The following is a 113,854-nucleotide window of genomic DNA, read 5'->3' as shown; positions in this document are numbered from 1 at the left end:
CGAACTTTCGCAGCTCCCAGGGGGTGCCCATTTCGTTGAACAGAAAAGGTGCCAGATCCATGCTCAGGTACCAGAGCGTCGCCGCGATGGGCATTACCAGGAATGGCAGGCGGTAACGCCAAAGCATGATTACGCCGCACGCTAGCGTGGCGAGTTCCATGAACAGCCAGCGCCAATCGATATGGGTGTGGTAATTGCGCAAATACCTCCCATCAGCCCACCAGCCCAGTGCAACCTGCAGGCCATAAATCGCCAGTGGTGTGAGGGCGACGACAAAGGCTGCGGTGATGCCGGCGGGAATACGCAGTCGGGATTTTCTCAGGAAGAATTCGGTGAGCCAGAGTCCTGCACCGGCATAGGCAAGGGCAATGGAGAACAGGCCCCAGCCACCGAAGCGTTCCCAGCCCAGGGTCATGAACAGGCTCATAGCGCCGATGGCGATCAGCCCGCCGAGGTAGTAAAGGATGTGTGTTGAGCGGAACTCTGGTTTGTCCTTCCTGCGTTCATCCAGAAACGCCCAGAGCCGATCTGCCTGCTGCTCGCTGAGCAGCCCTTCTTTTGTCGCTTCCTTGAGGAGGCTGCGATTCAGTTGCATGCGAACTCCTAACATTTGATGAAAGGGGTGCTTTGAACCCGCTAGAGGCCCGTGCACCTTACGCCAGCACGACTTCTTATTCAGCCGATAGCTCGATACTTCTGCAGGCAGAAAACGGCGGGGCCTTTGCCGCGTCGCATCAAGGGTGCCGTCACTCGCCGCACCAAGCCAATTTCGGCTGGTGGACAAATAGCGTGCTCCTGCGAAAACTTCGGTCAATTATCCATCCTTTCGGGCCGTTGCATTCGCGGCGTTCATCTTCATATAGTGCCGCCGGCATTTTTTGCAGGCTCGGCGCGTAGGGCTTGAGTGGGGCGCCGGGCCTTGATCGTATGGATGAGAGAGCAATGATCGAACTAAGAGATCTGACCAAACGATTTGCTCGGCACACAGCGGTGGACGCGCTGTCATTCAGCGTCCAGCCTGGCGAGGTGCTGGGTTTTCTCGGGCCCAATGGCGCCGGCAAGTCCACCACCATGAAAATGCTGACCGGCTTTCTCGCGCCGACTTCAGGATCGGCGAGCATCTTCGGCTGCGATATCCAGACCCAGACGCTGCAGGCCCAGCGGCAGATCGGATATCTGCCCGAAGGTGCGCCCTGTTACGGCGATATGACGGTGCGTGGCTTTCTCGAATTCATCGCCGAAGTGCGCGGTTATCGCGGTGCGGAGAAGAAGCAACGCGTGGCGACCGCTGCGGCTCAGGTAGAGCTGGAAAAGGTTTTGGGGCAGACGATTGAAACCCTGTCCAAGGGCTTCAAGCGCCGGGTCGGGCTGGCTCAGGCGATCCTGCACGACCCAAGAGTGCTGATTCTCGATGAGCCTACCGATGGCCTCGACCCCAATCAGAAACATCAGGTGCGTGAGCTGATTCAGGGGTTGGCACAGGACAAGATCGTCATCATCTCCACCCACATTCTCGAAGAGGTGACGGCGGTCTGTACCCGTGCGCTGGTCATCGCCAGCGGCCGGCTAGTGGCTGACAGCACACCGATGGAGCTGGAAAGCCGCTCGAAATATCACCAGGCAGTTACGCTGGTCAGCGATGCGCCGCTGGACGATCTGGCGCTGGATTCTCTGCCGGGTGTGGCTGGTGTGGAGGTCAATCACGCGGCGCACAGCGTTACTGTGCTCGCAGAGCCTGGGCGGGTGATCTTTCCCCAGGTCAATGCGCTGATCAGCCAGCGCGGCTGGGCCGTGAAGGAGCTGGCGGTGGAGCGTGGCCGGCTGGATGAAGTGTTTCGCAATCTGACGCGTGGGGAGGCGCTATGAGCCAGTTGCCGGTGATTTTCAAGCGCGAGCTGGGCAGCTACTTCGCCACCCCGCTGGCCTATGTGTTCATCCTGATCTTTCTGGTGTTGTCGGGGGTGTTCACCTTCTACCTTGGCGACTTCTACGAGCGCGGCCAAGCGGATCTGGTGCCCTTTTTCGGCTTCCATACCTGGCTCTACCTGTTCCTGATCCCGGCCATTGCGATGCGGCTGTGGGCCGAGGAGCGCAAGTCCGGCTCCATCGAGTTGCTGATGACATTACCCATCACGCGCTTCGAGGCGGTCACGGGCAAGTTCCTTGCCGCCTGGGTATTCGCAGGGCTTGCGCTATTGTTGACCTTTCCCATGGTAATCACCGTCAACTACCTGGGTGAGCCGGACAACGGCGCGATCATCGCTGGTTACCTTGGCAGCTGGCTGCTGGCAGGGGCATTCCTGGCGATTGGCTCGTGCATGTCGGCGCTGGCGAAGAACCAGGTGATCGCCTTCATCCTGGCTGTCAGCGTGAGCTTCCTGTTCATTGTCAGCGGTCTGCCAATGGTGCTCGATGCCTTTGCCTGGGCCCCGCAATGGCTGGTGGACGCGGTGGCCTCGCTGAGTTTCCTGATTCGTTTCGACGCGCTGAGCAAGGGCGTGATCGATCTGCGCGACCTGCTTTATTTCGTCACGCTGATTGTCGCCTGGCTGGCGGCTACGGCAGTAGTTGTCGATCTGAAGAAAGCGGCATAAGGGAGCCCACATGAAACGAGTGATTTATTCAGGAGTCGGGCTGCTGCTGATCGCATTGGCCTTCCTGGCATTCAATATTTCCTCCAGCCTGCTGTTGACCAACGCGCGGCTGGACCTGACCGAACAGAAGCTCTACACGATTTCTGATGGCACGCGGACCATACTTGAGGAGCTGGAGTCACCCATCGAGCTGCAGTTTTTCTACTCCGACACGGCGGTCAAGGAGCTGGTGGTGCTGCGCAACTATGCGCGGCGGGTGGAGGAGCTGTTGCGCGCCTACGAGCGGGCGGCGGGCGGCAAGTTGAATTTGCAGGTGGTCGATCCGCAGCCGTTCTCCGAGGAAGAAGATCGCGCCGCCGAGCTGGGTCTACAGGCGGTGCCGCTGGATCGCGGCGGCGACAAGGTTTACTTCGGCTTGGCTGGTACCAATGCCGAGGGCAATACCCAGACCATTCCATTCTTCCCACTGGATCAGGAGGAGTTTCTCGAATACGAGATCAGCCGCCTGGTGCAGAGCCTCGCCTCGGCGCAGCTACCGGTGGTGGGTGTGCTCTCCGAGTTGCCGATAACCGGTGGTTTCGACTTTCAGCGCCAGCAGATGACGCCGTCATGGATGGTGCTGGAGAATATCCGCCAGCTGTTCCATATCGAAAGCCTGCAGCGCGATATCGATTTGATCCCGGCCCATGTCTCGGTACTGATGCTGGTGCATCCCAAGCAGCTGCCTGAACAAACGCTTTATGCCATCGACCAGTTCGTGCTGCGCGGTGGCAAGCTGCTGGTATTCGTTGACCCCTTTAGCGAGGCCGATCCAGGGTCGGCCATGGGGCCGGGGGGCTTCGCCGAAGAGCGGGCGTCGGATCTGGAGCCGCTGTTCAAGGCCTGGGGCCTGCGCATGCCCGCCGACCAGGTAGTGGCGGATGCATCCTTTGCGATGTCCGTGGGTGTCGGCGCCGAGCGTCGGGCCGTGCGGCATCCCGGCTGGCTGAGCCTGCCGCAACAGGCGCTGGACGGTGATGATATCGCTACGGCCCTGCTGGAGAACCTGACCATGGCCAGCACTGGGTTCCTTGAGCCGCTGGAAGGTGCCAGCACGCGCTTCACACCGCTGATCAGGAGCTCGGGCTATGCCATGCCGGTCGAGGCGGCGCGCTTTGCCACGCTGCAGAATCCCGAAGAGCTGCTGCGCGGACTGGAGCCGACCGGCGAACATTACACCCTGGCCGCACGCATCCAGGGCCCGGCTCAGTCAGCCTATCCGGACGGCATCGAGGGGCGTAAGGATGGCCTCAAGGAAAGCGCCAGCATCAACGTCATCGCGGTAGCCGATACCGATCTGCTCAGCGATCGCATGTGGGTACACGTGCAGGACTTTTTCGGCCAGCGCCTGCCGCAGCCCTGGGCCGACAACAGCAACTTCGTGATCAATGCGTTGGATAACCTGGCCGGCAGTGATGCACTGATCAGCGTGCGCTCACGGGGGCGTTCGGCGCGTCCGTTCGTGGTGGTAGAAGCGCTGCAACGTCAGGCGGAGGATCGTTTCCGCGAGAAGGAGGAGGTTCTGCAGAACCGTTTGGCCGAAACCGAAGCGCAACTGGCCGAGCTGCAGAACGCTGACCCTGAGCAGAGCTTGGAGTTGACGGCCGAACAGCAGGCCGCGCTGCAGGGCTTCATGCAGGAGAAGCTGCGCATACGCAAGGAGCTGCGCGAGGTGCGCTACCAGCTCAATGCCGATATCGAGGCCTTGGGTCGCACCTTGAAGTTCCTGAATATCGCTCTGGTGCCGCTGCTGCTGACGCTGGGTGCGCTGGGGCTGTGGTTCTGGCGCCGGAAAGCGGCAAGGGCGGCTTAGCTTCAGGGAAAGTGCCCAGGGCGGATGTAGCTATTTACATCCACCGGGCCTCTGTCCGGTGGGTCGCCGCCCGTTGGATCGGTGAAGCGTGATCCACCCTACAAGGAGTGGGCCATGCCCACGACCCAGGTGCCCTTTCGACATGGGCACCTTCACGGGCATGGCCCGTTCCCACGTAAGCGTGTGCTATCAGCTTGCAGCAAATAGCCGCCAATGCAGGCGGCTTCGTTTTTGCACATGTCGTTCGGGCAGTTCGCCGGGCGCATATCGCCTCTAGCGTCCGCCACAACAGTGCGAAGACGTGGTGGGTTGGTGGTCAATCCGTGCGCCAGCGAATTTCCTCTTCGCCACGCTCGCTGATGCTGATCCAGCGGTCGGCGTCTTCCTCGGCTTCTTCTTCCAGCCAGCCACCCGGCGCACAGCGGATCTCCACGCCAAGTGCGGCAAAGGCTGCGCGTGCACAGGCAATGTCATCCTCCCAAGGCGTGGTGTCGCTTTCCAGCAGCAAGCTATGCCATTTGCCGACAGCTTTTGGCAGCCAGGTCACCGGAATCTCGCCGGCCTTGCACTTGAACGTCTTGCCCTTTTGCTGCCAGGGCGAGCAGGGACCAACGGCCTCGGCAAGCCAGTCGGTGACGGCCTGTTGGCTGGCATCCTTGAGGTAGATTTCGATATCCGGTTGACGCATGGGCGGTTGCCTTGTGTGAAGTGCTTTTTAAGATTCAGGCGGCCTGTCACTGGTCGCGCTGAATCCAGTCATAGCGTATCGCAACCCGTACCCGCAGGGGCGCGTCGATTACCTTGGCACGGCGTTCGGCACTGGCACGCCAGCCGTGCGGCGTCATGGCCAGCAGGTCGGCGCGGGCCTGGGCATCGTTCAGCTGCAGCTCGTAGCTGAGGGTTTCGCTGTGGGCGAGGCTCATGCCTTCGGGAATCAGTGACAGATGCTTTTCATCGTCGTAGTCGCGTATTTCGTCATATAGCAGGCCGCGCAGCTCCCATAGGTGCTCGCGGGTCGGGCCCATGCGCAACAACCCACCACCGGGAGCGAGCAGGCGTCGTGCCTCAGTCCAGTCCAGCGGACTGAAGACGCTGGCCAGCAGGTTGCAGCTGGCATCGGCCAAGGGAACGCGGGCCATGCTTGCTACCAGCCATTCCAGCTGCGGCGCGCGCTTGCAGGCGCGCTTGACCGCCTCGCGGGAAATATCCAGCGCATAGCCTTCGGCATCCGGCAGGGCGTGGGCGAGCTGCGCGGTGTAGTAGCCCTCGCCGCAACCGATATCCAGCCAGCGAGCCGGCGAGCGCTCAGCCGCCAGCTGTGCCAGGCGCTCGGCCAGCGGCGCATAGTGGCCGCCATCGAGAAAGCGCCGGCGAGCTTCGACCATAGCCTGGTTGTCGCCGGGGTCGCGGCTGTTCTTGTGCTGCACCGGCAACAGGTTGAGGTAGCCCTGACGCGCACGGTCGAAGCGGTGGTTGGCCGGGCAGGCGACGCCATTGTCGACCTTGTGCAGGTCGCCACGGCAAATGGGGCAGATCAGCATGCGAGCAGGTTAACCAGAGTCTGGTAGTAGATGTCGGTCAGCAGGTCGAGATCGCTGGCCAGGATGTGTTCGTCGACCTGGTGAATCGTGGCGTTGACCGGGCCAAGCTCCACCACCTGGGTGCCCAGGGTCGCGATAAAACGGCCGTCGGACGTGCCGCCGCTGGTGGAAGGCGTGGTTTCGCGCCCGGTCACCTTGCGGATGGCCGCCGCGACGCCGTCGAGCAGCTCGCCTGGTTCGGTCAGGAAGGGCAGGCCGGACAGCGCCCAGTCGATGCTCCAATCCAGGCCGTGTTTGTCAAGGATCGCCGCGGTGCGCTGCTTTAAGCCGTCGACCGTGGATTCGGTGGAGAAGCGGAAGTTGAACACCGCCTCCAGCGTGCCGGGGATGACGTTGGTGGCGCCGGTACCGGCGTTGAGGTTGGAGATCTGGAAGCTGGTCGGTGGGAAGAAGGCGTTGCCGTCGTCCCAATGTTCGGCAGCGAGTTCTGCCAGTGCCGGAGCGGCCAGGTGAATCGGGTTCTTCGCCAGGTGTGGATAGGCCACATGGCCCTGCTGGCCACGCACGGTGAGAGTGGCTCCGAGCGAACCGCGTCGGCCGTTCTTCACCACATCGCCCACCAGTGCGGTGCTCGATGGCTCGCCGACGATGCACCAGTCCAGGCGCTGACCGCGTTCACGCAGGCGCTCGACCACTGCCTTGGTGCCATGGTGGGCCGGGCCTTCCTCGTCGCTGGTGATGAGAAAGGCGATCTGCCCCTGATGATCCGGGTAATCGGCAGTGAAGCGCTCGACCGCGATAATCATCGACGCCAGGCTGCCTTTCATATCCGCGGCGCCGCGCCCATGGAGCATGCCGTGCTCGTCGATACGCGCGGCGAACGGCGGGTTCTGCCAGGCCTGCAGCGGGCCGGTGGGGACCACGTCGGTGTGGCCGGCGAAGCACAGCACCGGGCCTTGCGTGCCACGTACCGCCCAGAAATTCTGCACATCCTCGATATGCATCGGCTCGATGGCGAAGCCGCAGGCGGCCAGACGCTCGCTCATCAGCTGCTGGCAGCCTTCATCCAGCGGGGTGACCGATGGACGATTGATCAGCTCGCAGGCGAGTTCGAGAGTTGGCGACAGGGCAGGGGCAGTCATTGGGGCTCCGGTACGGCGGTAAAGGGCGTCATATTAAATTAAAAGCAGCCGGCAGGAGCGCCGCAACGCAAGGAAAAGCAGGCGGCAGCTGGCTGTAATCGCAGGCTGCACCGGCCCTATAATTGGCCAAGGTTTTTCAGGGGTGCAGTATGTCTAGCGAAGATCAGCGTTTCGGCGGCATCGCCCGTCTCTATGGCCAGGTTGGTCTCGAACGGCTGGCGGCGGCGCATGTGGCGGTGGTCGGCATTGGCGGGGTCGGCTCTTGGGCGGCCGAGGCACTGGCGCGCAGCGGTGTCGGCGAGATCAGCCTGTTCGATCTGGATGACGTCTGCATCACCAACACCAACAGGCAGATTCATGCGCTGGAAGGTGCCGTGGGCAAGCCCAAGGTGGACGAGATGGCAGCCCGCATCCGCGCGATCAATCCGGCCTGTATCGTCCATGCAGTGGCTGATTTCGTGACCCGCGAAACCATGGCCGAATACATCACCGAGCAGATGGATTGCGTTATCGACTGCATCGACAGCGTGCCGGCCAAGGCCGCGCTGATCGCCTGGTGCAAGCGGCGCAAGATCCAGATTATCGCCACCGGTGGTGCCGGCGGGCAGGTGGACCCAACGCAGATTCAGGTTACCGACCTCAACAAGACCTTCAACGATCCGCTGGCGGCCAAGGTGCGCTCCTTGCTGCGTCGTGAATACAACTTCTCACGTACGCCAGGCCGTACCTACAGCGTGCCCTGTGTGTTTTCCACCGAGCAGTTGCGCTATCCCAAGCCCGATGGCGGCGTGTGCCAGAGCAAGAGTTTTATTGGCGAGGGTGTGAAGCTCGACTGCGCCGGTGGTTTCGGCGCGGCAATGATGGTCACGGCAAGTTTCGGCATGGTCGCCGCCGCTCGCGCCGTGGACAAACTGGTAGCCGGTGCGCGCAGGCCGGCAGAGCGCACGGGCGGCGCGAAAGCCTGATAAGCCTGACGTTTGCGTGGATAATTCCCCCAGCCGAACTCCCGCCACCCAAGGAAACCCGATGTCCTCATTCGAAATCAGGCCACAGAACCCCGAAACCTACCGGCAGCAGACGAGGCGCAGCACCCTGGTGGTGGCCGCGACTTTCGCAGTGCTCGCCATGGGGCTTTCGACCATGGCTGTGGCGATGTTCGGAGAGCCGGGCGGGGACAACCTGCGGCTGAATATTGCAGGGGTCGTGGCCGGCTTGCTGCTGACCATCGCCCTGGTGCGAACCTTCTACTGGGAGCAGCCGTGGATGGCTTCGGCGGTCTACGGCTGGCGTCTCAAGCGCAGCCTGATGAGTGTGACCAACGTGATGCACCACGTGAAAGCCGGTGTGGCGGCGGGGGATGAAACAGCGATGAAACTGCTGCGTTTCTACCATCTGGGGCTGACCCAGATGCATCAGCTGGACGCCAACAGCAGCTCGCTTCTTGAGGTCAGGGCCGAGATCGAGGGCCATAAGGAGCGTATGCAAGCACAGGGGCTGGATCTGGATCAGCAGCGCCTCGAAGCTGGTTGGATCGACACTGTAAAAAAGATCGACGCCGCGAAATAAACATGGCGATAATCGCCGCCTCAGCATCGATGATCTAGCATCGGCCGCGCGTATCGTGACGCGGCAAATTTCCAAATCCTTGTTCTTCAACCCAGCGGCGTTCTGCTGCTGGGTCGTACTTCGGTGCGAATGATTCAGCAATGCTACTACTCGGCGATCCGAAGGTCCAAGCCAGGGTCTGTTCGACGAGACGTGCCTGCAGGGTATTGAGAATGAAAACGCTGTGCCTGTTTGGATTGATCGCGGCTTCGCTTGTACTCCCGGCTTTGGCTGCCGGCGAGCCAGCTGTGCTCCATGATAAGTCAGTATTTGTCGAGCAACTGCTTAAGCGTATGACGCTGCAGGAAAAGATCGGTCAGCTGCGCTTGATCAGTATTGGTGGCGACATGCCCAAGGAGCGTCTGGCCGAGGAACTGACGGCAGGCAATGTTGGGGGCACTTTCAACTCGGTTACCCGCCACGACAACCGTCCGTTGCAGGAAGCGGCGTTACGCAGCCGCCTGCAGATACCGATCTTTTTTGCCTATGACGTCGTTCATGGGCACCGCACGATCTTTCCCATTGGCCTCGGTCTGGCGTCCAGCTGGGATATGCGGGCCGTTGCTACAGCCGGGCGTATTGCGGCCATCGAAGCCAGTGCCGACGGCCTGGACATGACCTTCGCGCCTATGGTCGACATCACCCGCGACCCGCGCTGGGGACGTACTTCCGAAGGCTTCGGTGAAGATCCGTACCTCGTATCCGAAATCGCCCGGACGATGGTCAAGGCCTATCAGGGCGAGTCGCTGGGCAACGCGGACAGCCTTATGGCTAGCGTCAAGCATTTCGCCCTGTACGGTGCGGTGGAGGGCGGCCGCGATTACAACGTGGTGGATATGAGCCCGCAGCGCATGCACCAGGATTACCTGCCGCCGTACCGGGCCGCCGTCGACGCGGGCGCTGGCTCAGTGATGGTTGCGCTGAACACAATCAACGGCGTGCCGGCCAGTGCCAACCGCTGGCTGCTGCGTGACCTGTTGCGCGACGACTGGGGTTTTTCCGGCGTGACCATTAGCGACCACGGGGCAATCACCGAGCTGCTCCGCCATGGCGTCGCCGCCGACGGGCGCGAGGCGGCGCGGCTGGCGATCGCTGCCGGGCTCGACATGAGCATGGCGGACTCGCTCTACGGCGAGCATCTGGCCGAACTGGTGGGGGCCGGCGAGGTGCCGATGCAAACCATCGACCAGGCGGTGCGCGAAGTACTGGGTGCCAAGTACGACCTGGGCTTGTTCCACGATCCGTTTCGCCGCATCGGCCAGGCCAGCGATGACCCGCACGACGTAAACGCCGAGAGCCGTCTGCATCGGCAGGCCGCACGCGAGGTGGCTCGCCAGTCGCTGGTGCTGCTGGAAAATCAAAACCAGGTGCTGCCTCTGGACAAGTCGGCGCGCATCGCCCTTGTCGGCCCGCTGGCTGACTCGCATATCGACATGCTCGGCAGTTGGTCGGCCGCAGGCGTCGCCAGCCAGACGGTCACGCTGCGTCAGGCCATGCAGCAGGCGCTGGGTACGGACGGCCAGCTGCTTCACGCGCGTGGCGCCAACATCACCAACGACAAGCAGATGGTCGAGTACCTGAACTTCCTCAACTGGGATAACCCCGAGGTGGTGCAAGACCCGCGCTCGGCAGAGGAAATGATCGCCGAGGCGGTCGCCGCTGCGGAACGGGCAGATGTCATCGTCGCGGCAGTAGGCGAATCGCGCGGCATGTCCCATGAATCCTCCAGCCGCACCAGCTTGCAGATTCCAGCGAGCCAACAAGCGCTGTTGCGCGCCTTGAAGGAAACCGGCAAGCCGCTGGTGCTGGTGCTGATGAATGGCCGGCCGCTGAATCTGACCTGGGCGCAGGGCAACGCCGATGCGGTCTTGGAGACCTGGTTCAGCGGTACCGAAGGCGGCCACGCCATCGCCGATGTGCTGTTTGGCGACTTCAACCCCTCCGGCAAGTCGCCCATCTCGTTCCCGCGTTCGGTGGGGCAGATTCCCACCTATTACAACCATCCGCGTCTGGGGCGGCCCTTTACTGAAGGCAAACCGGGCAACTACACCTCGCAGTATTTCGAAGAGCCCAATGGCCCTTTGTATCCCTTCGGCTACGGTCTTAGCTACACGGAGTTCAGCCTGTCGCCGCCGCGCTTGTCGGCCGAGGTGCTTTCACGGGGCCAGCGCCTGGAGGTCAGCGTGACGCTGAAGAACACCGGCGAGCGTGACGGGGCGACGGTGGTGCAGCTGTATATCCATGATGAAGCCGCCTCGCTGGTGCGCTCGGTCAAGGAGCTGAAAGGGTTTCGCAAGGTCTGGCTCAAGGCCGGCGAAGAGCAGCAAGTGCGCTTTGACATAAGCGAGGACGAGCTGAAGTTTTTTGATGCGCAGCTAGAGCAGGTGGCCGAAGCGGGGATGTTCGAGGTGCAGGTCGGGCTCGATTCGCGAAGCGTCCAGACGCAGCGGTTCGAGTTGCGCTGATGATCGTACGGTCGATAGGGAGGGCAACGTTGCGCTGACAGAGCGGCGCCTGTTTTCGATCAGCGGGGAATCATTTGTGTGGGTAGTAGACCAAGGAACGCAAGCAGGCAAAGGCCTGCGAGCCATTCGTACAGTTAGGAGGCACCGTGTTTACCACTTTTAATCGAGGATCGAACGCTCGCGCTAGCAGCCAGGTGCTGGGGAATCTGCTGGCCCTGTGCATGGCGTTCGTCGTTGGCAACAGCTGGGCGTTCAGCCTCGACGATGTTGCCAGCAAGGCCGAGAAACTGGCCGCCGCTCCTTATCAGGCGCCGCAGAGCAACCTGCCCTCGGTCTTTCGGCAGATGGCCTTCGGCGATTATCAGCAGTTGCGCTTTAACGATGAGAAGAGCTACTGGCGTGACGCTGAAACGCCTTTTGAGCTGCGTTTCTACCACCAGGGCATGCATTTCGACGTACCGGTGAAGATCAACGAAGTCACCGCCACCAGCGTCAACGAAATCCGCTACGACCCGGAAATGTTCGACTTCGGCAATCTCGATATCGATCCGGCAGCACTGCAAAACCTCGGTTTCGCCGGTTTCAAGGTGCTGTACCCGTTGAACAAGAAGGACAAGCAGGACGAGCTGATGAGCCTGCTCGGCGCCAGCTATTTCCGCGTGGTCGGCAAGGGGCAGGTCTATGGCCTGTCGGCACGGGGGCTGGCCATCGACACCGCGTTACCGAAAGGCGAGGAGTTTCCGCGCTTCACCGAATTCTGGGTAGAGCGACCGCAAGCTGATCGCGGGAATCTGCTGATCTATGCGCTGCTGGATTCACCACGCTCTACCGGTGCCTACCGCATGGAAGTCACACCTGGCAAAGACGCCATCGTCGATGTCCAGGCCAAAGTTTTCCTGCGCGAGCCGGTGGAAAAACTCGGCATCGCGCCGCTCACCAGCATGTACTTGTTTGGCGCCAACCAGCCGAGCGAACAACTCAACTACCGTCCGCAACTGCACGACTCGGAAGGTCTGGCGATACATGCCGGAAACGGCGAGTGGATCTGGCGTCCGCTGAACAACCCCAAGCGCCTGGCCGTCAGCAGCTATGGCGTGGAGAATCCCAAGGGCTTCGGCTTGCTGCAGCGCACCCGCGACTTCGGCCGTTACGAAGACCTGGATGACCGCTACGAGCTGCGTCCCAGCGGCTGGATCGAGCCGAAAGGCGACTGGGGCAAGGGCCGCGTGGAGCTGGTCGAGATCCCCACGCCGGATGAAACCAACGACAACATCGTCGCCTACTGGGTGCCGGAAAAGGCCCCGGCGCCAGGTGAGGCAATGGAGTTCGGCTATCGGCTGCACTTCAGCATCGACGAACCGGCACTGCACGATCCCAAGCTGGCCTGGGTCAAGCAGACACGCCTGTCAGCCGGCGATGTAAAACAGTCCAACCTGATTCGTCAGCCCGATGGCAGCACGGCGCTGATCGTCGATTTTGTCGGGCCTAACCTGGCCAAGCTCGCGGCGGATGCGCCGGTCACGACCCAGGTCAGCATCGATGACAACGCTGAGCTGGTGGAAAACAACCTGCGGCACAACCCGGTCAACAAGGGCTGGCGGCTGACCCTGCGTTTACGGGTAAAAGATCCGGCGCGCCCGGTGGAGCTGCGTGCTGCGTTGGTGGATGGCGAGACTACGCTGTCTGAAACCTGGAGCTATCAGATCCCCGTCCATGACTGAACACGTGCAGCAATCTTCTACTCGGGACTATATCGCCGAGCTGTCCAGCGACCCCAGACAGCGTGGTGTGCTGGCCCAGGATCATCAGGGCCGCCTCTGCATTCAGTCGACGCCGCCCATCGTGCGTACCCGGATGGTGCCGGAGCCATGGCACACCAGCGTGCTGCAGCTGAGCTGGTGGCGCCTGATGTTCAAGAAGAACCGCACCGTCGAGCAACCCAGCCGGCCGGTATCCATCGACCGTTCCGGCTGGCGCCAGGTGGCTCATTACCGCCGCCTGGCCCTGCTGATCCTGATGCTGGTGCAGACGGCCATCGCGACCTGGTACATGAAGGATGTACTGCCCTACCAGGGCTGGGCGCTGGTGGATCTGCAAGAGGTCTATCGGCAGCCGCTGCGGGAGTCGGCACGGCAGATTCTGCCTTATGTGGTGCAGACCAGCATCCTGCTGCTCTTCGCACTGCTGTTCTGCTGGGTATCGGTGGGGTTCTGGACGGCGCTGATGGGCTTCTTCCAGCTGCTCAAAGGGCGCGACCGCTATAACATCTCCGCCACCAGCGCGGGTAACGAGCCGATTGCAGCCGAGGCTCGCACAGCGCTGGTGATGCCCATCGCCAACGAAGATGTACCTCGGGTATTCGCCGGGTTGCGGGCGACCTATGAGTCGCTGCTGGCCACCGGCGAGATCGAGCACTTCGATATCTTCGTGCTCAGTGACAGCAACGACCCCGACACCTGCGTGGCCGAGCAGAAGGCCTGGCTGGAGCTATGCCGTGAAGTGGACGGCTTCGGTCATATCTTCTACCGCCGGCGCCGGCGTCGGGTGAAGCGCAAGAGCGGGAATATCGACGACTTCTGTCGGCGCTGGGGCAGCAGCTACCGCTACATGGTGGTGCTGGATGCCGACAGCGTGATGAGCGGCGAGTGCCTGACCTCGCTGGTGCGGCTGATGGAGGCCAACCCGGGCGCAGGCATCATCCAGACCGGGCCCAAGGCCTCCGGCATGGATACGCTCTATGCGCGCATGCAGCAGTTCGCCACCCGTGTCTACGGGCCGCTGTTCACGGCCGGCCTGAATTTCTGGCAGCTGGGTGAATCGCACTACTGGGGCCATAACGCGATCATTCGGGTCAAGCCCTTTATCGAGCACTGCGCCCTGGCGCCTTTGCCGGGCAAGGGTTCATTTGCCGGCGATATCCTTTCCCACGATTTCGTCGAGGCGGCTCTGATGCGCCGGGCCGGGTGGGGCGTATGGATCGCCTACGACCTACCGGGCAGCTATGAAGAACTGCCGCCGAACCTGCTAGACGAACTCAAGCGCGACCGGCGCTGGTGCCACGGCAACCTGATGAATTTCCGCCTGTTCCTGGTGAAGGGCATGCACACGGTGCACCGGTTTGTGTTCCTCACCGGGGTGATGTCCTATCTCTCGGCACCGTTGTGGTTCACCTTCCTGGCACTGTCCACCGGGCTGCTGGCGATTCATACGCTAATGGTTCCCGAGTATTTTCTGCAGCCCAACCAGCTCTACCCGCTGTGGCCGCAGTGGCACCCAGAAGAAGCCATTGCGTTGTTTTCGGCGACGCTGACGCTGCTGTTCCTGCCCAAGGTGCTGAGCGTGCTGCTGATCCTGATTAAGGGTGCTAAGGAATACGGCGGCGGGGTGCGGCTGGTGCTGTCGATGATCCTGGAAACCCTGTTCTCGATGCTGCTGGCGCCGGTGCGCATGCTGTTTCACACCGTATTTGTCACCGCAGCGTTTCTTGGCTGGTCGGTGCAGTGGAAGTCGCCGCAGCGTGCCGACAACGCCACGCCCTGGGGTGAGGCGCTGCGTCGTCACGGCTCGCAAATGCTGTTGGGCGTGCTCTGGACGGCGCTGGTGGCCTGGCTCGATCCGGCGTTTCTCTGGTGGCTGGCGCCTATCGTGGTGTCGCTGATTCTGTCCGCTCCGGTTTCGGTGCTGACCAGCCGTACAGGGCCGGGCTTGGCGGCGTTCCGGCGCAAGCTGTTCCTGATTCCCGAGGAATACAATCCGCCGGCCGAGTTGGCCGCCACGGACCGCTATAACCAGCAGAACCAGGCCAATGCGCTGCGCAATGGCTTCCTCGCCGCCACCGTGGACCCGCTCTACAACGCCATGGTCTGTGCCATGGGGCGCGCACGGCATGCCAAGGTGGTGCCGGCAGCCGAAGTGTTGCGTGAACAGCGCCTGCAGGAAATTCTCGCCGCCGGGCCCGAAGGCCCCGCCGAAGCGACTCGCTGGCGCTTGCTCAATGATCCCGACGGCATGTCGCGTCTACATAGTCGTGTTGTGCAGGATGAGCGTTACCGCGCATGGCGTGAGGCCTATCAGCAGCAACTGCCTGCTAATATTCCGGCTTTCAACCAAACCGTTGCCTTGCCATGACGCCTGCCATCGACCTGCTGAAGAAAACCAAGGCGGACTTTCAAGTCCATTCCTATGAACACGATCCGAAAACCGCGTCCTACGGACTCGAAGCCGCCGAGAAACTCGGGCTGGATGCGACGCGGGTGTTCAAGACCCTATTGGTATGCAGCGAAAAGAACGAGCTGCTGGTGGCCGTGGTGCCGGTGGTTGGCAGCCTTGACCTGAAGGCCCTGGCCCAGGCGGCCAAGGTCAAGAAGGTCGATATGGCTGACCCGGCAGCCGCGCAGCGGGCGACAGGCTATCTGCTCGGCGGGATCAGCCCGCTGGGGCAGAAAAAGCGCCTGCGTACCTTTATCGACAGCTCGGCGCAGGCTCAGCCCAGCATCTACGTCAGTGCCGGGAGGCGCGGTCTGGAAGTGGAGTTGACGGCGCAGGTGCTGGCCGAGCGGACCAGTGCCGAATTTGCCGCTATCGCACGTTCATAACCGCGTTGGAGCGGAATTTCCGCTCGCTTTGCTCTTTAGCCAGCACACCGGTAAAAGCTCGCGGGCAAGCCCGCTCCTACTAAAACCGCGCGCAGGTTGGTGTAGTTGGCCGAAGGCGCACCCTGGCCGTCTATTAAAGCGGCGGCAGGCTTTCACCAAGATCGGTGGAGTTGATGCCCGGGGTGTGGATTTCGCTTTGCACCAGTTGCTGGCCTTCCAGCTGCGGCTGGGTCACCCAGGTGAGGATGTCGTAATAGCGTCGGATGTTGGCCACGAAATGCACCGGTTCACCGCCACGCGCGTAGCCGTAGCGGGTTTTGCTGTACCACTGCTTCTGCGACAGGCGAGGCAGCATCTGCTTCACATCCAGCCATTTGTTCGGGTCCAGCCCCTCGGCTTCGGCCAGCTTGCGGGCATCTTCCAGATGACCTCCGCCAACATTGTAGGCAGCCAGGGCGAACCAGGTGCGATCCGGCTCCTTGATGCTGTCAGGCAGATTGGAGTGCACCAGCGCAATGTATTTGCCGCCACCCTGAATGCTTTGCACCGGATCGACGCGGTTGGTAACGCCCATGGCCTTGGCGGTATTCAGGGTCAGCATCATCAAGCCGCGAACGCCGGTCTTGGAGACGGCATCCGGCTGCCAGTGCGACTCCTGATAGCCGATAGCGGCCAGCAGACGCCAGTCCACACCGTGGACCTTGGCTGTCTCGCGGAAGATCTTTTCGTAACGCGGCAGCCGTTCCTGCAGGTGCTTGGCGAAGGCATAGGCGCCGACGTATCCGAGCACGTCCACGTGGCCGTAGTAGCGTTCGCGCAGACGCTGCAGGGTGCCGTTTTCCTTGGCTTCGGCGAGGAAGGCATTGGCAGCCTCGAGCAGAGTGTCGTCCTCTTCATCCTTGCCGAGGATCCACGCCAGGCTGTTCTGCTCGCCTAGATCGAAGGCCACCCGTGCGTTGGTGAAATACACCTGGTTGAGCGCCAGCTCATTGGATTCCACCAGCGTCAGGTCAACCAATCCCTCATCGACCATACGCAGCAGATCGACCACTTCCACCGCGTCGGACTCTTCATAACGGAGGTCCGGGAGTTCGGTCTGCAGCGCCTTGAGCTTCTCTGCCTGGCTGCTGCCCTTGAGCACCAGAATGCGCTTGCCGACCATGTCTTGCGGCTGGGTAGGGCGGCGTTCGCCACGGCGGTAAACCACCTGGGTCGTGACATCCAGGTAGGAGTCAGTAAAGCGTGCGATACCCTGGCGGCCCTCGCTGGCCACCAGGCCCGCAGCAGCCAGCGCGGGGCCTCCGGGGCGGTTGAGGCGAGCAAAAATCTCTTCGATATTGTCCGCTGTCTCGATCTGCAGCTCGACCCCGAGATGGGTGGCGAAGCGTTTGACCAGCTCGTATTCGAAGCCGGCTTCGCCGTTGCGGTCCTGGAAATAGGTGGACGGACTGTTGCGAGTGATCACGCGCAGTACGCCTTCCTCCTTGATCCGCTCGACCGCGCTAGGGGGTTCAGCGCAGCTGGTGAGCATCAGGAGGAGTCCGGTCGCCAGCAACCAGTTGGTGCAGCGCTTGCGGAGTTGGGTTTGGGCAAACATCGGCGCAGTATACGCAAAGGCGAACCGCCACCATATATGGACATGATTAGCGAACTTTGTTATCAGGCCGCTGGCAAAACCACCCGCCTGCCGAGCGTGGCGCCTGATCCTGCTTCCGTCGAGAGTCTGAATGAGCGACACCCCTGCAAAACCCTGGTTCGTCTATCTGGTACGTGCGGCCAATGGTTCGCTGTACTGCGGCATCAGCGACGATGCCAATCGGCGTTTCGCTGCTCATCAGAATGGCCGCGGCGCGCGCTTTTTTCACACTAGCCCAGCGGTGGCGTTGGTGTATGTGGAAAGCTGCGAAAACAAGGGTGACGCGCTGCGCCGCGAGCGCGCCATCAAGCAACTGAAGAAAGGAGCCAAGGAAGCGCTGATCAAGGACTACAGCAACTCGCTGAATATCTCGGCAATCAGCTAAACGGATGTGCTGCCGGAGCTAGGGCGACTAAGCTGCGTTCCTGAACAAGAACTCGCGGAGCCCGCCATGCATGACCTGATTCTGCATCATTATCCCGCCTCACCTTTTGCCGAAAAAGCGCGCCTGCTGCTGGGCTTCAAGCAGCTTTCCTGGCGTTCGGTGACCATTCCTCCGGTCATGCCCAAGCCGGACCTGACGGCGCTAACCGGCGGCTACCGACGCACGCCAGTGCTACAGATCGGCGCCGACATCTATTGCGATACGGCGCTGATTGCCCGTCGCCTGGATGCCGAGAAGGCTACGCCGGTACTGTTCCCCGAGGACCAGCAGTTCGTCGCCGCCGCCTTGGCTCATTGGGCCGATACGGTGCTGTTCCTACACGCGGTGAGCCTGGTATTCCAGCCCGAATCCATGGCGCAGCGCTTTGCACAGGTGCCGCCGGAGTTCGTAAAAATCTTCAGCAAGGACCGCGTGCAACTGTTTAGCGGCGGCTCGGTATCCGCCATACCGCTGGAGCAAGCCAAAAGCCATTGGCCGCTGCTGATGGCGCGGCTGCAGCAGCAACTGGCACGTGACGACGAGGAATTTCTGCTGGGCAACGCGCCCTGTATCGCCGACTTCGCGGTCGCCCACGGCCTGTGGTTCCTCAAGGCTACTCCGGTTACCGCGCCGCTGGTCGATGACTACCCGGAAGTGTCCGCCTGGCTGAGCAAGGTGCTGGGTGTCGGGCACGGCTCGTACAGCGAACTGTCGGCGCATGACGCCGTGGAAATTGCTCACAAGGCCACGCCGGCACCGCTACCCGAAACCGCCTTCGTCGACCCGAACGGCTTCCAGGCAGGCCAGCCTGTGGTTATTCGCGCGGTGGATTACGGCACTGACCCGGTGGAGGGTGAGCTGCTTTATGCCGGGCTGGAAGAGCTGATCCTGCGCCGCGAGGATGAACGTGCAGGCCTGGTGCATGTGCACTTTCCACGGCTGGGTTATCGCATCGAGGCTCGCTGAGGCTCGGAAAAGCGAGCGCCCGGGGCAGGGCGCTCTTTTAGCAATTTCAGCTGTTCAGTCCTTGCGGCGCTTGAGCTGATCCACCAACTGAGTCGGCAGCTGGCGGATGATCAGCATGTCGCGGGCTTCGTCGTATTCGATCTTCGAACCCAGCAGGTGCGATTCGAAACTGATCGACAGCCCCTCAGCGCGACCGGTGAAGCGGCGAAACTGGTTGAGCGTGCGCTTGTCCGCCGGAAATTCCGGGGCCATGCCGTAATCCTTGTTGCGGATGTGATCGTAGAAGGCCTTGGGCCGCTCTTCGTCGATCAGCCCGGAAAGCTCTTCCAGCGAAACCGGCTCGCCGATCTTCGACTGGCTGCTGGCGTAGCTCACCAGCGCGCTGGTTTTCTCCCGCGCCTGTTCCTCGGGCAGATCCTCGTTCTCGACGAAGTCACTGAAAGCCTTGAGCAGCGTGCGCGTCTCGCCCGGCCCATCGACCCCTTCCTGGCAACCGATGAAATCACGGAAGTACTCCGAAACCTTCTTGCCGTTCTTGCCCTTGATAAACGAGATGTACTGCTTGGACTGCTTGTTGTTCTGCCACTCGGAAATATTGATCCGCGTGGCCAGGTGCAGCTGGCCAAGGTCCAGATGCCGCGCCGCCGCCACATCCAGCGACTCGGTAACGGTCACGCCTTCGCTGTGATGCAGCAGGGCGATGGCCAGGTAGTCGGTCATCCCTTGCTGGTAATGGGCGAACAGCACATGGCCGCCGGTGGACAGGTTGGATTCTTCCATCAGCTTTTGCAGATGCTCCACCGCCTGGCGGCTGAAGGCGGTGAAATCCTGATTGCCTTCAAGATACTGGCTTAGCCAGCCACTAAAGGGGTACGCCCCCGACTCCTCGTGAAAGTATCCCCAGGCCTTGCCCTGCTTGGCGTTGTAGCTCTCGTTGAGATCGGCCAGCAGATTCTCCATGGCCTGGGACGCCCCCAGCTCGCTATCGCGGGCATGCAGCACGGCAGGTGTGCCGTCGGGCTTCTTCTCGATCAAATGGACAATGCAGTGACGGATGGGCATGGCAAGGATTCGCGGTGGCAGTGAGAAAGGCGGGGTAGTTTACCGGTTGTTGGGGTGAGGTTCTGCATTGGGTCGGCAAGTGCTCCGAGCGAGCGGCGGCTGAGGCCATGTGCAAACAGCGGAACACCGTAACTTGGTGGGGCGCCGACCATGTTTAATGCGCCCCGATATTGACTGTGGTCGGGCACGCTCGAGGATCTGCAGGCTCGACTTGCACTCGAGACGCTCAAAGGGGCTGCCGAAGTGGTGGTCGTCCCGAGTAGACTGGTCGCCTTGTTAAAGGAACGATTCCATGTCTTCTGCTTGGCGTAATAGCACCTGGATCCTGCTTGGCAGCTCACTGATTCTCGCCGTGTCGCTGGGCGTGCGGCATGGTTTTGGCCTGTTTCTGCCGCCGATGAGTGCCGAGTTTGGCTGGGGGCGGGAGGTGTTCGCCTTTGCCATTGCCTTGCAGAACCTGATCTGGGGCATAGCGCAGCCCTTTACCGGGGCGCTGGCTGACCGTTTCGGCGTGGCCAAGGCAGTATTGATTGGCGGGATTCTCTATGCCGTCGGGCTGGTGCTGATGGCGATGGCGGATACGCCAACATCGCTTGCGCTGAGCGCCGGGCTGCTGATCGGTATTGGGCTGTCGGGGACGTCGTTCTCGGTGATTCTCGGCGCGGTGGGGCGGGCAGCTTCGCCGGAGAAGCGCAGCATGGCGATGGGCATTGCGGCTGCGGCCGGGTCATTCGGCCAGTTCGCGATGCTGCCAGGCACCTTGGGGCTGATCGGTTGGCTTGGCTGGTCTTCCGCCTTGCTGGCGTTGGGCTTGCTGGTGGCGCTGATCGTGCCGCTGGCGGCTATGCTGCGTGGCGGGCCGCCAGCTCCCGATTCCGGCCCTCGTCAGTCGTTGCCTGAAGCATTGCGTGAGGCGCTGGGGCATTCCGGCTTTCGGCTGCTGGCGCTGGGGTTCTTTGTCTGTGGCTTCCAGGTGGTGTTTATCGGTATCCATCTGCCGGCCTATCTTGTGGACCGCGGCTTGCCGGCGGCAACGGGGACCACGGTGCTGGCGCTGGTAGGCCTGTTCAATATTGTCGGCACCTATACGGCAGGCTGGCTTGGCGGCAAGTATTCGAAGCCCAAGTTGCTGACGGCGCTCTACCTGCTGCGTGCGGTAGTCATCACCACATTTTTCCTCGCGCCGCTGACGCTATGGACGGCTTATGGCTTCGGCATTGCCATGGGCTTGTTGTGGCTTTCCACGGTGCCGCTGACCAATGGCACCGTGGCGACGCTGTTCGGTGTACGTAACCTGTCGATGCTTGGCGGTATTGTCTTTCTGCTGCATCAGATCGGCTCGTTCTTCGGCGGCTGGCTAGGCGGTTGGGTTTACGACCGTACCGGCAGTTACGACCTGGTGTGGCAGCTTTCCATTGCGCTGTGCTTCATGGCTGCAGCCTTGAACTGGCCGATCCGTGAACAGCCGGTGGCGCGCCTGCAGCCGGAGCCGGCGTGATGCGTCGGGGCTGGGCCTGGTTGGGTGGCGCTGCGCTGTTGGCAGTGCTGCTGGCATTGGCCTGGTGGGGCTGGCAAAACGGCGGGCTGGCGCTGTTGCAACTAGGTATTGGTGTCTGCTGATCGGGGCTTTTCGCAATTTTTGACAGCGTACGGAATCATTTCTGCGTAGGTGGCTCCAACAGGCGGAACGAATCTTGCTGTAGCTGAATCGTAATATAAGCCCTGTACAAAGCTGCGGCATGCAGTCACCTGGAGTACCGAACGATGTCCACGCTTACTGAACTTGCCCAACAGATCGCCCAACTCTATCCGCTCCAAGACAAGCGAGTGGGCAAGCGCTATCGCGTTGTTGGCGAGCTGGCCGGGATGACCGAGCTGGAGGAGATCAACGGCGAGCCGCGTTACATTCAGACGCTGGCGTTGAAGGATCGCCAGCGCTGGGATCTGGTGGTCTGAAAAGCCACCAGCGTTGCCACTACTGAGTTACGCCGGCTTGCCGCGCGATGCGGCAAGCCACTGCGCCCGTTGCGCATCATCGAGAAAGGTCCAGGCAACGAAGCGGCTGCGCTTCTGGCCCTGTGACATTTCCACTACCCGCACTTGCAGTGCACCGAGCTTCTCTAGCCGGCTTTGTAATGGCTGAACATTGCCCGCTTTTGATACCAGCGTGGTGAACCAGCAGATCTGCTGCGCCACCTTGGTGCTTTCATTGGCCATGCGGTTGAGAAACGCCGCTTCGCCACCTTCACACCATAGCTCGGCCGCCTGACCACCGAAGTTCAGCGCGGGCAGCTTGCGCTTGGGGTCGAGCTTGCCGAGGTTGCGCCACTTGCGCTGGCTGCCGCTGCTGGCCTCGGCCTGGGAGGCATGGAAGGGCGGATTGCACAGGCTGATATCGAAGCGGTCACTGGTCTCTACCAGCCCCGTGAACAGCTGCAGCGGATCGTTTTGCTGGCGCAGGCTGATGCCTTTGCCGAGCTGGTTCGCTGCGACTATGGTGCGCGCCGAGGCCAGTGCAACGTTATCGATGTCCGAGCCGGTGAAGCGCCAGCCATATTCACGTAGGCCGATCAGCGGGTAGATGCAGTTGGCGCCGGTGCCGATGTCCAGCGCGTGGATGCGTGCGCCGCGAGGGATCTCGCCGGCGTTGTCTTCTGCCAGCAGGTCGGCCAGGCCGTGCAGGTAATCGGCGCGCCCCGGAATCGGCGGGCATAGATAACCCGGCGGAATATCCCAGTGGGCGATGCCGTAGAACTGCTTGAGCAGCGCCCGGTTGAAAACCCGCACGGCCTCGGGGTTGGCGAAGTCGATGCTCTGCTTGCCGTAGGGGTTGAGGATCACGAATTGCGCCAGCTCCGGGCTGCCGGCAATCAGCGCCGGGAAATCGTAGCGGCCGGTATGACGGTTGCGTGGGTGTAGCGAGCCTTTGCTGCTGTCGGGCTTGCCAGCGGACACTGCGGGTTTCTTCGGCATTATCTTCAACGGGTCTGGAAAACCCGCGCATTGTCCCACAGCTTTCAGTTGCGGCGCGGCACCAGCAGCATCCAGAACAACCCCCAGAACAGCGCGCCGGCCCCGAGCCAGAAAGCACTGTGCAGGCTGCCGCCCATGTTCAGCCAGAGGCCGGTTAGCCAGGGTCCCGCCAGCTGCGTCAGGCCATAGAGGGCGATCAGCGCTGCTGAGAGCCGCGGCCCCTGGTGCGGATGCAGCGCGCGCGCTAGGCGTTGTGTCAGCAATACGGTACCGAGGAAGGTGCCGCCCACCAGCACTGCACAGAGCATGATGCCGCTGGCACCCGGCAGCAGCAGCGCCGCCAGCACCCCGATCAGCTGGGTGACGTAGCTCAGGCGCAGCGCAATGATGTCGCCAAGACGTACACCCAGGCGGTTCCACAACCAGGGTGAGGGTAGGGCGGCGAATGCAACCACCAGCCAGCTGCTGCCGACCAGGAAATCACCAGGCTCCACCTGCAGGCTCGCCACCATCGGCAGGAAGGTCATGGGCAGGATGTAGCCCAGTCCGGCGCCCGCGTAGGAGAGAAACAGCGGTGTGCTGGCGCGATCCAGCAGGCGGCCGCTGGGCTTTACCGCAGCTTCTGCCGCCGGTTCTTCATCGGGCATGTCCAGTTTCGCCAGCTGGCTCCAGCCCCACCAGGCCAGGGGAATGGACAGCAGCGCCGCTGGCCACCAGCGATCGGCGCCCTGCAGCACACCGTTGCTCAGGCTGACCAGCACACTGGAAAGAATCAGCCCCACACATACACCCAGGTACACCAATCCGCTGGAAGACACCCGGCGTTGGCGTGCCAACCATTCGAGGATCAACGATGGCGCCTGGACAAATACCAACCCGTTGCTGATGCCGTTGAGCAGGCGCAGGAACGACAGGGCATCGGCGGATTCGGCCTGAGTCTGAGCCAAGGTGCTGAGCACATGCAGGGCCAGTGCCCAGGGCAGGCTGCGACGGATCTGCGAGACACGGTGCCAGCGCACGGCGAGCAAGGCGCCGATCAGGTAGCCAAGGTAGTTCCAAGTAGCGACGCTGGCGGCCTGTTTAACGCTGAGCAGGCCATCCTCGACCAGCCAGGGCAGCAGAGGCGTGTAGACGAAGCGGCCGAGGCCGTGAACCACCAGCAGCAGGACAGCACCGGCCAGCAGGACCGGAAACAATGCAGGGCGTTGGGACATGTGACTTTTTTATTCTGTAAAAGCGACGAGGGTAGCGTCAGATAGGGCGAAGGGATATGCCACTTTCTTCTGAACTGTACCCAATCTACAAGGGAAACAGCCAGGGCACCAGCATGACCGAAACCAGCATCACCAGCAGGGTGAAGGGTACGCCGACGCGGACGAAATCGCCGAAACGATACTGCCCTGGCCCCAGCACCAGAGTATTCACCGGTGATGAAATGGGCGTCATAAACGCCGCAGAGGCCGCCAGTGCGACGATCATGGCGAAGGGGTAGGGCGAAGCGCCAAGCTGGCTCGCGGTGGAGATGGCCACCGGTGCCATCAGCACCGCCGTAGCGGTGTTGGAAATAAACAGGCCGATCACCGCAGTGAGCAGGAACAGGCAGGCCAGCAAGGCATGCGGCCCGGCGTCGCCAAACAGGCCGATCAGCCCCGAAACCGCCAGGGCTATGCCGCCGGTTTTCTCCAGCGCCAGGGCAAAGGGCAGCATGCCGACGATCAGCACCAGGCTCTGCCAGTGAATGGACTTGTAGGCGCTGTCCATGTCGATGCAGCGGAACAGGCCCATTACTAGGCAGCCAAGCAGCGCTGCCAGTACGTTAGGTACCAGACCGCTGACCATCAGCCCGACCATCACCGCCAGCCCCAGTAAGGCGAAGGGTGCACGGCTGGCGGCAGGCGCGACGTCATCGATTTCCGCCGGCAGGCTGAGTACCAGGAAATCGCGACTGAGCCCCTGCAGGCGGTGGATGTGTTTCCAGCTGCCCGCCACCAGCAGGGTATCGCCGGGCTTGAGCTTTTCGTCTACCAGCACGCCGTCCAGCGCCTCATGTTGGCGGCGTACCCCCACCACATTGAGCTTGTAGGTGCTGCGAAAGCCCAGTTGCTGGATGGTCTTGCCGAGCAGGCGCGAATCCGGTGGCAGTGCGACTTCGGCAAGGCCCAGTTCGTTGGAATAGTCGCCGTAGTAGGAGTCATTCAGTTGCAGTGATTCAACGCCGAGTTCCTGATAGGCGCCGAGTAGAGCGATGGCCGGGCTGGCCAGATCCACCAGCAGCACGTCGCCGACGAACAGCTCGGTATTGCCGGTGGCGATGATCAGCAGCTTGCGGAACTTGTGCTGGCGCTCAACGGCGATCACGTTGATGCCGTACTGGCTGCGCAGCTTGAGCTCATCCAGCGCCTGGTTGGCCAGCGGCGAGCCATGCAGTATGCGCAGGCGTCGCTCGCGTTCGGGCAGGCGATAACGTTGGGCGAGGACACTCAGTGTGTCGCGTGGCTCGGCAGGTGCGGTGGGTTCGATATCGCTGCCGAGCCAGCGTCGCGCCAGCAGCATATAGGCGATGCCCAGCGCCAGTATTGCCATGCCGATGGGGGCGAAGCTGAAGAAGGAGAAGCCATCCAGGCCGGCGCGGCGCAGTTCGCTGTGCACCACCATATTCGGCGGCGTTGCCACCAGAGTCAGCATGCCGCTGATCAGGCCGGCAAAGGCCAGCGGCATCATCAGCCGGCGCGGCGAGACCTCCATGCGCGCCGCGATGCTCAGCACCACCGGGATAAAGATCGCCACTACGCCGGTGGAACTCATCACCGAGCCTAGCCCAGCCACGGCGAGCATTAGCAGGATCAGCAGGCGGGTTTCGCTGCTGCCAGCCGAGCGCACCAGCCAGTTGCCCAAGCGATAGGCAATGCCGGTGCGTACCAGGCCGTTGCCAATCACGAAAAGCGCGGCGATGAGGACCACGCTGGGGTCGCTGAAGCCGGCCAGCGCTTCGTTGACGCTGATGATGCCGGTAAGTGGCAGCGCAACCATCGCCAGCACCGCGACCACGTCCATGCGGGGCTTGTTGATGACGAACAGGCCGACGCAAGTAGCCAGCAGGGCGAGAACCAGCAGCAGATCAAAGTTCATGGGCAGCGCTATCAGGGGTAACCGAGAACCGTCTTCAGGCGGGGCAGGTTGAGCTCGATCCACTGGCGGTCGATGGGTCCCCAGTGGTGGATGCGATAATGGCCAGCGTTGTGGCGTTCGCCATCGTCCTGGACGAAGCGACAATCGATATCAAGATCAGCCAGTGCCGCCAGGGTGTCCTGAGCGGTTCGCCTTGGCATGCCAGTGGCCGCAGTTAGTGCGGGGACGCTGGTGGCCGTACCGCTGTCGATCAACCAGGCGATGTAGAGGCGTCGGTAGAAACTGGTGGTGGTCTTGCTGACGGTCATGATCTTCCTCTGGCCGTGGCGGCTGCGCATGGCCGCCACGGCCTGAGCGGGGCCTTATTGCAATGCGAGCATGCCTATATAGGTCACAAAGCCGCCAGTGTAGCCGAGGACGGCCAGCAGGCTGACGCGCTTGACGTACCAGGTGAAGCTGATCTTCTCCATGCCCATGGCGGCCACGCCGGCAGCCGAGCCAATGATCAGTGTGCTGCCGCCGGTACCTGCGCAGAAGGCCAGCAGCTCCCAGAACTTGCCATCGACGATGAACTGCGCCAGCCAGCCGGCTTCGCCCGGCGCGGCGGCAGCCAGCATGCCGGGTGTGACCAGCGGATACATCTTCATCGAACCGGCCACCAAAGGCACGTTATCGACGACGGCCGAGAGCAGGCCGATGGCGTAGTTGATCGCGTAGATATTGCCGAACGACTCGCGCAGCGCGGTGGCCACCTGGGTCAGATGGCCGGCAGTGGCCAGTGCAGAGACGGCCAGTAGGATGCCGAGGAAGAACAGTACGCTGGGGGTGTCGACTTTGCGCAAAACACCCACTACCGAAAGCGGATGCTTGTGGTCGGCGTGCTTGTTGCGATGGAGGAATTCGGTGGTGACCCAGAGCACGCCCAAGCCAAAGAGAATGCCCATATAGGGTGGCAGGCTGGTCACTGTTTTGAAAATCGGCACAAACAGCAGGGCGCCAATCCCCAAGCCCAGCACCAGGTTGCGCTCGAATGGCGTGGTGGCCGGTGGTTGCGACTCGGCCAGATGCGCGCGGGCGCGGGGGCGTGGTGCCTCGCCATGCAGGCGGAAGCTAAGGATGAGCAGCGGCAGCAGCAGGCATACCAGGCTTGGCAGGAACAGGCCAGTGATGACTCCGGGTGCGGTGATCTGACCACCGATCCAGAGCATGGTGGTGGTCACGTCACCAATCGGCGACCAGGCGCCGCCGGCGTTGGCCGCAATGACCACGATGCCGACATAGAGCCAGCGCTCGGGGCGACCACGGATGAGCTTGCGCAGCAGCGAAACCATGACGATGGTGGTGGTCAGGTTGTCCAGCGCGGCAGACAGGAAGAAGGTCAGGAAACCGATGATCCATAGTAGATGTACGCGCTTACGCGTCTTGATGCGATCGGTGATGGCCTTGAAACCTTCGTGGGAGTCGATCAGCTCGACGATGGTCATCGCGCCGAGCAGGAAGAACAGGATCTCGGCAATTTCACCTAGGTGATGACGCAGCTCGGTCACCACCACGCCGGAAGAGTCGATCGGATCATGGCTGCCCGGTTGCAGCAGCGGCAGGATGGTATCCGCGCCCAGTATCAGCACGGTCCAGCTCAACACCGCGGTGAGCAGTGCGGCGGCGGCCTTATCGACCTTTAACTGATGCTCGAAGGCTATGCATAAATAGCCCAGAACAAATACAACAGCCATGAGTGCGTACATTGCAGGAAGGCTCCATTTTGAGAAAGCTGGCCGGCCGCTTCGGGTGCGAAAAAAGGCTCGGTAACTGGCAGGCTCGAAATGGCGGTGGGCTTTGCGAGTGAAACAAGTGAAACCGGGTACGGAAGGGTCACTACCTGCGCGTAACGGCTGCGCATACGGCTGCCCGAGAGAGGGCGCTGTGGTGCGGGGCTTGCTTCAAGTCGTACAGCTTTAGCGTTGGCTTAGCCTGCCAATCCTTATTCAGAAATTGTTAGATGGCATAGTGTACGCCAGCTTTTGGTAATAACTTGTCACGAATCAAGACTAAGCGATCGTTTTCGACGATTTATATCGGCGAAAAGAAATACAGCAAACAAGCTGCATGCGGGAGACGGGAGCGCTTGAGCTGAGCCCAACACAGCGAAAGTGTGTCCAGCTGCCTGGTGAGAAGACCGCAACGGCTGGGCAGCCGTTGCGGTTGGAGCGGGCTACAGCCCGGCGATGCGTTCGCGTTGCGCGACCAAATTGGCTTTCGCTTGTTCGGCTTCGGCCAGTTTGGCGCGCTCCTTGTCGATCACCTCTGCGGGCGCCTTGTCGACGAAACCGGCATTGGAAAGCTTGCCGCCGACGCGCTTGATTTCACCGTCGAGGCGACCGATTTCCTTGTCCAGACGCGCCAGCTCGGCATCCTTGTCGATCAGCCCGGCCATGGGCACCAGAACCTGCATGTCGCCTACCAGGGCGGTCGCCGACAGCGGCGCTTCTTCGCCGGCTGCCAGGTTTCGCACGCTTTCCAGCTTGGCCAGCTTCTTCAGCAGCGGCTCGTTCTCGGCGAGGCGGCGCAGGTCGGATTGCGAGGCATTGCCCAGTACCACGTCGATGCGCTTGGCCATGGAAATGTTCATTTCACCGCGAATCTGGCGGATGCCCAGCATAAACGCCTTGACCCACTCGATATCGTCTTCGGCGGCTTCGTCGAGGCGCTCGGGGTTGTACTCGGGCCAGGGTTGCAGCATCAGCGTCGGGCCCGACTTGCCAGCCAGCGGCGCGACGCGCTGCCAGATTTCCTCGGTGATGAAGGGCATGAACGGATGTGCCAGGCGCAGGGCGGTTTCCAGTACGCGAACCAGGGTGCGACGGGTACCGCGCTGACGTTCGGCGGATGCGCTTTCGTCCCAGAGCAGCGGCTTGACCAGCTCCAGATACCAGGCGCAGTACTCGTCCCAGACGAACTCATACAGGGCCTGGGCGGCCAGGTCGAAGCGGAAGTTTTCCAGCTGGCGGGTCACTTCGGCTTCGGTGCGCTGCAGCGCGGAGATGATCCAGCGGTCCACGGAGGACAGTTCCACCGCTTCGCCGTTGATGCCGGTGTCCTTGCCCTCGGTGTTTTCGAAGACGAAGTTGGCGGCGTTCCACAGCTTGTTGCAGAAGTTGCGGTAACCCTCGACGCGGCCCATGTCGAATTTGATGTCGCGACCGGTAGAGGCCAGCGAGCAGAAAGTGAAGCGCAGGGCGTCGGTGCCGTAGCTGGCAATGCCTTCGGGGAATTCCGCCTTGGTCTGCTTGGCGATCTTCTCGGCGAGCTTGGGCTGCATCATGCCGCTGGTGCGTTTCTCCAGCAGCTCGTCCAGGGTGATGCCATCGACGATGTCCAGCGGATCGAGAACGTTGCCCTTGGACTTGGACATCTTCTGGCCCTGGCCGTCGCGCACCAGACCATGGACGTAGACGGTCTTGAACGGAATCTGCCCGGTCAGGTGCAGGCTCATCATGATCATCCGGGCAACCCAGAAGAAGATGATGTCGAAGCCGGTGACCAGCACGTCCGTGGGGTGGAAGGTCTTGAGGAAGTTGGTCTGCTCGGGCCAGCCGAGGGTGGAGAAGGTCCACAGGCCGGAACTGAACCAGGTGTCCAGGACGTCCTCGTCCTGGCGCAGCTCCACTTCGTTGCCAAGGTTGTGCTTGCGCCGCACTTCCATTTCGTCGCGGCCGACATAGACATGGCCGGCCTCGTCGTACCAGGCCGGGATGCGATGACCCCACCACAGCTGGCGGCTGATGCACCAGTCCTGGATGTCACGCATCCAGCTGAAGTACATGTTTTCGTACTGCTTGGGCACGAACTGAATCTGGCCGCTTTCCACTGCTGCGATGGCCTTCTCGGCCAGGGGCTTGGTGGAGACGTACCACTGGTCAGTCAGCCAGGGTTCGATGATGGTGCCGGAGCGGTCGCCACGTGGGACTTTCAGCGCGTGGTCGTCGATCTTCTCCAGCAGGCTCATGGCCTCGAACTCGGCAACGATGGCCTTGCGCGCGTCGAAGCGGTCCATGTGCGCGTAGCCATCGGGCAGGGAGGCGTCGATCCTGTCGTTCGGCGTGCCGTCGATATTGAAGACCTGGGCACGGGCCAAAACCGCGGCGTTCTGATCGAAGATATTGATCAGTGGCAGGTTGTGGCGCTTGCCGACTTCATAGTCATTGAAGTCGTGAGCCGGGGTGATTTTCACGCAACCGGTACCGAACTCCAGATCCACGTAGTCGTCGGCGACGATGGGGATCAGGCGATTGACCAGCGGCAGCATGACGTGGCGGCCGATCAGATCCTTATAGCGCTCGTCTTCCGGATGCACCGCAACGGCAGCATCGCCGAGCATGGTTTCCGGGCGGGTGGTGGCGACCACCAGGTAACCCTTGCCATCGGCAGTCTTGCAGCCATCGGCCAGCGGGTAGCGCAGGTTCCAGAGGTGGCCCTTTTCGTCGTGGTTCTCCACTTCGAGGTCGGAAATGGCGGTGTGGAATTTGGTGTCCCAGTTGACCAGGCGCTTGCCGCGATAAATCAGGCCATCTTCATGCAGACGGACAAAGGCTTCCTTGACCGCTTCGGACAGGCCTTCGTCCATGGTGAAACGCTCGCGCGACCAGTCCACCGAGGAGCCGAGACGACGGATCTGGCGGGTGATGGTGCCGCCGGACTCGTGCTTCCATTCCCAGACCTTGTCGAGGAACTTGGCGCGGCCCAGGTCATGGCGGTTGATGCCCTGAGCACCCAGCTGGCGCTCGACCACCATTTGCGTGGCGATGCCCGCATGGTCGGTACCCGGCTGCCACAGGGTGTTGCGGCCCTGCATGCGCCGGAAGCGGATCAGCGCATCCATGATGGCGTTGTTGAACCCGTGGCCCATATGCAGGCTGCCGGTGACGTTCGGCGGCGGGATCATGATGGTGTAGGGCTCGCCGCTACCTTGCGGGGCGAAATAATTGCTTGATTCCCATTCGTTGTACCAACGGGATTCAATGGCGTGGGGCTGGTAGGTCTTGTCCATTCGGCGGGACCCTTAGAACGGCTGGTCGGAAAAACCGCAGAGTATAAAGGCAAAGTGCCGGAAGGGCTGAATCAGCTGCCGTTTATCGCGGGGCGAATGCACTCGGCAGCCTTAGCGACGAGGTGAGCGAATCAGTTCTTCGGCGCGGCTCTCTAGCCGGCGTCGGAGCTCGGCCTCTATCTGCGGTACGAAATCGTCGATCACATCCTGCAGGATCAGCTGCGCTGCGGTGCGCAGTTCATGATCCAGGTGGCGTTCGGCAAGTGTGCGAAAAGCCGTGCGTACAGCCGGCTCGCGTACTTCTTCGGAAGGTTGGACCGGCTCTTGCGGCGGAGCGGTTTCGACGATCTCCGAGAGTAGGGGGATGCTGCCAGGGTCCAGGGGTTCATCCAGCGGATCATGCTCACCGTCGAGCAGGGCGCGTATGGATTCCAGCTCGTCGAGCAGGTGCGCGGGTCTGGGTGGAGGTGTTGACGTCATTATCAAGAAGATTCCGGGCGGTAGCGCGTCCTGGCGACTGGTAGAAACGGTTCACAGTTCGACGCGCTTGGGATCATATCCCCGCTGGCGATAGAGGCGAAAGTTTTCACGACAAGCGTTAAGTAGCTCGGGCTGCTGGTTGACGATCTCGATGACTCGGGAAAAGTCATCAGTATGCGGCGACAGCGATTGGGCAAGGTTGATCAGCAGCCCCTGGCCGGTTGCCGGCGGCTGTTCCTGGCCAATTACCACCGGGGCTTGCGGGTCGTGCTCGTAGAGGTCATGCGGAATGAAGCGCTCGGCGCGAAAGCGCCAGAGCAAAGCATCCAACTCGGCGCACTGCGCGGCATCCTGGCAGCGAATGAACACTGCCAGGCCGTGCTGCCAGCCCTTGCTGGCCAGCTGACAGGCTGCTCTGGCGCGACCGGCAGCGCTGCTGTCCGGTAGCACGTAGAACTCGATGCGCGTCATGCCGGCATTCCGTCAAGGGTCCGGCTCATCTCACGCGATCCGGTCCAGAAGGTACTGGGTGAGCAGCGGTACCGGCCTTCCGGTCGCGCCTTTTTCCTTGCCACCGCTGATCCAGGCGGTACCGGCGATGTCCAGGTGTGCCCATGAGTAGTTTTTGGTGAAGCGCGAGAGGAAGCAGGCAGCAGTGATGGTGCCGGCCTTGGGTCCGCCAATATTGGCGATATCGGCAAACGGGCTATCCAGTTGCTCCTGGTAGTCATCGAACAGCGGCAGCTGCCAGGCGCGATCGTCGGCGTTGCGGCCGGCATCCAGCAGTTGCCGGGCCAGTTCTTCGTCGTTGCTCATCAGGCCGGAGGTCTGGCTGCCCAGGGCGACGATGCAGGCGCCGGTGAGAGTCGCCACATCAACCACGGCGCGAGGCTGGAAGCGCTCGACATAAGTCAGGGCGTCGCACAGCACCAGACGGCCTTCAGCGTCGGTGTTGAGGATTTCAACGGTCTGGCCGCTCATGGTGGTGACGATATCGCCCGGGCGAGTAGCGCCGCCGCTGGGCATGTTCTCGGCGCAGGCCAGCACGGCTACCAGGTTGATCGGCAGTTGCAGCTCCAGAACGGTACGGAACGTGCCGAGCACACTGGCGGCGCCACACATGTCGTACTTCATTTCGTCCATGCCCTGGCCGGGCTTGAGACTGATGCCGCCGGTGTCGAAGGTGATGCCCTTGCCGACCAGTGCATAGGGCTGTTCGCCCTTCTTGCCGCCGTTGTACTGCATTACAACCATGCAGCCGGGCTGGTTGCTGCCCTGAGACACGGCGAGGAACGAGCCAGCGCCGAGCTCACGCAGCTTGTTCTCGTCGAGGATTTCGACCTTCAGGCCTTTGAATTCCTTGCCAAGCTTTTTCGCCTGTTCGGCGACATAGGTGGGGTGGCAGATATTGGGCGGCAGGTTGCCCAAGTCACGGGCGAAGTTCATGCCCGAAGTAATGGCCTGGGCATGGGCGACGGCCTGTTCGGTTTGCGCCTGCTCGGCCTTGCTGCTGAGCAGGGTGATCAGATTCAGCGGGCGGGCCTCGGCCTTCTTGCTCTTGAACTGATCGAAGTTGTACTGGCCGCCAGCAAGAGCTTCCACCAGCAGACGGGTGCGCGAGTAGCCGTCGCGCTCCTTGAGCGTGACGTCCTGCAGTGCGAGGGTGGCATCGCTGCCGCCGAGGTTCTTCAGCGTCGAAGATATGGCACCGACCACTTTGCGCCACTGACGCGCGTCGAGTTCTTCGGTTTTACCGATGCCGACCAGCAGTACGCGCTCGGCCTTGATGCCGGGTAGCTGTTGGAACAGCAGGGTCTGGCCCGGCTTGCCCTGCAGGTCGCCACGCTTGAGCGTCGCGCTGATGGCGCCGGCGCTGGCGGCGTCCACACTCTGGGCGATCTCGCCAAGTACGAGGTCATCGCTCACCGGCAGGACCAGGGTGGCGGTTTTTGTGGCGGGCGCTTTGGTGGTTTTTACAACAAATTGCATGGTGTCGAGTCCCCAAGACAAAGAGTCGGCTTTGCAGGATAATGCCGGGCTTGTTTTCGGTGGTTCGTCCGGCGCGTCGTGCGTAAATCTGTGTATCGGTTTTCAGCGATTGCTGCGGGTGGGCCGGCTGCGTGGCGGCTAGTGTGAGCGTAGCTGCCGGAGCCTGACAACCCTGGAGTGTCCGGTTTGATCGTCTTTCGTTACCTGTCCCGTGAGTTGCTGATCACCCTGAGCGCCGTAAGTGCGGTGCTGCTGGTGATCATTATGAGTGGTCGTTTCATCAAGTATCTGGCCCAGGCTGCACAGGGATTGCTCGATCCCGGCGTGTTGTTGATGATCATGGGTTTCCGCCTGCCGGGGTTCCTGCAGTTGATTCTGCCACTGGGGCTGTTTCTCGGCATTTTGCTGGCCTATGGCAGGTTGTATCTGGACAGCGAGATGACCGTGCTTTCGGCCACTGGCATGAGTCAGCGCCGTCTGCTGGGCTACACCCTGGCGCCGGCGGCGCTGGTGGCGGCGCTGGTCGGCTGGCTAAGCCTGGGGCTGGCGCCGCAGGGTATAGCCGAGGTCGATCGCATCCTTAACGAGCAGGACTCGCTGACCGAATTCGACACTCTGGTTCCAGGGCGCTTTCAAACCCTGCGCAATGGTACCCGGGTCACCTACAGCCGCGAGCTGAGCGAAGACCGTGCCCAGCTGGGGGGCGTTTTCATTTCCGAGACCAACCTTTCCAGTGCCACGGGCGAGGAGCGAGGCCTGTCGGTGTTGGTGGCCGAGCGCGGGCGCCAGGAAATCCATAAGGACGGCAGCCGTTATCTGATTCTGGAAAACGGCTATCGCTATGACGGCAATCCGGGGCAGGCCAATTACCGGGCCATCCAGTACGACACCTATGGCGTCCTGCTGCCCAAACCGGAGGTGAGCATCGAGCTGAGCGAGCGCGAAGCACTACCTACGGGGGAACTGCTGGGCAGCGACGACATCCGTCTGCAGTCGGAATTGCAGTGGCGCCTGTCACTGCCGTTGCTGGTGTTTATTGTCACCCTGCTGGCGGTGCCGCTGGCCAAGGTGAATCCACGTCAGGGGCGCTTTCTCAAGCTGCTGCCGGCGATCCTGCTGTACATGACGTACCTGGCCTTGCTGGTTGCCGCGCGCGGTGCGCTGGACAAGGGCCGGATTCCGCCGGCGCTGGGGCTCTGGTGGGTTCACGGAATCTTCTTTGCGATTGGGATGCTGATGCTCTATTGGGAACCGCTGAGGCTTGCCCTCGACAAGCGACGTGCAGGGGTAGTGGCCCATGCGTAAGCTTGACCGTTACATCGGCAGCCATGTTCTGCTGGCGATTCTGAGCGTGCTGGGCATCATCGTCGGGCTGGCTCTTCTGTTTGCCTTTATCGATGAGCTCGGTGACGTGAAGGGCAGTTACGGCACGCTGGACGCCGCGCTCTACGTGCTCTACACAACGCCTTCGCGAATCTACGAGATGCTGCCAATGGCGGCGCTGATCGGTTGTCTCATTGGCCTTGGAATGCTGGCCAGCAACAGTGAGCTGACCATCATGCGGGCCGCCGGGGTTTCCCTTGGGCGTATCGTGCTGGCGGTAATGAAGCCGATGCTGGTGCTGATGCTGGTCGGCGTGCTGATTGGCGAATATCTGGCACCCTGGAGCGAAAACATCGCTCAGGCCAGCCGTGCGACGGCGCAGGGAGCAGGCGAAGCGCAGAGCAGCAAGCGCGGGCTGTGGCACCGGCAGGGTGGGGAGTTTGTGCATGTCAACGCGGTGCAGCCGGGCGGCGTGCTGCTGGGGGTGACGCGTTACAACTTCGACGGCAATCGTCAGCTTTTATCGGCCAGTTTCGCTCGTCGCGCTCATTATCAGGACGATCACTGGCGGCTCACCGATATTGCCACCACGCACTTTCGAGGCGATCACACCGAGGTGATCAATACGCCTGAAGAGCGTTGGGATGTGCAGCTGACACCGCAACTGCTGGGAACGGTAGTAATGGAGCCGGACGCCCTGTCGATCACCGGGCTGTGGCGCTATATCCATTATCTAGGCGAGCAGGGGCTGAACAACGGGCGCTACTGGCTGGCGTTCTGGACCAAGACTCTGCAGCCGGTTGTGACAGTGGCGCTGGTGTTGCTGGCGATCTCGTTCATCTTCGGCCCGTTGCGCTCGGTCACCCTGGGACAGCGGGTTTTTACCGGCGTCGTCGTCGGCTTCGTCTTCCGCATCCTTCAGGATCTGCTCGGTCCGGCCAGCCAAGTCTTTGGCTTCTCGCCGCTGCTGGCGGTGCTGGTGCCGGCAGGGATCTGTGCATTGGCGGGGCTGTGGTTGTTGCGTCGGGCGGGGTGATGAGGGGCTTGCCTGCGAGCTGCGTATTCCTTCGCTAAAGCTCGCGGACGAGTCTGCCTCTACAAAGGCGGTGCAATGGCAGAGAGGTGAAGGCTGCATCCAGACTGCAAATTCTTCCAGCCTATTTCTTGTGGATGTTCTTCGGCAGGTGCACCACCTGGCTTTCCGAGTAGATGTCATGCCAGGTGCGCTTCTGCTTGTCCCAGAGCATCCACCAAAAGCCCAGTCCCAGGGCGAGCCAGGACAGGATGGCAATCAGAAAGCGCAGCAGTGCCTGCCAGAGGTCGATGGCTTTGCCGTCAGGGTTCTGAACGCGCACGCCCCAGACCTGCATGCCAAGAGTTTGCCCATTGTGTGTCCAGAACTTGGCGAAGAAGCCGAACAGGCTGAACAACAGTAGCGTGGCAAGAATGGGATCCCTGTCCAGTCCGCCGCTTTCGGCCACGGCCTTGAGTGCTTCGCTGCCATAGAACAGGCGCAACGCGACCTGTTGGTAGAGCAGGGTGACCACCATCATCAGGGCAATCGAGAGGAAGGCATCGTAGAGCATCGCGGCAAGCCGACGACCCAGGCTTGCGGCTGGAAACTGGCCCTGCGGGCTGAGTAAATGGTTGCGCATGAACATCTCGCTGAATGAGGCAAGCGCGCATTCTACGGAAATACGCGCATAAAAAAGCCCCTGATGTTGCCATCAGGGGCTTTTCGGAGCGGGGCTTATTCCTGGATTTGAACCTGGTCAGCCTGCATGCCTTTTTGACCTTGCACAGCGATGAAGCTGACTTTCTGGCCTTCTTTCAGGCTCTTGAAGCCGTTACCTTCGATCGCGCGGAAGTGCACGAACAGATCCGGACCGCTCTCAGGAGTGATGAAACCAAAACCTTTTTCGTCGTTAAACCACTTGACGGTACCGTTCTGACGATTCGACATGTCTTTGTATCCTTGAAACTCAATATTAGAAGCGCGCCTGCACGGCAGGAGCGGGAACTGGTTGCAAGGAGTAAGGAGTCGAGCGGGATGTAGCGGATCGGATGATCTACTGCACCAGGTCACGATTCTACAGCGACCCATGCAAACACAGTGGGCACACTCTACGATAACTCGCAAGGAGTGCCAAGCCCTCGCAGCCATAGAATTTGCCCGGTATAGGCGGCGCTTTTTCAGCGCGATGTGAGTAGTCGGGGTCAGCCTGAAACAGTCATCAGGCCTGAAGTCGACCGTGCTGCGGTGCAGTTGATGTCGCTTTTTGCGTCGCTGCGTCTGGTGTCGCGGGGAATGTCGAGCCATGGGCTCTGGTGATGCGCTGAAGCGTCGCCGTGCAGCCAGGCTGTCGGCATTCGACGGGCTATCGGTCGCCCGTCGAAAGATGATGGTGCCTCGAGAGAGACTCGAACTCTCACGTTGTTACCAACGGCGGATTTTGAATCCGCTGCGTCTACCGATTCCGCCATCGAGGCACAGTGGCGGCGCAGTATAAGGATGCGCCGTATGTCGGTCAATCGTTCAGCGTGGTCAGATTGCGGTGATTCCGCTAAGCTTTGCGCCCCCTGTGCGCCGTGCCGATCATTCTTCATGCAAGTTTCCGCTTTTTCCTTCGAGTTACCCGATTCCCTGATCGCGCGTCATCCCCTGGCCGAGCGTCGCGCCAGCCGCTTGTTGGTGCTTGATGGGCCTACCGGCAGGATGGCGCATCAAGGCTTTGCCGATCTGCTCGAGCATGTGCGTCCCGGCGATTTGATGGTATTCAACAATACCCGGGTGATTCCGGCCCGGCTGTTCGGGCAGAAGGACACCGGCGGCAGGCTTGAAGTGCTGGTGGAGCGGGTGCTGGATAGTAATCGCGTGCTCGCGCATATCCGCTCCAGCAAGTCGCCGAAACCCGGCAGCAGGATTCAGATCGATGGCGGTGGCGAGGCGCTGATGCTGGCCCGTCATGACGCACTGTTCGAACTGGAGTTCGCTGAAGAGGTGCTGCCGCTGCTGGAGCGCGTCGGCCATATGCCGCTGCCTCCTTATATAGATAGGCCGGATGACAGTGCTGACCGTGAGCGCTATCAAACGGTATACGCCCGGCACACCGGCGCGGTGGCAGCACCTACTGCCGGGCTGCATTTCGATGCCGCGTTGCTGGATGCGCTTCGCGACAAGGGTGTCGAGACGGCCTTTGTCACGCTGCATGTGGGCGCGGGTACTTTTCAGCCGGTGCGTGTCGAGCGGATCGAAGACCATCATATGCACAGTGAGTGGCTGCAGGTCGGCCAAGATGTGGTCGATGCCGTTTTGGCCTGCCGTGAGCGCGGAGGGCGTGTCATTGCGGTGGGCACTACCAGCGTGCGTTCTCTTGAAAGCGCGGCGCGTGACGGCACGCTCAAGGCCTTCAGTGGCGACACCGATATTTTTATCTACCCGGGCAGGCCCTTCCACGTAGTGGATGCCCTGGTGACCAATTTCCATCTGCCCGAATCGACCCTGCTGATGCTGGTTTCGGCCTTCGCCGGCTACCCAGAAACCATGGCGGCATACGCCGAAGCTGTCGCCGAAGGTTATCGCTTCTTCAGTTACGGCGATGCCATGTTCATTACGCGCAACCCGGCCCCGCGCGGCCCCGAGGAAACCCAATGAGTCGTACCTGCCATATGTCCTTCGAACTGCTCGCTACCGATGGTCGGGCGCGGCGCGGGCGCCTGACCTTCCCGCGCGGAACGGTGGAGACGCCGGCCTTCATGCCGGTGGGTACGTACGGCACGGTCAAGGGCATGCTGCCGCGCGACGTCGAGGAAATAGGTGCCGAAATCATCCTCGGCAATACCTTCCACCTGTGGTTGCGCCCGGGGACCGAAGTGATTAAGGCGCACGGTGATCTGCATGATTTCATGCAGTGGAAAGGGCCGATCCTGACCGATTCCGGCGGCTTCCAGGTGTTCAGCCTGGGCGCGATGCGCAAGATCAAGGAGGAGGGCGTCTACTTCGCCTCGCCGGTGGACGGTGCCAAGGTGTTCATGGGGCCGGAGGAGTCGATGCAGGTCCAGCGTGACCTGGGCTCGGACATCGTGATGATCTTTGATGAGTGCACACCTTATCCGGCTGACGAGGATGTTGCGCGGCGCTCAATGGAGCTGTCGTTGCGCTGGGCCAAGCGCTCAAAGGAGGCTCATGGCGACAGCTCGGCAGCGCTGTTCGGCATCGTTCAGGGTGGCATGCATGAGTCGTTGCGCATGCGTTCGCTGGAGGGTCTCTGCGAGATCGGTTTCGATGGCCTGGCCATCGGCGGTCTTTCGGTAGGTGAGCCCAAGGAAGAGATGATTCGCGTGTTGGACTTCCTGCCGGAGCGGATGCCGGCGGACAAGCCGCGTTACCTGATGGGTGTAGGCAAGCCGGAGGATCTGGTTGAGGGCGTGCGCCGCGGCGTGGATATGTTCGACTGCGTAATGCCGACTCGAAATGCACGAAACGGTCATCTGTTCACTGATGCGGGTGTGGTGAAAATTCGCAACGCGGTGCATCGTCATGACGACTCGCCCCTGGAGGCGGGCTGCGATTGTTACACCTGCAAACACTTCTCCCGGGGCTATCTGCACCATTTGGACAAGTGCGGTGAAATGCTCGGCAGCATGTTGAATACAATCCACAACTTGCGGCATTACCAACGTCTGATGGCTGGTTTACGCCAGGCTATTCAACAAGGTACATTGGCGACCTTTGTCGATGCCTTCTATGCAAAACGCGGCTTGCCAACGCCACCGCTTGCATGACGAAACACAACAAATTTAATCAATGCAACAGGAGTGCTACATGAGCTTTCTGATTCCCGCCGCCTATGCTCAAGAGGCCGCTGCTGGTCCTGCCGCAGGCGGCTTTGAGTGGCTGTTTCTGGGCGGCTTTCTGGTCATTTTCTATCTGATGGTCTGGCGTCCGCAGGCCAAGCGCGCCAAGGAGCACAAGAACCTGATTAGCAGCCTGCAGAAGGGCGATGAAGTAGTGACTTCCGGTGGCATCGTTGGCAAGGTCACCAAAGTTGCCGATGACTTCGTCGTAATCGAAGTAAATGACAATGTCGAACTGAAGTTCCAGAAAGTTGCGATTGCCGCGACCCTGCCCAAGGGCACGCTGAAAGCCATCTGAGCCGACACTTCATTCAATAGTAACGACGGGGCGCGCAAGGCGCCCCGCGTCCTTTAAGTGGGCTACGTGCCATGCTGAACAAATACCCCCTGTGGAAATATCTCCTGATCATGGCTGTGCTGGCCATAGGTCTCGTCTACTCGATGCCCAATCTGTACCCGGATGACCCGGCGATCCAGATTACCGGCGCCAGCACGGCGCTGCAGGTAGAAGAGGCGGTGCTGGAGAAGGCGAGCCGGGCCCTGACCGATGCCGGCATCACCGTGAAAGCGGCCGAAATAAGCGAGCGTGGTGGCCTGTTGCGGTTGACCTCGCTTGGCGATCAGTTGCCGGCCAAGGACATCGTGCTCAGGGCCATGGGGGATGACTACGTTGTTGCGCTGAACCTTGCGCCGACTACGCCACAGTGGTTGCGCAATCTGGGCGCCACGCCGATGAAGCTGGGCCTCGATCTCTCGGGCGGTGTGCATTTCCTGCTCGAAGTGGATATGGAAAAGGCCATCAGCGCCCGCATCAAAATCTATGAGGGCGAGGTCAAGAGCCTGCTGCGTAAAGAGCGTGTGCGTTACCGCAGCCTGCCAGGCCAGGAAACTGCGTTCCAGCTGGGCTTCACCGATGCCGATTCTTTGAGCAAGGCGCAGGCGCTGATCCGCCGCAACTTCACCGATTTCGACATGACCACCAGCAGCCGTAACGGTATGCAGGTGATCAATCTCGCACTGACTCAGGCCAAGCTGTCGGAAATTCGCGAGTACTCCATCAGGCAGAACCTGACTACCGTCCGTAACCGCGTCAACGAGCTGGGTGTGGCTGAGCCGCTGGTGCAGCGCCAGGGTGCCAACCGCATTGTGGTCGAGCTGCCTGGAGTCCAGGACACTGCTGAGGCCAAGCGTATCCTCGGCAAGACCGCCAATCTCGAGTTCCGCCTGGCTGCGGAAATGGACGCGCCGCGTGCAACTACCGAGAGTTTCGAGTTCCGCCAGGAAGGTCGTCCGCCTGCACAGCTCGAGCGCTCTCTGATCATCACCGGTGACCAGGTCACCGATGCTCAGGCCAGTTATGACGAGAATGGCCGCCCGCAGGTAAACATCCGTCTGGATGGTCACGGCGGTGAGCTGATGAACCGTGCGACACGCAACAATGTCGGTCGGAGCATGGCGGTGATTTTCATCGAGCAGCGCCCGCAAACCAGCTACGTCAAGCAGATGGTCGACGGTGTTGAGCAGGAGGTGCGCGTCGAGACCTTCGTTGAGGACAAGAAAATCATCAGCCTGGCGACCATTCAGTCGCCGCTGGGCAGCCAGTTCCGTATCACCGGTCTGGACGGGCAGGGTGAGTCTTCCGAGCTCGCGCTGTTGCTGCGCGCCGGCGGCCTGGCTGCGCCGATGTACTTCGCCGAAGAGCGCACCATCGGTCCAAGCCTGGGTGCCGAAAACATCGCCAAGGGCATAGAGTCCACTTGGTGGGCGATGATCTTGGTCTCGATCTTCATCATCCTTGTCTACAAGTTCTTCGGTGTGCTGGCGACAGTGGCATTGGCCTTTAACCTGGTCCTGCTGACCGGTCTGATGTCGGCCATTGGTGCCACGCTGACGCTGCCGGGTATTGCCGGTATCGTCCTCACGTTGGGCATGGCGGTGGACGCCAACGTTCTGATCTATTCGCGGATTCGTGAAGAACTGAAGAACGGTCTGTCAGTCCAGCGTGCCATTCATGAAGGGTTTGATCGGGCTTACACGGCGATCATCGACAGTAACCTCACTACATTGCTGGTGGGTGGCATCCTCTTCGCTCTGGGCACGGGGCCGATCAAAGGCTTCGCCGTAACTCTGTCGCTGGGCATCCTGACGTCGATGTTTACCGCCATCATGTTTACCCGCGGCATGGTCAACCTGATCTTCGGTGGCCGTAACGTCAAGAAGCTGTGGATCTGAGGACTCGCCATGATCAAGAACACTATTCGTTTCATGGCGATACGCAATGTTGCGTTCGCCATCACCCTGCTGTTGACCGTGATCGGTTTGGTCAGTCTGTTCGGGAAAGGTCTTAACTTCGGCCTGGACTTCACCGGCGGCACCCTGATCGAGCTGCAATATGAGCAAGCGGCCGACTTGGAGCTCATCAAGAGCGAACTGAATCAGTCGGGCTATACCGACGCCGTGGTGCAGAGCTTTGGCGCCACCACCGACGTGCTGGTACGCATGGCGGGGGATGATCCAGACCTTGCGTCCCAGGTCGCCGAGGCGCTGCGCAAGATCGATCCGGACAGTCGTTTCGAGGTCAAGCGGGTCGAATTCGTCGGGCCTCAGGTGGGCGAGGAGCTGCGTGATCAGGGTGGTCTGGCCATGCTGCTGGCGCTTGGTGGGATCCTGGTTTATCTGGCGTTCCGCTTCCAGTGGAAATTCGGCGTCGGAGCGATCGCTTCGCTGGCCCACGACACCATCCTGACCCTCGGGATCCTGTCCTTCTTTGAAGTGCCGTTCGATCTCACCGTTCTGGCGGCTGTGCTGGCGATGATCGGCTACTCGCTGAACGACACCATCATCATCTATGACCGTATCCGGGAAAACTTTCGGGTAATGCGCAAAGCCGACTTGATCGAGAACATCGACGTGTCGGTGACGCAAACCCTGCTGCGGACCATGGCAACGTCCTTCTCCACCGCGCTGGCGCTGATCGCTCTGCTGGCCTTTGGTGGCGATACGCTGGCTAACTTCGCTCTGGCACTGCTTATCGGTGTGGTTGTGGGTACCTATTCCTCGGTCTATATCGGCGCAACCGTGCTGGTCTGGCTGAAGCTTACGTCCGAAGACCTGGCTCCGCCAGTGACTACAGAGGTTGACGAAACACCCTGACAGAAGGTTTCCGATTTGTCGGAACTCCGTCTCTGTCTGGTGGTCTTACCCCGCGACGCGGGGTATGGCCCCGAGGCACGAAGAAGGATGTAAGGGTGAACAAATCGTTGCTGGTTGGTGTGGGGCTGGGTGTTGTGGTGGCCACGGCCGGTGGAGCGCTCGCTACCTATACGCTGGTTGATCGGGGGCCTGAGTTTGCCCAGGTGCTCGCAGTGGAGCCCGTTAAGGAAACCATCAAGACACCACGCGAGGTCTGCAAGGACGTCGCTGTTACGCGACAGAAGCCGGTGCAGGACGAGCATCGTATTGCGGGTACTGCGGTAGGTGCGGTGGTCGGCGGCCTGCTGGGTAATCAGGTTGGCGGCGGTAATGGCAAGAAGATCGCGACCGTTGCAGGTGCGGTTGGAGGTGGCTACGCCGGTAATCAGGTGCAGGGGCGGATGCAGCAGAACAGCACTTACACCACTACCGAGACACGTTGCAGTACCGTGACTGATAGCCACGACAAGATCGTCGGCTATGACGTGAAATACGACCTTGACGGCAAGATCGGCAGTGTTCGTATGGATCGTGATCCAGGCAGCCAGATTCCGGTCAGGGATGGGCAGCTGGTATTGGCTCAGCAGCCGTGAATTGAAGATCTAAAAAAAGCGCCTTTCGGCGCTTTTTTTATAGCTGGCAGGGTGGGTATGGCAATCAGCGCTTCAGCGAAGGCGTCAGGTGCGGCTGGATTGCAGTCAGCACAGCCTTGAAGCACTTGTTGTTACCGGCAACGATCTGGCCTTTTTCAAGGAAGCCATGGCCGCCGGAGAAATCGCTCACCAGGCCGCCCGCCTCCTGGATCAGCAGTGCGCCTGCGGCCATGTCCCACTCGGAAAGTCCGAACTCCCAGAAGGCGTCGAAGCGACCGGCAGCGACATAGGCCAGATCCAGGCTTGCAGCCCCGGCGCGGCGCACGCCGGCAGTCTGGCCTACGAGGCTGCGGAACATATTGAGGTAGGCGTCCAGGTTGTCCATTTGCCCGTCACGGAACGGGAAGCCAGTGCCAAGCAGGGCACCGTCGAGGCTCTTGCGCGAGCCGACACGCAGGCGGCGACCATTCAGGGCAGCGCCGCGACCGCGGCTGGCGGTGAACTCTTCCTGGCGGACCGGATCGATGACCACTGCGTGCTCCAGTCGGCCGCGGTATTTGCAGGCAATGCTGACTGCATAGTGCGGAACGCCGCGCAGGAAGTTGGTGGTGCCATCCAGCGGATCGATGATCCACAGGTAGTCGGTGCCATCCTCGGAGCCTTGCGACAGCCCGCTTTCTTCTCCAAGAATGCCGTGGTTTGGATAGGCCTTGCGCAGTGCGGCGATGATGAGCTGTTCCGCGTTGCGGTCGATTTCGGAAACGTAGTCGCGGGCGTCTTTTTCGCTGACCGAGATCACGTCCAGGCGCTCGGTGGAACGAATAATCATTTCGCCGGCGCTGCGGGCGGCGCGCAGCGCGATATTCAGCATGGGCTGCATCGATCAAATACCTGGTCGTTTAAAGAAAGCCGCGAATTCTATCAGAAACCATTCGAGACATGTTGCATCTGCCGGCCTTCAATGGCGAAGCGTTGGCTGCTTCCTGTAAGATTTCGCCTTTGTTTTTAGCCGGGAAGAAACAGTGTCGCTGCAGAACATTCGTGTGGTGCTGGTCAATACCAGCCATCCTGGCAATATCGGTGGTGCCGCTCGGGCCATGAAGAACATGGGCCTGTCCCGTCTGGTGCTGGTCGATCCCGTTGATTTTCCAAGCACTGAGGCGGTGGCGCGTGCTTCGGGCGCAACTGATGTGCTCGATGCTGTGCAGGTTGTCGCCACCCTCGAAGAGGCGCTGGTGGGCTGCAGCGTCGTGCTCGGTACCAGTGCGCGGGATCGTCGCATTCCCTGGCCCTTGCTGGATCCGCGTGAGTCGGGCGTGATCTGCATTCAGCAGGCTGAACAGGGTGGCGAAGTTGCGCTAGTGTTTGGTCGCGAGTACGCCGGGCTGACCAATGATGAGCTGCAGCGCTGCCATTACCATGTGCACATTCCTTCGGACCCGCAGTTCAGCTCGTTGAATCTTGCCGCCGCCGTCCAGGTGCTTGCCTACGAAGTGCGGATGGCATGGCTGGCTGCACATGAGCAGCCGAGCAAGCAGGAGAAGCTGGAAGCTACTTCGTTGCTCAACGCACAGCCGGTCACCGCCGATGAGCTGGAGCACTATTACGGGCATCTGGAGCAGACCCTGATCGAAATCGGCTTCCTTGACCCGGCCAAGCCGCGTCATCTGATGCCCAGGCTACGCAGGCTCTACGGTCGCAGTGGCATCAGCAAGCTGGAAATGAACATTCTGCGTGGCATTCTTACCGAGACCCAAAAAGCTGTACGCGGTGAGCCCCACAAGAAGCGGAGACAGGACTGATGTTCGAGCGTATGCGCGAAGATATCCAGAGCGTGTTCCATCGCGATCCCGCGGCGCGAAATGCCTTTGAGGTGGTCACCTGCTACCCGGGCCTGCACGCGGTCTGGTTTCATCGGGTGTCCCATTGGCTGTGGTGCAAGAACTGCAAGTGGCTGGCGCGACTGAATTCCAACCTGGCGCGCTGGCTCACGGGCGTCGAGATTCATCCTGGTGCGCGAATCGGTCGGCGTTTTTTCATCGATCACGGCATGGGCATCGTTATCGGAGAAACTGCCGAGATCGGCGATGACGTGACGCTTTATCACGGCGTTACCCTGGGCGGCACCAGCTGGAACAAGGGCAAACGCCATCCAACCCTGGAGGATGGGGTTATCGTTGGCGCCGGCGCGAAGATTCTTGGGCCGTTTACCGTAGGCGCAGGCGCCAAGATTGGTTCGAATGCCGTGGTGACCCGTGAGGTGCCGCCAGGGGCGACGGCGGTAGGCATCCCTGGCAGGGTGATCGCCAAATCCGACGATGCCCAGGAAGCCAAACGCAAGGCGATGGCAGAGAAAATTGGCTTCGATGCCTATGGCGTCACTGCGGATATGCCCGACCCTGTTGCGCGGGCGATCGGCCAGCTGCTGGATCATGTGCAGGCTCTGGAAGATCGCATGGAAGGCATGTGCCAGGCACTTACTGCGCTGGGCAGCGACTATAGCGCCAAGGCAATGCCCGAATTGCGTGAATTGGATTTCGCCGAGATCAAGGACGAGGGCGAAGCGCCGCGCAGCTAATGGGCGGGGCGTGTGCGAGCTGCTATTATGCTGCGCCGTCATTTTCGGGCGTCTCGCTCGGCGAATGTCTGAGTAATCCGATAGGACTTATAGTTGATCTAAATACTCGGGTATTGCATACTGGCACCAATCCATGATGCTTGGTGCGAACCGATGCGATTGACTACCAAAGGCCGTTACGCCGTAACTGCGATGCTCGACCTGGCGCTACATGCGCAGCAGGGGCCTGTATCCCTTGCGGATATTTCAGAGCGCCAGGGTATTTCGCTTTCCTACCTTGAACAGCTGTTCGCCAAGTTGCGCCGTGGCAGCCTGGTTACCAGCGTTCGCGGACCTGGCGGTGGCTATCAGTTATCTCGTGCCATGGCCGAGATTCAGGTCGTGCAGGTGATCGATGCGGTCAACGAGTCCGTCGACGCCACACGTTGCCAGGGGCTTGGCGATTGCCATTCGGGCGATACCTGCCTGACACACCACTTGTGGTGCGACCTGAGCCAGCAGATTCACGAATTCCTCAGTGGCATCAGCCTGGCCGATCTGGTCAACCGGCGCGAAGTCCAGGAGGTGGCGTTGCGGCAGAACATGCGCCATGCCAATGGCCGAGGTCCGCAACTCGACAAGATTGAAGCGTCCGCCATCGATTGAGCCGGACGACAGCCGAATAGGAGATATCTGATGAAACTGCCGATTTACCTAGACTACTCCGCGACTACCCCGGTTGATCCGCGTGTGGCCGAGAAGATGATTGAATGCCTGACTGCTGATGGCAATTTTGGCAACCCGGCTTCGCGCTCCCACGCCTTCGGCTGGAAGGCCGAAGAAGCTGTTGAAAATGCGCGTCGCCAGATCGCCGAGCTGGTCAACGCCGATCCGCGCGAGATCGTCTGGACCTCCGGTGCTACCGAGTCCGACAACCTGGCCATTAAAGGTGTTGCCCACTTCTATTCGTCCAAGGGCAAGCACATCATTACCAGCAAGATCGAACACAAGGCGGTGCTGGATACCACCCGCCAGCTGGAGCGTGAAGGGTTCGAAGTGACCTATCTCGACCCTACCACCGACGGCTTGATCACCCCGGAGATGGTCGAGGCTGCGCTACGTGAGGACACCATACTGGTGTCGATCATGCATGTGAACAACGAGATCGGCACCATCAATGACATCGCTGCCATCGGCGAACTGACCCGCTCGCGCGGCGTGCTGTTCCACGTCGATGCGGCTCAGTCCACCGGCAAGGTGGAAATCGATCTGGAGAAGCTGAAGGTCGACCTGATGTCCTTCTCCGCTCACAAGACCTATGGCCCCAAAGGTGTTGGCGCGCTCTACGTGCGTCGTAAGCCGCGCGTGCGCCTTGAAGCGCAGATGCATGGTGGTGGCCACGAGCGTGGCATGCGCTCGGGCACCCTGGCGGCGCACCAGTCGGTCGGTATGGGCGAAGCCTTCCGTATTGCCAAGGAAGAGATGGCTGCGGAAAACGAGCGCATCCGTGCGCTGCGTGATCGCTTCCTCAAGCAGGTCGAGCACCTGGAAGAGTTGTACATCAACGGCAGCATGACCTCCCGAGTGCCGCACAACCTCAACCTCAGCTTCAATTACGTGGAAGGTGAGTCGCTGATCATGGCGCTCAAGGATCTGGCAGTGTCTTCCGGTTCGGCCTGTACCTCTGCTTCGCTGGAGCCGTCCTACGTATTGCGCGCCCTGGGCCGCAACGATGAACTGGCGCACAGCTCGATCCGCTTCACCTTCGGACGTTTCACTACCGAGGAAGAAGTTGACTACGCGGCGCAGAAGGTTTGTGAGGCGGTCACCAAGTTGCGTGAACTTTCTCCCCTCTGGGACATGTACAAGGATGGTGTGGATATTTCCACGGTCGAGTGGGCGGCCCACTGAGGCGCTGCACAGCGCATCGTCTGAATTAACGAGGATTGCACCATGGCATACAGTGATAAGGTCATCGACCACTACGAAAACCCCCGTAACGTCGGCAAGTTCGACGCCGAGGATCCTTCTGTCGGTACCGGCATGGTCGGCGCGCCGGCCTGTGGCGACGTGATGCGACTGCAGATCAAGGTCAACGAGCAGGGTGTCATCGAAGACGCCAAGTTCAAGACCTACGGCTGTGGTTCGGCCATCGCCTCCAGCTCCCTCGCCACCGAGTGGATGAAAGGCAAGACGCTGGAAGAAGCCGAAACCATCAAGAACACACAGCTTGCCGAAGAGCTGGCCCTGCCGCCGGTGAAGATTCACTGTTCGGTACTGGCCGAGGACGCTATCAAGGCGGCCGTGCGGGATTACCGCGAGAAGAAAGGCCTGTCCAAGGCATAAGTTGAGGAGGTATCGATGGCTATCAGCATGACGACTGCCGCTGCCGATCACGTGCGACGCTCTCTGGAAGGGCGTGGCAAGGGTGTTGGGGTGCGGCTGGGTGTGCGCACCACGGGCTGCTCCGGGCTCGCGTACGTGCTTGAGTTCGTCGATGAGGTGGCGGCCGAGGACGCGGTTTTCGATAACCATGGCGTCAAGGTCATCATCGATCCGAAGAGCCTGGTCTACCTTGACGGTACAGAACTCGATTTTGTCCGTGAGGGGCTTAACGAAGGCTTCAAGTTCAACAACCCTAACGTGCGTGGCGAATGCGGCTGCGGCGAGAGCTTCAACATCTGAGGACGCCGTGGGTATTCCCTGTCACTACGCCCTGTTCGACTTGCAGCCGGCATTCGATCTTGATCTGGACATGCTGTCTTCGCGTTATCGCGAGCTGGCGCGCAAGGTTCATCCTGACCGCTTTGCCGATGGCAGCGAGCAGGAACAGCGGCGAGCGGTCGAAGAGTCGGCCAACCTGAACGAGGCCTTCCAGACCCTGAAGAGCCCTTCGCGGCGCGCCCGATACCTGCTTGAACTGCAGGGCCAGGCGATGCCGCTGGAGGCAACCGTCCAGGATCCCGAGTTCCTGCTGCAACAGATGCATTGGCGCGAAGAGTTGGAAGAGCTGCATGACGAAGCCGATGTGGCTGGTGTCATGACCTTCAAGGCTCGCCTGAAAAAAGCGCAGCAGGACATCAGTGAGGCTTTCTCTCGCATCTGGCAGGACCCTGCTCAGCGAGAGGAGGCCGAACGGCTAGTACGCCGCATGCAGTTTCTAGACAAACTGTCCCAGGAAGTGCGCCTGCTGGAAGAGCGCCTCGACGATTAACCCCGCGTAGCGCTCGGCGCTGCGCCCGATATCAGACAGACATGGCCTTACTTCAGATAGCTGAGCCCGGACAAAGCCCGAAACCCCACCAGCGCCGTCTGGCGGTCGGGATTGATCTGGGCACCACCAATTCCCTCGTGGCGGCACTGCGCAGTGGTGTAACCGCGCCGCTGGCTGATGCTGCTGGCGAGGTGATCCTGTCCTCGGCCGTGCGCTATCACGCCGATCGTGTCGAAGTTGGGCGGGCGGCCAAGCAGGCTGCGTCCAGTGACCCGCTGAACACCATCTTGTCGGTCAAGCGCCTGATGGGGCGTGGCGTTGGTGATGTCATGCAGCTGGGTGGCCAGCTACCGTATCGCTTCAGTGAAGGCGAGTCGCAGATGCCCTTCATCGAGACGGTGCAGGGGCCGAAAAGCCCGGTAGAAATCTCTGCCGAAATCCTCCGCGCTCTGCGTGAGCGTGCCGAGGCCGTCCTGGGTGGCGAGCTGGTCGGTGCGGTCATCACGGTTCCGGCCTATTTCGACGATGCCCAGCGACAGGCCACCAAGGATGCTGCGCGGCTGGCCAATCTCAATGTGCTGCGTTTGCTCAATGAGCCGACCGCTGCGGCGGTGGCCTATGGTCTCGACCGTCAGGCCGAAGGCGTAGTCGCCATCTACGACCTGGGCGGCGGAACCTTTGATATCTCCATTTTGCGTCTGACCAAAGGCGTCTTCGAAGTGCTGGCTACTGGCGGCGATACGGCTCTGGGTGGCGACGACTTCGATCATGCCATCGCTGGCTGGATCCTGGGGCAGGCTGGCGCTTCGGCTGACTTGGCGCCTGGGGCGCAGCGGGAAGTGCTCAAGCTGGCTTGCGATGCCAAAGAGCGGCTGACCACTGAAGACACAGTGGAGTTGAGCTACGCCGGCTGGCAGGGCGTGCTGACTCGCGACACCTTCCACGACCTGATTGATCCGCTTATCGCTCGCAGCCTCAAATCCTGCCGTCGTGCATTGCGCGATTCGGCAGTCGAGCTGGATGAGGTCCATGCGGTAGTGATGGTGGGCGGCTCGACTCGGGTTCCGCGAGTGCGCGAGTTGGTGGGTGAAATGTTTGGCCGCGAGCCGCTTACCGATATCGACCCTGATGAAGTGGTGGCCATTGGTGCGGCGATTCAGGCTGAAACCCTCGCCGGCAACAATCGCGACGGTGAAGAGTTGCTGTTGTTGGACGTGATCCCGCTGTCGCTGGGGCTGGAAACCATGGGTGGGCTGATGGAGAAGGTCATCCCACGCAACACCACCATTCCGGTCGCTCGTGCGCAGGAGTTCACCACTTATAAAGATGGCCAGTCGGCCATGATGATCCATGTGCTCCAGGGTGAGCGCGAATTGATCGCTGATTGCCGCTCACTGGCGCGTTTCGAATTGCGTGGCATACCGCCGATGGTAGCGGGTGCCGCGAAGATTCGTGTCACCTTCCAGGTCGATGCCGACGGGCTGCTCAGCGTATCCGCCCGAGAGTTGGCCTCGGGTGTCGAGGCGAGCATTCAGGTCAAGCCATCCTACGGCCTTACCGACGGCGAGATTGCGCGGATGCTGGAGGATTCCTTCCAGAAGGCTGGAGAAGACAAGGCCGCTCGGGCGCTACGCGAGCAGCAAGTCGACGCTCAGCGCCTGCTCGAAGCAGTCGAAGCCGCCCTGGCAGTTGATGGTGATCGCCTGCTTGATGAAGAGGAGCGTGATGCCATCAAGGTGCAGATGCAGGCCTTGCGAGAGCTGCTCGATAGTCCGGATGGCATTGCCATCGAGCGCCAGATCAAGCGCCTGAGCCAGATTACTGATGCCTTCGCTGCCCGCCGCCTGGACTCGACCGTCAAGGCTGCATTGGCCGGACGGCAGCTTAACGATATTGAGGAATGATCCAGATGCCGCAGATAGTTTTCCTGCCACATGCAGAGCACTGCCCAGAAGGTGCGGTGGTGGAGGCCCAGGCCGGTGAGACCGTGCTGGATGTTGCATTGCGCAATGGCATCCATATTGAGCACGCCTGTGAGAAGTCCTGTGCCTGCACCACTTGTCATGTGTTGATTCGGGAGGGCTTTGCGTCGCTTGAAGAGTCCGACGAGCTGGAAGACGACATGCTCGACAAGGCATGGGGTCTGGAGCCCGACTCGCGGCTGTCCTGTCAGGCAGTGGTGGCGGATGCTGATCTTGTAGTCGAGATTCCCAAGTACACCATCAATCAGGTTTCCGAAGGCCATTGAAGGCGAGGGCATCACGATGAGTCTTAAATGGGTCGATGTGCTTGATATCGCCATCGAGCTTGCAGAAGCCAAACCGGATGTGGATCCGCGCTACGTCAACTTCGTCCAGCTGCACCGCTGGGTGACCGAACTGCCGGCGTTTTCCGATGACCCGACACGGGGCGGCGAGAAAGTGCTTGAAGCCATTCAGGCGGCCTGGATAGAAGAGGTCGAGTAGGCATGAACGGCAGGCAGCAGGCGCAACTCTGCACGCCTGCGTTCATCACCCAGGCATAGGCTGCACTTATCTTTTAGTTCTAGACCCGCGTATAATTCGCGGGTTTACTTGTTTGCTTTAAACCCACCAATCTGGAGCTTCACATGGCCCTGCAACGTACCTTCTCCATCATCAAGCCCGACGCTGTCGCCAAGAACGTCATCGGCGAAATCACCACCCGTTTCGAGAAGGCCGGCCTGCGCGTCGTCGCTTCCAAGATGGTTCAGCTGTCCGAGCGCGAAGCTGCTGGCTTCTACGCCGAGCACAGCGAGCGTGGCTTCTTCAAGGACCTGGTTGCCTTCATGACCTCCGGCCCGGTCATCGTTCAGGTGCTGGAAGGCGAAAACGCCATTGCCAAGAACCGTGAGCTGATGGGTGCCACCAACCCGAAAGAAGCCGCTGCAGGTACCATCCGTGCCGACTTCGCTGTATCCATCGACGAGAACGCCGTACACGGTTCCGACTCCGAAGCATCCGCTGCTCGTGAAATCGCCTACTTCTTCGCTGAAACCGAAGTTTGCGCGCGCATTCGCTGAGTTGAGCGACAGGTGAATTCCATGATTGCCACGACTGCCAAAGTCAATCTTCTGGGGCTGACCCAGCCTCAGCTGGAGAAGTTCTTCGAGTCGATCGGGGAGAAGCGCTTTCGTGCCGGTCAGGTGATGAAATGGATTCACCACTTTGGCGTCGATGATTTCGACGCCATGAGCAACATCGGCAAGGCCTTGCGCGAAAAGCTCAAGGCCTCTGCCGAGATTCGCGGGCCTGAAGTGGTCAGCGAAGACATTTCCAGCGACGGCACCCGTAAATGGGTGGTTCGTGTCGCTTCTGGCAGCTGTGTCGAAACCGTCTATATCCCGCAGAACGGCCGCGGAACCCTGTGCGTTTCCTCCCAGGCTGGCTGTGCGTTGGACTGCAGTTTCTGTTCGACCGGCAAGCAAGGCTTCAACAGCGATCTGACTGCTGCCGAAATCATCGGTCAGGTCTGGATTGCGAATAAGTCTTTCGGCACCGTCCCGGCCAAGATCGACCGCGCCATCACCAACGTGGTGATGATGGGCATGGGCGAGCCGCTGCTCAATTTCGACAACGTGGTTGCCGCCATGAATCTCATGATGGACGACCTCGGCTACGGCATTTCCAAGCGCAAGGTGACCCTGTCGACCTCAGGCGTGGCGCCGATGATCGACCGCCTGGGCGAGGTGATCGATGTCTCTCTGGCGCTGTCGCTGCATGCTCCCAACGACGAGCTGCGCAACCAGTTGGTGCCGATCAACAAGAAGTACCCGCTGGCCGTCGTACTGAACGCGTGCCGCAATTACGTCTCACGGCTCGGCGAAAAACGCGTGCTGACCGTCGAGTACACCCTGCTTAAGGGCGTCAACGACCAGCCCGAACATGCCGAGCAGATGATCCCGCTTCTTGCGGGTATTCCCTGCAAGATCAATCTGATTCCCTTCAATCCCTTCCCTCATTCCGGTTATGAGCGGCCCAGCAACAATGCGATCCGCCGATTTCAGGACATCCTGCAGAAAGCCGGGCACAATGTGACCGTGCGTACCACTCGTGGTGAGGATATCGATGCAGCCTGCGGCCAGTTGGTCGGGCAGGTGATGGATCGTACACGCCGAAGCGAGCGTTACATCGCTGTGCGTGAGTTGCAGTCCGAGTCTGGTGCGGCGCCTGTTGCTACGAATCGATCCTGAGGGGGGATACTGATGACCTTGCGCGTTGCGCTGCTGCTTCTACTTACCGGCCTTATGGCCGGTTGTGTTTCTTCAGGCTCCAGCGATCCGCTGCGTACGGCGAGCGGTCGCGAGCAGGCACGTGACGCCTACATCCAGCTTGGCATCGGTTATCTGCAGCAGGGTGAAGCCGCGCGGGCCAAGACGCCGTTACGTAAAGCGCTTGAGTTGGACCCCGCCAGTGCCGATGCAAACGCGGCGCTGGCGCTGGTGTTCCAGACCGAGATGGAATACAAGCTTGCCGACGAGCACTACCGCAAGGCGCTCGCCGGTGGCAACGATGCGCGGATCCTGAACAACTATGGCAGCTTTCTGTTCGAGCAGAAGCGTTACTCCGAAGCCATGGAGCGGTTCACCAGGGCTTCCGAAGACAATCTGTACGGTGAGCGCGCGCGCGTGTTTCAGAACATGGGTATGACTGCCTTGCAGTTGGGCCAGCGTGAGCAGGCCGAGACCTACTTCACCCGAGCGCTGCGCCTCGATAGCCGCCAACCGCTCGCACTGCTGGAACTTGCCATGCTGGCTTATGAGGCCAAGGACTATGTCCCGGCGAAGCGTTATTACGACGCTTTCAGCAGCCTCTCCGAGCAAAACGCTCGCAGCTTGTTGCTGGGTACTCGCTTGGCCAATATCCATCAGGACCGCAATCAGGCCGCCAGCCTCGGGCTGCAACTGCAGCGGCTGTATCCGGGTACGTCTGAATACCAACAGTTTCTTTCGGAGCAATGATGACCGCGCCACATCCTGAAGCAGCTGCCTCGACGGCTGCCAACCCTGGCGAGACGCTACGCGCCGCGCGTGAAGAGAAAGGCTTGGCAATTTCCGCGGTAGCTCAACAGCTCAATCTCACAGAGCGCTCTGTGAGCCAGATCGAAGCAGGTGATTTCAGCCGCCTGCCGGGTTTGACCTTTGCCCGTGGTTACGTGCGGGCCTATGCCAAGTTGTTGGAGTTGGACCAGAACCGCCTGGTAAACGAGTTCGACCACTTCACCGGTTCTGGCGCTGCGGCCAGCAATATCCACAGCCTTGGCCATATCGATGAGCCGGGTCGCCTGTCGCGTGGAGTGATGCGTTTTTTCGTTTTTGCACTGATCCTTGTCGTCGCCGGCGGGGCATTATTCTGGTGGCAGGATCAGTCCAGCCGCAGCCAGCCTGCTCCGGCCGTTACCACGCTCGACCAGATCGAGGTAGAAGCGGCGGACGGCACCACCGAAATACACCTGCTGGAGCGTGACGAGGAGCCGCTTGAGCTGGATCAGAGCGAGTCGCTCGATAGCCAGGCAGAAGGCGCGCCGGCCCAGGAGCAGCCCGAACCAGAGCAGCCGGGGCAGGCGCCAGCTGAAGAGGTAGAAGAGAACCTTGCTGCGCAGCAGCCCCCTGCTGTTGAACCCTCAGTGGCGGAAACCGAGACTGTTTCACCAACGCCAGAGCCGGCTCCAACCCCCGAACTTGCGTCGGGTGAAGGTCGTCTGACGCTGACCTTCACCGCTGACTGCTGGACGCGTGTAACCGATGCGGACGGTGAGGTGCTCTACAGCGCCTTGGCAAAGGCCGGCAGCAGCCGCACCCTGGTCGGCAAGACGCCGCTGGACCTGCATCTCGGCTTCGCGCCGGGTGCGCAGGTGAATTTCAACGGTGAAGCCGTCAATCTTTCTGCCATGACGCGTGGCCAGACTGCGCGTCTTAAGCTCGGACAGTAATCCATGCACTCTGAGTCCCCCATCAAGCGTCGACCTACTCGCAAGATCTGGGTAGGCAACGTGCCGGTCGGCGGTGATGCGCCCATCGCCGTGCAAAGCATGACCAATACCGAAACCTGCGACATCGAGGCGACCGTCGCGCAGATCCAGCGGCTCAAGGATGCCGGTGCCGATATCGTGCGTGTCTCGGTGCCCTCAATGGACGCCGCGGAAGCCTTCGGCAAAATCCGCCAGCGGGTGCAGTTGCCACTGGTGGCGGATATCCATTTCGACCACCAGATCGCCCTGCGTGTGGCTGAGCTGGGTGTCGACTGCCTGCGCATCAACCCCGGCAACATTGGCCGCGAGGATCGCGTGCGCGCCGTGGTCGATGCCGCTCGGGACCGGGGTATTCCGATTCGCATCGGTGTTAACGCCGGTTCGCTGGAAAAGGATCTGCAAAAGAAATATGGCGAACCGACGCCCGAGGCGCTGGTCGAGTCTGCGCTGCGTCATGTTGAGCACCTGGATCGCCTGAATTTTCCCGACTTCAAGGTCAGCGTGAAGGCCTCCGACGTGTTTATGGCCGTCGCCGCGTACCGTCTGCTGGCCAAGGAAATCGAGCAGCCCCTGCATCTGGGTATCACCGAAGCCGGCGGCCTGCGCTCGGGCACGGTTAAGTCGGCCGTGGGCTTGGGCATGTTGTTGGCCGAGGGCATCGGCGACACCATTCGCATTTCGCTCGCCGCCGATCCGGTTGAAGAGATCAAGGTCGGCTTCGATATTCTCAAGTCGCTGCGGCTGCGTTCTCGCGGTATCAACTTCATCGCCTGTCCGAGCTGCTCGCGGCAGAATTTCGATGTGGTGAAAACCATGAACGAGCTGGAGAATCGCGTCGAAGACCTGTTGGTGCCGATGGATGTGGCGGTGATCGGCTGCATCGTCAACGGCCCGGGTGAAGCCAAGGAGGCGCATATCGGCCTCACCGGCGGTACTCCCAACAATCTCGTCTATATCGACGGCAAGCCGGCACAGAAACTGACCAACGAAAACCTGGTGGATGAGCTGGAGCAGCTGATTCGCCGCAAGGCTGCCGAGAAAGCCGAGAGCGATGCGGCACTGATCCTGCGCAGCTGATTAAGGAACCGATTTGAGCAAGTCCCTGCAAGCCATTCGTGGCATGAACGATATCCTGCCGGCGCAAACACCGGTCTGGCGTTACCTGGAAAGTACCTTTGCGCAATTGCTCGACAGCTATGGATACAGCGAGATCCGGCTGCCCATCGTCGAGTACACCGAGCTGTTTGCTCGCGGCATCGGTGAAGGCACCGACGTGGTCGACAAGGAGATGTACACCTTCTTGGATCGCAACGAGGAATCCCTCACGCTGCGCCCGGAAGGCACCGCCAGTTGCGTGCGCGCCGTGCTGGAACATGGTCTGACCGGCGGCGGTCAGGTGCAGAAGCTCTGGTATACCGGGCCGATGTTTCGTTACGAGAAGCCGCAGAAGGGGCGCTACCGGCAGTTCCACCAGATCGGTGTGGAAGTCTTCAACCAACCCGGGCCCGATGTCGATGCAGAGCTGATCGTGCTTACGGCGCGGCTATGGAAGCAGCTTGGCATCGGCGATGCCGTAACCCTGCAACTCAACAGCCTGGGCTCCAGCGAAGCGCGTGCGACTTATCGCGATGCATTGGTGGCCTATCTGCAACAGCGTTTCGACCAGCTCGATGAAGACAGTCAGCGCCGCTTGACCACCAACCCGCTGCGCATCCTCGACAGCAAGAATGCACAGACTCAGGCCCTGTTGGTGGATGCGCCGACGCTCAGTGATTTCCTCGACGAAGACTCGCGAGTGCATTTCGAAGGGCTCAGGGCGCGGCTCGATGCGGTCGGCATCGCCTACGAGATCAACCCCAAGCTGGTGCGTGGCCTGGATTACTACGGCCGCACCGTGTTCGAGTGGGTTACCGACAAACTGGGCGCACAAGGCACCGTGTGTGCCGGTGGCCGCTATGACGGGCTGATCAGCCAGTTTGGCGGCAAGCCGACTCCTGGCGTCGGCTTTGCCATGGGCGTTGAGCGTCTGGTGTTGATGCTGGAGACCCTTGGGCAAGTCCCCGAGGAGCTGAACCAGCCGCCGCATGCCTATATCTGCGCCTTTGGCCAGCCGGCTGAACTCGCTGCACTGGCGCTGGCCGAGCGCATGCGTGATGAGTTGCCAGGCCTGCGTCTGCTGGTGAACGCCGGTGGTGGCAGCTTCAAGAGCCAGTTCAAGAAGGCCGACAAGAGCGGCGCGCGGTTTGCGCTGATTCTGGGTGAGGACGAACTGGCCGGTCGCGTGGTAGGTTGCAAGCCGCTGCGTGACGACAGTGAACAACAAAGTATTGCCTGGGATGCTCTGCCCGAGCGCCTGGCTGCCTGTCTGGCTTGATCGACAGGTTTGAATTCAGCGAATCAAAGGAGTAACAGCGTGGCCTCGGGTACAGACGAAGAACAACTCGAACAGATCAAGGAATGGTGGCAGCGCAACGGCATGCCGTTGCTGGCTGGTGCCGGACTGGCGCTGGTATTGGTGTTTGGCTGGCAGTTCTGGCAGAAGCACCAGGTCGATCAGGCGTATGCTGCATCGGCCATCTATCAGCAACTGCTGACCGCGGCTTTGTCTGACGCAGAGCCGGACATGGCGGAAGTCTCGCGTCTGGGACAGCGCCTGAAGAAGGATTTTTCCGGTACTCATTATGCGCAGTACGGCAGTCTTTTCGTGGCCAAGGTAGCCGTCGAGTCCGGCCGTCTCGACGAGGCGGCAGCTGAGCTGCAGAGCGTGCTGGACAAGCCTGCGGACAAGGTCCTCGAAGAACTTGCCCGCCAGCGCCTGGCCCGCGTGTTGTCTGCGCAGGAAAAGACCGATGCGGCGCTGACGCTTCTCGATGGCGAAGCGCCCAAGGCGTTCGTTGCCAGCCGCGAGGAGTTGCGCGGCGATCTGCTGGTCAAGCTCGAACGACTCGACGAGGCTCACGCCGCCTATGCCAAGGCGAAAGAGTCGCTGTCGCAGGATGCCGCCGTTGGTGGCTTGCAACTGAAACTGGATGACCTGGCTCGTGGAGAGGCGTGAATCGATGCGTTGGAAAACTGCAGCGCTGCTGACCCTGGCCGTCCTGGCGGTAGGGTGCAGCAGCAACGATAAGAAGGAACCGGGTCCGGCCGAACTGGTCAAGTTCGATGCTGAAATCGAGCTGAAGAGAGAGTGGAGTCGCTCGATCGGAAAGGGGCAGGGCGAGACCTACAATCTGCTCAAGCCTGTGGTCTACGGCAACGAAATCTTCGCTGCCGACGTGCGCGGCCTGGTCGTCGCCATGGACCGTCAGAGCGGCAAGGTGAATTGGAAGAAGAACCTCGACGTTCAGGTCTCCGGCGCTGTGGGCGCGGGTTATGGCCTGGTTCTGGTGGGTACTCTGCGCGGTGAAGTACTGGCGCTGGATGTCTCCAACGGTGAAGAGCGCTGGCGCAGCCAGGTCAGCAGTGAAGTGCTTGCCGCGCCTGCCGTGAATGGCGACGTGGTAGTGGTTCAGACCCAGGATGACCGTGTCATCGCGCTGGATATCGACAACGGTGAGCAGCGCTGGAGCTACGAGAGTTCTCCTGCGGTGCTGACGCTGCGTGGCACCGGCGCGCCGCTGCTGACCAACGAACTGGCGATTGCCGGACTCTCCAGCGGCAAGGTGGTAGCGCTGGATACCCGTCGTGGCCTGCCTGTCTGGGAACAGCGCGTGGCGATACCCCAGGGCCGTTCCGAGCTCGAGCGGGTGGTCGATATCGACGGTGGTCTGTTGCTGTCGGGTGGCGTGCTGTACGTGGCTACCTACCAGGGCCGCGCGGCTGCGCTGGACCTGAACAGCGGGCGGATACTCTGGCAGCGTGATGCTTCCACATCCTCAGGTGTCGCGCTGGGCTATGGCAGCGTCTACGTGAGCCAGGCTGATGGCTCGGTAGTGGGTATCGACGAGCGCTCGACCACCGTACTCTGGAGTAACGATGCGCTGGCGCGCCGCGAGCTCTCTGGTCCTTCGGTGTTTTCCAGCTACGTTGCGGTAGGTGACAAGGAAGGCTATCTGCACTTGCTGAGCCAGGTGGACGGCCGTTTCGTCGCTCGCACCCGCATCGACAGTGCCGGTCTGCGGGTGCGCCCGGTGGTCGAGGGTGACTGGCTGTACACTTATGGCAACGATGGCAAGCTGGTTGCGTTGACCATCCGCCAGCGGGACTGACGGCCAAACCGTTCGCACAGCAGGCGGTTTCTAACGCCTGCTTGTCGTTTCGCTCAGGCGGAACGCTGTAAATTCGGCCGCTGCCTTGCAGCGGCCTTCGTGTTTTCTGAAATATCGCAGTGGAGAGCCGCATGGTTCCCGTAATCGCCCTGGTGGGCCGCCCGAACGTTGGCAAGTCCACTCTGTTTAACCGTCTGACCAAAAGTCGTGACGCTATCGTTGCCGAATACGCCGGCCTGACCCGTGATCGCCAGTATGGTGAAGCCAAGTGGCAGGGGCGGACCTATATCGTCATCGATACCGGAGGCCTGACGGGCGACGAAGAGGGAATCGATGCCAAGATGGCCGAGCAGTCGCTGCAGGCCATGGAAGAAGCCGATGCGGTGATGTTTATCGTCGACGCCCGTACCGGGATGACGCCGGGTGATCAGATGATCGCCGAGCATCTGCGCAAGATGAACAAGCGTCATTTCCTGGTGGTGAACAAGGTCGACAGCATCGATCCGGACATCGCCCGCGCCGAGTTCAGTCCGCTGGGGCTTGGTGAAGCGCTGCCCATCGCTGCCGCTCACGGTCGCGGCATCAGTTACATGCTCGACCAGGTCCTGGGGGGCTTTCCCAAAGACAACGCCGCGCAAGAGGCAAGCGAGCAGGAAGACGAGAGCGCCACGGTCGCTGAAGGCGAAGAGCTCAAGCGCATTCCCGGCCCAAGCGAGAAGGATGGCATCAAGATCGCCATCATCGGCCGTCCCAACGTCGGCAAGTCGACGCTGGTCAACCGCATGCTTGGCGAAGAGCGCGTCATTGTGTACGACCAGGCTGGCACCACCCGCGACAGCATCTACATTCCGTTCGAGCGCGGTGATGAAAAGTACACCCTGATCGATACCGCGGGCGTGCGCCGTCGCGGCAAGATCTTCGAGGCGGTGGAAAAGTTCTCCGTGGTCAAGACGCTGCAGGCGATCCAGGACGCCAACGTGGTGATCTTCGTCATGGATGCCCGCGAGGGTGTGGTCGAGCACGACCTGAACCTGCTGGGCTTCGTACTCGACAGCGGCCGCGCGCTGGTGATTGCGCTGAACAAGTGGGACGGCATGGAGCCCAGCGAGCGCGATTACGTGAAGACCGAGCTGGAGCGCCGGCTGTTCTTCGTCGACTTCGCCGACATCCACTTCATTTCCGCCATGCATGGTACCGGCGTCGGTAATCTGTACAAGTCGGTCCAGGCTTCGTTCACGTCGGCTGTAACCCGCTGGCCCACCAGCCGCCTGACGCAGATTCTCGAAGATGCCGTGCGCGAGCATGCACCACCGATGGTATCGGGGCGTCGTATCAAGCTTCGCTATGCCCACCTGGGTGGCGCGAACCCGCCGATCATTGTGATTCACGGCAACCAGGTCGATGCAGTACCCAAGTCCTATTCGCGCTACCTCGAGAATACCTACCGACGCGTGCTCAAGCTGGTAGGTACGCCGATCCGTATCGAGTACAAGGGCGGTGAAAACCCCTACGAGGGCAAGAAGAACACCTTGACCGACCGCCAGGTGAACAAGAAGCGCCGGCTTATGTCGCACCACAAGAAGGCCGAGAAGAAGCGCCGGGACAAGAAATAGCCACAAGCCCGAGGCCATGAGCTGGAGTCGCCGCGGCGGCTCCGGTTCGTTCAGATGGAGTGAGCCCGATGATCACCAGCAAACTGCCCAATGTCGGCACCACCATCTTCACTACCATGTCTCAGCTTGCAGCCGAGACAGGGGCCATCAATCTTTCTCAGGGCTTCCCGGACTTCGACGGGCCGGATGAACTGCGTGAGGCGCTGGCGCGGGCTGTCATGGCCGGGCACAACCAGTACGCACCCATGGCCGGATTGCCGGCGCTGCGTGAACAGGTGGCGCTCAAAATCCAGTCGCTGTACCAGCGACAGGTGAGCGCCGACAGCGAAGTCACCATCACGCCGGGCGCGACCCAGGCGATCTTCTGTGCGATCCATGCCGTGATTCGAACCGGCGATGAAGTGATCGTCTTCGACCCTTGCTACGACAGCTACGAGCCGGCGGTGGAACTGGCGGGCGGTGTCTGTATTCATCAGCCGCTGAGCCAGCCGAATTTTTCCATTGATTGGCAGAAATTGGCTGATGCCATTACCCCGCGCACGCGGATGATCGTGCTCAATACGCCACACAATCCCAGCGGCGCGCTGATCGATAGGGCCGATCTGGAGCGACTTGCTGCGCTGATCCGTGATCGCGATATCTATCTGCTCAGCGACGAAGTCTATGAGCATCTGGTCTTCGACGGACACGAGCACGTCAGCGTGCTGCGCCATGAGGAGTTGTATCAGCGAGCCTTCGTGATCAGCTCTTTCGGCAAGACCTACCACGTCACCGGCTGGAAAACCGGCTATGTGGTGGCACCGCCGGCGCTTACTGCAGAGCTGCGCAAGGTGCATCAGTACGTCAGTTTCACCGGTGTTACACCGCTGCAATGGGCGCTGGCGGAGTTCATGGAAGCGCATCCGGAGCATGTCCGCGAGTTGCCGGGCTTCTATCAGGCCAAGCGTGATCTGTTCTGCGATCTGCTGTCCGGCTCGCGATTCGGCGTTAGCCGTGCTGCCGGCACTTACTTCCAGCTGGCTGATTATTCGGCGATCCGTCCCGATCTGGATGATGTGGCCATGGCTCAATGGTTGACTCGGGAGCATGGGGTGGCGAGCATCCCGATCTCGGTGTTTTACCAATCGCCGCCAGCGGATTTACGGCTGGTGCGTTTCTGTTTCGCCAAACGGGAGGAAACGCTGCGTCAGGCAGCAGCAAGGCTATGCGCGATCTGACTAATTTGCCCGATCTTCAACTGGCGCTGATCCAGACCACACTGACCTGGCAGGATGCTGCCGCCAACCGGGAGCATTTTGCCGGGCTGCTGGAGCAGGCCCACGGTGCCGACTTGGTGATCCTGCCGGAAATGTTCACCACCGGTTTTTCCATGAGTGCTTCGCGCCTGGCCGAGCCGGAAGAGGGGCCTACCTATGCCTGGTTGCGCGAACAGGCTGCACGCCTGGAAGGCGTGATCACCGGCAGTATCATTATCGAGGCGGCCGACGGCAGCTATCGCAATCGTCTGCTCTGGGCGCGCCCGGACGGTGAGATCCTGCATTACGACAAGCGTCATCTGTTCCGCATGGCTGGCGAGCACCAGCATTACACCGCCGGTGAGCAGCAGGCCGTATTTGAGCTGAAGGGTTGGCGCGTGCGCCCGTTGATCTGCTACGACCTGCGCTTCCCGGTGTGGAGTCGCGATGCCCACGGCACTGATTTGCTTTTCTATACGGCCAACTGGCCGGCGGCCCGGCGCGATGCCTGGAACCGCCTGCTGCCGGCGCGTGCCATCGAGAACCTGTGCTTCGTCGCGGGTATCAACCGCGTAGGCGAAGATGGCAAGGGGCATCCCTACAGTGGCGACAGCCAGGTACTGGACTATCTGGGCGACTCTCTGCTCCAAGCGGGCGAGGGCGATGGTGTTTTCCGCTGCACACTGAGCGCGCGAAATCTCGCGGCATTCCGCGAGCGTTTCCCGGCCTACCACGACGGCGACGATTTCGAACTGAAGGTTTGATTCGGCTGCGTACGGTGGAAACCGCAAAGCGTTTTCCACCGTTTCTTTCCATGTGTGAGGCCCCGAACCGGCTTATCGTCTGCTGCGACCTGTCAGCGCCTCGATCTGCCGGTCTTGCCTGCGTGCAAGGCCGATGACCGCAACAGCCGCCCCGACCAGAGCCATCAGCATATCGGACTGGGTATCCCAGGGATCGCCCTGGGTGCCAAGGAAGTCTTCGGCGCCCTGGCCGGCGATCAGTGCGACCCACCATTCGAGCATCTCGTAGAAGGCACTGAAGGCCAGTGCTACGCAGACCGACAGAAAGCCCAGCATCCGCCCACGCTTGAGAAAGCCCAGCCGCAGCAGAATCTCCCTTGTCAGCAGCGCCGGGACCAGGCCCTGCATAAAGTGCCCCAGCTTGTCGTAGGGGTTGCGTTGCAAGTCGAACAGGTCCTGCACCCAGAAGCCCAGGGGCACGCGTGCATAGGTGTATGCTCCGCCAAGGATCAGCACCAGCGCGTGGAATGCGATCAGCACATACAGCAGTCGAGTGAGCGGAAAACCGCGGTAACTCAGCACCAGCAGCGGCACGGCGATCAGCACCGGTGAGACTTCCAGCAGCCAGGTGGCGCGATCATAAGGTGCGATGCCGGAGGCAATGAGTGCCAGAAGTACGCTCAGGCCTAATACGCTGAAAAGCTGTTTATCCGTCATGGAAGAGTCTGCGGCCCTCAATGGAGTGCAGAGCATGCATGCCCGCATCCAGGCTGGCAATCAGCCGCGCCCTCCAGGCGTCGCAGCCGAGCGAGACACAGAGCGGCCACAGCTGCGCAGGTCCACGTCGCTTACGTAGCGGTTGGCGTTGCCCTGAATGCAGGCGATGCGCTGGTTGCGCCAGCGCTCCCAATCACTGACCGGGTACTGGCGATTCCAGATGTCGTACAGCCGCTGATCCTGGCGCGACAGGCGCAACTGGTAACGCTCGCTCATATACAGGTAGGTGCGGGCTATGGCGCCGCGGCTGTATTCCGGCGGCATCGCGGTGCGCTGCTTGAAATTGACCACGAACGGACAGGCGCCGTACTGGCTGGGCTTTTCGCTGAGCATGCCGAAACCGTAATTGCTGCGGTCGCCATTCACCTCGCCGACCACCGGCACCAGGTTATGCAGGTCGGCTTCGGCCTTGCTGAATACAGGGTCCTTGGAGGTGCACTGCTTGCGTCCGCCTTGTTGCCAGCACTGACGCTGATGACCGATCACCCACGCCGGAACGATATGTTCCCATTCGACTCGCTGGGCGCGCTTGGGCTGCTTGCGCGGGATATAGCCGCAGCTGTCGAGATCGATCCGATTGCCCTTGAAAGCGCAACCGCAATAAAAATCCACCGGGTGTTCGGCATAGATCGTCCAGGCGATCTTTTTGGCTTCACGGAAAGTACGTGGTGCATCGGCCTGAACCGAGGCGAGCGGAAGAAAAAACAGCAGAAGCAGGGCAAGTGGGCGCATGGGGATCTCGACGGCAAACTGAGAAATGCGTCCATGCAGAACCCGGGATGTTACTGCTGACTGATGAAATCATCAATTAAATCAATCGGTTGGCTTTTCTAGCTGTACATGAGCTCACGGATGATTCGCTCTCACCGGGCACAGAAGCCTGGCAACCCTTACGAGGCACTTGCGTGGCGGGCCTGGCCGTTGCGGCTGATCCACAGTGAAGCGAGGATCAGCGAGCCGCCTATCAGCAGCAGGTCAAAGCGGGTTTCGCTGCCCCAAACCAGGAAGTTGATGATCAGGCCGACGGGCACCGACAGGTTATTCATTACCGCCAGGGTGCCGGCATTCACCAGGGTCGCGCCCTTGTTCCAGCAGAACTGGCCGAGGGCCGTGGCCAGTACGCCCATCCAAAACAGTACGCCCCATTGGGTGGAGGTTGTTGGCAGCCGCTCGGGGTCGCCCAGCACCAGCCAGGCCGGCAGGACCACCAGCAAAGCGCCGATAAAGAAATAGCCGAAGCGACGGTGCAGCGGTATCTGTGATTGATAGCGCGCCGCCAGGTGCTTGTATCCAACCTGGCCGGCGGCGAAGGTGAAGTTGGCCAGCTGCAGCAGCAGGAAACCGCCGAGGAAGTCGCTGCTGAGGTCGTCATAGCGGATTAGCCCCGCGCCGAATACCGCGACGGCCGCCGCCAGAAGCGCCCAGGGGTTGAAGCGTCGGTTCAGCACATCGTCGATCAGCGCCACGTGCAGCGGTGTCAGCACGGTAAACAGCAGAACCTCGGCCACCGTCAGCACATTGAAGCTCAGATACAGGCACAGATAGGTGACGCCGAACTGCAGCATGCCGACCACCGTCACCCCGGCGATGAAACCAGGTGCCACGCCGCGCCAGCGCGTCATGGGAAGGAAGATCAGCCCGGCCAACAGCACGCGTGTCAGTACGGCGAAATAGCTGTCCACCGCGCCGGCCAGATATACCCCGATCAGGTTGAACGAAACCGCCCACAGCAGCGTGACGAATAACAGGTAAGGCATGCCGGCTCCCCAAGCGAAGGCCGGCGATCTTAACAGGTCGCTGGACATCCAGCGGTATCGACGTTAGCGACAGGGCTTCGTACCGCGGGGGCGAGCACGCCCGATTCACGCAATTGCGCTGCAAGCAGAGAACGACTGTAAGAAGTCGTTCTCTCAGCTTCAGTCTTCGATCTCTTCGTCATGCTCGTGGTCGGGTTCCGGATGGTCATCCATGCGCGGGTCCGGATCGACGCCGGTGGGATTCTGATAGCCGTGGGCAGAGTCGTCATCCATCTGCTGCTGTTGTTGAGCGTCATCGTCTGAAGAGGTTTCAGGCGCGTGTTGATGGGCGAAGGCTGCGCCTGTCGCCAGTAACGCGACAAGGGTAAAGGCGGGGGCTGAGATGTGCATGGTCTGTCCTCACTAAGGGGGCTTGCGCATTGAGTTCGACCCGCCCCCAGCTTCGGCGTTCATGGACCATGGTCGTTATGCCTGAACTTGCAAGGCATCAGAGGGTCCCCTTTAAGCGAAGCGCAAGGTGATAACCAGGCGCTTGATTTATCAGAAGCTGTAATACGCAGCGGGAGCAGAGCCTGCGTGGAGGTGGCTTGATCGTGTGAGCTACCCAACGGCTGCCAACGGAAGGAAAGAGTTGCGTGCAAATCAACCGCGTCAGTGCCAGTGACATCGACAAACAGCACTATGAATTGGTAGTTATCGGATCGGGCTTCGGCTCCTCCTTCTTCCTCAACGAAGCTCTGAAGCATATCCAGGGCCGAGCCCTGATTATCGAGTGGGGCGACTTTCACTCCTGGGACTGGCAGATCCAGAACCAGCAAAGCTCGCTGATCCTGCCTGAGTCGACCTACGACAACCCCGGCGAAAAGCCCTGGAATACCACCATCGCCCTGGGTGGCGGCATGAACTGCTGGTTTTCGCAGACGCCGCGCCTGCACCCCAGCGACTTCGCCACCCGCAGCCTGTACGGCGTCGCCCACGACTGGCCGCTGAGCTACGACGACCTCGAGCCTTACTACTGCCAGGCCGAGCAGATCATGTCGATTGCCGGTGATCCGGACATGGCCAGGGTGCTGCCACGTAGCCAGCCATTCCCGCAGCCGCCGCACAAGGGCTCGACCATCGATATGCTGATGAAGGAGGCGATGCCCGACCATCACTTCATCATGCCCACCGGACGTGCGCGGGTGGCCACCGGTACGCGTGGTGTCTGCTGTGCCAATGCCACCTGCAACCTGTGTCCGGTCAATGCCAAGTTCACCGCGGAGAATGGCTTCGCAGATCTCTTCATCCATCCCCAAGTGGACGTTTGCCTGAAGACCGAGGTGCGCACGCTGGAGTACGAAGGCAACAGCATCAAGGCGGCCGCTCTGCGTGGCGAGGAGGGCGAATTCCGCGTGTACGGCGATGTGTTCGTGCTCGGAGCCAACGCCATCCAGAGCCCGGCCATCCTGCTGCGCTCGGATCTCGATCACGGTGACACTGGCAGAGGCCTGCACGAGCAGGTGGGCGCCAACGTCGAAGTCTTCCTCGACGGCCTGGGAAATTTTGACGGCAGTACCATCACCACCGGCCTGAACTACGCGCTCTATGACGGTGAGTTTCGCAAGGATCACTCGGCCTGCCTGGTGTATTTCGAGAACCGTTGGCCCTACGGGCTGAGGCCAGAGCCGGGGCGCTGGAATCAGCTGTTGCCGCTGATGGTGGTGACCGAAGATTTGCCCAATCCCGACAGCCGAGTGCTGATCGACCCGGCCACAGGCGATGCGGTCATCGATTACAAGGGAGAGTCGGACTACGGCCTCAAGGGCGTGCAGTACGGCCTCGACAACCTGGAAAAGCTGCTGGCGCCGCTACCGGTCGAGTCGATCCATTACCGCGAGAAGCGTTTGACCGAATCCCACGTGCAGGGAACGTTACGCATGGGCCAGGCCGACGACGGCTCGGTGGTCGATGGACGGATGCTCCATCACCGCATGCGCAATCTGGTGGTGGTCGGCACCGCGACCTATCCGAGCTGTTCACCTGCCAACCCCAGCCTGACAGCCGCTGCGCTGTCGATTCGTGCCGCCAACCTGCTTTATGGCTAAGGAGCCCCGATGAAACGGCGTACTTTCATGCTCGCCTCAACTGCCGCGCTTGGTCTGGTGGCGCTGGGTGCGGGCGCCTGGGTCTATGAAGATCGACAAGTGTTCATCCCCGAACTACTGAAGAAAATGGTGGGTAATTTCAGGATGGATGCCGAGGACGAGCGCAAGTTCGTCGACGCCCTGGCCGCGCAATATGGGGAGGAAAAGCTCGTGGCGCTGATGGGGCTGTACAAGATTCGCCAGCAGACCGGCGTCGGTACGCCCTATACCGACCCCAGGGTGGACAAGTTCGAGCGCGGACTGCTGAGCGATTTCATGGTTTCCACCGACTTTCTGCGTCATCAGAAATCCAACCCGAAGGTGACGTTCCTTGGCTACCGCCTGCCGTGCAGCAACCCCTATGCGCGTTTCGATGGCCTGACATAGATCCCGCGAGCTTTCGGCACGCTGCCAGCGAAGCGTTGCTCGATGGCGGCCGATGTAGCAGGACGCTGCGTCGTTGAACGATTGACCGTTGGCCGCGCTCTATTCACAGGCAGATACATTTTTCATTGCATGTAACCAAGGAGCTGGGCCATGGCAATTTTTCCTTCGCGTGCCTGCATTTCTCTCGCTGCAGTCGTTGCCTGCCTGCCGGCGTTGAGCCAGGCGGACCTGTACTCCCTGAAGATCGAGAACGATGTCATCGCCAGCGGCAGTGACGGCCACTACACCAACGGATTCGAGCTGATGCGCTCGTTCAAGCCGCAGGCCGATCACTGGTCCGTGCGCTTTGCCGAGGCCATGCCAGGCTGGCGCGCGCAGGAAGTGGACAATATTGCCTACCGTTTCGGCCACCAGATCTACACCCCCAACGAGATCGAGGAGCCGGAGCTGATCGAGGACGACCGGCCTTACGCTGGACTACTGTTCGCCGGCGTGTCGATGTTCGCCGACAACCAGCACCAGGGCTGGCGCGAAACCAGTGGTTTGCACCTGGATGTGGGCATTGTTGGCCCGGCTGCCGGCGGCAAGAAGATTCAGCGCTGGGGCCATGACGCCACCGACAGCGACGAGCCCAAGGGCTGGGATAACCAGCTGCGCAACGAGCCCTTCGTCAATCTCGGCTACCAGAAACGCTGGTGGCTGCAGCACAATCTGGCCGGCCTGGACCTGGAATACGGGCCAAGCGCGGGGCTTGCTCTGGGCAATCTCTACAGCTACGGCTCTGCAGGGCTAGGCATCCGCCTCGGCCAGGGTCTGTCACGCAGCTTCAGCATCCCGGCGGTGGCGCCGGCGCAGAGCGGCAGTATGTTTTTCGACCAGGGCGGCGGTTTCGCCTGGAGCTTGTTCGCCAACCTGGAAGGCCGTTACATGGCCCACAACATGCTGCTGGAGGGCAACACGTTCAAAAACAGCCACTCGGTGGACAGCCGAGAGTGGGTCGGTGATGCCAAGGTGGGCATCGCCCTGACCTGGAACGAGTGGCAACTGGCCTTCGCCAGCGTTTGGCGCACCCATGAGTTCCAGACCCAGGACGAGCACGACCAGTTCGGTTCGCTGACCATCTCGGCCTGGTTCTAGAAAACAGTCACCGGATTACCCTTGCAGGGCTAGGCCGTGCAAGGGAAACGGCTTTCGCGGCATGGCGCTTGTACGAGGCGTGTCTACTTCTTCACCCATTTGCCGTTGACCTGAACGATTTGCCCGGCAGGTGTTTTTTCGATGGCTTTCTTGCCGGCAATAGCTTCCACGTCGCTAACGCTGATGCCGTTCTTTTGCGCCACACGGTGATATTCCGCTCGGCGCGCCTGGTTGATCTGACTCGCAATGGCTTCAGCCTGGCCGCCTGGCTGCACCACACCCAGGTAGCCGTCCGGCTTCTCGCCGAGCTGGCCGCTGGCCTTGGCCTGACCCAGGGCGGACATGGCTTCGTTGAGGGACATAGCGGCGACGGGCAACGCCAGGCACAGCGCCATCAGCAGGGAACCGAGTTTCAGAGAAAATTTCATGGCACTTCCTTCCAGGCTGTCAGAACAGGCCGCTGTCTTCGTTGATGATGGCATCGAGCTGCTTGTCGACCCGGATATAGATCTCGTGCTCGATCTTCACGTTGAGATTGATGTTGATCGGCTCGTTGGGCACCGCCAGTTCAACCCTTGGGGTGCAGGCGCTGGTCAGCAGCGTCAGAGCCAGAATGCTGATGGGGTAGTGCAAGCGCATGTGGATTTCTCCTGAGCAGGGTGCCGATACAGTGCCTTATCTCAGGCGCTCCTGCACGCGCCGTTGGATGGTTTCGCTAACGCGGTCGGATAATTGCAGGCTGGTCAGCAGGGCCGGAACGTCTTCTTCCAGATTGACCGACAGGTTTACCGGGCGGCCGCCTTCGAGCGCCGGGTTGTGGCCATGCAGGCGCAGGCCGAGATTCAGCGTGCCGTTCGTGGCGTAGCGTACCTCGCTGGTCAGCAGATCGTAGTGAAAGTCATCCAGCGCTTCGGCGACCAGACGCATCGCCGGATTGGATTGGCCCAGCGCCTGGATCTTCGCCGAGCGAAAGCGCAGGACGCCGCCAGGCTCGCGTGCTTGGAGAGTGCCCTGTTCGATGCTCAGGCCCTGCTCGCTGCGTTGGGCTTGCAGCTCGCCGTCAATCACGCCAGTGCCAGACAGCCCCTCGGCGGGGTAGGCCTCAAACAGCGCTGGCAATTGCAGGCCCCGCAGATGGGCATTGAGGCGCTGCCTGTCCGCACCCAGATCGGCTGTGCCCGGATCCAGCCAGAGCCTGCCGCCCATCACCTGGGCTTCGGCGGTGGTCCAGTCGAGGCGACCCTGCTGCAGCTGCTGAACATTGGCGTTATATTCACCCTGCACCAGCAGCGGCCCGAAGCTGAACCCGGGGTTGGCCTGCTGCACCTTCAGTTCCGGTACTTCCAAGCGCAGGCGATCGCGCTGCAGGCCGAGCTTCAGTTCGGCATCCAGACCGCTTACTTCCGTGCGGTCGAAGATGCCGCCCACGCCTTTTGCAATGAGCGTTGCCGTGAGATTGGGCGGGTTGTCGCCGAGCAGCTCGACATGCCCCTGCGCCTGAATACGACCGGTTGTCAGCTCCAGTGTCTGCGGCCAGTCAGCCAGCGTGGCGGCGAGCGGATTGCCGGCGCGCAGGAACAGCTCCGCGAGTTTGGCGTCGATACGCGTCCGGTTGTCAGCCCAGTTATGTCGCAGCGCCAATGCCAGCGCGAGTCCGGCTTCGTTGGTCAGCGGCCCTTCGAGGGCAATGCCTTGCTGGTCGCCGTCCAGGCTAGAATGCCAGCGCCAGCCCTGCGGACGCAGCGAGGCCTGGCGCAACAAGCCGGCCTCGATCAGTGGCGCTCCAGTGGCGTGCAGCTGATTGTCGGCAAGATTTGCCTCGATGTTTACGCCTGCTAGCCCAAGGACCAGTTTTTCCAGTGTCAGCTCGGCGCTGGTCAGACTGTCGAGGATGATTGTCGAGCCTTCGGTCAGTGCAAGAGTGGCGAGCTGAGGTGACGCCCGACCTTGGAAATGCAGATCGGCGGCCAGGCCGCTGGCGTCCAGCTCAGGCAGTCGCCGGCCTTGTAGTTGCAGTCGTCCCTGTTCGATGGACAGTCCATAGGGTGGAGCAGTATTGAGCAGCAGTTGTGCTTGCAGCGTGCCGGCTGCCGGGCCTTCGGTCAGAAGCTGGATCTGAAGCGGCAATGTTGAGGAGCTGGCCTGTGCTGGGCCGGGAGTTGCAACAAGCTGGAGCCCTTGTGGGCGCAGTGATTGCGGTAATGCTGCGAGCAGGTCGGCCGCGGGTTCCAGGTGCAGATTGGCGGCCAGTTCGGTGGGCAGCCATGTGCCTTGCTTGGCTCTGGCGGCCAGATCCAGTTGGCCGTGCACCAGACCGATTTCCGGTAGCGGCCAGGGGGAGGGGAGATGGGTCGAGAGCTTGAGGTCGCCTGTCATGGTTTTCCAGGCCTCAAGCGGGTCCGAGGTATCCAGCTTGAGCGACCAGGCGGCGCCAAGGCGCATTTGCTCGGGCAGCTCGGGGAGCGTCGGTGGCTGGAAGTCCAGCCAGTTATCTAGCCAGGCAAGCAGCCAGGGTGCTTCCGGTAGTTCACTCAAGGCCAGGCTACCGTTCCACAGAGTGGAGTCGCTTTGAGGCGACCAGCGATTGAGCAGGCTCAGGCGCTGCTTGCCGTCGAGTTGCACTTGCAGATCCAGGTGAGTGTCAGGGCCTTCCTCATGCGCGTCGGCCAACAGCGTGAGGTTGTGCGAATCGTGTCGTAGGCGCAGCTCCACTGTTGCCGGTAGTGCTTGCTCCCCGGTGTGTTGCCAGCGCAGTGAGCCTTGCTCGCTACAGGCGCCGCTGGGGCAGGGCAGGTTGAGGTAGAAGGAGGCCACTTCGCCCTGCCGGGGAATCCAGGCGAGCCAATCTTGCATTTGTCGAAGGGCCGGCTGAGTCGGCGGCGTTTCATCGCCGGATGGCAGATCGGGCTGTGCTGCACGCTGCCAATCAACCTGAAGCTGATTGATATGCAGCGAGCGCAAGGGCAGTGGGCGCCACCAGGTGTCTGGGCTTAACCGCAGGTCATCGACTTTCAGCGTCAGCCGTTTCTCGGTGGTCTGCCGAATCAGACTGATGTGCTGTAGAAAAAGCCCGTCGGCCGATAACCGCCATCCCTGGATTTCGAGCGCGGCAATACCCTGTTCGCGCTTGAAAGCTTGCCACTGGTAGCCGGCATAGAGGCCGGCGCCGAGCACAATTGCAAGTGAGATAGAGGCAGCCAGAATGAGAGTGGTGCGCCGCTTGGCCATGGTCGTTTCCCTGGTCGAGACCGCCACAGCATAAGCTGCGCGTCGCCTGCTTGCGATCCGTCAGACGCCGCCTGACGAAGCGAGTAGCTGAAGACAAAAAAGTTCCGTAAAAAGGTCTGCGAGGCGTCTGTGGCGGGCATTTTGGAGGTAGTGCGCCAAACTTGTGCACATTCCTGTAGCCGGCATTGTCAAGCACTTATGACAAACTGTGGTAAACCCTATATCGCCATAGATAAATAATAACTTGTTGAAAAATAAGGGTTTTTTCTTCTGGCGAAAAAACCGCCAGTTTGACCGCAGGCCTGTAACCATCGGCGCTGGAGGAAACTGCTACCGCTTTGTTCACAGAGTTATCCACAGGTTCTGTGGATTAAATTTTTATACGTTCTACTTCACTTTTTATCGGGAAAAGTCAGGCAATGGCCCTCGACTTGCAGGGTCTTTGTCTGGGCTACGTACAGGCTTAACCTCGATGGGCAAGAAGCGCTATCACGACGGCTATACTGTCCGGCAATTCTGCGGGAGCACCCATGTCAGTCGATCCTTTCTATCTGCTTGCCGGGCTTGCTTCGGTTTGTATTGCGCTGGGCGTACTTGCGGGCCTGCTGCAACGTCGGCTTACCCGGAGCCGAGCCGATCTCGCCTTGCTTGAGGAGCGCTTGAAACAGGCAGCCTTGGCCCAGGAAGGGCTGAGTGCCCAACTGGAAACCAGCCGCTTGGAGCAGGCCGACCTGATGGAGTCTCGCGCCGCCTTGCAGTCCGAGTTGGCCGCCCTGCGGCGCGAGGCGGAGTGGCTGCAGAAACAGCGTTTGGAAAGCCAAGAAAACCTGGATGACCTGCAGGCCGAACGAGATGCCCTGCGGGATGAACTGCGTGCGCTGAGCGCAGCTCATGCCAGTGTTAGTGCTGAGCTGAACGAGCAGCGCAAAGCTCACGAGCAGCGCCTGGCGGACCTTCAGGGAGCCCGAGACGATCTGCGTGCGCAGTTCGCTGAACTGGCCGGCAAGATTTTTGAGGAGCGTGAGCTGCGCTTCGCTGAAAGCAGCCACGAGCGCCTGGGGCAGCTGCTCGATCCGCTAAAAGAGCGTATCCAGTCATTCGAGAAACGGGTCGAGGAGAGCTACCAGCACGAGGCGCGTGAGCGCTTCTCCCTGGCACGCGAGCTGGAGCGTCTGCAGCAGCTCAACCAGCGTCTGGGTGATGAGGCAACCAATCTCACCCGGGCCTTGCAGGGGCAGAAAACTCAGGGCAACTGGGGCGAACTGATCCTTGAGCGCGTGCTTGAGCATGCGGGGTTGGAAAAAGGCCGCGAATATCACACTCAGGTCAGTCTGAAGAGTGCAGATGGCGAGCGTTTCCAGCCGGACGTCCTGATTCATCTACCAGGCGACAAGCACGTGGTGGTGGATGCCAAGGTCAGCCTGAATGCCTATCAGGCGTTCAACAGCGCGGAGGACGATGGCAACCGCGCGCAGGCACTCAAGCAGCATGTGCTATCGCTGCGTAATCACCTGAAGGGGCTTTCGCTGAAGGATTACCAGCGTCTGGAGGGGCTGCAGAGTCTGGATTTCGTGCTGTTGTTCGTTCCCATCGAGGCCGCCTTTGCAGCGGCTTTGCAGGCCGACCCGGAATTATTCCAGGAGGCCTGGAGCAAACACATCGTGATCGTCAGCCCGACCACGCTGCTGGCGACGCTGCGGGTGATCGACAGCCTTTGGCGTCAGGAGCGGCAGAGCCAGAATGCCCGAGAAATCGCCGAGCGGGCTGGGGCCCTTTACGACAAGTTCGTCGCCTTCATTCAGGATCTGGACGAGATTGGCAGTCGCCTGCAGCAGCTGGACAGGGCCTATCTGGGCGCACGCAACAAGCTAACCGATGGTCGCGGCAATCTGGTCGGGCGTGCCGAGCAGCTCAAGTCCCTGGGCGCCCGTGCCAGCAAACATGTGCCGTCCGAGTGGCTGGAGCGGGCGGGCGCGGAGGATGGCTAGCCTCGTCTGGAGAGGTCGTCTGCTAAACCAGCAGCAGGATCGCCGAGCCAGCCAGCAGCCCGGCTGCCATGAAGGGGAGCGTGAGCAGCGCCATGGCGCGACCACCAATCAGGCCGATCAGCGCCGCCTTGACCAGGCTATTGCTCAAAGCCGCGAGGAAAATGCCGCGTATCGCAACCTCCTCGCTGAGTTCGGTACGGGCGCTGTTGGCAAGTGACAGCGTGATGGCGTCCACATCGGTCAGCCCGGAAATCAACGAAACCACATAGACACCGGTATCGCCGAACAGCTGTTGAGCGCCCTCGACCAGAAATACGATCGCCACCAGCAGAGCAGCAAATCGCATGGCAGGACCGAGCTCGAAGGGGTTCTTCAGCGGCGGCTCGGTAGTGGCTTCAGGTAGTTGAGCGGCGCGAAGGTAGTAGAAAAGCGCACCGGCAGCGTAGATCAGTCCGGCGCCTAGCAACGGGGCGATCAGCGGCTGCAGCAGCGTGCGATTGACCAGGCCGACTTCCAGCAGTATCCGTGGAAACATCAGTGCCGAGGTTGCCAGCAGCCCGGCGGCGAGGGCAGGGCGCAGCCTCGGCGAATCCAGGCGGGCGAGGGTCAGGGTCATGGCCGTAGACGAGACGATGCCGCCGAGCAATGCGGTAACCATCAGTCCGTGGCGGGTGCCCAGCAGGCGGATGGCCACATAGGCGGCGAAGCCGATCCCGGCGATCAGCACCACCATCCACCAGGTGGTATAGGGATTGAATGCCTGCCAGGGGCCATAGCCCTGGTCGGGCAATGCCGGCAATAGCACCACGGAAATGAACAGCAGTTTCAGCGCGCCGCTCAACTCGGCTTCGCTGAGTTTGCGCAGGGCAGCATGCAGGCGCGCCTTGAGGCTCAGCAGCAGGGCTACCACCACCGCGATAGATGCCGCCAGGATGCGGCTTTCCGCCACCGCCAGACTGCCTAGCAGAAAGGTCAGCAGCAGTGCCACTTCGGTGGTCATGCCGTGATCGGCGCTGATGCGGGATTCGACGACGTAGCCGGCGATCACCAGCAGCGCCAGGACGATGAACATCGCTATCCAGGCCGCCGCACCGAAGTGCCCCGCACTCAAGGCGGCCAGCCCGCCGAATAGACCGCTGAGGCCGAAGGTGCGCATCCCGGCCAGCTCTTCGGCACTGTTCTCGCGGCCACTCCAGCTGCGCTCCGTGCCGATCAGCAGGCCCACGCCCAAGGCAGTAGCGAGGTTTAACAGCAGCTCGAGAGTCATGAGGGCAGAACCTGGGCTTTTTGCCGTATCCCGCTGATACGGCAGCGTTGCCTAGTCTAGCGGCACCGCCGAGGCCGGATCTTGCGTTACGGCAAGCCCGGCGGGTTTCAGTGAAGCGGTACGTGGCGGCTCATCAGTGCGCGCAACGCCGCAGGCTTGACCGGCTTGGTAAGGAAATCCAGGCCAGAGGCGTGCACCGCAGCGATCAGCTCAGGTCGCCCATCGGCACTGATCACCACACCTGGTATCGGCTGGCCAAGGCGGGTACGCAGCCAGGCCATCAGCTGTGAGCCAGTCTCGCCGTGGTCGAGGTGGTAGTCCACCAGCACCAGTTGTGGACGCACATCCTCCTTGAGCAGGGCTTCGCATTCGGCCCGGTTGCTGGCAGTCCAGACCTGGCAACCCCAGCGCGACAACAGGCTGCGCATGCCGATCAGGATGCTGTCCTCGTTGTCGATGCACAGTACCTGTACGCCGGTCAGGGCAATTTGCCGTGGCTCGACCTTGGGCGCACTGCTTTGCAGCTTCACTACGTTTGGCGCAATCGGTACGGTTACGCTAAAGACGCTGCCCTTGCCGAGCCAGGAGCGGACCGACAGCGGATGATCGAGCACCTGGCAAAAACCGTCGGCAATCGCCAGGCCCAGCCCCAAGCCTTTTTCGGCGCGGGTCTGGTGGCTATCCAGACGTTTGAACTCCTCGAAGATCACCTGCAACTTGTCCTTGGCGATGCCGGGGCCGCGGTCCCAGACTTCCAGGCGCAGGTTGTTGCCCTGACGGCGCACGCCCAATACCACTCGCCCCTTGGCGTAGCGGAAGGCGTTGGTCAGGAAGTTTTGCAGCACCCGACGCAGCAGACGAATGTCACTGTCAACGCGCAAGCGGCTGCCATGGACCTTGAAATCGACGCCCTGCTCAGCGGCCAATACGGTGAACTCAGTGCTCAGGGTCTCGAACAGAGTGTTCAACGGGAAGGGGTTGCGATCAGGTGCGATGCGGCCATTTTCCAGGCGCGAAATATCCAGCAGGTCGGAGATCAGATCCTCTGCCGAACGCAGCGAGCTATCCAGGTGACGAACCAGTTCCTGTGCTTCTCGCGGTAGGGCGTCGTGCTGATGTGACAGTGCAGCGGAGAACAGACGTGCGGCATTCAGCGGCTGCATCAGGTCATGGCTGACCGCCGCAAGGAAGCGAGTCTTCGACTGGCTGGCGGCTTCGGCAGCGCTCTTCGCTGCACTCAGCGCCGTATTCAGCTCGGAGAGCTCCTGGGTCCGCTCGCTGACGCGCTGTTCCAGCCCCTCGTTGGCTTCCTTGAGGGCGCGTTCGGCTTCGCGGTAAGCGGTGATGTCACTGAAACTCATGACGAAGCCGCCGCCCGGCATGGGGTTGCCCACCAGCTCCACCACCCGCCCATTGGGGAACATGCGTTCGGACGTGTGGGCACGACCCTGGCGCATCCAGTACAGCCGCTTCGCCACGTGGGTATCCGGGTTGCCGGGGCCGCAAAGCCCGCGCTCGGCGTTGTAGCGGATCACGTCGGCGATCGGTCTGCCGATGTAGACCAGGCCGTCCGGGTAATCGAACATTTCCAGGTAGCGATGGTTCCAGGCCACCAGGCGCAGGGACTGGTCGACCACGCTGATACCCTGGGTGATGTTCTCGATGGCGCCTTGCAGCAGGGCGCGGTTGAACTGCAGCACCTCGGAGGCCTCGCCTACGATCCGCACCACATCCTCGACCTGCATGTCGCGGCCTTCCAGCGCGGCCTTGACCACCGCGCGGGTGGACGAGGAACCGAGCACGCCGGCCAGCAGCCGTTCGGTATGAGCAATCCACTGGCCGTCTGCCGGGTGTTTGGGAGAAAACTCCTGGCCATGGCGGCGGGCGAAACGGTAGAAACTGGTGCGTGCGCGTTCGGCCCCCACGAAGCGTGCCGCCAGCTGCAACAGGTCTTCGATCTGTACCGCCAGCAGGCGCCGGGAGCTGGCTGCGGGGTGAAGCTCCTGGCCGATAAAACGGCTGGCCTGCCAGTGTTCCGCAACGCGGGTCTGGGAAAATATCGAAACCCAGAAAAACAGGGTCGCGTTGCCTACCAGCGACATGATTACCCCGAATGTAAGGGCGCTGGTTCCGAAGGGCAGGTCGGTGGTGTACAGCCACTGTAGGCCGGGAAACATCTCCAGCGGCCAGCCGAGCAGCGGCAGGATCAGCGTATAGCACCAGATCAGTGCGCCAGCGGTGAGGCCGGCAAACACGCCGCGGCGGTTGGCCTGTTTCCAATACAGCGCGCCGACCATTGCCGGCGCCAGTTGGGTGACGGCGGCAAAGGCAATCTGGCCGATGGTTGCCAGGCTGGCACTGGCGTCGAGCAGGCGATAACTGACGTAGGCCAGCAGCAGAATGGTGACGATGGTGATACGCCGCACCGAGAGCATCCAGTGACGGAAAACCTCGAACGGCTGCTCGGCTTCCTTGCGGCGCAGCAGCCATGGCAGCAGCATGTCGTTGGACACCATGGTCGACAGCGCCACACAGGCGACAATGACCATGCCGGTTGCCGCCGAGGCGCCACCAATGAAGGCCAGCATTGCCAGAGCCGGGTGGCTCTCGGCCAGCGGCAGGCTGATCACGAAAGAGTCGGGGCTGATGCCCGCCGGCAACAGCATCTGCCCGGCCAGTGCGATAGGTATGACGAACACCACGGCCAGCACCAGGTACAAGGGAAATACCCAGCGCGCCATACGGAAATCCTTCGGCTCGATATTCTCTACCACGGTGACGTGAAACTGCCGGGGCAGGCAGACGATCGCCATCATCGCCACGCCGGTTTGCACGATCATCGCCGGCCAGTTCACCGTCACTTCCCAGAAGCTCGCCAGCTCCGCCGAAACATGGGCCTGGTTGAACAGGTCGCCGAAGCCGTTGTACAGGCCGAAGGTGACGAAAATTCCGACGGCGATGAACGCCAGCAGCTTGATCAGTGACTCGAAGGCGATTGCCAGGACCATGCCGCGATGGTGCTCGGTCACGTCCAGATTGCGCGTGCCGAAGAGGATGGTGAACAGGGCCAGGACGATGGAAACGATCAGCGCCGTATCCTGGGTGCCCGAACCGGTTTCGGTCACATTGCTGTTGCCCATCAACAGGTTGACGCCGAGCACGATGCCTTTGAGCTGCAGGGCGATGTAGGGCAGCACGCCCACCAGGCAGATCAGCGTCACGACGATGGCCAGCAGCTGCGACTTGCCGTAGCGCGCGGCGATGAAGTCGGCAATCGAGGTAATGTTCTCCTGCTTGCTGATCATGATCATCTTCTGGAACACGTGCGGTGCCAGCAGCATCATCAGGATCGGGCCCAGATAGATCGGCAGGAACGACCAAAGCTGTTCGGCGGCCTGGCCCACCGCACCGAAGAAGGTCCAGCTGGTGCACCAGACGGCCAGCGACAGGCTATAGACCCAGGGCCGCAGGCGCGGCGACAGCTGGTCACGATTGCGGTCGCCATAGAAGGCGATGGCAAACAGAAGGGCCATATAGGCGAAGGCGACCAGTGCGATCAGCCCACCGGACAACGACATGCAGACTCCAGACAGCAAGGATGTGCGGGCGTCGGAACCAGGGTTCATCGAGACCTGTTGACGCCTGGGTAGCGATCATTAAAGCAGAGCAACCAGTCCTGTGGCCCATTGGCCCAGAACTGAGACTGTTGATCGAGTGGGGCGACAACTCAGGTTCGACAGCTTTCCGGATTCGACGCTGCCGCTTATTTGTAGAGGTATGAGTGAATTTTCGCAGTAAAAGAGGCGCTCTGACCGTGGTTGCGACCAACGTCGAATAGGTCCTTAGGTCGCACCCTGGCCCGAGGAAAACCCCGATCCAGACACCTCGGGCAAAAGGTGGGGCAGATCAGTCAGTGCTCCCGGACCGGTACCCTGGCAGGCCTCGCCAATGAGCCCTGGCTGCACAGCCAGGAGCGGATTTGGGTTAATGTTTACCCGATTTGTCATGACTCCGCTTCATGCTTGCCTTCTGTAACGACAATGGCGGTGCTCAACCGGCCATTGCAGCACGCTTCCAGGGATACTGATGACCCGCTCGCTAGAGTTCCTGCACGGTTGCCGCGACATTCTGCCGTTGATCGTCGGCGGCGTGCCCTTCGGCATCATCTTCGGCACCCTTGCCGTTGGTGCCGGGCTGTCCGGTTGGCAGACCATGGCGATGTCGCTGCTGGTGTTTGCCGGTTCGGCGCAGTTCATCGCCATTACCTTGATCAGTGGGGGCGTCGGCGCCGTGGTGGTGCTTCTCACCACCTTCGTCGTCAACCTGCGACATGCACTCTACAGCGCGGCGCTGCAGCCCTTCGTGCGGCATCTGCCCAATCGCTGGCGTGTGCCCCTGGCGTTCTGGCTGACCGACGAGGCCTTCGCGGTGATTCAACATCGTTATGCGCGTGACGATGCCTCGCCACACAAGCACTGGTTCTTCCTTGGCGCGGCGTTGACCATGTACCTGAGCTGGCAGCTGGCTACGCTGATCGGGGTCGCCTTCGGCCAGGCGGTGCCTGACATGGCAAGCTGGGGGCTGGATTTCGCCATGATCGCGACCTTTATCGGTATCGCCGTGCCAATGATGCGCACCTCGCCACAAGTGGCCTCGGCGCTGGTGGCCGGCGGCGTGGCGCTACTGACCTGGGAATGGCCCTACAAGCTGGGGCTGATTGCCGCTGCGATGGCGGGCATCGTCGTGGGCGTCTGGCTTGAGCGCCTGGCTGAACGACGCGCGAAACAGGAGGTGCGCTGATGCTGATATGGCTGTTGATATTCGGCATGCTGGCGATCACCTTCCTGATTCGCTACAGCTTCTTCGCCTGGCCGAATCTGCGCTTTCCACGTCTGGCCGAGCAGGGGCTGCACTATGTGCCTGTTGCCGTGCTGACTGCCATTGTGGTGCCGGGAATGCTGATGCCCGAGGGGCAGTGGGCGCTACGCTGGGACAATGCCTATCTCCTGGCCGGCCTGCTGGCGATCCTGATTGCGGCGCTGAGCCGCAACCTGCTGGCGACCATTGCCGGCGGCCTGCTGGGATTCTTCCTGCTGCGCTGGGCATTCGGGCAGTTACCGCTGTGAGCGCCGCCTGGAAAGTCTGTGGCGGAGGTGGGCAATGAAGCAGCAGTCCCAGTTCTCCCTGCTCGGCAAACGACGGTTTCTACCCTTCTTCGTGACGCAGTTGCTGGGTGCCTTTAACGACAACGTGTTCAAGCAGGCCCTGGTGCTGGCCATCCTCTATGAGCTGGGGACGAGCGCCGACGCAAGTTTGCTGGTGAACCTGTGTGCGCTGTTGTTCATTCTGCCGTTCTTCCTGTTTTCCGCCCTTGGCGGTCAGTTTGGCGAGCGCTACGAGAAGGCCTGGCTGATCCGCCGGATCAAGTTCGCTGAAATTCTGATCATGCTGGCTGGGGCGGTAGGCATGCTGCTGGGGAATCTGCCGCTGTTATTGCTGGTGCTGTTCTGCATGGGTACGCAGTCGGCGTTGTTTGGCCCGGTGAAGTATTCCATCCTGCCGCAGCTGCTGCGCGCCGATGAGCTGGTGGGCGGTAACGCCTTGGTGGAGATGGGCACCTTTCTGGCTATTCTCGGCGGCACCATTGCGGCCGGAATATTGATGAGCCAAACCCCTTATGCGGTGCTGGTATCGCTGGCTGTGGTGTTGCTCGCAACCGCCGGCTACCTGGCCAGTCGGGCGATTCCTTCGTCCGCCGTGGCTTTGGCTAGCCTGCAGGTGGATTGGAACATCCTGCGCCAGTCGCTACAGATCATGCGCCTGGGGCTTGGTCAGCAGCGTGCCGTTTCGCGGTCGATGATCGGCAATTCCTGGTTCTGGTTTCTCGGCGCGTTCTATCTGACGCAGATACCGGTGTTCACCCGCGACCTGCTGCAGGGCGACGAGGGGGTGGTAACCCTGATCCTGGCGGTGTTCTCGGTGGGGATTGCGCTGGGCTCATTGCTTTGCGAGCGCCTGTCGCGGCATCGGGTGGAAATGGGGCTGGTACCGCTCGGCTCCCTTGGGCTGACGTTGTTCGGCATCCTGCTCTGGTGGCACGCCGCAAGTGTGCCTCTCGCTCCCGCAACCCGAGACTGGCTCATGCTGCTGGCCGACCCTGAGGCCCGCTGGGTATTGCTGGACATTCTTGCGCTCGGCACGTTCGGCGGGCTTTATATCGTGCCGCTCTATGCGCTGATCCAGTCGCGCAGCGCAAGCCAGGAGCGCTCTCGCGTCGTGGCGGCGAACAACATCCTAAATGCGCTGTTTATGGTGGTGTCGGCGATTTTTGCCATTTTGCTGCTGGCGGTGGCCGGGCTGACGATCCCGCAGCTGTTCCTGATCGTAGCCCTGCTCAATGTGCTGGTGGCCGGCTGGATCTTCCATTCGGTGCCGGAGTTTTTGCAGCGCTTCGGACAGTGGCTGTTCGGCAGGCGGGATGCGGCGCCCGAGCCTTGAGAAGTGAGCCTCGGCTACTCAGTGGCTGAGTTTCAGGCCAATGATGCCGGCGAATATCAGCAGGACGCTGCCCAGGCGAAACAGGCTTGCCGACTCGCCAAAGAGAATGATGCCGGCGATCACCGTGCCCACCGCGCCGATACCCGTCCAGATGGCATAGGCGGTGCCCAGTGGCAGCGATTTCATGGCGAGTCCAAGCAGGCCGACACTGATCGCCATGGCGGCGATGGTCAGGCCGGAGGGCGCGAGACGGGTAAAACCTTCGGTGTATTTCAGGCCGACAGCCCAGGCGATTTCGAACAGGCCGGCCAAGAACAGAATGATCCAGGACATAGATAGCTCCAACAGCTTGGAAGGTTGGGGCCGTCCCCGTCAGGAGTCGCTCGGAAGAGCGGTGAGGTCGTCCTCACTCGGGCGTATTTTCCACATTAGCCCGTCTGGGACAAGGCTTTGGCGGCGCCATCAGTGGCCGAGGTCATTCGGCCACTGATGGATGGATCAGATACCCTGCGGAATCTCTTCGCCACCCAGCGCTTCGAACAGTGCCGGCAGGAATTCCTTGAAGGTGAGCATCATCAGCAGGAAGCTGGCATCTTGCTGGCTGAGGTCGTCATCGCCGCCGTCCTGTTCGGCCTGGTCTTGCAGCAGCTCTTCGAAACGCAGACGCTTGATGATCATCTTGTCGTCCAGCACGAAGGACAGCTTGTCCTGCCAGCCCAGCGACAACTGGGTGACCTGCTTGCCAACTTCCAGATGCTGCTGGATTTCATCGCTGGTCAGATCCTGGCGCTTGCAGCGCACCACGCCGCCGTCTTCATGGGTATCACGCAGCTCGCACTCGTCCAGTACAAAGAAGTCGTCGGCGGCTTTCTGGCTTTTCACCCAGTCGGTCATGGTCGCCGTGGGAGCAATCTTCACTGTCAGCGGGCGTACCGGCAGCGAACCGATGGCCTCGCGCAGGGTGGATAGCAGATCTTCGGCGCGCTTGGGGCTGGAGGCATCGACCAGAATCAGGCCCTGTTCCGGAGCGATGGCTGCGAAGGTTCCGGATTTGCGGATGAAGGCGCGCGGCAGGAACGCCTGGATGATTTCGTCCTTGAGCTGATCGCGCTCCTTCTTGTAGACCTTGCGCATCTGCTCGTTTTCGATCTCGTCGACTTTTTCCTTCAGCGCGTCCCTGACCACGCTGCCAGGCAGAATGCGCTCTTCCTTGCGCGAGGCGATCAGCAGAAAGCCCTGGCTGGAATGCACTAGCGGCGCGTCTGCGCCCTTGCCCAGCGGAGCGACGAAGCCATAGGTGCTCAGCTCCTGACTGGCGCAGGGGCGGGCGGGTTTGGCAGCCAGCGCGGCTTCAAGTGTCTCGGCATCGAAGGGTACGTTCTGGGTGAGACGGTAGACGAGCAGGTTGCGAAACCACATGGCGTTTTGAAACTCCGGTAAAAGCAAAGCGCGCATTATTCCCTCAGCAGGAACTGAGGCCAACCCTGCGCCGATGGAAACCACGAAATGCCCAAATAAACAGAGGGATTCCTAAGTCTTTGTAAGTTATTCAATTTTTTTTTCAAAAGGGGCTTGCCAAGGTGCGGAACCCTCTCTAGAATGCGCCCCACTTCGAGAGCAAACGCAAACAAGCGAATGCACTGAATGGGTGATTAGCTCAGCCGGGAGAGCATCTGCCTTACAAGCAGAGGGTCGGCGGTTCGATCCCGTCATCACCCACCACTCTCGAGGTTTAGCGCAGTGGTAGTTCAGTCGGTTAGAATACCGGCCTGTCACGCCGGGGGTCGCGGGTTCGAGTCCCGTCCACTGCGCCAAATTCACTTCATGGGAATACTGAACGCCCTGAAGTCAAACGAGAAGCGGCCATTGGCCGCTTTTTGTTTTTCTGCGTTCCGGTTTTTTCAGCGAGCATCACGACAGCTCCTCCAGGCTGTGTAGCAGGTACCCGAACCCCATCTTCAATGAACTCATGCCTGGCGACGTACGGTGCCTGGTTGAGTGACTGCTGTCCGCAGTAAGACCTGTTCCGCGTTGTCCGAGAAAGCACATCTCCCAAGTAAAGGTGGCAGGCGTGTCTCCAACGGAAAAGCAGAAGATGCTTGCAGGCGATTTCTACGATGCCTCCGACGCCGAACTGCAAGCTGATCTGTCGGCAACCAGGCGCTGGCTGACTCGCTACAACGCTACTCTTGAATGGTCCGCGACAGACCGTCATGCCTTGCTTCTGGAGCGTCTGGGGGCGGTGGGGCAGGGGGTGGAAGTGCGTCCGCCATTCCACTGTGACTACGGCTTCAATATTCGCTTAGGCGAAGGCGTTTTTCTCAACTTCAATTGCGTGATCCTTGATGTCGTTGCCGTCAGCATCGGTGACCGAACGCAAATCGGCCCGGGTGTGCAGATCCTCGCTGCCGATCATCCGCGCGAAGCGGCTCAGCGTGAAACAGGGCTTGAGTTCGGTCGGTCGGTGCATATCGGGCGTAATGTCTGGATCGGTGGTGGCGCGATTATCCTGCCCGGTGTAAGCATTGGCGACGATGCGCTGATCGGTGCCGGCAGCGTGGTGACGCGCGATATACCGGCCGGCTGTACCGCGCTCGGTAATCCGGCGAGGGTCAGGGTATGAGTGGGTGTTATTGCGTGTCTCGTTCACGGGCGACGTGCGGCGCTGTAGCCAGCGATTGCGACTGGCTGATAAGCTCGACGACTGTTTTTTGCCACATCCCCTTTCAGCGTTATTAAGGAAAAAGCATGAGATATCAGCGTTTGGCCCCAGCGATTGCCCTGGTGGGCCTGGTCCTGGCGGGTTGCGACAGCGATACCAGCGCTCCTGGCGTCAAGCTGGACACGCCAGCGCAGAAGGCGTCCTACGGTATCGGTCTGAATATGGGCAAGAGCCTGGTCCAGGAAGGAATGAATGATCTCGACTCTGCGGCTGTTGCGCTGGGTATCGACGACGCTCTGAACAAGCAGGAGCAAAAGCTGACCGATGAGCAGCTGATGGAGGCCTTCGCCTTCCTGCAGACGCGTGCGGAAGAGCGCATGGAGCAAATGAACAAGGAAGCAGTTGCTGCCGGTGCGAAGTTCCTTGAGGACAATGCCAAGCGCGATGGCGTAATCACCACCGAATCCGGCCTGCAGTACGAAGTGATCGAGAAAGCCGATGGCCCGCAGCCGACGGTTGAGGATGTTGTCACCGTTCACTATGAAGGCAGTCTGGTTGACGGCACTGTTTTCGACAGCTCGATCAAGCGTGGCAACCCCATCGATCTGCCGGTTGGTGGCGTGATTCAGGGTTGGGTCGAAGGTCTGCAGCTGATGCACGTTGGCGAGAAGTACAAGCTGTACATCCCTAGTGACCTGGCCTATGGCGAGCAGAGCCCGAGCCCGCTGATTCCTGCGAATTCGGTACTGGTATTCGAACTGGAGCTGCTGGGTATCAAGGGTGACGAGGCACAGGCGCCGGCTGAAGAGGCCGAGCTGGAAGCCGAACAGCAGTAATAGAATCGCTTCGCCGAACACCGCCTGCCCGTAAGGGTTGGCGGTGTTTTTGTTTGTGATTGTGTGTCTTTTGCGGAGTCGCTTGCCGGGCTTCAGCAATCGCGAGCAAGCTCGCTCCTACAGGTGGGTGTACTTGATGCGTTTCGTGGGACTGGGCAGAACGCTTTAGCGCGGCCCCGAAGGGGGTGAGCGAAGCGAATAACCTGGGACGTAGTCCCTGGTGAGAGTCCGGCAGGCAATAAAAAGCCCCGGTATGGACCGAGGCTTTGAATTTGGCTCCGCGACCTGGACTCGACTGCTTTAGCAGAACGCGCTTTAGCGCGGCCCCGAAGGGGTGAGCGAAGCGAATAACCTGGGACGTAGTCCCTGGTGAGAGTCCGGCAGGCAATAAAAAGCCCCGGTCTGAACCGAGGCTTTGAATTTGGCTCCGCGACCTGACTCGACTGCTTTAGCAGAACGCGCTTTAGCGCGGCCCCGAAGGGGTGAGCGAAGCGAATAACCTGGGACGTAGTCCCTGGTGAGAGTCCGGTAGGCAATAAAAAGCCCCGGTATGGACCGAGGCTTTGAATTTGGCTCCGCGACCTGGACTCGACTGCTTTAGCAGAACGCGCTTTAGCGCGGCCCCGAAGGGGTGAGCGAAGCGAATAACCTGGGACGTAGTCCCTGGTGAGAGTCCGCAGGCAATAAAAAGCCCCGGTATGGACCGAGGCTTTGAATTTGGCTCCGCGACCTGGACTCGAACCAGGGACCCAATGATTAACAGTCATTTGCTCTACCGACTGAGCTATCGCGGAACTGCGGTGCGTATCCTACTGTTTATAAAAGGGAAGTCAACCCGGTTGTGTTCAAATCACCTGCACGATGGCGTCGGTGACGTGATCCATGTTGTTGTGGTTGAGCGCCGCTGCGCAAATGCGACCGGTGCCAATGGCGTAGACGCCAAACTCGACGCGCAGGCGCTCGACCTGTGCGGCGGTCAGTCCCGAATAGGAGAACATGCCGCGTTGCTTGGCAACGAAGCTGAAGTCCGTCTTGGCGCCTTTCTCGGCCAGCTGGCGAACCAGCATCAGGCGCATTTCCTGGATGCGGGTGCGCATCTCGCCCAGTTCGGTTTCCCACATGGCGCGCAGTTCCGCGTTGTTGAGCACGGCGGAGACTACGGTGGCGCCATGGGTCGGCGGGTTGGAGTAGTTGGTGCGGATGACGCGCTTGATCTGCGACAGCACGCGCGCCGACTCTTCTCGGCTCTCGGTGACCATCGACAGGGCGCCGACGCGCTCGCCGTACAGCGAGAAGGATTTCGAGAACGAGCTGGAGACAAAGAAAGTCATGCCTGACTCGGCGAACAGGCGCACTGCTGCGGCGTCTTCGTCGATACCGTCACCGAAGCCCTGATAGGCGATGTCGATGAAGGGCACGTGCTCCTTGGCGCGCAGAACCTCCAGTACCTGCTTCCAGTCTTCGGGCAGCAGATCGACGCCGGTGGGGTTGTGGCAGCACGCATGCAGCACCACGATCGAGCGCGCAGGAAGGTTCTTCAGGTCTTCAAGCATGCCGGCGCGGTCAACGCCATGGGTGGCTGCGTCGTAATAGGTGTAGTTCTGCACCGGAAAGCCGGCGGATTCGAACAGAGCGCGGTGGTTTTCCCAGCTCGGGTTGCTGATGGCGACCACGGCATCGGGCAGGATCCGCTTGAGGAAGTCGGCGCCGATCTTCAGTGCGCCAGTACCGCCCAAGGCCTGGCTGGTGACCACACGGCCCTCGGCTACCAGGGGTGAATTCGCGCCAAACAGCAGTCCCTGGACCGCCATGTCATAGCTGGCGATACCCTCGATGGGCAGGTAGCCGCGCGGAGCGTTCAGTTCCAGGCGTGCCATTTCCGCCGCGGCGACTGCCCGCAGCAGGGGAATTCGGCCTTCTTCGTTGTAATAGACCCCAACCCCCAGGTTGACCTTGTTCGGCCGCGTGTCGGCGTTAAAGGCTTCATTGAGGCCAAGAATCGGATCGCGCGGCGCCATTTCGACTGCAGAGAACAAACTCATGATGGGGAGGCTCGAAGAGAAGAAGGTGAGTGGTACAGCAGCCTCGCTTTATGCGGGGGCTACGGGCAAACGGGCAGGATTATAGCCACCCTGGGTCTCCCTTGCGAATGGCAGGACGGTTTTTCTGACCGAAACGCTCGGTTCATATTGACGCACGGTCGGCTGTCTTCACTGCCGGGCGGCCTACGAAATGGCACAATCGGCGGCTCAGCAGGTCCGCCATCCAAGAGGTCTCTATGTCGCAGTTCGAATTGGTCACCCGCTTCAAGCCCGCCGGTGACCAGCCCGAAGCCATCCGGCAGATGATCGAAGGTATCGAAGCCGGGTTGTCGCACCAGACATTGCTGGGCGTGACCGGCTCGGGCAAGACCTTCAGCATTGCCAACGTGATTGCGCACGTGCAGCGGCCAACTCTGGTGCTGGCGCCGAACAAGACGCTGGCCGCGCAGCTCTACGGCGAGTTCAAGGCGTTCTTTCCGCGCAACGCGGTGGAGTATTTCGTCTCCTACTACGACTACTACCAGCCCGAGGCCTATGTGCCATCGTCGGACACCTTCATCGAGAAGGATGCATCGATCAACGACCATATCGAGCAGATGCGGCTGTCCGCGACCAAGGCGTTGCTGGAGCGCAAGGACGCCATCATCGTCACCACGGTGTCATGCATCTACGGTTTGGGCGACCCGCAGTCATACCTGAAAATGGTGCTGCATGTTGATCGCGGCGACCGTCTTGATCAGCGCGAACTGCTGCGTCGACTCACCGGTTTGCAGTACACCCGCAACGACATCGACTTCGCTCGTGCGAGCTTTCGGGTGCGCGGGGATGTGATCGATATTTTCCCGGCTGAATCCGACCTCGAAGCGGTGCGTATCGAACTTTTCGACGATGAAGTGGAGAGCTTGTCGGCATTCGACCCGCTGACCGGCGAGGTCATCCGCAAGCTGCCGCGTTTCACCTTCTACCCCAAGAGCCACTATGTGACGCCACGCGAAACGCTGCTGGACGCGGTGGAGCAGATCAAGCTGGAGCTCAAGGATCGCCTGGATTATCTGCGTAGCCAGAACAAGCTGGTGGAAGCGCAGCGGCTGGAGCAGCGCACCCGTTTCGATCTGGAAATGATCATGGAGCTGGGTTATTGCAACGGTATCGAAAACTACTCCCGCTACCTCTCGGGTCGCGCCAGCGGTGAAGCACCGCCGACGCTGTACGATTATCTGCCGGCCGATGCGCTGCTGGTGATCGATGAATCTCACGTCAGCGTGCCGCAGGTCGGGGCCATGTACAAAGGCGACCGTTCGCGCAAGGAAACCCTGGTGGAATACGGGTTCCGCTTGCCTTCGGCGCTGGATAACCGACCCATGCGCTTCGACGAATGGGAGGCGATCAGCCCGCAGACCATTTTCGTTTCCGCCACACCCGGCCCCTATGAGGCCGAGCACTCGGGACGGGTGATCGAACAGGTGGTGCGGCCTACCGGCCTGGTCGACCCGCAGATCGAGATACGGCCGGCGCTGACCCAGGTCGATGATCTGCTCTCGGAAATCAACAAGTGCGTGGCCAAGGAAGAGCGGGTGCTGGTCACCACGCTGACCAAACGCATGGCCGAAGACCTGACGGACTATCTCGGTGACCACGGCGTCAAAGTACGCTACCTGCATTCGGACATCGACACCGTGGAGCGGGTCGAGATCATCCGCGACTTGCGTCTGGGCGTGTTCGACGTCCTGGTGGGCATCAACCTGCTGCGCGAAGGCCTGGACATGCCGGAGGTGTCGCTGGTGGCGATCCTCGATGCGGACAAGGAAGGCTTCCTGCGTTCCGAGCGCTCGCTGATTCAGACCATCGGCCGAGCGGCGCGCAACCTCAACGGCCGGGCGATCCTCTATGCCGACAACATCACCGGCTCGATGCAGCGCGCGATCGACGAAACCGAGCGCCGCCGTAACAAGCAGATCGCTTTCAACGAGGCGCACGGCATCGTGCCCAAGGGAGTGTTCAAGGATGTGCAGGACATCCTCGAAGGCGCCACGGTACCGGGTTCTCGCAGCAAGAAGCGGCGTGGCGAGGCCAAGGCGGCGGAGGAGGCCGCGCGTTACGAAAACGAACTGCGCTCACCCAGCGAGATCACCAAACGTATTCGCCAGCTGGAAGAGCGGATGCTCGCCCAGGCGCGCGATCTGGAGTTCGAGGCGGCCGCGCAAACACGCGATGAAATCCACAAGTTGCGCGAGCGGCTGTTGCAGGTGTAGCGACCGCCGGCATTCGGTCGCGCTCACTCCGGCTGGTCGGCAGTCGCCTGCAGTGCCTTCAGGCAGCGTTCCTCGGCCGTATCGAGCTCCAGTTGTATTTGACGAATATCCATTAGCTGCTGTTCGAGTTGCAGGCGACGCTCGGCGATCATGTCCAGCAGACTCTGCAGCTGTTTGCGGTTGCCGGCACCGGGATCGTAAAGCTCGATCAGCGTCTTGCATTCGGCCAGGGAGAAACCGATGCGCTTGCCGCGCAGGATCAGCTTGAGGGTCACGCGGTCCTTGGGGCTGTAAATGCGCTCCTGACCGCGCCGGGTTGGCGCCAGCATGCCCTGTTCTTCATAGAAACGAATGGTACGGGTGGTGACTTCCAGTTCGCTGGCCAGTTCGGAAATGCTGTAGGTCTGTTGGCTCATGGATATTTCCCCTGTCCCCAGCCTGCTAGCCGGCGCTCTGCCTTGCCCGGGCAACCCGTGATGCATTGGGCCGCCCCAGCACATCACTGATACGCTGGCCTGCGGCAACCAGCGCAGTCAGGTCGATGCCGGTGTTGATGCCCAAGCCGTCGAGCATGTAGAGCACATCTTCGCTGGCCACATTGCCGCTGGCGCCCTTGGCGTAGGGGCAGCCACCAAGTCCGGCGACTGAACTGTCGAACACACAGAGACCTTCCAACAGACTGGCGTAGATATTCGCCAGCGCCTGACCGTAGGTGTCGTGAAAATGCCCGGCTAGTTTGTCGCGCGGGACGTCGCGGCTGACCACCTCGATCAGCTGACGGGTCTTGCCGGGCGTACCAGTGCCAATGGTGTCGCCCAGGGAGATCTCGTAGCAGCCCATGTTGAACAGTTCGCGCGCCACATGGGCCACCGCCGCCGGATCGACTTCGCCCTCATAGGGGCAGCCCAGCACGCAGGAGACATAGCCGCGCACCTGCACGCCATTGGCGCGTGCCACCTCCATCAGGGGGACGAAGCGCGCCAGGCTCTGCTCGATGGAACAGTTGATGTTTCTCTGGGAAAAGGCCTGCGAGGCGGCAGCGAATACCGCGACTTCGCTGACGCCGGCGGCGATGGCGGCTTCCAGCCCCTGAAGATTGGGTGCCAGCGCCGCATAGGTGACGCCGGGCTTTTGCTCGATCTGGGCGAACACCTCGGCGGAGCCGGCCATCTGCGGCACCCATTTCGGCGAGACGAAACTGCCGACCTCGATGTACTGCACCCCGGCAGCGGACAGGTCATTCACCAGCCGGACCTTGTCGGCGGTGCTGATGGGCTGCTTTTCGTTCTGCAAGCCATCACGTGGACCAACTTCCACCAGGCGGACATGTTTGGGCAGGCTCATACGGACTCCAATTGGTGTTTATCAGGCGTAGGGTGGACAACGGCGCAGCCTTGCCCACCGTGGGGTTGGTGGAAAAGCCTGCGGCGCGTTTTCCACCCTGCGCTTCGTCAGTAGTCGATCGGCTCAGGCGTCTCCCACCTGACCGGCAGGACCAGCGTGATCTTCGTCCATCTCCAGCAGTACCGCGCCTTCGCTGACCAGCTCGCCTTCGCTGCAGAGCAGGCGCTTGATCACGCCGGCCCTGACGCTACGGATGCTGTGCTCCATCTTCATCGCTTCCAGCACGATCAGAGCGGTTCCGGCCTCGACCTTTTGCCCGGCCTCGACCAGCACGCGGACAATGCTGCCGTTCATGGGGGCGCTCAGGCCGCCCTGGTGCGAATGCTCAGTCTGGGCGGCGGCGATGGGGTCGAATGCGGTGATTGCGTGCAACTGACCGTCCCACTGCAGATAAAGCGTGTCGCCTTTGCGAATGGCTTTAGGTCGTCGCGATACCTCTGTAGGAGCGAGCTCGCTCGCGAAAACTCTTCTGCTTGAATTTGTACCATCCGGTTCGCGAGCAGGCTCGCTTCTACATGAGTCTGTCCGCATCTGGCGGCTTTCCCCGTTGCACTGCAAATGCACGCGGGATGCCCGGGGCATGCCCAGGCGCAAACCATCAGACTTCGCCCAGGGCGAATGCACATCGTTGTCGCGTACCCGCGCCGGTTCGGTTGCAACATGCAACTCGGCCGCCAATTGCCAGAATTCATCCGTCAACTCGGTGGGCGTGCGGAACAGTTCATCGGCGTAACGGGGGATAAAGCCGGTATCCAGTTCCGCTGCGGCAAATGCGGGATGGCCGAGTACGCGGCGTAGAAAGGCCAGGTTGGTGCGGACTCCGCCGACATGGGTTTCTTCAAGCATCGCCAGCAGGCGCAGACGTGCTTCCTCGCGGTTCTCGCCCCAGGCGATCAGCTTGCCGAGCATGGGGTCGTAGAAGGGCGAGACGCTGTCGCCTTCGGTGACCCCGCTGTCGATCCGCCGACCGGGGCCTGAGCTTGCTTCCCGATACAGGTCCAGCGTGCCGGTGGCGGGAAGAAAGTCCCGGTCCGGATCTTCAGCGTACAGCCGCACCTCGATGGCGTGCCCGCGCAGAGGCACCTGTGCCTGGCTGATAGGTAACGGCTCGCCGCGGGCGACGCGGATCTGCCAGGCCACCAGATCCAGCCCGGTGATGGCTTCGGTAACCGGATGCTCCACCTGCAGGCGGGTGTTCATCTCCATAAAGAAGAACGCTCCGTCGGCATCGAGCAGAAACTCCACGGTACCGGCCCCGATATAACCGATGGCCTTGGCCGCCTTCACCGCGGCTTCACCCATGGCGCGGCGTAGCTCCGGCGACAGGCCGGGCGCGGGTGCTTCCTCGACGACTTTCTGGTGGCGGCGCTGGATCGAGCAGTCACGCTCGTTGAGGTAGAGGCAGTTGCCGTGCTGGTCAGCGAATATCTGGATTTCCACGTGGCGCGGCTTGAGCACATATTTTTCCACCAGAATGCGCGAGTCGCCGAATGACGACTGCGCTTCGCGCTGCGCCGATTGCAGGGCTTCGGCCAGCTCAGCTTCGCGCTCGACCACCTTCATGCCCTTGCCGCCACCACCAGCCGAGGCCTTGAGCAGCAGTGGGTAGCCGATACGATTGGCCGCAGTGCGGAAGCACTCCAGCGTCTGGTCGTCGCCGTGATAACCGGGTACCAGTGGCACGCCGGCTTTTTCCATCAGTGCCTTGGCGGCGGACTTGCTGCCCATGGCTTCGATGGCCGAGGCCGGCGGGCCGATAAAGATCAGGCCAGCGTCTGCCACGGCCCGAGCGAAGTTCGCGTTCTCCGACAGAAAGCCGTAGCCGGGGTGGATCGCCTGGGCGCCGCTGGCCTGGGCGGCGGCAATGATGCTGTCGATCCGAAGATAGCTTTCGGCGGGCTTGGCGCCGCCCAGATCGACACACTTGTCGGCTTCGCGGACGTGCCGGGCGTCGCGGTCGACGGCGCTGTGGACCGCCACGGTATTCAGGCCCATGTCTTTGGCGGTGCGCATCACACGGCAGGCGATCTCGCCGCGGTTGGCCACTAGAAGGGTGTCGATGCAGCGGCTCATGATTGCGGCTCTTGCCAGGCAGGCCGACGTTTTTCCAGAAAGGCATTCAGGCCTTCCTGGCCTTCGGGGCTTACCCGAATCTGGGCGATGGCGTTCTCGGTATAGCGGCGCAGGGCCGGGCTTAGCGAAGGGCTGGCGGTCTCGCGCAGCAGATCCTTGCAGGCGCGCATGGCCTCCGGGCCGTTGAGCAGCAGATTGCCGACCCAGTCCTCCACGCGTGCGTCCAGCTCTTCGGCAGCGTAGATCTCCGCCAGCAGTCCCAGTTCGTGGGCTTTACCGGCACTGAAGCGTTCACCGGTAAGGGCATAGCGACGTGTCGCACGCTCACCGATGGCCTTGAACAGCAGCGGACCGACCACCGCCGGGGCAAGACCGATGCGCACCTCCGACAGTGAAAGCTCTGCGTTGCTTGCCCCGATAGCCATGTCGCAAGCGGCGATCAGGCCGAGGGCGCCACCGAAGGCCGCGCCCTGGACAACAGCCAAGGTCGGCAGCTTCAGGTGGTAGAGGCTGTACATCAATTGGCCCAGCAGGCGCGCATCGACGAGGTTTTCCTCAAAGTCCAGCGCCGCGCCTTGCTGCATCCACGCCAGGTCGGCGCCCGCACAAAAATGTCGCCCGCGCCCGCGTAGCAGCAGAAAACGCAGGGATGGGTCTGCCTGTAGCTGATCAATGGCCGATACCAGCTCGCGAATCATTTCGGCATTGAAGGCGTTGTTCTTTTCCGGGCGGTTCAGCCAGAGGGTGGCGAAGCCGCGCGGGTCTTTAATGAGTTCTACGGTTTGGAAGTCGGTCATGTTCAGAAGCCTGCCGAGAGTAAGGGCCAGTACGCTGGCTCCTCGGGTTGTCGTGGTTACATTCGGAATACGCCGAAGGTGGTCGGTTCGATGGGAGCATTGAGGCTGGCTGAAATTGCCAGTCCTAGAACATCGCGTGTTTGCGCCGGATCAATCACTCCGTCATCCCAGAGCCGCGCGCTGGAATACCAGGGGTGGCCCTGGCGCTCGTACTGGTCGCGGATCGGCTGCCTGATCGCCTCCATTTCGTGTTCGCTGAGGCGGTTGCCGGCTCGTTCGCTTTGCTCCTGCTTGACCTGAGCCAGCACTCCGGCGGCCTGTTCGCCACCCATTACGGCGATGCGGGCGTTGGGCCACATCCACAGGAAGCGGGGGTCGTAGGCGCGGCCGCACATGCCGTAATTCCCCGCGCCAAAACTGCCGCCGATGATCACCGTAAACTTCGGCACCCGTGCGCAAGCCACCGCTGTCACCAGCTTGGCACCATGCTTGGCGATACCGCCTTGCTCGTACTTCTGGCCGACCATAAAGCCGGTGATGTTTTGCAGAAACAGCAGCGGAATACCGCGCTGACAGGCCAGCTCGATAAAGTGCGCGCCCTTTTGCGCGGCTTCGGAAAACAGGATGCCGTTGTTGGCCAGGATGGCGATGGGGTAACCGTGCAGGTGAGCGAAGCCGCAAACCAGGGTGGTTCCGAACAGCGCCTTGAATTCATCGAACTCGCTGCCATCCACCAGCCGCGCGATCACATCGCGCACGTCATACGGCTGTTTGCTCTGGGCCGGGATGACGCCGTACAGCTCATCTGTCGGGTACAGCGGTGCGCGTGGTTCGCGCGTCTGCAACTGCCCGAGCTTGCGCCAGTTGAGATTGGCCACGCAGCGGCGGGCCAGTGCCAGGGCATGCTCGTCGTTTTCGGCATAATGGTCGGCGACGCCACTGGTCTTGCAATGCACGTCGGCACCGCCCAGCTCCTCGGCAGTCACCACCTCGCCGGTGGCGGCTTTGACCAGCGGCGGGCCGGCCAGAAAGATGGTGGCCTGTTCTCGCACCATGATGGTTTCGTCGGCCATCGCCGGCACATAGGCGCCGCCTGCGGTGCAGGAGCCCATGACCACTGCAATCTGGGGAATGCCCTTGGCACTCATATTGGCCTGGTTGAAGAAGATCCGACCGAAGTGTTCGCGGTCGGGAAACACCTCGTCCTGACGCGGCAGGTTGGCGCCGCCGGAATCCACCAGATAAATGCAGGGCAGGCGGTTTTCCTGGGCAACGTTCTGGGCGCGCAGATGCTTTTTTACCGTCAGCGGGTAATAGGTCCCGCCTTTTACAGTGGCGTCGTTGGCGATGATCATGCACTCGATGCCTTCGACGCGGCCTATCCCGGTCACCACGCCGGCGGCGGACACTTCTTCGCCATACACCTCATGGGCGGCCAATGGTGAAAGCTCCAGAAACGCCGAGCCGGGGTCGAGCAGGGCGTCGATGCGTTCGCGCACCAGCAGCTTGCCGCGCGAGGTATGGCGTTGCTGGGCAGCCGCGCCTCCGCCTTCGGCGACGCGCTGGAGCAGCTCGCGCAGCGCGTCCAGTTGCGCCAGCATCGCCTCACGGTTACTGGCGAACTCCGGCGAACGCGAATTGATCTGGGACTGCAGAATGGCCATTGAAGGGCTCCGTGGGGTGGAAACCCGCGAAGCGGTTTTCCACGTGTCCGTGTTCTGGTGGAAAAGGCCTGCGGCCGTTTTCCACCCTACGGCTTATCTGGTTTCGTTGAACAACTCGCGCCCGATCAGCATGCGGCGAATTTCACTGGTGCCCGCGCCGATCTCGTAGAGCTTGGCGTCGCGTAGCAGGCGGCCGGTGGGGAACTCGTTGATATAGCCATTACCGCCGAGAATCTGGATCGCCTGCAGCGCCATCTGGGTGGCGGCTTCGGCGGTGTAGAGGATCACCCCGGCAGCGTCCTTGCGGGTGGTTTCGCCGCGGTCGCAGGCCTGGGCAACCGCATAGAGGTAGGCCCGGCTGGCGTTGAGCTGGGTGTACATATCGGCGACCTTGCCCTGGATGAACTGGAACTCGCCGATGCTCTGGCCGAACTGCTTGCGGTCGTGGATATAGGGCAGTACCACGTCCAGACAGGCCTGCATGATGCCCACTGGGCCACCGCCGAGCACCACGCGTTCATAGTCCAGGCCGCTCATCAGCACCCTGACGCCAGCGTTCTCGGCGCCCAGCAGGTTCTCTTCGGGGACTTCGACATCGTCAAAAAAAAGCTCGCAGGTATTGGAGCCGCGCATGCCGAGCTTGTCGAACTTGTTGCCGCGGGAAAAGCCCTTCCAGTCGCGCTCGACGATAAAGGCGCTGATGCCCTGGGCGCCTGCGTCCGCAGTGCGGGCATAAATCACGTAGGTGTTGGCGTCGGGGCCGTTGGTGATCCAGGTCTTGCTGCCATTGAGGATAAAGCGGTCGCCCTTGCGTTCGGCCCGCAGCTTCATCGAGACCACATCGGAGCCGGCATTGGGTTCGCTCATGGCCAGTGCGCCGATGTGCTCGCCGCTGATCAGCTTGGGCAGATACCTGGCTTTCTGTTCGGCGCTGCCGTTGCGGTTGATCTGGTTGACGCAAAGGTTCGAGTGCGCGCCGTAGGACAACGCCACCGAGGCCGAGCCCCGACTGATTTCCTCCATCGCGAGCACATGGGCCAGATAGCCGAGGCCGGCGCCGCCATATTCTTCGGGGACGGTTATGCCGAGCAGGCCCATGTCACCGAACTTGCGCCACATGTCGTAGGGGAAGGCATTGTCGCGGTCGATGGCTTCGGCGCGTGGCGCCAGCTCATTGGCGACGAAGTGCGCTACCTGTTCACGGAGCATGTCGAGGGTTTCGCCAAGGGCGAAATTGAGCCCGAATTGATTCATCAAGCCACCTGTTGTTGTTTTTGATCCAGTGGACGCCGCGCATCTGGCAACTGCTGACGTACCCTGACTTTACCTTTACGTTAACGAAAGTAAAGCAGGGCACGATTGTCAAATTGCCGGTCACAGAGCGAACCATGGATATAGGGTTGCGCTTTCAAACACCGGGAATACGTCGGCGGCTAATCCGGGCTAGGGTTTATGCAGAGTTTGGGAGGCAGGTATGGACAATGATTCGATCGTGATTCTGGGTAGCGCTCGCACGCCCATGGGCGGCTTTCAGGGTGATCTGAAAAGCCTCAGTGCGCCGCAACTGGGCGCTGCCGCCATTCGTGCGGCTGTGCAGCGTAGCGGCGTCGCCGCCGACAATGTGCAACAGGTACTGATGGGCTGCGTGCTGGCGGCAGGCCTTGGTCAGGCTCCGGCGCGGCAGGCGGCACTGGCTGCCGGATTGGGGAAGGGCACCGCCTGTACCACGCTGAACAAGATGTGCGGCTCCGGTATGCAGGCGGTGATCATGGCGCATGACGCGCTGCGTGCAGGTAGCGTCGACTGGGTGGTTGCGGGTGGTATGGAAAGCATGTCCAACGCGCCCTATCTGCTGGCTCGCAGCGGTTATCGCATGGGGCACGGCAAAATGTTTGATCACATGTTTCTCGACGGCCTGGAAGACGCCTACGACAAAGGGCGGCTGATGGGTACCTTCGCCGAGGACTGCGCGCAGAGCCACGGCTTTAGCCGAGAGGAACAGGACGCCTATGCCATGGCTTCGCTGCAGCGCGCCCGCGACGCCATCGCCAGTGGTCGCTTCACTGAGGAGATCGTCGCGCTACAGGTTGTACAGGGGCGAGAGCAGCGCGAAGTCCTTGACGACGAGCAGCCGCCAAAGGCGATGCCGGAGAAGATCGCTCAGCTCAGACCCGCTTTCCGCGAGGGCGGCACGGTCACAGCGGCTAATTCCAGTTCGATTTCCGATGGTGCGGCTGCGCTGGTGCTGAGCCGCCAGAGCGAAGCTCAACGGCTGGGCCTGACGCCGCAGGCGGTGATCCGCGGGCACGCGGCGTTTGCCGACGCACCGGGGCTGTTCCCGACTGCACCCATCGGCGCCATTCGACGTCTGCTGGAGCGTACTGGATGGCGTCTCGACGAAGTGGATCTGTTTGAAATCAACGAGGCATTTGCCGTGGTCAGCATGGTCACCATGCGTGAGCTGGGCCTGGACCACGCCAGGGTCAACGTCAACGGCGGCGCCTGCGCCCTGGGTCACCCGATAGGCGCATCCGGTGCTCGTATTCTCGTCACCCTGATCGCCGCCTTGCGCGAGCGTGGCTTGCGCAAGGGTATCGCAGCCATCTGCATCGGTGGCGGCGAAGCGACGGCGGTGGCGGTCGAGGTGGTTGGCTGACCGGCGTCGCGAATTGGCGAAAGGTGAATCCATCCCCGAAGCTGATTTCTGAGGGCGATGTAGCTTTGCTCCGGTGCAAAGCTTTTGGTTTGGCAGGCAGGCTATCGCCGCCGCGAGGGCGCGATCCCACAAAAACACGGCACCTCGTGGGACGCCGCCCTCGGCGCGAAGCCGTAGACGACTACTGCAACATCAGCTCTTCACCACGCTCCTGCTGCCAGTCGTCCAGGCTGGGTGCGGCTTCTTCGCCGTCCAGGCGGTGGATGATGGTGAAGTAATCCTGCTTGAAGCGGTCCTGCATGATGTCGCTGCGCGAGCGTACGCGCACGGCGTAAATGGCCTGTACGTTCTGGTGATCGAAGTCGCGCCAGTACTGTTCGTCCTTGAGCAGGCTGTAACGGTGGTTCTCCAGGGCGGTGATGACCGCCTCGCTGTCGCTGCTGCCTGCCCGCTGCACGGCATCGGCCCATTGCCGGACGATGGCGTAGGCCGATGCGGCGGTACTGCCGGGGTAGCCCTGATGCAGGCGGATATAGGCGTCGACGAAGGCGTGGCCTTCGACGCTGCCCGTTTGCTCCGGTACGCGCCAGGTCCAGGCCTTGGTGCCGATGACATGCTCCATGACTTGCGGGCCGGCCTGTTCGATGAGGCTGGCGGTGAGGTTGGGAACGATGACCTGCACGCGCTTGTTCAGTTGCATGTCATTGGCCAGGCGCATGGTCTGTACCAGGTTCTGCCCCAGCAGCACGACCACCAGAACATCGGCGCTGCTGGCCTCGGCCTTCTTAAGCGCCGCCAGGTAATCGTCATGGCGCGCTCCATGGGCCGGGATGCGGGCATAGCCGTGACGTGCGCGGTCGCGGCTCTTGGTCGATTCGCGCAAGGCCTGTTCCATGCTGTGGCCCCAGGCATCGTCGAGGCTGATATAGAAGTAGCGTCGGTTTGGTAGATGCCAGCTGAGGTATTCGCCCAGCACCCGTGCGCTCATCCAGGCGCTGTTGGTCTCGCGGAACAGATGACGATGGCCTTCGCGGCCGGTTATTTCGTTGGCATAGCCCAGGGTAGGGAAATACAGCAGGCCCAGTTCGCGGGCACGCTTGCCGGCGGCGATGGCCTCTTCGCTGGTGGCGCCGCCCAGAACCATGCGTACCCGCTGGGTGGCGAAGAACTCGATGTTGTCCCGCGCCCTTTCTGCGCGTGCAGCGGTATTGCGGCTGATGAGTTCGAGCGGCTGGCCCAGGATGCCGCCGCGGCGGTTGATCTCGTCGACAGCGAGCAAAGCGCCCCGGCGCAGCTCCAGGCCTTCGGATTTGTAATTGCCGGTTGTGGGGGCGTTCAGGCCGATCCGGATCGTTTCGCTTGCCTGAACACCGGTGGCAAGAAAACTCAGCAGCAGGCAATACATAAGCACGCGGAACATGGCTCGTGTCCTTGTGAGCGGAAAGAGGGGGCTTTTTAAGGCGCCTAGGGGGCTTGGGAAATACTCATTTCAGGCACAAGAGCCGAGACTTCAGTGTGGGGGGCGTGTTGGCTGTAGCCTTTAGAGCAAGCTTTTTCGCGACTTCGGGTGGGTATTGCTACCAAGGAAGGAGGTAAATCGGTACTGCGGGCAATTGTTGCGATGGCGCCTTGATCCAAGAATCGACGGCAGACCGGGAAAACTTCCCGGCGACGATAACAATGAACCCGCAGAGGTAGCCGCAATGAAGCACTCCGGTCTTCGCAAACCCTTCGCTTTGACAGCCTTATGCGCCAGCATCGCGCTGTCCAGCGTATCGGCCTGGGCCGTCACTGAACAGGACATCCTCAACGACGCCAAGACAACCCACCAGATCGTGACCAACGGCCTGGGGCTGCAAGGGCAGCGTTACAGTCCGCTGGATACGCTCAATACCGAAAACGTCACTCAGCTGCGTCCGGTCTGGGGCTTTTCCCTGGGAGGAGAGAAGCAGCGTGGCCAGGAATCGCAGCCGATGATCAAGGACGGGGTGATGTACGTCACCGGTTCCTACTCTCGCGTCTTCGCCATGGATGCACGCACCGGTAAGGAAATCTGGCAGTACGACGCACGCCTGCCCGACGGCATCATGCCGTGCTGTGACGTGATCAACCGGGGTGTGGCGCTGTACGACGATCTGGTTATCTTCGGCACGCTTGATGCCAAGCTGGTTGCGCTGAACAAGGACACCGGCAAGGTTGTCTGGCGCAAGACAGTTGCCGATTACAAGGCCGGTTACTCCATCACCGCAGTGCCGACCATCGTCAAGGGCAAGGTCATCACGGGCGTTGCCGGTGGTGAGTTCGGGGTGGTCGGCAAGATCGAAGCTTTTGACGCGAAAAACGGTGAGCTGATCTGGAGCCGTCCGACCGTCGAAGGCCACATGGGCTTCGTGATGAAGGATGGCAAGAAGGTCGAAAACGGCATTTCCGGCGGTGAAGCCGGCAAGACCTGGCCGGGCGATCTGTGGAAGACCGGTGGCGCCGCGCCATGGCTGGGCGGTACCTATGACCCCGATACTGACACGCTGCTGTTCGGTACCGGCAACCCGGCGCCCTGGAACTCGCACCTGCGCCCCGGCGATAACCTGTACTCTTCGTCCCGTCTGGCATTGAACCCGGATGACGGTTCGATCAAATGGCACTTCCAGTCCACCCCGCATGACGGCTGGGACTTTGACGGCGTCAACGAGCTGATTCCCTTCGACTACAAGGAAGGTGGCAAGACCATCAAGGCCGCTGCTACCGCGGACCGTAACGGTTTCTTCTATGTGCTCGACCGGACCAACGGCAAGTTCATCCGTGGCTTCCCGTTTGTTGACAAGATCACCTGGGCCAAGGGCCTCGACAAGAACGGCCGTCCAATCTACGTCGACGACAACCGTCCGGGCGCGCCGGGTGCTGAAAAGGGCAAATCGGTATTTGTAGCGCCGGCCTTCCTCGGCGCCAAAAACTGGATGCCCATGGCGTATAGCCAGGATACCGGCCTGTTCTATGTGCCTAGCAACGAGTGGGGCATGGATATCTGGAACGAAGACGTCGCTTACAAGAAAGGCGCGGCGTATCTGGGTGCCGGCTTCACGATCAAGCCGCTCAACGAGGAATACATCGGCGTTCTGCGCGCCATTGATCCGAAGACCGGCAAGGAAGTCTGGCGCTACAAGAACTACTCGCCGCTTTGGGGCGGTGTGCTGACTACCAAGGGCAACCTGGTATTCACCGGTAACCCGGAAGGCTACCTGATGGCCTTCGATGCCAAGACGGGTAAGAAACTCTATGAGTTCAACACCGGCTCGGGCATCGTCGGCTCCCCGGTAACCTGGGAAATGGACGGTGAGCAGTACGTCTCCGTACTTTCCGGCTGGGGTGGCGCCGTTCCATTGTGGGGTGGCGAAGTGGCCAAGCGCGTGAAGGACTTCAACCAGGGTGGCATGGTCTGGACCTTCAAGCTGCCGAAGGACCAAGTGGTAGCCAAGCGCTGATATCAGGCGCGCGGTAATGCAAAAGGTCGGCTTTCAAGCCGGCCTTTTGTTTTTTGCTGCAATCCGGAAATTCAACTCCAGCAGCCAGGTTGGCCTTTCCGGTGTGGGGGTCGGCCAGTGTTCGAGCCAAAGCCTTCGCGCCTACTACCAAATGAGGACGGCATCTGGTCCTAGGGTGCATTCCGGTGGGAGACACAGGCTGCCTAACATCGCTCCATGTCCTGACCAGTTCCCGGTCAGGCTCCAACAAGTAAAAGAGAGAGGTCGCTCATGATCTACGCCCAACCCGGTACCGCAGGCGCCGTAATTTCCTTCAAGCCTCGCTACGGCAACTACATCGGTGGCGAATTCGTCGCTCCGGTGAAGGGTGAGTATTTCGTCAACACCTCGCCGGTCAACGGCGAAGTCATCGCTGAGTTCCCGCGCTCGGGCGCCGAGGATATCGACAAGGCCCTGGACGCCGCCCATGCCGCCGCCGATGCCTGGGGCAAGACGTCCGTGCAGGAGCGCTCGCTGGTCCTGCTGAAGATCGCCGACCGCATCGAAGCCAACCTGGAAAAGCTCGCCGTCACCGAAACCTGGGACAACGGCAAGGCCGTGCGCGAGACCTTGAATGCCGACATCCCGCTGGCGGCTGATCACTTCCGCTATTTCGCCGGCTGCCTGCGTGCCCAGGAAGGCAGCGCTGCCGAGATCAACGAACACACCGCGGCCTACCACTTCCACGAGCCGCTGGGCGTGGTCGGGCAGATCATTCCGTGGAACTTCCCGTTCCTGATGGCCGCCTGGAAGCTGGCTCCGGCGCTGGCTGCCGGCAACTGCGTGGTGCTCAAGCCCGCCGAGCAGACGCCGCTGTCCATCACCATCTTCGCCGAGCTGATCGGCGACCTGCTGCCGCCGGGCGTGCTCAACATCGTTCAGGGCTTCGGCCGTGAAGCCGGTCAGGCGCTGGCCACCAGCACCCGCATCGCCAAGATCGCCTTCACCGGCTCGACCCCGGTCGGTTCGCACATCATGAAGTGCGCTGCCGAAAACATCATTCCCAGCACCGTGGAGCTGGGCGGCAAGTCGCCGAACATCTTCTTCGAAGACATCATGAACGCCGAGCCCGAGTTCATCGAGAAGGCCGCCGAAGGCATGGTGCTGGCGTTCTTCAACCAGGGCGAGGTCTGCACCTGCCCATCCCGTGCGGTGATCCAGGAATCGATCTTCGAACCCTTCATGGAAGTGGTGATGAAGAAGATCGCCCAGATCAAGCGCGGCAACCCGCTGGATACTGAGACCATGGTCGGCGCCCAGGCGTCCGAGCAGCAGTTCGACAAGATCCTCTCCTACATGGATATCGCCCGCGGCGAAGGCGCCGAGATCCTCACCGGTGGTGCCGCCGAGAAGCTGGAAGGCAGCCTGTCGACCGGTTACTACGTGCAGCCGACCCTGATCAAGGGCCACAACAAGATGCGCGTATTCCAGGAAGAGATCTTCGGGCCGGTTGTCGCCGTGACCACCTTCAAGGACGAAGCCGAAGCGCTGGCCATCGCCAACGACACCGAATTCGGCCTGGGTGCCGGCGTCTGGACCCGCGATATCAACCGTGCCTACCGCATGGGCCGCGGGATCAAGGCCGGTCGCGTCTGGACCAACTGCTACCACCTGTACCCGGCGCACGCCGCGTTCGGTGGCTACAAGAAGTCCGGTGTCGGCCGCGAAACCCACAAGATGATGCTCGACCACTACCAGCAGACCAAGAACCTGCTCGTCAGCTACGACATCAATCCGCTCGGGTTCTTCTAACCCGTCAGGTCGCTGAAAACGTAGGCAGTCAGTTTCAGCGGCCTAAGCTTCTCGGTGGACCCGGCGCGTGTCGCTCCCGCGCGCCGGTTTGACTTGGCAGAACGCCCAGAAGGGCGCGGGCATTCCGGCCGCAATACCCCCACGAGGCCCGGATGTCCATTTATTGCAGCGCGGCCCCAGGCCGCGTTTTTTTATTTCTGCAATTTGGTCCTGGAGCCGGTTCCAGAGCCTTCTCCGGTCACGCCAAAGGCACTACCAATGCAGGTTGCTGTCTCCTTCCAAAGTACCATTCTGTTTACAAAGGCATAGGGTGCTTAATGAAGTTGTCGGAATAACTCCGGCACCAATGACAAGAGGAATAAGCCATGTGGACCAAGCCTGCTTTTAGCGACCTGCGCATCGGTTTCGAAGTCACCATGTACTTCGCCAATCGCTGATTGACCAGCCCCGGCACGGTCGGGGCTTCATTTTTGGGAGCTGCCCATGTTCATCCAGATTCTCGGTTCTGCTGCTGGCGGCGGCTTTCCACAATGGAATTGCAACTGCGCCAACTGTGCCGGTTTGCGCGCCGGAACACTGCGAGCACAACCACGCACCCAGTCTTCCATCGCCATCAGCGACAACGGTGTCGACTGGATTCTGTGTAACGCCTCGCCGGATATCCGCGCCCAACTGGAGGCCTTCCCAAAGCTGCAGCCGGCTCGCAAGCCGCGTGATACCGCCATCGCCGCGATCATTCTGCTGGATAGCCAGATCGACCACACCACCGGCCTGCTGACCCTGCGTGAAGGTTGTCCCCATGACGTCTGGTGCACCGAGATGGTCCATCAGGATCTGACCACCGGCTTTCCACTGTTCAACATGCTCGAGCACTGGAACGGTGGCCTGAAGTGGAACCCTATCGCGCTGGAGGGCAGTTTCGTCATCCCGGCTTGCCCGAACCTGCAGATCACTCCGATTCCGCTGCGCAGTTCGGCACCGCCGTACTCGCCGCATCGCAACGACCCGCATCCGGGCGACAACATCGGCCTGTTGATCGAGGATCGGCAGAGCGGGGGTACGCTGTTCTACGCGCCGGGGCTTGGCCAGGCCAGCCCGCAACTATTGGAAATCATGCGTCGTGCCGACTGCCTGCTGGTCGATGGCACGCTCTGGCGCGATGACGAGATGCGTGTGCGTGAGGTAGGAGACAAGCTGGGATCGGAGATGGGTCATATGCCCCAGATCGGGCCGGGCGGCATGATCGAGCTGCTCGATGAAATGCCGGCGTCGCGCAAGATTCTTATCCATATCAATAACACCAATCCCATCCTTGATGAGGATTCGGCCGAGCGTGCAACACTGGGTGAGCATGGTATCGAGGTGGCTTTCGACGGGATGAGCATCGAGCTCTGACGCCGCCACCCAGCTTCGCCCCAAGAAAATCAGCGCGTCGCGCCTGTCCCTGAGACTGCGGCGCACAACCAAGGAAGTCCCGCGATGACCCAGTCAGCCATGACCCCTGCCGCGTTCGAGCAGGCCTTGCGTGCCAAGGGCGACTACTACCATATCCACCACCCCTTCCACCGCGCCATGTATGAAGGCCGCTCGACACGCGAGCAAATCCAGGGCTGGGTCGCGAACCGTTTCTACTATCAGGTCTGCATTCCAGTAAAGGACGCGGCGATCATGGCCAACTGTCCGGATCGGGACACGCGCCGCGAGTGGGTTCAGCGCATCATCGATCACGATGGCGGACCGGGAGAGGAGGGCGGTATCGAAGCCTGGCTGCGTCTGGCCGAGGCGGTCGGCCTCGATCGCGAGCAAGTCCTGTCGCAGGAACTGGTGTTGCCAGGGGTGCGTTTTGCCGTGGACGCCTACGTCAACTTCGCACGCCGTGCGGTCTGGCAGGAAGCGGCCAGCAGCTCTTTGACCGAACTCTTCGCGCCGACCATCCACCAGTCGCGGCTGGACGCTTGGCCGCAGCACTACACCTGGATCGATACATCCGGATATGACTACTTCCGCAAACGCCTCAAGGAGGCGCGGCGGGATGTCGAGCATGGTCTGCGTATCACCCTTGAGCATTACACGACCTATGAAGCTCAGCAGCGCATGCTGAACATTCTTCAGTTCAAGCTGGATGTGCTCTGGAGCATGCTCGATGCCATGAGCATGGCCTATGAGCTTGATCGTCCGCCGTATCACACCGTTACCCGCGAGCGGGTCTGGCACAAGGGAATCAGCCTGTGAGCCAGCAGCTCGCTTGCCCGCGAGCAACATGCACTGGCGGTGTTTCCAGCATGAGGAGGTGGATAAATGAACGATGAACTTCTGTCCAAAGTGCCGTCGCTGCGCCGTGGTTATCGCTTCCAGTTCGAGCCGGCTCAGGGCTGCCATGTGCTGCTTTATCCGGAAGGCATGATCAAGCTCAACGACAGCGCCAGCGAGATTCTCAAGCGCGTTGATGGCGCGCGGACGGTAGGTGGCATCGTGGCTGACCTGCAGGCGAGCTTCCCCGGTGCCGAAGGCATCGAAGAGGATATCCTGGCGTTTCTGGAGGTGGCCGTTGAACGGTTCTGGATCGAGCTTCGCTAAGCCGGACGTGGTGGTCGGCCCGCCCATGTGGTTGTTGGCCGAGCTGACCTATCGCTGCCCGTTGCAGTGCCCGTATTGCTCGAATCCGCTGGATTTTGCTCGCAGCCATGATGAGCTGAGCACTGCCGAGTGGATCGAAGTGTTCCGTCAGGCGCGGGCAATGGGCGCGGCGCAGCTGGGGTTTTCCGGCGGTGAGCCGCTGGTACGTGACGATCTGGTCGAGCTGATCGCCGCTGCACGTGAGCTTGGTTACTACACCAACCTGATCACCTCCGGGATCGGCCTGACCGAAAGCAAGATCGCCGCATTTGCCGAGGCAGGGCTCGATCATATCCAGATCAGCTTCCAGGCTGCTGACGAGGAGGTGAACAACCTGCTGGCCGGCTCGAAAAAGGCCTTTGCGCAGAAGCTGGCCATGGCCCGTGCGGTCAAGGCCCATGGCTATCCGATGGTGCTCAACTTCGTCACCCACCGGCACAACATCGACAACATCGAGCGCATCATCCAGTTGTGTCTGGAGCTGGAGGCAGATTTCGTCGAGTTGGCCACCTGTCAGTTCTATGGCTGGGCCGAACTCAACCGTGTCGGACTGCTGCCCAGCAAGGAACAGCTGGTGCGTGCCGAGCGCATCACCAATGAATGGCGTGAAAAGCTGGCCGCCGAGAACCACCCCTGCAAGCTGATTTTCGTCACGCCGGACTATTACGAGGAACGTCCCAAAGGCTGTATGAACGGCTGGGGTAATCTGTTTCTCGACATCACTCCAGACGGCACGGCCTTGCCTTGTCACAGTGCGCGGCAGTTGCCGGTGCAGTTCCCCAATGTGCGTGAGCACAGCATCGAACACATCTGGCGGCACTCGTTCGGTTTCAACAAATATCGCGGTTACGACTGGATGCCTGAACCCTGCCGCAGTTGCGATGAAAAGGAGCGGGACTTCGGCGGCTGCCGTTGTCAGGCCTTCATGCTCACTGGCGATGCTGCCAATGCTGATCCGGTGTGTAGCAAGTCGGCACACCACGGCAAGATCCTCGCCGCGCGCGAGCAAGCCGAGCAGGGCGCGCCGCTTGACCAGCTGCAATACCGCAACGAGAAGGCCTCGAAGCTGATTATCAAGGCGTGATGGAGCCAGTGAGGCTTATTTGCGGCTAACCCCCGCTGGTGTGCGCAGCGCTTTCGTGGGAGCTGCGCCGGTGCGGCGAATACTGGCGAGAGTCTGCCCTGTGGACTGAAGAGTAACGGCAGGCTTCGCGCCGGGGACGCGCGTTCAGGGGAGGCGATGCCTTCAGATATGAATCTTTAGCCCAAAGCTCTGGAGGTCCAAGTGATGACCAAGCCAGTACTGCCTTATGGCTTCTGGCCCAGCGACTGGACGGCGGAAAAGGCGGCCGGTGCCAGTCGCGACTTTGCGGAATTGCGTGCCGGCCATGGCGGTTTGTTCTGGATCGAGTACGACCCGGCGGATGCCCGTTGCACACTCTGGTTCTGGTGCGATGGCACTGGCGCCAGGTGCCTGACGCCCCCCGGAGTTTCCCTGCGTAGCCGTATTTACGAATATGGCGGCGGCGCCTTCTGTCTGACCGACAGCGGTGTGGCCTATGTCGATGAACGGGACCAGCAGATTTACCATCAGGCGCTCGAAGAGGGCGCCGAACCTACCGTTGTTACGTATCAGCCGGATTGCCGCTACGGCGACCTGGTGTTCGATGCGCGTCACGCTGCTGTCCTGGCGGTAGAGGAGAAGCGCGGGAATCAGAGCGTCGAGCATCGTCTGGTAAGTATTTCGCTGGCCAATGGCCAACGGCGGGTACTGGCGGAAGGTGCAGACTTCTATGCATCGCCCACGCTTGATGTCGCCGGCCAGCGCCTGGCCTGGATCCAGTGGCAGCGCCCCGAGCAACCCTGGACGGCGACCAGCTTGTGGGTTGCTGAGCGAAACGCCGAGGGAAGCTGCCACAAACCGCACTGCCTGGCGGGTTTGCAGGGCGAGGAATCGGTGCAGCAGCCGCGCTTTGCTGCTGACGGCAAGCTTTATTGCTTGAGCGACCTCAACGGGTGGTGGCAGCCGTGGCGCGAGGAGGGTGACGGCCTGGTGCCGGTAGACGATTCGGCAGAGTGCGACCACGCACCGGCGCCCTGGCAGTTGGGGACGGTCAGTTATCTGCCGATAGGCGAGGGTGCGTTGTTACTGACGCGCATGCTGCAAGGCCATGGACTGCTGTTCGAGCAATGCAGCCGGAACGGTGAGCGCGCACTGGCGACGGACTTCAGCCGCTGCCGTCAGCTAGCCGCCGATGCCGCGCATTTCTACTGCATCGCTGCATCGCCTGAGCGTACATCGGCGGTGCTGGCAATCGATCGCCGCGATGGGCAATGCCGGGTACTCGCAGGGGGTGAGCGTCTCTTGCCGTCTGGCGAGATATCCCGACCGCAGTCGTTCAGCTTTGCCACCGGCGATACCGAGACGGCTCACGGCTTCCTTTACCTACCGCTAAATGCAGGCTACACGGCGCCGGAAGGAGAGCGCCCGCCTCTGGTGGTGTTTATCCATGGCGGTCCGACCTCGGCCTGTTATCCGGTTTTCGATCCGCGTATCCAGTACTGGACCCAGCGCGGGATCGCCGTGGCTGATATCAATTACCGCGGCAGCAGCGGCTTTGGCCGAGCCTATCGCCAGAGATTGTGTGGTCAGTGGGGTGTGCTGGATGTGGAAGATGCCCGTGCCGCCGTTGCAGAGCTTGGCCGGCGTGGGCTGATTGATCCGTCGCGCACCTTTATCCGCGGCTCCAGCGCCGGCGGCTATACCGCGCTCAATGCGTTGGTGGCCGATGCCGGCTTTCGTGGCGGGGCCAGCCTGTATGGCGTTAGCGACCCCCTGGCGTTGCGGCGGGTTACGCACAAGTTCGAGGCCGATTATCTGGACTGGCTGATCGGTGATCCGGAGGTCGATGCCGAACGCTACGATCAGCGCACTCCACTGGCCCACGCCGAGCGGATTCGTGTGCCGGTGATCTTCTTTCAGGGCGGGCTGGATGCCGTAGTGCTACCGGAGCAGACCGAGTCCATGGTGGCTGCGCTGCGCGAGCACGGCGTTAAGGTTGAGTACCGGCTATACCCTGAGGAACGCCACGGTTTCCGGCAGGCTCACCGCCTGGCCGATGCGCTGAAACGCGAGTGCCGCTTCTATCAGGGGCTGTTGGTCGACGAGTCAGCCGATTGCTTTAAAAGTGGAAAGCAGTAGTCTTGCCGGCTCGTAACAAAAAATAACTATAGGCCGTGGTAATGAGCCAGAGACTTAGCCTGCAACGCAAATTCGTTTCACCCGAGATCGTTTTTGGTGCGGGTTGTCGGCACAGCGCCGGTAACTACGCGAAAAACTTCGGCGCCCGCAAAGTGCTGTTGGTATCCGACCCTGGAGTGGCGGCGGCCGGCTGGGTCGCGGATATCCAGGCGAGCCTGGCACTGCAGAATATCGAACAGCATCTCTTTACCCAGGTGTCGGCCAACCCACGTACCGAAGAGGTGATGCTGGGTGCCGAGGTGTACCGCAGCCAGGCTTGCGATGCCATCGTTGCAGTCGGCGGCGGCAGCCCCATGGATTGCGCCAAGGGCATCGGCATCGCCGTGGCCCATGGGCGCAATATCATCGAATTCGAGGGCGTCGATACCCTGCGAGTGCCCAGCCCGCCGCTGATTCTGGTCCCGACTACGGCAGGTACCTCGGCGGATGTTTCGCAGTTTGTGATCATCTCCAACCAGGTCGAGAAGATGAAGTTCTCCATCGTCAGCAAGGGCGCGGTGCCCGATGTATCGCTGATCGACCCGGAAACCACTCTGAGCATGGACCCCTTCCTCTCCGCCTGCACCGGTATCGACGCACTGGTGCATGCCATCGAAGCTTTCGTGTCCACCGGCAGCGGCCCGCTGACCGATCCCCATGCGCTGGAAGCGATGCGGCTGATCAATGGTCATCTGACGCAGATGATCGCCAACCCTGCGGATATAGAGCTGCGCGAGAAGGTGATGCTCGGCAGCATGCAGGCGGGCCTGGCGTTTTCCAACGCAATTCTCGGGGCGGTACACGCAATGTCCCACAGCCTGGGCGGCTACCTGGACCTGCCCCATGGCCTGTGCAACGCGGTGCTGGTCGAGCATGTGGTGGCGTTCAACTTCAGTGCCGCGCCCGAGCGTTTCAAGGTCGTCGCGGAGACCTTGGGTATCGATACCCGTGGGCTGACGCATAGCCAGGTTCGTGACCGTCTGGTGGCGCATCTGATCCAGCTCAAGCAATCCATCGGTTTCAGTGAAAGCCTGAAGCTGCACGGGGTGAATATCTCTGACATCCCGTTCCTATCCAGGCATGCCATGCAGGATCCCTGCATCCTGACCAACCCACGCTCCTCCACCCAGCGCGATGTCGAAGTAGTCTATGCCGAAGCGCTCTGAACAAAACGATGCTCTGGCCGGCCTGCTTGGCCTGAGCGCGCACTCTGCACGCAAAAGTCATTATCCCGAACTGCTTAGCCGCCTCGAAGAACTCGAAGCTGAGCGCAATCGCTACAAATGGCTGTTCGAACATGCAGTGCACGGCATCTTTCAGGCCAGCCTGCAGGACGGCATCCGCGCTGCTAATCCGGCGCTGGCACGCATGCTGGGCTATGACAGAGCCGAGGAGGCGCTCTGGGGCCTGACTGATCTGTCTAACCATCTGTTTATCGGCGGCGAGCAGGAACTGCACTGGATTCGCCACGTGCTGAGTACCCGGCAGGGGCTGTTCGGCTACGAAACACGACTGCGGCGCAAGGATGGCAGTGCCATCGACGTGGTAATGAACCTGCTGCTCAAGCCGGACGAGGAGGGCCTGGTCGAAGGCTTCGTCGCCGACATCACCGAGCGCAAGCTGGCGCAGGTGCGCTTGCAGCATCTGAACGAGGAGCTGGAGCAGCGTGTCGCCGAGCGGACCCAGGAGTTGCGCCAGGCGCGCGATGCAGCCGAGGCAGCCAATCGCAGCAAGGACAAATACCTGGCCGCAGCCAGCCATGATCTGCTGCAGCCGCTGAATGCCGCGCGGCTGCTGATTTCAACCCTGCGTGAGCGAAGTTTGCCGGCTGCCGAGCACAACCTTGTGGAGCGCGCGCATCAGGCTCTGGAAGGTGCCGAAGACCTGCTCACCGATCTGCTGGACATTTCCAAACTCGATCAGCAGGCGATCAAGCCTGAGATCCACGTCTATCGTCTCGATGAAATTCTGCTGCCGCTGGTGTCTGAATTCGAGCCGGTGGCAGAGTCGAAAGACCTGGGCTTCGAACATTACATCCCAGCTTATGGGCTGCGTAGCGATTTCCTTCTGCTGACGCGTATCTTGCGCAATTTCCTGAGCAATGCGTGCCGCTACACCGACCAGGGGCGCGTACTGCTGGGTGCGCGCAAACGTGGTGACAAACTGCGCATCGAGGTATGGGATACCGGGCGCGGCATTGCCCAGGACCAGATGCAATCGATATTCCTCGAGTTCAATCAGCTGGGCGTGCAGCGCGCTGCCGAGCGCAGTGGGGTCGGCCTTGGCCTGGCCATCGTCGACCGTATTGCGGCGATGCTGGACTATCAGGTGCAGGTGCGCTCGCAACCGGGCCGCGGTTCAGTGTTCAGCATCGATGTGCCGCTGGCCGATATGCCCTTGCCGGAGGTGAGCGAAGCGCCGGTACTGCCAGTTCCGGGCGACCCGCTGCCGGGGCGGCGCCTGCTGGTTCTGGATAACGAGCTGAGCATCCTGCACAGCATGTCGGCGCTGCTTGGGCAGTGGGGCTGTGAGGTGCTGACCGCCACTGATGAAGCTGAAGCCAGCCTCGTGCTTGCCGGTAATCCGCCCGATCTGATCCTGGCGGATTACCACCTGGATCAGGGGATGACCGGCTGGCAGGCGGTACAGAAGCTGCGTTCACGTTTCGGCTATTCGATCCCGGCGGTGATGATCACCGCCGACCGTAGTGATCAGTGTCGTCGCGAGCTTCAAGGCGCCGGCATTCCGGTGCTGAACAAGCCGGTCAAGGCCGGAAAGCTGCGTTCGGTGCTAAGCCATTTACTCAACGACACCGAGCCTGAAGGGATTTAACGCAGCAAGGATTGATTTGGGCTATCCGGCCCCTAGCCAGCCACTGCACCACTGCCGAGGATTTTCTTGTCGTCACCCGAGTGATGACATTTGGCCATAAGGTGATGTGTGGTCTGGGTATCTGGGGCATTATTTGATAATGTCTGACGCTTGCAAGCGAGCTTTCAATATCATCAATGAGGTGTCTGATTGATTAGGGTGCTAGTGGTCGATGACCATGACCTGGTACGCACAGGCATTTCCCGGATGCTCGCCGATATCGATGGCTTGCAGGTGATAGGCCAGGCTGACTCGGGCGAGGAGGCCATCAGAAAGTCGCGCGAACTCAAGCCGGATGTCGTCCTGATGGACATCAAGATGCCTGGCATCGGCGGGCTTGAAGCCACTCGAAAGTTGTTGCGCAGCTATCCGGATATCAAGGTCATCGCCGTGACGATCTGCGAGGAAGACCCGTTCCCCACGCGCCTGTTGCAGGCCGGAGCCGCCGGCTACCTGACCAAAGGTGCGGCGCTGGAGGAAATGGTCCAGGCGATACGCATGGTGTTTGCCGGGCAACGCTACATCAGCCCGCAGATTGCCCAGCAGCTGGCGCTCAAGTCCTTCCAGCCAAAGCTCAATGGCTCGCCGTTCGATCTGCTTTCGGAACGGGAAATCCAGATTGCTCTGATGATTTCCAACTGCCAGAAGGTCCAGACCATCTCAGACAAGCTTTGCCTGTCACCCAAGACGGTCAATACCTATCGCTACCGCATCTATGAAAAGCTGTCGATAACCAGTGACGTCGAGCTGGCCCTGCTGGCGGTACGTCACGGTATGGTCGACACCATCAACTGATGAGCGCGTTCGACTCCTCGGCGTTTCTCGCGTCATGTAGCGTGCGTCCCGGTGTCTACCGGATGTTCGATGCCGAGGCCAAGCTGCTCTATGTGGGCAAGGCGAAGAACCTCAAGAAACGCCTGTCGAGCTACTTCCGCAAGACCGGGCAAGCGCCGAAGACAGCGGCGCTGGTAGCGCGCATCGCTCAGATCGAAATCACCATCACGGCCAACGAGACCGAGGCGTTGCTGCTGGAGCAGACGCTGATCAAGCAGTGGCGGCCGCCGTACAACATTCTGCTGCGTGACGATAAGTCCTACCCCTACGTATTTCTTTCCAGCGGTGATTTCCCTCGTCTGAGCATCCATCGCGGGGCAAAGAAAGAGCTGGGGCGCTACTTCGGTCCATACCCAAGTGCTGGGGCGATCCGCGAGAGCCTGGGTCTTCTGCAGAAGGCGTTCTTTGTTCGTCAGTGTGAAGACAGTTTCTACCGCAACCGAACCCG

103 protein-coding genes and 4 tRNA genes (2 of these 107 cut by a window edge) are annotated in these 113,854 nt (G+C 61.1%); 68 read left to right on the top strand and 39 right to left on the bottom strand.

What is annotated here, in order from left to right:
* On the bottom strand, nt 1-595 hold the 5' portion of the coding sequence (locus tag BN1079_RS06645; RefSeq protein WP_037023181.1) for a hypothetical protein. The gene continues 434 nt to the left of window position 1, outside the view; only the first 595 of its 1,029 coding nucleotides appear in the window; its start codon is at nt 593-595; its stop codon lies beyond the left edge, outside the window.
* Between the two features lie 347 nt (nt 596-942).
* Between BN1079_RS06645 and BN1079_RS06640 the strand changes: the two genes are divergently transcribed.
* From BN1079_RS06640 to BN1079_RS06630, 3 genes are read left to right on the top strand one after another with little or no spacing between them, the layout of a single operon-like run.
* Nucleotides 943-1,866: an ATP-binding cassette domain-containing protein gene (locus tag BN1079_RS06640; RefSeq protein WP_037023180.1), complete on the top strand. Its 924-nt coding sequence runs from the start codon at nt 943-945 to the stop codon at nt 1,864-1,866.
* The gene (locus BN1079_RS06635; RefSeq protein ID WP_037023179.1) at nt 1,863-2,594 is read left to right on the top strand and encodes an ABC transporter permease subunit; all 732 of its coding nucleotides are present in this window, start codon (nt 1,863-1,865) and stop codon (nt 2,592-2,594) included. The genes BN1079_RS06640 and BN1079_RS06635 overlap by 4 nt, the downstream gene beginning before the upstream one ends.
* A 10-nt stretch (nt 2,595-2,604) precedes the next feature.
* Nucleotides 2,605-4,446 carry a GldG family protein gene (locus tag BN1079_RS06630; RefSeq protein WP_037023178.1) on the top strand — a complete coding sequence of 614 codons (1,842 nt, stop codon included), beginning with the start codon at nt 2,605-2,607 and terminating at the stop codon, nt 4,444-4,446.
* Nucleotides 4,447-4,762: 316 nt separating this feature from the next.
* Here the strand turns inward: BN1079_RS06630 and BN1079_RS06625 are convergent, their stop codons facing one another.
* From BN1079_RS06625 to dapE, 3 genes are read right to left on the bottom strand one after another with little or no spacing between them, the layout of a single operon-like run.
* Complete coding sequence (locus tag BN1079_RS06625; RefSeq protein ID WP_037023176.1) at nt 4,763-5,134, bottom strand: hypothetical protein; 372 nt, start codon at nt 5,132-5,134, stop codon at nt 4,763-4,765.
* 46 nt (nt 5,135-5,180) lie between these two features.
* Nucleotides 5,181-5,987: a putative RNA methyltransferase gene (locus BN1079_RS06620; RefSeq protein WP_037023174.1), complete on the bottom strand. Its 807-nt coding sequence runs from the start codon at nt 5,985-5,987 to the stop codon at nt 5,181-5,183.
* A complete protein-coding gene (gene dapE / locus BN1079_RS06615) occupies nt 5,981-7,129 on the bottom strand; it encodes a succinyl-diaminopimelate desuccinylase (protein ID WP_037023172.1) in 1,149 nt (382 codons plus the stop codon). Before dapE ends, BN1079_RS06620 begins: the two co-directional genes overlap by 7 nt.
* A 149-nt stretch (nt 7,130-7,278) precedes the next feature.
* On the opposite strand from dapE, the gene tcdA reads away from it, so the two are divergent.
* From tcdA to ybaK, 6 genes are all read left to right on the top strand, one after another.
* Nucleotides 7,279-8,094 (top strand): tRNA cyclic N6-threonylcarbamoyladenosine(37) synthase TcdA, encoded by an 816-nt coding sequence (gene tcdA, locus BN1079_RS06610; RefSeq protein ID WP_037023171.1) that lies wholly within the window; start codon nt 7,279-7,281, stop codon nt 8,092-8,094.
* 61 nt (nt 8,095-8,155) lie between these two features.
* A complete protein-coding gene (locus tag BN1079_RS06605) occupies nt 8,156-8,695 on the top strand; it encodes a DUF3087 domain-containing protein (RefSeq protein WP_037023170.1) in 540 nt (179 codons plus the stop codon).
* A 212-nt stretch (nt 8,696-8,907) separates the two neighbouring features.
* On the top strand, nt 8,908-11,199 hold the full coding sequence (gene bglX / locus BN1079_RS06600) for a beta-glucosidase BglX (protein ID WP_037023169.1): 2,292 nt from the start codon (nt 8,908-8,910) through the stop codon (nt 11,197-11,199).
* Between the two features lie 221 nt (nt 11,200-11,420).
* On the top strand, nt 11,421-12,920 hold the full coding sequence (locus tag BN1079_RS06595; RefSeq protein ID WP_037026665.1) for a glucan biosynthesis protein G: 1,500 nt from the start codon (nt 11,421-11,423) through the stop codon (nt 12,918-12,920).
* Nucleotides 12,913-15,327 (top strand): glucans biosynthesis glucosyltransferase MdoH, encoded by a 2,415-nt coding sequence (gene mdoH, locus BN1079_RS06590; protein WP_052114440.1) that lies wholly within the window; start codon nt 12,913-12,915, stop codon nt 15,325-15,327. Before BN1079_RS06595 ends, mdoH begins: the two co-directional genes overlap by 8 nt.
* A complete protein-coding gene (gene ybaK, locus BN1079_RS06585; protein WP_037023168.1) occupies nt 15,324-15,794 on the top strand; it encodes a Cys-tRNA(Pro) deacylase in 471 nt (156 codons plus the stop codon). Before mdoH ends, ybaK begins: the two co-directional genes overlap by 4 nt.
* A 133-nt stretch (nt 15,795-15,927) precedes the next feature.
* On the opposite strand, the gene mltF is transcribed toward ybaK, so the two are convergent.
* Nucleotides 15,928-17,391 carry a membrane-bound lytic murein transglycosylase MltF gene (gene mltF / locus BN1079_RS06580; RefSeq protein ID WP_037023166.1) on the bottom strand — a complete coding sequence of 488 codons (1,464 nt, stop codon included), beginning with the start codon at nt 17,389-17,391 and terminating at the stop codon, nt 15,928-15,930.
* A 130-nt stretch (nt 17,392-17,521) separates the two neighbouring features.
* On the opposite strand from mltF, the gene BN1079_RS06575 reads away from it, so the two are divergent.
* Nucleotides 17,522-17,815: a GIY-YIG nuclease family protein gene (locus BN1079_RS06575; RefSeq protein ID WP_037023164.1), complete on the top strand. Its 294-nt coding sequence runs from the start codon at nt 17,522-17,524 to the stop codon at nt 17,813-17,815.
* Between the two features lie 66 nt (nt 17,816-17,881).
* Nucleotides 17,882-18,820: a glutathione S-transferase family protein gene (locus BN1079_RS06570; RefSeq protein WP_037023162.1), complete on the top strand. Its 939-nt coding sequence runs from the start codon at nt 17,882-17,884 to the stop codon at nt 18,818-18,820.
* Nucleotides 18,821-18,874: 54 nt separating this feature from the next.
* Here BN1079_RS06570 and yejK read toward each other — a convergent pair whose 3' ends face one another.
* Complete coding sequence (gene yejK, locus BN1079_RS06565) at nt 18,875-19,882, bottom strand: nucleoid-associated protein YejK (protein ID WP_037023160.1); 1,008 nt, start codon at nt 19,880-19,882, stop codon at nt 18,875-18,877.
* Between the two features lie 292 nt (nt 19,883-20,174).
* Here yejK and BN1079_RS06560 point away from each other — a divergent pair, with 292 nt between their 5' ends.
* The 3 genes from BN1079_RS06560 (at nt 20,175) to BN1079_RS06555 (ending at nt 21,838) form a co-directional block, all read left to right on the top strand.
* Complete coding sequence (locus BN1079_RS06560; RefSeq protein WP_037023159.1) at nt 20,175-21,380, top strand: MFS transporter; 1,206 nt, start codon at nt 20,175-20,177, stop codon at nt 21,378-21,380.
* The gene (locus BN1079_RS17880) at nt 21,380-21,502 is read left to right on the top strand and encodes a hypothetical protein (RefSeq protein WP_265332973.1); all 123 of its coding nucleotides are present in this window, start codon (nt 21,380-21,382) and stop codon (nt 21,500-21,502) included. Before BN1079_RS06560 ends, BN1079_RS17880 begins: the two co-directional genes overlap by 1 nt.
* A gap of 144 nt (nt 21,503-21,646) precedes the next feature.
* Nucleotides 21,647-21,838, top strand: a complete 192-nt coding sequence (locus BN1079_RS06555; protein ID WP_037023156.1) for a hypothetical protein — start codon at nt 21,647-21,649, stop codon at nt 21,836-21,838.
* Nucleotides 21,839-21,865: 27 nt separating this feature from the next.
* Here BN1079_RS06555 and rlmF read toward each other — a convergent pair whose 3' ends face one another.
* The 9 genes from rlmF to BN1079_RS06510 all read right to left on the bottom strand — a co-directional run bounded on the left by rlmF (nt 21,866) and on the right by BN1079_RS06510 (nt 33,500).
* Entirely contained in the window at nt 21,866-22,855 is a 990-nt protein-coding gene (rlmF, locus tag BN1079_RS06550; protein WP_037023155.1) for a 23S rRNA (adenine(1618)-N(6))-methyltransferase RlmF, read from the bottom strand.
* Between the two features lie 44 nt (nt 22,856-22,899).
* Nucleotides 22,900-24,069, bottom strand: a complete 1,170-nt coding sequence (locus BN1079_RS06545; RefSeq protein ID WP_037023154.1) for a YbfB/YjiJ family MFS transporter — start codon at nt 24,067-24,069, stop codon at nt 22,900-22,902.
* 85 nt (nt 24,070-24,154) lie between these two features.
* Entirely contained in the window at nt 24,155-25,984 is a 1,830-nt protein-coding gene (locus BN1079_RS06540; RefSeq protein WP_037023153.1) for an SLC13 family permease, read from the bottom strand.
* A gap of 11 nt (nt 25,985-25,995) precedes the next feature.
* Entirely contained in the window at nt 25,996-26,292 is a 297-nt protein-coding gene (locus BN1079_RS06535; protein ID WP_037023152.1) for a winged helix-turn-helix domain-containing protein, read from the bottom strand.
* Between the two features lie 54 nt (nt 26,293-26,346).
* Nucleotides 26,347-27,729, bottom strand: a complete 1,383-nt coding sequence (gene nhaD / locus BN1079_RS06530) for a sodium:proton antiporter NhaD (protein ID WP_037023151.1) — start codon at nt 27,727-27,729, stop codon at nt 26,347-26,349.
* Nucleotides 27,730-28,196: 467 nt separating this feature from the next.
* Nucleotides 28,197-31,031 (bottom strand): valine--tRNA ligase, encoded by a 2,835-nt coding sequence (locus tag BN1079_RS06525; RefSeq protein ID WP_037023150.1) that lies wholly within the window; start codon nt 31,029-31,031, stop codon nt 28,197-28,199.
* Between the two features lie 111 nt (nt 31,032-31,142).
* Nucleotides 31,143-31,511 (bottom strand): hypothetical protein, encoded by a 369-nt coding sequence (locus BN1079_RS06520; RefSeq protein WP_037023149.1) that lies wholly within the window; start codon nt 31,509-31,511, stop codon nt 31,143-31,145.
* A gap of 51 nt (nt 31,512-31,562) precedes the next feature.
* Nucleotides 31,563-31,982 carry a DNA polymerase III subunit chi gene (locus BN1079_RS06515; RefSeq protein ID WP_037023148.1) on the bottom strand — a complete coding sequence of 140 codons (420 nt, stop codon included), beginning with the start codon at nt 31,980-31,982 and terminating at the stop codon, nt 31,563-31,565.
* Between the two features lie 30 nt (nt 31,983-32,012).
* Nucleotides 32,013-33,500 (bottom strand): leucyl aminopeptidase, encoded by a 1,488-nt coding sequence (locus BN1079_RS06510; protein WP_037023147.1) that lies wholly within the window; start codon nt 33,498-33,500, stop codon nt 32,013-32,015.
* A 186-nt stretch (nt 33,501-33,686) separates the two neighbouring features.
* Between BN1079_RS06510 and lptF the strand changes: the two genes are divergently transcribed.
* Both lptF and lptG read left to right on the top strand, forming a co-directional pair.
* Nucleotides 33,687-34,805, top strand: a complete 1,119-nt coding sequence (lptF, locus tag BN1079_RS06505) for an LPS export ABC transporter permease LptF (RefSeq protein WP_037023145.1) — start codon at nt 33,687-33,689, stop codon at nt 34,803-34,805.
* A complete protein-coding gene (gene lptG / locus BN1079_RS06500) occupies nt 34,798-35,859 on the top strand; it encodes an LPS export ABC transporter permease LptG (protein WP_037023144.1) in 1,062 nt (353 codons plus the stop codon). Before lptF ends, lptG begins: the two co-directional genes overlap by 8 nt.
* 121 nt (nt 35,860-35,980) lie before the next feature.
* Here the strand turns inward: lptG and BN1079_RS06495 are convergent, their stop codons facing one another.
* The 3 genes from BN1079_RS06495 to BN1079_RS06485 all read right to left on the bottom strand — a co-directional run bounded on the left by BN1079_RS06495 (nt 35,981) and on the right by BN1079_RS06485 (nt 37,313).
* Entirely contained in the window at nt 35,981-36,478 is a 498-nt protein-coding gene (locus tag BN1079_RS06495) for an RDD family protein (protein ID WP_037026661.1), read from the bottom strand.
* A gap of 95 nt (nt 36,479-36,573) precedes the next feature.
* Nucleotides 36,574-36,786, bottom strand: a complete 213-nt coding sequence (locus BN1079_RS06490; protein WP_014853413.1) for a cold-shock protein — start codon at nt 36,784-36,786, stop codon at nt 36,574-36,576.
* A gap of 440 nt (nt 36,787-37,226) precedes the next feature.
* Nucleotides 37,227-37,313 (bottom strand) — tRNA-Leu (locus BN1079_RS06485).
* Nucleotides 37,314-37,428: 115 nt separating this feature from the next.
* Here BN1079_RS06485 and queA point away from each other — a divergent pair.
* The 6 genes from queA to BN1079_RS06455 all read left to right on the top strand — a co-directional run bounded on the left by queA (nt 37,429) and on the right by BN1079_RS06455 (nt 43,465).
* On the top strand, nt 37,429-38,478 hold the full coding sequence (queA, locus tag BN1079_RS06480) for a tRNA preQ1(34) S-adenosylmethionine ribosyltransferase-isomerase QueA (RefSeq protein WP_037023143.1): 1,050 nt from the start codon (nt 37,429-37,431) through the stop codon (nt 38,476-38,478).
* A 14-nt stretch (nt 38,479-38,492) separates the two neighbouring features.
* Nucleotides 38,493-39,608 carry a tRNA guanosine(34) transglycosylase Tgt gene (tgt, locus tag BN1079_RS06475; protein ID WP_171819324.1) on the top strand — a complete coding sequence of 372 codons (1,116 nt, stop codon included), beginning with the start codon at nt 38,493-38,495 and terminating at the stop codon, nt 39,606-39,608.
* A gap of 40 nt (nt 39,609-39,648) precedes the next feature.
* On the top strand, nt 39,649-39,978 hold the full coding sequence (gene yajC, locus BN1079_RS06470; RefSeq protein ID WP_037023141.1) for a preprotein translocase subunit YajC: 330 nt from the start codon (nt 39,649-39,651) through the stop codon (nt 39,976-39,978).
* Between the two features lie 71 nt (nt 39,979-40,049).
* Nucleotides 40,050-41,912, top strand: coding sequence for a protein translocase subunit SecD (secD, locus tag BN1079_RS06465; RefSeq protein ID WP_037023139.1), 1,863 nt, complete (start codon nt 40,050-40,052; stop codon nt 41,910-41,912).
* Between the two features lie 9 nt (nt 41,913-41,921).
* Entirely contained in the window at nt 41,922-42,833 is a 912-nt protein-coding gene (secF, locus tag BN1079_RS06460; RefSeq protein WP_037023137.1) for a protein translocase subunit SecF, read from the top strand.
* A 95-nt stretch (nt 42,834-42,928) separates the two neighbouring features.
* Nucleotides 42,929-43,465, top strand: a complete 537-nt coding sequence (locus BN1079_RS06455; protein WP_037023136.1) for a glycine zipper 2TM domain-containing protein — start codon at nt 42,929-42,931, stop codon at nt 43,463-43,465.
* A 64-nt stretch (nt 43,466-43,529) separates the two neighbouring features.
* Here the strand turns inward: BN1079_RS06455 and suhB are convergent, their stop codons facing one another.
* On the bottom strand, nt 43,530-44,345 hold the full coding sequence (gene suhB / locus BN1079_RS06450; RefSeq protein WP_037023135.1) for a type III secretion system regulator SuhB: 816 nt from the start codon (nt 44,343-44,345) through the stop codon (nt 43,530-43,532).
* Nucleotides 44,346-44,487: 142 nt separating this feature from the next.
* Here suhB and trmJ point away from each other — a divergent pair, with 142 nt between their 5' ends.
* The 21 genes from trmJ (at nt 44,488) to BN1079_RS06345 (ending at nt 63,044) form a co-directional block, all read left to right on the top strand.
* Nucleotides 44,488-45,267 carry a tRNA (cytosine(32)/uridine(32)-2'-O)-methyltransferase TrmJ gene (trmJ, locus tag BN1079_RS06445; RefSeq protein WP_037023134.1) on the top strand — a complete coding sequence of 260 codons (780 nt, stop codon included), beginning with the start codon at nt 44,488-44,490 and terminating at the stop codon, nt 45,265-45,267.
* Nucleotides 45,267-46,043, top strand: coding sequence for a serine O-acetyltransferase (gene cysE / locus BN1079_RS06440; protein WP_037023133.1), 777 nt, complete (start codon nt 45,267-45,269; stop codon nt 46,041-46,043). Before trmJ ends, cysE begins: the two co-directional genes overlap by 1 nt.
* A 153-nt stretch (nt 46,044-46,196) precedes the next feature.
* The gene (iscR, locus tag BN1079_RS06435; RefSeq protein ID WP_037023132.1) at nt 46,197-46,688 is read left to right on the top strand and encodes a Fe-S cluster assembly transcriptional regulator IscR; all 492 of its coding nucleotides are present in this window, start codon (nt 46,197-46,199) and stop codon (nt 46,686-46,688) included.
* A gap of 30 nt (nt 46,689-46,718) precedes the next feature.
* A complete protein-coding gene (locus tag BN1079_RS06430; RefSeq protein WP_037023130.1) occupies nt 46,719-47,933 on the top strand; it encodes an IscS subfamily cysteine desulfurase in 1,215 nt (404 codons plus the stop codon).
* Between the two features lie 42 nt (nt 47,934-47,975).
* Complete coding sequence (iscU, locus tag BN1079_RS06425; RefSeq protein WP_037023129.1) at nt 47,976-48,368, top strand: Fe-S cluster assembly scaffold IscU; 393 nt, start codon at nt 47,976-47,978, stop codon at nt 48,366-48,368.
* 15 nt (nt 48,369-48,383) lie between these two features.
* Nucleotides 48,384-48,707, top strand: a complete 324-nt coding sequence (gene iscA / locus BN1079_RS06420) for an iron-sulfur cluster assembly protein IscA (RefSeq protein WP_037023128.1) — start codon at nt 48,384-48,386, stop codon at nt 48,705-48,707.
* A gap of 7 nt (nt 48,708-48,714) precedes the next feature.
* The gene (gene hscB / locus BN1079_RS06415) at nt 48,715-49,236 is read left to right on the top strand and encodes a co-chaperone HscB (RefSeq protein ID WP_037023127.1); all 522 of its coding nucleotides are present in this window, start codon (nt 48,715-48,717) and stop codon (nt 49,234-49,236) included.
* Between the two features lie 41 nt (nt 49,237-49,277).
* Nucleotides 49,278-51,140 (top strand): Fe-S protein assembly chaperone HscA, encoded by a 1,863-nt coding sequence (gene hscA / locus BN1079_RS06410; protein ID WP_037023126.1) that lies wholly within the window; start codon nt 49,278-49,280, stop codon nt 51,138-51,140.
* Between the two features lie 5 nt (nt 51,141-51,145).
* Entirely contained in the window at nt 51,146-51,484 is a 339-nt protein-coding gene (gene fdx / locus BN1079_RS06405; protein WP_037026660.1) for an ISC system 2Fe-2S type ferredoxin, read from the top strand.
* Between the two features lie 16 nt (nt 51,485-51,500).
* Nucleotides 51,501-51,701: a Fe-S cluster assembly protein IscX gene (iscX, locus tag BN1079_RS06400; protein ID WP_037023125.1), complete on the top strand. Its 201-nt coding sequence runs from the start codon at nt 51,501-51,503 to the stop codon at nt 51,699-51,701.
* A 143-nt stretch (nt 51,702-51,844) separates the two neighbouring features.
* Nucleotides 51,845-52,276, top strand: coding sequence for a nucleoside-diphosphate kinase (gene ndk, locus BN1079_RS06395; RefSeq protein ID WP_037023124.1), 432 nt, complete (start codon nt 51,845-51,847; stop codon nt 52,274-52,276).
* A 21-nt stretch (nt 52,277-52,297) separates the two neighbouring features.
* Nucleotides 52,298-53,446 (top strand): dual-specificity RNA methyltransferase RlmN, encoded by a 1,149-nt coding sequence (gene rlmN, locus BN1079_RS06390; protein ID WP_037023123.1) that lies wholly within the window; start codon nt 52,298-52,300, stop codon nt 53,444-53,446.
* Between the two features lie 12 nt (nt 53,447-53,458).
* Nucleotides 53,459-54,214 carry a type IV pilus biogenesis/stability protein PilW gene (gene pilW, locus BN1079_RS06385; protein ID WP_037023122.1) on the top strand — a complete coding sequence of 252 codons (756 nt, stop codon included), beginning with the start codon at nt 53,459-53,461 and terminating at the stop codon, nt 54,212-54,214.
* Nucleotides 54,214-55,185: a RodZ domain-containing protein gene (locus BN1079_RS06380; protein WP_037023120.1), complete on the top strand. Its 972-nt coding sequence runs from the start codon at nt 54,214-54,216 to the stop codon at nt 55,183-55,185. Before pilW ends, BN1079_RS06380 begins: the two co-directional genes overlap by 1 nt.
* Before the next feature lie 3 nt (nt 55,186-55,188).
* Nucleotides 55,189-56,301, top strand: coding sequence for a flavodoxin-dependent (E)-4-hydroxy-3-methylbut-2-enyl-diphosphate synthase (ispG, locus tag BN1079_RS06375; protein ID WP_037023118.1), 1,113 nt, complete (start codon nt 55,189-55,191; stop codon nt 56,299-56,301).
* Nucleotides 56,302-56,314: 13 nt separating this feature from the next.
* A complete protein-coding gene (hisS, locus tag BN1079_RS06370; protein WP_037023115.1) occupies nt 56,315-57,598 on the top strand; it encodes a histidine--tRNA ligase in 1,284 nt (427 codons plus the stop codon).
* A gap of 39 nt (nt 57,599-57,637) precedes the next feature.
* Complete coding sequence (locus BN1079_RS06365) at nt 57,638-58,279, top strand: YfgM family protein (protein WP_037023114.1); 642 nt, start codon at nt 57,638-57,640, stop codon at nt 58,277-58,279.
* 4 nt (nt 58,280-58,283) lie between these two features.
* Nucleotides 58,284-59,432 (top strand): outer membrane protein assembly factor BamB, encoded by a 1,149-nt coding sequence (gene bamB, locus BN1079_RS06360; protein ID WP_037026657.1) that lies wholly within the window; start codon nt 58,284-58,286, stop codon nt 59,430-59,432.
* 131 nt (nt 59,433-59,563) lie between these two features.
* Nucleotides 59,564-61,045, top strand: a complete 1,482-nt coding sequence (gene der, locus BN1079_RS06355; RefSeq protein ID WP_037023113.1) for a ribosome biogenesis GTPase Der — start codon at nt 59,564-59,566, stop codon at nt 61,043-61,045.
* Nucleotides 61,046-61,113: 68 nt separating this feature from the next.
* Nucleotides 61,114-62,262 carry a pyridoxal phosphate-dependent aminotransferase gene (locus BN1079_RS06350; RefSeq protein WP_037023111.1) on the top strand — a complete coding sequence of 383 codons (1,149 nt, stop codon included), beginning with the start codon at nt 61,114-61,116 and terminating at the stop codon, nt 62,260-62,262.
* Nucleotides 62,250-63,044, top strand: a complete 795-nt coding sequence (locus BN1079_RS06345) for an amidohydrolase (protein ID WP_037023109.1) — start codon at nt 62,250-62,252, stop codon at nt 63,042-63,044. Before BN1079_RS06350 ends, BN1079_RS06345 begins: the two co-directional genes overlap by 13 nt.
* A 72-nt stretch (nt 63,045-63,116) precedes the next feature.
* On the opposite strand, the gene BN1079_RS06340 is transcribed toward BN1079_RS06345, so the two are convergent.
* The 4 genes from BN1079_RS06340 to BN1079_RS06325 form a co-directional block, all read right to left on the bottom strand.
* Nucleotides 63,117-63,776 (bottom strand): DUF2238 domain-containing protein, encoded by a 660-nt coding sequence (locus BN1079_RS06340; protein ID WP_414860254.1) that lies wholly within the window; start codon nt 63,774-63,776, stop codon nt 63,117-63,119.
* 24 nt (nt 63,777-63,800) lie between these two features.
* Nucleotides 63,801-64,532: an endonuclease gene (locus BN1079_RS06335; protein WP_037023106.1), complete on the bottom strand. Its 732-nt coding sequence runs from the start codon at nt 64,530-64,532 to the stop codon at nt 63,801-63,803.
* Between the two features lie 158 nt (nt 64,533-64,690).
* A complete protein-coding gene (locus tag BN1079_RS06330; protein WP_037023104.1) occupies nt 64,691-65,557 on the bottom strand; it encodes a carboxylate/amino acid/amine transporter in 867 nt (288 codons plus the stop codon).
* 159 nt (nt 65,558-65,716) lie between these two features.
* Complete coding sequence (locus BN1079_RS06325; RefSeq protein WP_037023101.1) at nt 65,717-65,947, bottom strand: hypothetical protein; 231 nt, start codon at nt 65,945-65,947, stop codon at nt 65,717-65,719.
* A 245-nt stretch (nt 65,948-66,192) separates the two neighbouring features.
* Here BN1079_RS06325 and BN1079_RS06320 point away from each other — a divergent pair, with 245 nt between their 5' ends.
* The 3 genes from BN1079_RS06320 (at nt 66,193) to BN1079_RS06310 (ending at nt 69,207) form a co-directional block, all read left to right on the top strand.
* Nucleotides 66,193-67,644: a GMC oxidoreductase gene (locus BN1079_RS06320; RefSeq protein ID WP_052114439.1), complete on the top strand. Its 1,452-nt coding sequence runs from the start codon at nt 66,193-66,195 to the stop codon at nt 67,642-67,644.
* Between the two features lie 9 nt (nt 67,645-67,653).
* A complete protein-coding gene (locus BN1079_RS06315; protein ID WP_037023100.1) occupies nt 67,654-68,070 on the top strand; it encodes a hypothetical protein in 417 nt (138 codons plus the stop codon).
* 150 nt (nt 68,071-68,220) lie between these two features.
* Nucleotides 68,221-69,207 (top strand): lipid A deacylase LpxR family protein, encoded by a 987-nt coding sequence (locus tag BN1079_RS06310; RefSeq protein ID WP_037023098.1) that lies wholly within the window; start codon nt 68,221-68,223, stop codon nt 69,205-69,207.
* Nucleotides 69,208-69,290: 83 nt separating this feature from the next.
* Here the strand turns inward: BN1079_RS06310 and BN1079_RS06305 are convergent, their stop codons facing one another.
* Genes BN1079_RS06305 through BN1079_RS06295 form a run of 3 tightly spaced genes read right to left on the bottom strand, consistent with a single transcriptional unit; the run spans nt 69,291 to nt 72,435 of the window.
* Entirely contained in the window at nt 69,291-69,635 is a 345-nt protein-coding gene (locus BN1079_RS06305; protein ID WP_037023096.1) for a YdbL family probable chaperone protein, read from the bottom strand.
* A 19-nt stretch (nt 69,636-69,654) separates the two neighbouring features.
* The gene (locus tag BN1079_RS06300) at nt 69,655-69,846 is read right to left on the bottom strand and encodes a YnbE family lipoprotein (protein ID WP_037023095.1); all 192 of its coding nucleotides are present in this window, start codon (nt 69,844-69,846) and stop codon (nt 69,655-69,657) included.
* 36 nt (nt 69,847-69,882) lie between these two features.
* Nucleotides 69,883-72,435: an intermembrane phospholipid transport YdbH family protein gene (locus BN1079_RS06295; RefSeq protein ID WP_037023093.1), complete on the bottom strand. Its 2,553-nt coding sequence runs from the start codon at nt 72,433-72,435 to the stop codon at nt 69,883-69,885.
* Nucleotides 72,436-72,965: 530 nt separating this feature from the next.
* Here BN1079_RS06295 and BN1079_RS06290 point away from each other — a divergent pair.
* Nucleotides 72,966-74,423, top strand: a complete 1,458-nt coding sequence (locus tag BN1079_RS06290) for a DNA recombination protein RmuC (RefSeq protein WP_037023091.1) — start codon at nt 72,966-72,968, stop codon at nt 74,421-74,423.
* A gap of 22 nt (nt 74,424-74,445) precedes the next feature.
* Here the strand turns inward: BN1079_RS06290 and BN1079_RS06285 are convergent, their stop codons facing one another.
* Together BN1079_RS06285 and BN1079_RS06280 are read right to left on the bottom strand one after the other, a co-directional pair.
* On the bottom strand, nt 74,446-75,690 hold the full coding sequence (locus BN1079_RS06285) for an MgtC/SapB family protein (RefSeq protein ID WP_037023088.1): 1,245 nt from the start codon (nt 75,688-75,690) through the stop codon (nt 74,446-74,448).
* Nucleotides 75,691-75,797: 107 nt separating this feature from the next.
* A complete protein-coding gene (locus BN1079_RS06280; protein WP_037023085.1) occupies nt 75,798-79,268 on the bottom strand; it encodes a hybrid sensor histidine kinase/response regulator in 3,471 nt (1,156 codons plus the stop codon).
* Between the two features lie 508 nt (nt 79,269-79,776).
* Here BN1079_RS06280 and BN1079_RS06275 point away from each other — a divergent pair.
* From BN1079_RS06275 to BN1079_RS06265, 3 genes are read left to right on the top strand one after another with little or no spacing between them, the layout of a single operon-like run.
* The gene (locus tag BN1079_RS06275) at nt 79,777-80,490 is read left to right on the top strand and encodes an AzlC family ABC transporter permease (protein WP_037023084.1); all 714 of its coding nucleotides are present in this window, start codon (nt 79,777-79,779) and stop codon (nt 80,488-80,490) included.
* Nucleotides 80,490-80,816 (top strand): AzlD domain-containing protein, encoded by a 327-nt coding sequence (locus BN1079_RS06270; RefSeq protein WP_037023082.1) that lies wholly within the window; start codon nt 80,490-80,492, stop codon nt 80,814-80,816. The genes BN1079_RS06275 and BN1079_RS06270 overlap by 1 nt, the downstream gene beginning before the upstream one ends.
* 34 nt (nt 80,817-80,850) lie before the next feature.
* Nucleotides 80,851-82,188, top strand: a complete 1,338-nt coding sequence (locus BN1079_RS06265; protein WP_037023081.1) for an MFS transporter — start codon at nt 80,851-80,853, stop codon at nt 82,186-82,188.
* An 18-nt stretch (nt 82,189-82,206) separates the two neighbouring features.
* Here BN1079_RS06265 and sugE read toward each other — a convergent pair whose 3' ends face one another.
* Together sugE and rdgC are read right to left on the bottom strand one after the other, a co-directional pair.
* Complete coding sequence (gene sugE / locus BN1079_RS06260; protein WP_037023080.1) at nt 82,207-82,521, bottom strand: quaternary ammonium compound efflux SMR transporter SugE; 315 nt, start codon at nt 82,519-82,521, stop codon at nt 82,207-82,209.
* 165 nt (nt 82,522-82,686) lie between these two features.
* On the bottom strand, nt 82,687-83,607 hold the full coding sequence (gene rdgC, locus BN1079_RS06255) for a recombination-associated protein RdgC (protein WP_037023079.1): 921 nt from the start codon (nt 83,605-83,607) through the stop codon (nt 82,687-82,689).
* 227 nt (nt 83,608-83,834) lie between these two features.
* Between rdgC and BN1079_RS06250 the strand changes: the two genes are divergently transcribed.
* The 4 genes from BN1079_RS06250 to BN1079_RS06235 all read left to right on the top strand — a co-directional run bounded on the left by BN1079_RS06250 (nt 83,835) and on the right by BN1079_RS06235 (nt 85,686).
* Nucleotides 83,835-83,910, top strand: a tRNA-Val gene (locus BN1079_RS06250).
* Nucleotides 83,911-83,925: 15 nt separating this feature from the next.
* Nucleotides 83,926-84,002 (top strand) — tRNA-Asp (locus tag BN1079_RS06245).
* 257 nt (nt 84,003-84,259) lie between these two features.
* Nucleotides 84,260-84,811, top strand: a complete 552-nt coding sequence (locus BN1079_RS06240; RefSeq protein ID WP_037023076.1) for a sugar O-acetyltransferase — start codon at nt 84,260-84,262, stop codon at nt 84,809-84,811.
* A 125-nt stretch (nt 84,812-84,936) separates the two neighbouring features.
* On the top strand, nt 84,937-85,686 hold the full coding sequence (locus tag BN1079_RS06235; protein ID WP_037023075.1) for a BamJ family beta-barrel-assembly machinery protein: 750 nt from the start codon (nt 84,937-84,939) through the stop codon (nt 85,684-85,686).
* Nucleotides 85,687-86,404: 718 nt separating this feature from the next.
* On the opposite strand, the gene BN1079_RS06230 is transcribed toward BN1079_RS06235, so the two are convergent.
* Together BN1079_RS06230 and BN1079_RS06225 are read right to left on the bottom strand one after the other, a co-directional pair.
* Nucleotides 86,405-86,480, bottom strand: a tRNA-Asn gene (locus tag BN1079_RS06230).
* A 51-nt stretch (nt 86,481-86,531) separates the two neighbouring features.
* Nucleotides 86,532-87,728 (bottom strand): amino acid aminotransferase, encoded by a 1,197-nt coding sequence (locus BN1079_RS06225; RefSeq protein ID WP_037023074.1) that lies wholly within the window; start codon nt 87,726-87,728, stop codon nt 86,532-86,534.
* A 236-nt stretch (nt 87,729-87,964) separates the two neighbouring features.
* On the opposite strand from BN1079_RS06225, the gene uvrB reads away from it, so the two are divergent.
* Nucleotides 87,965-89,980, top strand: coding sequence for an excinuclease ABC subunit UvrB (gene uvrB / locus BN1079_RS06220; RefSeq protein ID WP_037023073.1), 2,016 nt, complete (start codon nt 87,965-87,967; stop codon nt 89,978-89,980).
* 23 nt (nt 89,981-90,003) lie between these two features.
* On the opposite strand, the gene BN1079_RS06215 is transcribed toward uvrB, so the two are convergent.
* From BN1079_RS06215 to BN1079_RS06190, 6 genes are all read right to left on the bottom strand, one after another.
* Nucleotides 90,004-90,396 carry a MerR family transcriptional regulator gene (locus BN1079_RS06215; protein WP_037023072.1) on the bottom strand — a complete coding sequence of 131 codons (393 nt, stop codon included), beginning with the start codon at nt 90,394-90,396 and terminating at the stop codon, nt 90,004-90,006.
* Nucleotides 90,397-90,421: 25 nt separating this feature from the next.
* A complete protein-coding gene (locus tag BN1079_RS06210; RefSeq protein WP_037023071.1) occupies nt 90,422-91,324 on the bottom strand; it encodes a hydroxymethylglutaryl-CoA lyase in 903 nt (300 codons plus the stop codon).
* A 123-nt stretch (nt 91,325-91,447) separates the two neighbouring features.
* On the bottom strand, nt 91,448-93,457 hold the full coding sequence (locus BN1079_RS06205; RefSeq protein WP_052114437.1) for an acetyl/propionyl/methylcrotonyl-CoA carboxylase subunit alpha: 2,010 nt from the start codon (nt 93,455-93,457) through the stop codon (nt 91,448-91,450).
* A complete protein-coding gene (locus BN1079_RS06200) occupies nt 93,454-94,254 on the bottom strand; it encodes a gamma-carboxygeranoyl-CoA hydratase (RefSeq protein WP_037023070.1) in 801 nt (266 codons plus the stop codon). Before BN1079_RS06200 ends, BN1079_RS06205 begins: the two co-directional genes overlap by 4 nt.
* Nucleotides 94,255-94,310: 56 nt before the next feature.
* Nucleotides 94,311-95,918, bottom strand: a complete 1,608-nt coding sequence (locus BN1079_RS06195; RefSeq protein ID WP_037023069.1) for a carboxyl transferase domain-containing protein — start codon at nt 95,916-95,918, stop codon at nt 94,311-94,313.
* 93 nt (nt 95,919-96,011) lie between these two features.
* Entirely contained in the window at nt 96,012-97,172 is a 1,161-nt protein-coding gene (locus tag BN1079_RS06190; protein WP_037023068.1) for an isovaleryl-CoA dehydrogenase, read from the bottom strand.
* Nucleotides 97,173-97,392: 220 nt separating this feature from the next.
* Between BN1079_RS06190 and BN1079_RS06185 the strand changes: the two genes are divergently transcribed.
* Nucleotides 97,393-98,574, top strand: coding sequence for an acetyl-CoA C-acyltransferase (locus tag BN1079_RS06185; protein WP_037023067.1), 1,182 nt, complete (start codon nt 97,393-97,395; stop codon nt 98,572-98,574).
* A 181-nt stretch (nt 98,575-98,755) separates the two neighbouring features.
* Here the strand turns inward: BN1079_RS06185 and BN1079_RS06180 are convergent, their stop codons facing one another.
* Nucleotides 98,756-99,994 (bottom strand): ABC transporter substrate-binding protein, encoded by a 1,239-nt coding sequence (locus tag BN1079_RS06180; RefSeq protein ID WP_037023065.1) that lies wholly within the window; start codon nt 99,992-99,994, stop codon nt 98,756-98,758.
* Nucleotides 99,995-100,277: 283 nt separating this feature from the next.
* Here BN1079_RS06180 and BN1079_RS06175 point away from each other — a divergent pair, with 283 nt between their 5' ends.
* The 12 genes from BN1079_RS06175 to uvrC form a co-directional block, all read left to right on the top strand.
* A complete protein-coding gene (locus tag BN1079_RS06175) occupies nt 100,278-102,053 on the top strand; it encodes a PQQ-dependent methanol/ethanol family dehydrogenase (RefSeq protein WP_037023064.1) in 1,776 nt (591 codons plus the stop codon).
* Nucleotides 102,054-102,323: 270 nt separating this feature from the next.
* A complete protein-coding gene (exaC, locus tag BN1079_RS06170) occupies nt 102,324-103,844 on the top strand; it encodes an acetaldehyde dehydrogenase ExaC (RefSeq protein ID WP_037023063.1) in 1,521 nt (506 codons plus the stop codon).
* Between the two features lie 365 nt (nt 103,845-104,209).
* Nucleotides 104,210-104,281, top strand: coding sequence for a pyrroloquinoline quinone precursor peptide PqqA (gene pqqA / locus BN1079_RS17265; RefSeq protein WP_074436856.1), 72 nt, complete (start codon nt 104,210-104,212; stop codon nt 104,279-104,281).
* 46 nt (nt 104,282-104,327) lie between these two features.
* Complete coding sequence (pqqB, locus tag BN1079_RS06165; RefSeq protein WP_037023061.1) at nt 104,328-105,239, top strand: pyrroloquinoline quinone biosynthesis protein PqqB; 912 nt, start codon at nt 104,328-104,330, stop codon at nt 105,237-105,239.
* Between the two features lie 84 nt (nt 105,240-105,323).
* On the top strand, nt 105,324-106,076 hold the full coding sequence (pqqC, locus tag BN1079_RS06160; protein ID WP_037023060.1) for a pyrroloquinoline-quinone synthase PqqC: 753 nt from the start codon (nt 105,324-105,326) through the stop codon (nt 106,074-106,076).
* 66 nt (nt 106,077-106,142) lie between these two features.
* Nucleotides 106,143-106,421, top strand: coding sequence for a pyrroloquinoline quinone biosynthesis peptide chaperone PqqD (pqqD, locus tag BN1079_RS06155; RefSeq protein ID WP_037023059.1), 279 nt, complete (start codon nt 106,143-106,145; stop codon nt 106,419-106,421).
* The gene (pqqE, locus tag BN1079_RS06150; RefSeq protein WP_037023057.1) at nt 106,393-107,544 is read left to right on the top strand and encodes a pyrroloquinoline quinone biosynthesis protein PqqE; all 1,152 of its coding nucleotides are present in this window, start codon (nt 106,393-106,395) and stop codon (nt 107,542-107,544) included. The genes pqqD and pqqE overlap by 29 nt, the downstream gene beginning before the upstream one ends.
* Nucleotides 107,545-107,748: 204 nt before the next feature.
* Nucleotides 107,749-109,662, top strand: a complete 1,914-nt coding sequence (locus BN1079_RS06145; protein WP_052114436.1) for an alpha/beta hydrolase family protein — start codon at nt 107,749-107,751, stop codon at nt 109,660-109,662.
* Between the two features lie 41 nt (nt 109,663-109,703).
* Entirely contained in the window at nt 109,704-110,867 is a 1,164-nt protein-coding gene (ercA, locus tag BN1079_RS06140) for an alcohol dehydrogenase-like regulatory protein ErcA (protein WP_037023056.1), read from the top strand.
* Entirely contained in the window at nt 110,851-112,533 is a 1,683-nt protein-coding gene (locus BN1079_RS06135; RefSeq protein ID WP_037023055.1) for a hybrid sensor histidine kinase/response regulator, read from the top strand. The genes ercA and BN1079_RS06135 overlap by 17 nt, the downstream gene beginning before the upstream one ends.
* A gap of 189 nt (nt 112,534-112,722) precedes the next feature.
* On the top strand, nt 112,723-113,367 hold the full coding sequence (gacA, locus tag BN1079_RS06130; RefSeq protein ID WP_037023054.1) for a response regulator transcription factor GacA: 645 nt from the start codon (nt 112,723-112,725) through the stop codon (nt 113,365-113,367).
* On the top strand, nt 113,367-113,854 hold the 5' end (the start) of the coding sequence (gene uvrC / locus BN1079_RS06125; RefSeq protein ID WP_074436828.1) for an excinuclease ABC subunit UvrC. It continues 1,333 nt past the right edge of the window; the window shows 488 of its 1,821 coding nt (coding positions 1-488); it begins with the start codon at nt 113,367-113,369; the stop codon falls past the right edge of the window. Before gacA ends, uvrC begins: the two co-directional genes overlap by 1 nt.

Source organism: Pseudomonas saudiphocaensis, from assembly GCF_000756775.1.
Lineage (GTDB): Bacteria > Pseudomonadota > Gammaproteobacteria > Pseudomonadales > Pseudomonadaceae > Stutzerimonas > Stutzerimonas saudiphocaensis.
Note: the sequence above shows the minus strand (reverse complement) of the source record. Positions and strands in the feature narration are given on the sequence as shown.

Excerpts from the sequence above, each read along its gene's own strand:
- BN1079_RS06640 (WP_037023180.1), top strand. The coding sequence starts at position 943 with ATGATCGAACTAAGAGATCTGACCAAACGATTTGCTCGGCACACAGCG.
- BN1079_RS06635 (WP_037023179.1), top strand. The coding sequence starts at position 1,863 with ATGAGCCAGTTGCCGGTGATTTTCAAGCGCGAGCTGGGCAGCTACTTC.
- BN1079_RS06630 (WP_037023178.1), top strand. The coding sequence starts at position 2,605 with ATGAAACGAGTGATTTATTCAGGAGTCGGGCTGCTGCTGATCGCATTG.
- BN1079_RS06625 (WP_037023176.1), bottom strand. The coding sequence starts at position 5,134 with ATGCGTCAACCGGATATCGAAATCTACCTCAAGGATGCCAGCCAACAG.
- BN1079_RS06620 (WP_037023174.1), bottom strand. The coding sequence starts at position 5,987 with ATGCTGATCTGCCCCATTTGCCGTGGCGACCTGCACAAGGTCGACAAT.
- dapE (WP_037023172.1), bottom strand. The coding sequence starts at position 7,129 with ATGACTGCCCCTGCCCTGTCGCCAACTCTCGAACTCGCCTGCGAGCTG.
- tcdA (WP_037023171.1), top strand. The coding sequence starts at position 7,279 with ATGTCTAGCGAAGATCAGCGTTTCGGCGGCATCGCCCGTCTCTATGGC.
- BN1079_RS06605 (WP_037023170.1), top strand. The coding sequence starts at position 8,156 with ATGTCCTCATTCGAAATCAGGCCACAGAACCCCGAAACCTACCGGCAG.
- bglX (WP_037023169.1), top strand. The coding sequence starts at position 8,908 with ATGAAAACGCTGTGCCTGTTTGGATTGATCGCGGCTTCGCTTGTACTC.
- BN1079_RS06595 (WP_037026665.1), top strand. The coding sequence starts at position 11,421 with ATGGCGTTCGTCGTTGGCAACAGCTGGGCGTTCAGCCTCGACGATGTT.
- mdoH (WP_052114440.1), top strand. The coding sequence starts at position 12,913 with ATGACTGAACACGTGCAGCAATCTTCTACTCGGGACTATATCGCCGAG.
- ybaK (WP_037023168.1), top strand. The coding sequence starts at position 15,324 with ATGACGCCTGCCATCGACCTGCTGAAGAAAACCAAGGCGGACTTTCAA.
- mltF (WP_037023166.1), bottom strand. The coding sequence starts at position 17,391 with ATGTTTGCCCAAACCCAACTCCGCAAGCGCTGCACCAACTGGTTGCTG.
- BN1079_RS06575 (WP_037023164.1), top strand. The coding sequence starts at position 17,522 with ATGAGCGACACCCCTGCAAAACCCTGGTTCGTCTATCTGGTACGTGCG.
- BN1079_RS06570 (WP_037023162.1), top strand. The coding sequence starts at position 17,882 with ATGCATGACCTGATTCTGCATCATTATCCCGCCTCACCTTTTGCCGAA.
- yejK (WP_037023160.1), bottom strand. The coding sequence starts at position 19,882 with ATGCCCATCCGTCACTGCATTGTCCATTTGATCGAGAAGAAGCCCGAC.
- BN1079_RS06560 (WP_037023159.1), top strand. The coding sequence starts at position 20,175 with ATGTCTTCTGCTTGGCGTAATAGCACCTGGATCCTGCTTGGCAGCTCA.
- BN1079_RS17880 (WP_265332973.1), top strand. The coding sequence starts at position 21,380 with ATGCGTCGGGGCTGGGCCTGGTTGGGTGGCGCTGCGCTGTTGGCAGTG.
- BN1079_RS06555 (WP_037023156.1), top strand. The coding sequence starts at position 21,647 with ATGTCCACGCTTACTGAACTTGCCCAACAGATCGCCCAACTCTATCCG.
- rlmF (WP_037023155.1), bottom strand. The coding sequence starts at position 22,855 with ATGCCGAAGAAACCCGCAGTGTCCGCTGGCAAGCCCGACAGCAGCAAA.
- BN1079_RS06545 (WP_037023154.1), bottom strand. The coding sequence starts at position 24,069 with ATGTCCCAACGCCCTGCATTGTTTCCGGTCCTGCTGGCCGGTGCTGTC.
- BN1079_RS06540 (WP_037023153.1), bottom strand. The coding sequence starts at position 25,984 with ATGAACTTTGATCTGCTGCTGGTTCTCGCCCTGCTGGCTACTTGCGTC.
- BN1079_RS06535 (WP_037023152.1), bottom strand. The coding sequence starts at position 26,292 with ATGACCGTCAGCAAGACCACCACCAGTTTCTACCGACGCCTCTACATC.
- nhaD (WP_037023151.1), bottom strand. The coding sequence starts at position 27,729 with ATGTACGCACTCATGGCTGTTGTATTTGTTCTGGGCTATTTATGCATA.
- BN1079_RS06525 (WP_037023150.1), bottom strand. The coding sequence starts at position 31,031 with ATGGACAAGACCTACCAGCCCCACGCCATTGAATCCCGTTGGTACAAC.
- BN1079_RS06520 (WP_037023149.1), bottom strand. The coding sequence starts at position 31,511 with ATGACGTCAACACCTCCACCCAGACCCGCGCACCTGCTCGACGAGCTG.
- BN1079_RS06515 (WP_037023148.1), bottom strand. The coding sequence starts at position 31,982 with ATGACGCGCATCGAGTTCTACGTGCTACCGGACAGCAGCGCTGCCGGT.
- BN1079_RS06510 (WP_037023147.1), bottom strand. The coding sequence starts at position 33,500 with ATGCAATTTGTTGTAAAAACCACCAAAGCGCCCGCCACAAAAACCGCC.
- lptG (WP_037023144.1), top strand. The coding sequence starts at position 34,798 with ATGCGTAAGCTTGACCGTTACATCGGCAGCCATGTTCTGCTGGCGATT.
- BN1079_RS06495 (WP_037026661.1), bottom strand. The coding sequence starts at position 36,478 with ATGCGCAACCATTTACTCAGCCCGCAGGGCCAGTTTCCAGCCGCAAGC.
- BN1079_RS06490 (WP_014853413.1), bottom strand. The coding sequence starts at position 36,786 with ATGTCGAATCGTCAGAACGGTACCGTCAAGTGGTTTAACGACGAAAAA.
- queA (WP_037023143.1), top strand. The coding sequence starts at position 37,429 with ATGCAAGTTTCCGCTTTTTCCTTCGAGTTACCCGATTCCCTGATCGCG.
- tgt (WP_171819324.1), top strand. The coding sequence starts at position 38,493 with ATGTCCTTCGAACTGCTCGCTACCGATGGTCGGGCGCGGCGCGGGCGC.
- yajC (WP_037023141.1), top strand. The coding sequence starts at position 39,649 with ATGAGCTTTCTGATTCCCGCCGCCTATGCTCAAGAGGCCGCTGCTGGT.
- secD (WP_037023139.1), top strand. The coding sequence starts at position 40,050 with ATGCTGAACAAATACCCCCTGTGGAAATATCTCCTGATCATGGCTGTG.
- secF (WP_037023137.1), top strand. The coding sequence starts at position 41,922 with ATGATCAAGAACACTATTCGTTTCATGGCGATACGCAATGTTGCGTTC.
- suhB (WP_037023135.1), bottom strand. The coding sequence starts at position 44,345 with ATGCAGCCCATGCTGAATATCGCGCTGCGCGCCGCCCGCAGCGCCGGC.
- cysE (WP_037023133.1), top strand. The coding sequence starts at position 45,267 with ATGTTCGAGCGTATGCGCGAAGATATCCAGAGCGTGTTCCATCGCGAT.
- iscR (WP_037023132.1), top strand. The coding sequence starts at position 46,197 with ATGCGATTGACTACCAAAGGCCGTTACGCCGTAACTGCGATGCTCGAC.
- BN1079_RS06430 (WP_037023130.1), top strand. The coding sequence starts at position 46,719 with ATGAAACTGCCGATTTACCTAGACTACTCCGCGACTACCCCGGTTGAT.
- iscU (WP_037023129.1), top strand. The coding sequence starts at position 47,976 with ATGGCATACAGTGATAAGGTCATCGACCACTACGAAAACCCCCGTAAC.
- iscA (WP_037023128.1), top strand. The coding sequence starts at position 48,384 with ATGGCTATCAGCATGACGACTGCCGCTGCCGATCACGTGCGACGCTCT.
- hscA (WP_037023126.1), top strand. The coding sequence starts at position 49,278 with ATGGCCTTACTTCAGATAGCTGAGCCCGGACAAAGCCCGAAACCCCAC.
- fdx (WP_037026660.1), top strand. The coding sequence starts at position 51,146 with ATGCCGCAGATAGTTTTCCTGCCACATGCAGAGCACTGCCCAGAAGGT.
- iscX (WP_037023125.1), top strand. The coding sequence starts at position 51,501 with ATGAGTCTTAAATGGGTCGATGTGCTTGATATCGCCATCGAGCTTGCA.
- ndk (WP_037023124.1), top strand. The coding sequence starts at position 51,845 with ATGGCCCTGCAACGTACCTTCTCCATCATCAAGCCCGACGCTGTCGCC.
- rlmN (WP_037023123.1), top strand. The coding sequence starts at position 52,298 with ATGATTGCCACGACTGCCAAAGTCAATCTTCTGGGGCTGACCCAGCCT.
- pilW (WP_037023122.1), top strand. The coding sequence starts at position 53,459 with ATGACCTTGCGCGTTGCGCTGCTGCTTCTACTTACCGGCCTTATGGCC.
- BN1079_RS06380 (WP_037023120.1), top strand. The coding sequence starts at position 54,214 with ATGACCGCGCCACATCCTGAAGCAGCTGCCTCGACGGCTGCCAACCCT.
- ispG (WP_037023118.1), top strand. The coding sequence starts at position 55,189 with ATGCACTCTGAGTCCCCCATCAAGCGTCGACCTACTCGCAAGATCTGG.
- bamB (WP_037026657.1), top strand. The coding sequence starts at position 58,284 with ATGCGTTGGAAAACTGCAGCGCTGCTGACCCTGGCCGTCCTGGCGGTA.
- der (WP_037023113.1), top strand. The coding sequence starts at position 59,564 with ATGGTTCCCGTAATCGCCCTGGTGGGCCGCCCGAACGTTGGCAAGTCC.
- BN1079_RS06350 (WP_037023111.1), top strand. The coding sequence starts at position 61,114 with ATGATCACCAGCAAACTGCCCAATGTCGGCACCACCATCTTCACTACC.
- BN1079_RS06345 (WP_037023109.1), top strand. The coding sequence starts at position 62,250 with ATGCGCGATCTGACTAATTTGCCCGATCTTCAACTGGCGCTGATCCAG.
- BN1079_RS06340 (WP_414860254.1), bottom strand. The coding sequence starts at position 63,776 with ATGCTCTGCACTCCATTGAGGGCCGCAGACTCTTCCATGACGGATAAA.
- BN1079_RS06335 (WP_037023106.1), bottom strand. The coding sequence starts at position 64,532 with ATGCGCCCACTTGCCCTGCTTCTGCTGTTTTTTCTTCCGCTCGCCTCG.
- BN1079_RS06330 (WP_037023104.1), bottom strand. The coding sequence starts at position 65,557 with ATGCCTTACCTGTTATTCGTCACGCTGCTGTGGGCGGTTTCGTTCAAC.
- BN1079_RS06325 (WP_037023101.1), bottom strand. The coding sequence starts at position 65,947 with ATGCACATCTCAGCCCCCGCCTTTACCCTTGTCGCGTTACTGGCGACA.
- BN1079_RS06315 (WP_037023100.1), top strand. The coding sequence starts at position 67,654 with ATGAAACGGCGTACTTTCATGCTCGCCTCAACTGCCGCGCTTGGTCTG.
- BN1079_RS06310 (WP_037023098.1), top strand. The coding sequence starts at position 68,221 with ATGGCAATTTTTCCTTCGCGTGCCTGCATTTCTCTCGCTGCAGTCGTT.
- BN1079_RS06305 (WP_037023096.1), bottom strand. The coding sequence starts at position 69,635 with ATGAAATTTTCTCTGAAACTCGGTTCCCTGCTGATGGCGCTGTGCCTG.
- BN1079_RS06300 (WP_037023095.1), bottom strand. The coding sequence starts at position 69,846 with ATGCGCTTGCACTACCCCATCAGCATTCTGGCTCTGACGCTGCTGACC.
- BN1079_RS06295 (WP_037023093.1), bottom strand. The coding sequence starts at position 72,435 with ATGGCCAAGCGGCGCACCACTCTCATTCTGGCTGCCTCTATCTCACTT.
- BN1079_RS06290 (WP_037023091.1), top strand. The coding sequence starts at position 72,966 with ATGTCAGTCGATCCTTTCTATCTGCTTGCCGGGCTTGCTTCGGTTTGT.
- BN1079_RS06285 (WP_037023088.1), bottom strand. The coding sequence starts at position 75,690 with ATGACTCTCGAGCTGCTGTTAAACCTCGCTACTGCCTTGGGCGTGGGC.
- BN1079_RS06280 (WP_037023085.1), bottom strand. The coding sequence starts at position 79,268 with ATGTCGTTGTCCGGTGGGCTGATCGCACTGGTCGCCTTCGCCTATATG.
- BN1079_RS06275 (WP_037023084.1), top strand. The coding sequence starts at position 79,777 with ATGACCCGCTCGCTAGAGTTCCTGCACGGTTGCCGCGACATTCTGCCG.
- BN1079_RS06270 (WP_037023082.1), top strand. The coding sequence starts at position 80,490 with ATGCTGATATGGCTGTTGATATTCGGCATGCTGGCGATCACCTTCCTG.
- BN1079_RS06265 (WP_037023081.1), top strand. The coding sequence starts at position 80,851 with ATGAAGCAGCAGTCCCAGTTCTCCCTGCTCGGCAAACGACGGTTTCTA.
- sugE (WP_037023080.1), bottom strand. The coding sequence starts at position 82,521 with ATGTCCTGGATCATTCTGTTCTTGGCCGGCCTGTTCGAAATCGCCTGG.
- rdgC (WP_037023079.1), bottom strand. The coding sequence starts at position 83,607 with ATGTGGTTTCGCAACCTGCTCGTCTACCGTCTCACCCAGAACGTACCC.
- BN1079_RS06235 (WP_037023075.1), top strand. The coding sequence starts at position 84,937 with ATGAGATATCAGCGTTTGGCCCCAGCGATTGCCCTGGTGGGCCTGGTC.
- BN1079_RS06225 (WP_037023074.1), bottom strand. The coding sequence starts at position 87,728 with ATGAGTTTGTTCTCTGCAGTCGAAATGGCGCCGCGCGATCCGATTCTT.
- uvrB (WP_037023073.1), top strand. The coding sequence starts at position 87,965 with ATGTCGCAGTTCGAATTGGTCACCCGCTTCAAGCCCGCCGGTGACCAG.
- BN1079_RS06215 (WP_037023072.1), bottom strand. The coding sequence starts at position 90,396 with ATGAGCCAACAGACCTACAGCATTTCCGAACTGGCCAGCGAACTGGAA.
- BN1079_RS06210 (WP_037023071.1), bottom strand. The coding sequence starts at position 91,324 with ATGAGCCTGCCCAAACATGTCCGCCTGGTGGAAGTTGGTCCACGTGAT.
- BN1079_RS06205 (WP_052114437.1), bottom strand. The coding sequence starts at position 93,457 with ATGAGCCGCTGCATCGACACCCTTCTAGTGGCCAACCGCGGCGAGATC.
- BN1079_RS06200 (WP_037023070.1), bottom strand. The coding sequence starts at position 94,254 with ATGACCGACTTCCAAACCGTAGAACTCATTAAAGACCCGCGCGGCTTC.
- BN1079_RS06195 (WP_037023069.1), bottom strand. The coding sequence starts at position 95,918 with ATGGCCATTCTGCAGTCCCAGATCAATTCGCGTTCGCCGGAGTTCGCC.
- BN1079_RS06190 (WP_037023068.1), bottom strand. The coding sequence starts at position 97,172 with ATGAATCAATTCGGGCTCAATTTCGCCCTTGGCGAAACCCTCGACATG.
- BN1079_RS06185 (WP_037023067.1), top strand. The coding sequence starts at position 97,393 with ATGGACAATGATTCGATCGTGATTCTGGGTAGCGCTCGCACGCCCATG.
- BN1079_RS06180 (WP_037023065.1), bottom strand. The coding sequence starts at position 99,994 with ATGTTCCGCGTGCTTATGTATTGCCTGCTGCTGAGTTTTCTTGCCACC.
- BN1079_RS06175 (WP_037023064.1), top strand. The coding sequence starts at position 100,278 with ATGAAGCACTCCGGTCTTCGCAAACCCTTCGCTTTGACAGCCTTATGC.
- exaC (WP_037023063.1), top strand. The coding sequence starts at position 102,324 with ATGATCTACGCCCAACCCGGTACCGCAGGCGCCGTAATTTCCTTCAAG.
- pqqB (WP_037023061.1), top strand. The coding sequence starts at position 104,328 with ATGTTCATCCAGATTCTCGGTTCTGCTGCTGGCGGCGGCTTTCCACAA.
- pqqC (WP_037023060.1), top strand. The coding sequence starts at position 105,324 with ATGACCCAGTCAGCCATGACCCCTGCCGCGTTCGAGCAGGCCTTGCGT.
- pqqD (WP_037023059.1), top strand. The coding sequence starts at position 106,143 with ATGAACGATGAACTTCTGTCCAAAGTGCCGTCGCTGCGCCGTGGTTAT.
- BN1079_RS06145 (WP_052114436.1), top strand. The coding sequence starts at position 107,749 with ATGACCAAGCCAGTACTGCCTTATGGCTTCTGGCCCAGCGACTGGACG.
- ercA (WP_037023056.1), top strand. The coding sequence starts at position 109,704 with ATGAGCCAGAGACTTAGCCTGCAACGCAAATTCGTTTCACCCGAGATC.
- BN1079_RS06135 (WP_037023055.1), top strand. The coding sequence starts at position 110,851 with ATGCCGAAGCGCTCTGAACAAAACGATGCTCTGGCCGGCCTGCTTGGC.